The 113,336-nt window shown below is 74.5% G+C and carries 103 protein-coding genes and 2 riboswitches (1 of these 105 running past the window's edge); of the genes, 69 read left to right on the top strand and 34 right to left on the bottom strand.

Features of this window, described 5'->3' with window-relative positions:
• From KMZ30_RS04710 to KMZ30_RS04685, 6 genes are all read right to left on the bottom strand, one after another.
• Positions 1 to 42 carry the 5' portion of a LacI family DNA-binding transcriptional regulator gene (locus tag KMZ30_RS04710; protein ID WP_215511430.1) on the bottom strand. Its footprint begins 1,002 nt before the window's first position, so 42 of the gene's 1,044 nt are visible here — the first part of the coding sequence; its start codon is at positions 40 to 42; the stop codon falls past the left edge of the window.
• A gap of 46 nt (positions 43 to 88) precedes the next feature.
• On the bottom strand, positions 89 to 1,018 hold the full coding sequence (locus KMZ30_RS04705; RefSeq protein WP_215511362.1) for a hypothetical protein: 930 nt from the start codon (positions 1,016 to 1,018) through the stop codon (positions 89 to 91).
• 85 nt (positions 1,019 to 1,103) lie between these two features.
• A complete protein-coding gene (locus tag KMZ30_RS04700) occupies positions 1,104 to 2,450 on the bottom strand; it encodes an HNH endonuclease (RefSeq protein WP_215511363.1) in 1,347 nt (448 codons plus the stop codon).
• 172 nt (positions 2,451 to 2,622) lie between these two features.
• Entirely contained in the window at positions 2,623 to 3,210 is a 588-nt protein-coding gene (locus KMZ30_RS04695) for a hypothetical protein (protein ID WP_215511364.1), read from the bottom strand.
• Positions 3,211 to 3,451: 241 nt separating this feature from the next.
• A complete protein-coding gene (locus tag KMZ30_RS04690; protein WP_215511365.1) occupies positions 3,452 to 4,516 on the bottom strand; it encodes a glycosyl hydrolase in 1,065 nt (354 codons plus the stop codon).
• 259 nt (positions 4,517 to 4,775) lie between these two features.
• Positions 4,776 to 6,470 (bottom strand): SulP family inorganic anion transporter, encoded by a 1,695-nt coding sequence (locus KMZ30_RS04685; protein WP_215511366.1) that lies wholly within the window; start codon positions 6,468 to 6,470, stop codon positions 4,776 to 4,778.
• A gap of 264 nt (positions 6,471 to 6,734) precedes the next feature.
• Here KMZ30_RS04685 and KMZ30_RS04680 point away from each other — a divergent pair, with 264 nt between their 5' ends.
• The 3 genes from KMZ30_RS04680 to KMZ30_RS04670 are packed head-to-tail and all read left to right on the top strand — an operon-like array spanning position 6,735 to position 9,222.
• A complete protein-coding gene (locus tag KMZ30_RS04680; protein ID WP_215511367.1) occupies positions 6,735 to 7,820 on the top strand; it encodes a hypothetical protein in 1,086 nt (361 codons plus the stop codon).
• 34 nt (positions 7,821 to 7,854) lie between these two features.
• The gene (locus KMZ30_RS04675) at positions 7,855 to 8,154 is read left to right on the top strand and encodes a hypothetical protein (RefSeq protein WP_215511368.1); all 300 of its coding nucleotides are present in this window, start codon (positions 7,855 to 7,857) and stop codon (positions 8,152 to 8,154) included.
• Between the two features lie 57 nt (positions 8,155 to 8,211).
• Positions 8,212 to 9,222, top strand: a complete 1,011-nt coding sequence (locus KMZ30_RS04670; RefSeq protein ID WP_215511369.1) for an aldo/keto reductase family protein — start codon at positions 8,212 to 8,214, stop codon at positions 9,220 to 9,222.
• A 33-nt stretch (positions 9,223 to 9,255) separates the two neighbouring features.
• Here KMZ30_RS04670 and KMZ30_RS04665 read toward each other — a convergent pair whose 3' ends face one another.
• On the bottom strand, positions 9,256 to 10,095 hold the full coding sequence (locus tag KMZ30_RS04665) for an SDR family oxidoreductase (RefSeq protein WP_215511370.1): 840 nt from the start codon (positions 10,093 to 10,095) through the stop codon (positions 9,256 to 9,258).
• Positions 10,092 to 10,958 (bottom strand): SDR family oxidoreductase, encoded by an 867-nt coding sequence (locus tag KMZ30_RS04660; protein ID WP_215511371.1) that lies wholly within the window; start codon positions 10,956 to 10,958, stop codon positions 10,092 to 10,094. Before KMZ30_RS04660 ends, KMZ30_RS04665 begins: the two co-directional genes overlap by 4 nt.
• Before the next feature lie 101 nt (positions 10,959 to 11,059).
• On the opposite strand from KMZ30_RS04660, the gene KMZ30_RS04655 reads away from it, so the two are divergent.
• From KMZ30_RS04655 to KMZ30_RS04645, 3 genes are all read left to right on the top strand, one after another.
• Positions 11,060 to 11,437: a winged helix-turn-helix transcriptional regulator gene (locus KMZ30_RS04655; protein WP_215511372.1), complete on the top strand. Its 378-nt coding sequence runs from the start codon at positions 11,060 to 11,062 to the stop codon at positions 11,435 to 11,437.
• A gap of 97 nt (positions 11,438 to 11,534) precedes the next feature.
• A complete protein-coding gene (locus KMZ30_RS04650) occupies positions 11,535 to 12,128 on the top strand; it encodes a DUF6318 family protein (RefSeq protein ID WP_215511373.1) in 594 nt (197 codons plus the stop codon).
• Positions 12,129 to 12,253: 125 nt separating this feature from the next.
• Positions 12,254 to 13,015 (top strand): hypothetical protein, encoded by a 762-nt coding sequence (locus KMZ30_RS04645; protein WP_215511374.1) that lies wholly within the window; start codon positions 12,254 to 12,256, stop codon positions 13,013 to 13,015.
• 126 nt (positions 13,016 to 13,141) lie between these two features.
• Here KMZ30_RS04645 and KMZ30_RS04640 read toward each other — a convergent pair whose 3' ends face one another.
• Positions 13,142 to 14,713, bottom strand: a complete 1,572-nt coding sequence (locus KMZ30_RS04640) for an OFA family MFS transporter (RefSeq protein WP_215511375.1) — start codon at positions 14,711 to 14,713, stop codon at positions 13,142 to 13,144.
• A gap of 249 nt (positions 14,714 to 14,962) precedes the next feature.
• Between KMZ30_RS04640 and KMZ30_RS04635 the strand changes: the two genes are divergently transcribed.
• The 4 genes from KMZ30_RS04635 to rocD all read left to right on the top strand — a co-directional run bounded on the left by KMZ30_RS04635 (position 14,963) and on the right by rocD (position 18,495).
• Positions 14,963 to 15,658, top strand: coding sequence for a SprT-like domain-containing protein (locus KMZ30_RS04635; protein WP_215511376.1), 696 nt, complete (start codon positions 14,963 to 14,965; stop codon positions 15,656 to 15,658).
• 78 nt (positions 15,659 to 15,736) lie between these two features.
• Positions 15,737 to 16,714 (top strand): patatin-like phospholipase family protein, encoded by a 978-nt coding sequence (locus KMZ30_RS04630; protein WP_215511377.1) that lies wholly within the window; start codon positions 15,737 to 15,739, stop codon positions 16,712 to 16,714.
• 103 nt (positions 16,715 to 16,817) lie between these two features.
• Positions 16,818 to 17,201, top strand: a complete 384-nt coding sequence (locus KMZ30_RS04625) for a hypothetical protein (RefSeq protein WP_030528126.1) — start codon at positions 16,818 to 16,820, stop codon at positions 17,199 to 17,201.
• A 76-nt stretch (positions 17,202 to 17,277) separates the two neighbouring features.
• A complete protein-coding gene (rocD, locus tag KMZ30_RS04620; RefSeq protein WP_215519865.1) occupies positions 17,278 to 18,495 on the top strand; it encodes an ornithine--oxo-acid transaminase in 1,218 nt (405 codons plus the stop codon).
• Positions 18,496 to 18,520: 25 nt separating this feature from the next.
• Here the strand turns inward: rocD and KMZ30_RS04615 are convergent, their stop codons facing one another.
• Positions 18,521 to 19,426, bottom strand: coding sequence for an alpha/beta fold hydrolase (locus tag KMZ30_RS04615; protein ID WP_207021491.1), 906 nt, complete (start codon positions 19,424 to 19,426; stop codon positions 18,521 to 18,523).
• 81 nt (positions 19,427 to 19,507) lie between these two features.
• Here KMZ30_RS04615 and KMZ30_RS04610 point away from each other — a divergent pair, with 81 nt between their 5' ends.
• Together KMZ30_RS04610 and KMZ30_RS04605 are read left to right on the top strand one after the other, a co-directional pair.
• Positions 19,508 to 19,870, top strand: a complete 363-nt coding sequence (locus KMZ30_RS04610) for a hypothetical protein (protein WP_215511379.1) — start codon at positions 19,508 to 19,510, stop codon at positions 19,868 to 19,870.
• Positions 19,863 to 20,321, top strand: coding sequence for a hypothetical protein (locus KMZ30_RS04605; RefSeq protein WP_215511380.1), 459 nt, complete (start codon positions 19,863 to 19,865; stop codon positions 20,319 to 20,321). The genes KMZ30_RS04610 and KMZ30_RS04605 overlap by 8 nt, the downstream gene beginning before the upstream one ends.
• Positions 20,322 to 20,348: 27 nt before the next feature.
• On the opposite strand, the gene KMZ30_RS04600 is transcribed toward KMZ30_RS04605, so the two are convergent.
• The gene (locus KMZ30_RS04600) at positions 20,349 to 20,783 is read right to left on the bottom strand and encodes a nitroreductase family deazaflavin-dependent oxidoreductase (RefSeq protein ID WP_215511381.1); all 435 of its coding nucleotides are present in this window, start codon (positions 20,781 to 20,783) and stop codon (positions 20,349 to 20,351) included.
• Positions 20,784 to 20,796: 13 nt separating this feature from the next.
• A complete protein-coding gene (mgrA, locus tag KMZ30_RS04595; RefSeq protein ID WP_215511382.1) occupies positions 20,797 to 21,846 on the bottom strand; it encodes an L-glyceraldehyde 3-phosphate reductase in 1,050 nt (349 codons plus the stop codon).
• Positions 21,847 to 21,930: 84 nt separating this feature from the next.
• Positions 21,931 to 22,043, top strand: a riboswitch (SAM riboswitch).
• Between the two features lie 80 nt (positions 22,044 to 22,123).
• Between mgrA and KMZ30_RS04590 the strand changes: the two genes are divergently transcribed.
• From KMZ30_RS04590 to KMZ30_RS04570, 5 genes are all read left to right on the top strand, one after another.
• A complete protein-coding gene (locus tag KMZ30_RS04590; RefSeq protein WP_215519864.1) occupies positions 22,124 to 23,491 on the top strand; it encodes a bifunctional o-acetylhomoserine/o-acetylserine sulfhydrylase in 1,368 nt (455 codons plus the stop codon).
• Between the two features lie 72 nt (positions 23,492 to 23,563).
• Complete coding sequence (locus KMZ30_RS04585; RefSeq protein ID WP_215511384.1) at positions 23,564 to 23,854, top strand: hypothetical protein; 291 nt, start codon at positions 23,564 to 23,566, stop codon at positions 23,852 to 23,854.
• Entirely contained in the window at positions 23,851 to 25,026 is a 1,176-nt protein-coding gene (locus KMZ30_RS04580; protein ID WP_215519863.1) for a hypothetical protein, read from the top strand. The genes KMZ30_RS04585 and KMZ30_RS04580 overlap by 4 nt, the downstream gene beginning before the upstream one ends.
• Positions 25,027 to 25,047: 21 nt before the next feature.
• Positions 25,048 to 28,893: an ATP-dependent RNA helicase HrpA gene (gene hrpA, locus KMZ30_RS04575; protein ID WP_215511386.1), complete on the top strand. Its 3,846-nt coding sequence runs from the start codon at positions 25,048 to 25,050 to the stop codon at positions 28,891 to 28,893.
• Positions 28,894 to 28,978: 85 nt separating this feature from the next.
• Positions 28,979 to 29,905 carry a proteasome assembly chaperone family protein gene (locus KMZ30_RS04570; RefSeq protein WP_207021948.1) on the top strand — a complete coding sequence of 309 codons (927 nt, stop codon included), beginning with the start codon at positions 28,979 to 28,981 and terminating at the stop codon, positions 29,903 to 29,905.
• A gap of 18 nt (positions 29,906 to 29,923) precedes the next feature.
• Here KMZ30_RS04570 and KMZ30_RS04565 read toward each other — a convergent pair whose 3' ends face one another.
• Positions 29,924 to 31,615 carry a DNA polymerase gene (locus KMZ30_RS04565; protein WP_215511387.1) on the bottom strand — a complete coding sequence of 564 codons (1,692 nt, stop codon included), beginning with the start codon at positions 31,613 to 31,615 and terminating at the stop codon, positions 29,924 to 29,926.
• Positions 31,616 to 31,754: 139 nt separating this feature from the next.
• Here KMZ30_RS04565 and KMZ30_RS04560 point away from each other — a divergent pair, with 139 nt between their 5' ends.
• The 6 genes from KMZ30_RS04560 to KMZ30_RS04535 all read left to right on the top strand — a co-directional run bounded on the left by KMZ30_RS04560 (position 31,755) and on the right by KMZ30_RS04535 (position 37,690).
• Positions 31,755 to 32,492: an EcsC family protein gene (locus tag KMZ30_RS04560; RefSeq protein ID WP_308279538.1), complete on the top strand. Its 738-nt coding sequence runs from the start codon at positions 31,755 to 31,757 to the stop codon at positions 32,490 to 32,492.
• A 31-nt stretch (positions 32,493 to 32,523) separates the two neighbouring features.
• The gene (locus tag KMZ30_RS04555) at positions 32,524 to 32,895 is read left to right on the top strand and encodes a YkvA family protein (RefSeq protein WP_030528140.1); all 372 of its coding nucleotides are present in this window, start codon (positions 32,524 to 32,526) and stop codon (positions 32,893 to 32,895) included.
• Positions 32,896 to 33,006: 111 nt separating this feature from the next.
• Positions 33,007 to 34,131, top strand: coding sequence for a DUF4192 domain-containing protein (locus KMZ30_RS04550; RefSeq protein ID WP_215511389.1), 1,125 nt, complete (start codon positions 33,007 to 33,009; stop codon positions 34,129 to 34,131).
• A gap of 85 nt (positions 34,132 to 34,216) precedes the next feature.
• Positions 34,217 to 34,328: riboswitch (SAM riboswitch) on the top strand.
• Positions 34,329 to 34,344: 16 nt separating this feature from the next.
• Positions 34,345 to 35,502, top strand: a complete 1,158-nt coding sequence (metX, locus tag KMZ30_RS04545; RefSeq protein WP_215511390.1) for a homoserine O-acetyltransferase MetX — start codon at positions 34,345 to 34,347, stop codon at positions 35,500 to 35,502.
• Between the two features lie 29 nt (positions 35,503 to 35,531).
• Positions 35,532 to 35,921: a universal stress protein gene (locus KMZ30_RS04540; RefSeq protein ID WP_215511391.1), complete on the top strand. Its 390-nt coding sequence runs from the start codon at positions 35,532 to 35,534 to the stop codon at positions 35,919 to 35,921.
• A 245-nt stretch (positions 35,922 to 36,166) separates the two neighbouring features.
• Entirely contained in the window at positions 36,167 to 37,690 is a 1,524-nt protein-coding gene (locus KMZ30_RS04535; RefSeq protein WP_308279539.1) for an RNA polymerase sigma factor, read from the top strand.
• 76 nt (positions 37,691 to 37,766) lie between these two features.
• On the opposite strand, the gene KMZ30_RS04530 is transcribed toward KMZ30_RS04535, so the two are convergent.
• The 3 genes from KMZ30_RS04530 to KMZ30_RS04520 are packed head-to-tail and all read right to left on the bottom strand — an operon-like array spanning position 37,767 to position 42,352.
• On the bottom strand, positions 37,767 to 40,088 hold the full coding sequence (locus tag KMZ30_RS04530; RefSeq protein ID WP_215511392.1) for a transglutaminase TgpA family protein: 2,322 nt from the start codon (positions 40,086 to 40,088) through the stop codon (positions 37,767 to 37,769).
• Positions 40,085 to 41,344 (bottom strand): DUF58 domain-containing protein, encoded by a 1,260-nt coding sequence (locus tag KMZ30_RS04525; protein WP_215511393.1) that lies wholly within the window; start codon positions 41,342 to 41,344, stop codon positions 40,085 to 40,087. Before KMZ30_RS04525 ends, KMZ30_RS04530 begins: the two co-directional genes overlap by 4 nt.
• Before the next feature lie 3 nt (positions 41,345 to 41,347).
• On the bottom strand, positions 41,348 to 42,352 hold the full coding sequence (locus KMZ30_RS04520) for an AAA family ATPase (RefSeq protein WP_372447497.1): 1,005 nt from the start codon (positions 42,350 to 42,352) through the stop codon (positions 41,348 to 41,350).
• Positions 42,353 to 42,749: 397 nt separating this feature from the next.
• On the opposite strand from KMZ30_RS04520, the gene mraZ reads away from it, so the two are divergent.
• The 24 genes from mraZ (at position 42,750) to KMZ30_RS04400 (ending at position 72,815) form a co-directional block, all read left to right on the top strand.
• The gene (gene mraZ / locus KMZ30_RS04515) at positions 42,750 to 43,193 is read left to right on the top strand and encodes a division/cell wall cluster transcriptional repressor MraZ (protein WP_215511395.1); all 444 of its coding nucleotides are present in this window, start codon (positions 42,750 to 42,752) and stop codon (positions 43,191 to 43,193) included.
• Positions 43,194 to 43,382: 189 nt separating this feature from the next.
• Entirely contained in the window at positions 43,383 to 44,363 is a 981-nt protein-coding gene (rsmH, locus tag KMZ30_RS04510; RefSeq protein ID WP_215511396.1) for a 16S rRNA (cytosine(1402)-N(4))-methyltransferase RsmH, read from the top strand.
• Positions 44,360 to 44,836, top strand: a complete 477-nt coding sequence (gene ftsL, locus KMZ30_RS04505; protein ID WP_215511397.1) for a cell division protein FtsL — start codon at positions 44,360 to 44,362, stop codon at positions 44,834 to 44,836. The genes rsmH and ftsL overlap by 4 nt, the downstream gene beginning before the upstream one ends.
• Before the next feature lie 230 nt (positions 44,837 to 45,066).
• The gene (locus tag KMZ30_RS04500) at positions 45,067 to 46,872 is read left to right on the top strand and encodes a peptidoglycan D,D-transpeptidase FtsI family protein (protein ID WP_215511398.1); all 1,806 of its coding nucleotides are present in this window, start codon (positions 45,067 to 45,069) and stop codon (positions 46,870 to 46,872) included.
• A gap of 10 nt (positions 46,873 to 46,882) precedes the next feature.
• Positions 46,883 to 48,421 (top strand): UDP-N-acetylmuramoyl-L-alanyl-D-glutamate--2,6-diaminopimelate ligase, encoded by a 1,539-nt coding sequence (locus KMZ30_RS04495; RefSeq protein ID WP_215511399.1) that lies wholly within the window; start codon positions 46,883 to 46,885, stop codon positions 48,419 to 48,421.
• Positions 48,418 to 49,821 carry a UDP-N-acetylmuramoyl-tripeptide--D-alanyl-D-alanine ligase gene (locus KMZ30_RS04490; RefSeq protein ID WP_215511400.1) on the top strand — a complete coding sequence of 468 codons (1,404 nt, stop codon included), beginning with the start codon at positions 48,418 to 48,420 and terminating at the stop codon, positions 49,819 to 49,821. Before KMZ30_RS04495 ends, KMZ30_RS04490 begins: the two co-directional genes overlap by 4 nt.
• On the top strand, positions 49,818 to 50,900 hold the full coding sequence (gene mraY, locus KMZ30_RS04485) for a phospho-N-acetylmuramoyl-pentapeptide-transferase (protein WP_215511401.1): 1,083 nt from the start codon (positions 49,818 to 49,820) through the stop codon (positions 50,898 to 50,900). Before KMZ30_RS04490 ends, mraY begins: the two co-directional genes overlap by 4 nt.
• Positions 50,897 to 52,387, top strand: coding sequence for a UDP-N-acetylmuramoyl-L-alanine--D-glutamate ligase (gene murD, locus KMZ30_RS04480; protein ID WP_215511402.1), 1,491 nt, complete (start codon positions 50,897 to 50,899; stop codon positions 52,385 to 52,387). The genes mraY and murD overlap by 4 nt, the downstream gene beginning before the upstream one ends.
• 3 nt (positions 52,388 to 52,390) lie before the next feature.
• Positions 52,391 to 53,653, top strand: coding sequence for a putative lipid II flippase FtsW (ftsW, locus tag KMZ30_RS04475; protein ID WP_215511403.1), 1,263 nt, complete (start codon positions 52,391 to 52,393; stop codon positions 53,651 to 53,653).
• Positions 53,650 to 54,741, top strand: coding sequence for an undecaprenyldiphospho-muramoylpentapeptide beta-N-acetylglucosaminyltransferase (gene murG / locus KMZ30_RS04470; RefSeq protein WP_215511404.1), 1,092 nt, complete (start codon positions 53,650 to 53,652; stop codon positions 54,739 to 54,741). Before ftsW ends, murG begins: the two co-directional genes overlap by 4 nt.
• A 2-nt stretch (positions 54,742 to 54,743) precedes the next feature.
• Entirely contained in the window at positions 54,744 to 56,201 is a 1,458-nt protein-coding gene (gene murC, locus KMZ30_RS04465) for a UDP-N-acetylmuramate--L-alanine ligase (RefSeq protein WP_215511405.1), read from the top strand.
• Positions 56,198 to 56,953, top strand: a complete 756-nt coding sequence (locus KMZ30_RS04460) for a cell division protein FtsQ/DivIB (protein WP_215511406.1) — start codon at positions 56,198 to 56,200, stop codon at positions 56,951 to 56,953. Before murC ends, KMZ30_RS04460 begins: the two co-directional genes overlap by 4 nt.
• 232 nt (positions 56,954 to 57,185) lie before the next feature.
• Positions 57,186 to 58,454, top strand: coding sequence for a cell division protein FtsZ (ftsZ, locus tag KMZ30_RS04455; protein ID WP_215511407.1), 1,269 nt, complete (start codon positions 57,186 to 57,188; stop codon positions 58,452 to 58,454).
• Between the two features lie 29 nt (positions 58,455 to 58,483).
• Positions 58,484 to 59,188, top strand: a complete 705-nt coding sequence (locus tag KMZ30_RS04450) for a purine nucleoside phosphorylase YfiH/LACC1 family protein (RefSeq protein WP_372447498.1) — start codon at positions 58,484 to 58,486, stop codon at positions 59,186 to 59,188.
• Positions 59,185 to 59,886, top strand: a complete 702-nt coding sequence (locus tag KMZ30_RS04445; protein WP_308279540.1) for a YggS family pyridoxal phosphate-dependent enzyme — start codon at positions 59,185 to 59,187, stop codon at positions 59,884 to 59,886. Before KMZ30_RS04450 ends, KMZ30_RS04445 begins: the two co-directional genes overlap by 4 nt.
• Positions 59,887 to 59,942: 56 nt before the next feature.
• Positions 59,943 to 60,428 carry a cell division protein SepF gene (locus KMZ30_RS04440; protein ID WP_215511408.1) on the top strand — a complete coding sequence of 162 codons (486 nt, stop codon included), beginning with the start codon at positions 59,943 to 59,945 and terminating at the stop codon, positions 60,426 to 60,428.
• A gap of 48 nt (positions 60,429 to 60,476) precedes the next feature.
• Complete coding sequence (locus KMZ30_RS04435; RefSeq protein ID WP_215511409.1) at positions 60,477 to 60,767, top strand: YggT family protein; 291 nt, start codon at positions 60,477 to 60,479, stop codon at positions 60,765 to 60,767.
• A gap of 141 nt (positions 60,768 to 60,908) precedes the next feature.
• A complete protein-coding gene (locus KMZ30_RS04430) occupies positions 60,909 to 62,435 on the top strand; it encodes a DivIVA domain-containing protein (protein ID WP_215511410.1) in 1,527 nt (508 codons plus the stop codon).
• A gap of 172 nt (positions 62,436 to 62,607) precedes the next feature.
• Positions 62,608 to 63,459: a TraR/DksA family transcriptional regulator gene (locus tag KMZ30_RS04425; protein WP_215511411.1), complete on the top strand. Its 852-nt coding sequence runs from the start codon at positions 62,608 to 62,610 to the stop codon at positions 63,457 to 63,459.
• The gene (lspA, locus tag KMZ30_RS04420; RefSeq protein WP_215511412.1) at positions 63,432 to 64,013 is read left to right on the top strand and encodes a signal peptidase II; all 582 of its coding nucleotides are present in this window, start codon (positions 63,432 to 63,434) and stop codon (positions 64,011 to 64,013) included. The genes KMZ30_RS04425 and lspA overlap by 28 nt, the downstream gene beginning before the upstream one ends.
• Positions 64,006 to 64,929, top strand: a complete 924-nt coding sequence (locus KMZ30_RS04415; protein WP_215511413.1) for an RluA family pseudouridine synthase — start codon at positions 64,006 to 64,008, stop codon at positions 64,927 to 64,929. The genes lspA and KMZ30_RS04415 overlap by 8 nt, the downstream gene beginning before the upstream one ends.
• A gap of 79 nt (positions 64,930 to 65,008) precedes the next feature.
• On the top strand, positions 65,009 to 68,629 hold the full coding sequence (dnaE, locus tag KMZ30_RS04410; protein ID WP_215511414.1) for a DNA polymerase III subunit alpha: 3,621 nt from the start codon (positions 65,009 to 65,011) through the stop codon (positions 68,627 to 68,629).
• Between the two features lie 155 nt (positions 68,630 to 68,784).
• Positions 68,785 to 70,599 carry a bifunctional metallophosphatase/5'-nucleotidase gene (locus KMZ30_RS04405; RefSeq protein ID WP_215511415.1) on the top strand — a complete coding sequence of 605 codons (1,815 nt, stop codon included), beginning with the start codon at positions 68,785 to 68,787 and terminating at the stop codon, positions 70,597 to 70,599.
• Between the two features lie 74 nt (positions 70,600 to 70,673).
• A complete protein-coding gene (locus tag KMZ30_RS04400) occupies positions 70,674 to 72,815 on the top strand; it encodes a S9 family peptidase (RefSeq protein ID WP_215511416.1) in 2,142 nt (713 codons plus the stop codon).
• On the opposite strand, the gene KMZ30_RS04395 is transcribed toward KMZ30_RS04400, so the two are convergent.
• Together KMZ30_RS04395 and KMZ30_RS04390 are read right to left on the bottom strand one after the other, a co-directional pair.
• On the bottom strand, positions 72,805 to 73,668 hold the full coding sequence (locus KMZ30_RS04395) for a universal stress protein (RefSeq protein WP_215511417.1): 864 nt from the start codon (positions 73,666 to 73,668) through the stop codon (positions 72,805 to 72,807). The two genes, KMZ30_RS04400 and KMZ30_RS04395, sit on opposite strands and share 11 nt — an antisense overlap.
• Positions 73,669 to 73,840: 172 nt before the next feature.
• Positions 73,841 to 75,682, bottom strand: coding sequence for a Type 1 glutamine amidotransferase-like domain-containing protein (locus KMZ30_RS04390; protein WP_215511418.1), 1,842 nt, complete (start codon positions 75,680 to 75,682; stop codon positions 73,841 to 73,843).
• 71 nt (positions 75,683 to 75,753) lie between these two features.
• Here KMZ30_RS04390 and mtnA point away from each other — a divergent pair, with 71 nt between their 5' ends.
• From mtnA to KMZ30_RS04375, 3 genes are read left to right on the top strand one after another with little or no spacing between them, the layout of a single operon-like run.
• Positions 75,754 to 76,800, top strand: a complete 1,047-nt coding sequence (mtnA, locus tag KMZ30_RS04385) for an S-methyl-5-thioribose-1-phosphate isomerase (protein WP_215511419.1) — start codon at positions 75,754 to 75,756, stop codon at positions 76,798 to 76,800.
• Positions 76,801 to 76,846: 46 nt separating this feature from the next.
• A complete protein-coding gene (locus KMZ30_RS04380) occupies positions 76,847 to 77,536 on the top strand; it encodes a SatD family protein (RefSeq protein ID WP_215511420.1) in 690 nt (229 codons plus the stop codon).
• Positions 77,533 to 78,306, top strand: coding sequence for a hypothetical protein (locus KMZ30_RS04375; RefSeq protein WP_215511421.1), 774 nt, complete (start codon positions 77,533 to 77,535; stop codon positions 78,304 to 78,306). Before KMZ30_RS04380 ends, KMZ30_RS04375 begins: the two co-directional genes overlap by 4 nt.
• Before the next feature lie 7 nt (positions 78,307 to 78,313).
• Here KMZ30_RS04375 and KMZ30_RS04370 read toward each other — a convergent pair whose 3' ends face one another.
• From KMZ30_RS04370 to KMZ30_RS04360, 3 genes are all read right to left on the bottom strand, one after another.
• Positions 78,314 to 78,943 carry a class II aldolase/adducin family protein gene (locus KMZ30_RS04370; RefSeq protein WP_215511422.1) on the bottom strand — a complete coding sequence of 210 codons (630 nt, stop codon included), beginning with the start codon at positions 78,941 to 78,943 and terminating at the stop codon, positions 78,314 to 78,316.
• Positions 78,944 to 78,979: 36 nt separating this feature from the next.
• On the bottom strand, positions 78,980 to 79,552 hold the full coding sequence (locus tag KMZ30_RS04365) for a dihydrofolate reductase family protein (protein ID WP_215511423.1): 573 nt from the start codon (positions 79,550 to 79,552) through the stop codon (positions 78,980 to 78,982).
• Between the two features lie 151 nt (positions 79,553 to 79,703).
• Positions 79,704 to 80,144: an Hsp20/alpha crystallin family protein gene (locus KMZ30_RS04360; RefSeq protein ID WP_215511434.1), complete on the bottom strand. Its 441-nt coding sequence runs from the start codon at positions 80,142 to 80,144 to the stop codon at positions 79,704 to 79,706.
• A 164-nt stretch (positions 80,145 to 80,308) separates the two neighbouring features.
• On the opposite strand from KMZ30_RS04360, the gene KMZ30_RS04355 reads away from it, so the two are divergent.
• The 4 genes from KMZ30_RS04355 (at position 80,309) to mobA (ending at position 82,919) form a co-directional block, all read left to right on the top strand.
• Positions 80,309 to 81,079, top strand: coding sequence for a thioesterase family protein (locus tag KMZ30_RS04355; RefSeq protein WP_215511435.1), 771 nt, complete (start codon positions 80,309 to 80,311; stop codon positions 81,077 to 81,079).
• A gap of 63 nt (positions 81,080 to 81,142) precedes the next feature.
• Positions 81,143 to 81,451: an ArsR/SmtB family transcription factor gene (locus tag KMZ30_RS04350; protein WP_308279541.1), complete on the top strand. Its 309-nt coding sequence runs from the start codon at positions 81,143 to 81,145 to the stop codon at positions 81,449 to 81,451.
• Complete coding sequence (locus KMZ30_RS04345; RefSeq protein ID WP_215511436.1) at positions 81,448 to 82,344, top strand: cation diffusion facilitator family transporter; 897 nt, start codon at positions 81,448 to 81,450, stop codon at positions 82,342 to 82,344. The genes KMZ30_RS04350 and KMZ30_RS04345 overlap by 4 nt, the downstream gene beginning before the upstream one ends.
• Positions 82,341 to 82,919, top strand: a complete 579-nt coding sequence (gene mobA, locus KMZ30_RS04340) for a molybdenum cofactor guanylyltransferase (RefSeq protein ID WP_215511437.1) — start codon at positions 82,341 to 82,343, stop codon at positions 82,917 to 82,919. Before KMZ30_RS04345 ends, mobA begins: the two co-directional genes overlap by 4 nt.
• Here mobA and KMZ30_RS04335 read toward each other — a convergent pair whose 3' ends face one another.
• Entirely contained in the window at positions 82,920 to 84,032 is a 1,113-nt protein-coding gene (locus tag KMZ30_RS04335; protein WP_215519862.1) for a hypothetical protein, read from the bottom strand.
• 294 nt (positions 84,033 to 84,326) lie between these two features.
• On the bottom strand, positions 84,327 to 85,751 hold the full coding sequence (gene glnA / locus KMZ30_RS04330; protein WP_215511439.1) for a type I glutamate--ammonia ligase: 1,425 nt from the start codon (positions 85,749 to 85,751) through the stop codon (positions 84,327 to 84,329).
• A gap of 188 nt (positions 85,752 to 85,939) precedes the next feature.
• Here glnA and KMZ30_RS04325 point away from each other — a divergent pair, with 188 nt between their 5' ends.
• Positions 85,940 to 86,386, top strand: a complete 447-nt coding sequence (locus KMZ30_RS04325; RefSeq protein ID WP_215511440.1) for an RDD family protein — start codon at positions 85,940 to 85,942, stop codon at positions 86,384 to 86,386.
• A 23-nt stretch (positions 86,387 to 86,409) separates the two neighbouring features.
• Here the strand turns inward: KMZ30_RS04325 and KMZ30_RS04320 are convergent, their stop codons facing one another.
• The 3 genes from KMZ30_RS04320 to lipB form a co-directional block, all read right to left on the bottom strand.
• Positions 86,410 to 87,135, bottom strand: a complete 726-nt coding sequence (locus tag KMZ30_RS04320) for a DUF4191 domain-containing protein (RefSeq protein WP_215511441.1) — start codon at positions 87,133 to 87,135, stop codon at positions 86,410 to 86,412.
• Between the two features lie 61 nt (positions 87,136 to 87,196).
• Entirely contained in the window at positions 87,197 to 88,222 is a 1,026-nt protein-coding gene (gene lipA / locus KMZ30_RS04315; RefSeq protein WP_215511442.1) for a lipoyl synthase, read from the bottom strand.
• Positions 88,223 to 88,279: 57 nt separating this feature from the next.
• Positions 88,280 to 88,918: a lipoyl(octanoyl) transferase LipB gene (gene lipB, locus KMZ30_RS04310; protein WP_215511443.1), complete on the bottom strand. Its 639-nt coding sequence runs from the start codon at positions 88,916 to 88,918 to the stop codon at positions 88,280 to 88,282.
• Positions 88,919 to 88,989: 71 nt separating this feature from the next.
• Here lipB and KMZ30_RS04305 point away from each other — a divergent pair, with 71 nt between their 5' ends.
• Positions 88,990 to 91,239 carry an MMPL family transporter gene (locus KMZ30_RS04305; RefSeq protein ID WP_215511444.1) on the top strand — a complete coding sequence of 750 codons (2,250 nt, stop codon included), beginning with the start codon at positions 88,990 to 88,992 and terminating at the stop codon, positions 91,237 to 91,239.
• On the top strand, positions 91,236 to 92,267 hold the full coding sequence (locus KMZ30_RS04300) for a Gfo/Idh/MocA family protein (RefSeq protein WP_215511445.1): 1,032 nt from the start codon (positions 91,236 to 91,238) through the stop codon (positions 92,265 to 92,267). The genes KMZ30_RS04305 and KMZ30_RS04300 overlap by 4 nt, the downstream gene beginning before the upstream one ends.
• A 12-nt stretch (positions 92,268 to 92,279) precedes the next feature.
• Here KMZ30_RS04300 and KMZ30_RS04295 read toward each other — a convergent pair whose 3' ends face one another.
• Positions 92,280 to 93,014 (bottom strand): Type 1 glutamine amidotransferase-like domain-containing protein, encoded by a 735-nt coding sequence (locus KMZ30_RS04295; RefSeq protein WP_215511446.1) that lies wholly within the window; start codon positions 93,012 to 93,014, stop codon positions 92,280 to 92,282.
• A 68-nt stretch (positions 93,015 to 93,082) separates the two neighbouring features.
• Between KMZ30_RS04295 and KMZ30_RS04290 the strand changes: the two genes are divergently transcribed.
• Positions 93,083 to 94,543: a protein kinase domain-containing protein gene (locus tag KMZ30_RS04290; RefSeq protein ID WP_215511447.1), complete on the top strand. Its 1,461-nt coding sequence runs from the start codon at positions 93,083 to 93,085 to the stop codon at positions 94,541 to 94,543.
• Positions 94,544 to 94,551: 8 nt separating this feature from the next.
• Here KMZ30_RS04290 and KMZ30_RS04285 read toward each other — a convergent pair whose 3' ends face one another.
• From KMZ30_RS04285 to lpdA, 3 genes are read right to left on the bottom strand one after another with little or no spacing between them, the layout of a single operon-like run.
• Complete coding sequence (locus KMZ30_RS04285) at positions 94,552 to 95,442, bottom strand: TIGR01777 family oxidoreductase (protein ID WP_308279542.1); 891 nt, start codon at positions 95,440 to 95,442, stop codon at positions 94,552 to 94,554.
• 10 nt (positions 95,443 to 95,452) lie between these two features.
• A complete protein-coding gene (sucB, locus tag KMZ30_RS04280) occupies positions 95,453 to 97,375 on the bottom strand; it encodes a 2-oxoglutarate dehydrogenase, E2 component, dihydrolipoamide succinyltransferase (RefSeq protein WP_215511448.1) in 1,923 nt (640 codons plus the stop codon).
• Between the two features lie 39 nt (positions 97,376 to 97,414).
• The gene (gene lpdA / locus KMZ30_RS04275) at positions 97,415 to 98,797 is read right to left on the bottom strand and encodes a dihydrolipoyl dehydrogenase (RefSeq protein WP_215511449.1); all 1,383 of its coding nucleotides are present in this window, start codon (positions 98,795 to 98,797) and stop codon (positions 97,415 to 97,417) included.
• A 161-nt stretch (positions 98,798 to 98,958) separates the two neighbouring features.
• Between lpdA and KMZ30_RS04270 the strand changes: the two genes are divergently transcribed.
• On the top strand, positions 98,959 to 99,285 hold the full coding sequence (locus KMZ30_RS04270) for a hypothetical protein (protein WP_215511450.1): 327 nt from the start codon (positions 98,959 to 98,961) through the stop codon (positions 99,283 to 99,285).
• A 77-nt stretch (positions 99,286 to 99,362) separates the two neighbouring features.
• On the top strand, positions 99,363 to 99,557 hold the full coding sequence (locus KMZ30_RS04265; protein ID WP_030528209.1) for a DUF5302 domain-containing protein: 195 nt from the start codon (positions 99,363 to 99,365) through the stop codon (positions 99,555 to 99,557).
• 72 nt (positions 99,558 to 99,629) lie between these two features.
• Here KMZ30_RS04265 and KMZ30_RS04260 read toward each other — a convergent pair whose 3' ends face one another.
• Positions 99,630 to 101,156 (bottom strand): leucyl aminopeptidase, encoded by a 1,527-nt coding sequence (locus KMZ30_RS04260; RefSeq protein ID WP_215511451.1) that lies wholly within the window; start codon positions 101,154 to 101,156, stop codon positions 99,630 to 99,632.
• Positions 101,157 to 101,212: 56 nt separating this feature from the next.
• Between KMZ30_RS04260 and gcvT the strand changes: the two genes are divergently transcribed.
• The 3 genes from gcvT (at position 101,213) to KMZ30_RS04245 (ending at position 105,798) form a co-directional block, all read left to right on the top strand.
• Positions 101,213 to 102,316, top strand: coding sequence for a glycine cleavage system aminomethyltransferase GcvT (gene gcvT / locus KMZ30_RS04255; RefSeq protein WP_215511452.1), 1,104 nt, complete (start codon positions 101,213 to 101,215; stop codon positions 102,314 to 102,316).
• Complete coding sequence (locus KMZ30_RS04250) at positions 102,313 to 102,528, top strand: hypothetical protein (protein ID WP_215511453.1); 216 nt, start codon at positions 102,313 to 102,315, stop codon at positions 102,526 to 102,528. Before gcvT ends, KMZ30_RS04250 begins: the two co-directional genes overlap by 4 nt.
• A gap of 90 nt (positions 102,529 to 102,618) precedes the next feature.
• The gene (locus KMZ30_RS04245) at positions 102,619 to 105,798 is read left to right on the top strand and encodes a hypothetical protein (RefSeq protein WP_215511454.1); all 3,180 of its coding nucleotides are present in this window, start codon (positions 102,619 to 102,621) and stop codon (positions 105,796 to 105,798) included.
• Between the two features lie 10 nt (positions 105,799 to 105,808).
• Here KMZ30_RS04245 and KMZ30_RS04240 read toward each other — a convergent pair whose 3' ends face one another.
• Positions 105,809 to 106,387: a DUF3043 domain-containing protein gene (locus KMZ30_RS04240; protein WP_207021570.1), complete on the bottom strand. Its 579-nt coding sequence runs from the start codon at positions 106,385 to 106,387 to the stop codon at positions 105,809 to 105,811.
• 151 nt (positions 106,388 to 106,538) lie between these two features.
• Between KMZ30_RS04240 and KMZ30_RS04235 the strand changes: the two genes are divergently transcribed.
• From KMZ30_RS04235 to KMZ30_RS04220, 4 genes are read left to right on the top strand one after another with little or no spacing between them, the layout of a single operon-like run.
• On the top strand, positions 106,539 to 107,840 hold the full coding sequence (locus KMZ30_RS04235) for a dipeptidase (protein ID WP_215511798.1): 1,302 nt from the start codon (positions 106,539 to 106,541) through the stop codon (positions 107,838 to 107,840).
• 17 nt (positions 107,841 to 107,857) lie between these two features.
• A complete protein-coding gene (locus KMZ30_RS04230; RefSeq protein WP_215511455.1) occupies positions 107,858 to 108,901 on the top strand; it encodes a glutathione S-transferase family protein in 1,044 nt (347 codons plus the stop codon).
• A gap of 55 nt (positions 108,902 to 108,956) precedes the next feature.
• Positions 108,957 to 109,184, top strand: a complete 228-nt coding sequence (locus KMZ30_RS04225) for a hypothetical protein (RefSeq protein ID WP_215511456.1) — start codon at positions 108,957 to 108,959, stop codon at positions 109,182 to 109,184.
• Positions 109,174 to 109,722, top strand: coding sequence for a hypothetical protein (locus KMZ30_RS04220; RefSeq protein ID WP_308279544.1), 549 nt, complete (start codon positions 109,174 to 109,176; stop codon positions 109,720 to 109,722). Before KMZ30_RS04225 ends, KMZ30_RS04220 begins: the two co-directional genes overlap by 11 nt.
• A 6-nt stretch (positions 109,723 to 109,728) precedes the next feature.
• On the opposite strand, the gene nadA is transcribed toward KMZ30_RS04220, so the two are convergent.
• Together nadA and KMZ30_RS04210 are read right to left on the bottom strand one after the other, a co-directional pair.
• Positions 109,729 to 110,925 carry a quinolinate synthase NadA gene (gene nadA, locus KMZ30_RS04215; protein WP_215511457.1) on the bottom strand — a complete coding sequence of 399 codons (1,197 nt, stop codon included), beginning with the start codon at positions 110,923 to 110,925 and terminating at the stop codon, positions 109,729 to 109,731.
• Positions 110,926 to 110,944: 19 nt separating this feature from the next.
• Entirely contained in the window at positions 110,945 to 111,460 is a 516-nt protein-coding gene (locus KMZ30_RS04210; RefSeq protein WP_215511458.1) for a DinB family protein, read from the bottom strand.
• An 86-nt stretch (positions 111,461 to 111,546) separates the two neighbouring features.
• On the opposite strand from KMZ30_RS04210, the gene KMZ30_RS04205 reads away from it, so the two are divergent.
• Together KMZ30_RS04205 and KMZ30_RS04200 are read left to right on the top strand one after the other, a co-directional pair.
• A complete protein-coding gene (locus KMZ30_RS04205) occupies positions 111,547 to 112,710 on the top strand; it encodes a glycerate kinase family protein (RefSeq protein WP_215511459.1) in 1,164 nt (387 codons plus the stop codon).
• Positions 112,711 to 112,853: 143 nt separating this feature from the next.
• Positions 112,854 to 113,225, top strand: coding sequence for a HesB/IscA family protein (locus KMZ30_RS04200; protein WP_030528221.1), 372 nt, complete (start codon positions 112,854 to 112,856; stop codon positions 113,223 to 113,225).
• Positions 113,226 to 113,336 lie beyond the last annotated feature (111 nt).

Genomic DNA, 113,336 nt, shown 5'->3' with positions numbered 1-113,336 from the left:
GGCGACCTGCTCGAGGGTGGGCCGCTGGCGGGCGGGCATCATCCGGTGCACGCCCACACGGTAGCCACCCCGGCTCGGAGGCGGGCGCTCACCGCAGGCAGGGACCGCTGCCGAGCTTCGCGAAGGCGTAGCGGTCGCCGTCCTGGAGGGTGCCCGGCCCGTTGCTCGCGCTCATCAGCTGGTCGTCGGCGACGGGGTGCGTGGCGCCGAGCACGTGCCCGAGCTCGTGCACGAGGACGCTGTTGACGTAGTCGGCCCCGCCGACCCGGTGCAGCCACGGCGCGAGGGCCGGGGTGTCCAGCTGGATGCCACCCGTCACCCAGGTGCGTCGCGTGCCCGGGCGGTCCGACGCCCGCGGGCCTCCCAGCCCGATGGCGTCCTTCCCCAGCCGCGGGGTCTCCGTCGAGTCGCTCCACGCGATGAGCACCGGCGCCCACTGCCGCTCGTACTGGGGCATCCGCAGGCTCCGGGTGGGTGAGGGCTTCTCGTCGGTGTAGCCGTCGAAGACGAAGGCCAGCCCGGTCGCCTCGGACACCTCGGCCACGGCGCGGGTGATGGCGTCGCGGCCGGCCTCTCCGACGTCGTGCGGGTCGTGCACGACGTAGTGGATCGCCGAGCACGGGTCGAACGTCACCGGGACGCCGGTGTCGACCTCCTCCATGAACGCGTAGGAGTCGTGGTCCGGTGGGTCCGGCAGCGGCACGGCGGCGCGCTTGCGGCCGTCCGCCGGCGTGGGCACGGGCGAGACGCCGACACCGACCCGGAAGGTGGGGTCGCCGTTGACGAGGTAGTCGGCGAAGGTGACGAGCTGGGGCCAGCCGAGCTTGAGCGCGAGCAGGGCGACGAGCAGCAGGCCGACGAGGAGCGGGGTGCGCGGGCCGCGCTGCCGGTCGGCGCTGCTGGGGATCTCGATGACGGGCACGGTGGTGCCGGCCGCGGCGTGCTCGTCGAGGAGCTCGGCCACGGCCGGGACCTCGCGCGCCAGGCGCGCCAGCTCGTCGTCACCCCCGGTCGGCACCCGGACAGGCTAGGAGCAAGCCGTCGCGGGCGCCGGGCATCCGGGGAGAGGGGTGACCGAACGGCCGAGCGGCGGGGCGTGGAGGTCAGGCGGCGTCGAGGAGGGCGGCGAGGTGGCGCTCGAGGACGGACTCGTCGTCGGGTGGCGGGTTCGAGCCCCACCCGAGGAGGGGCGGTGACAGGGAGCGGTGGAGGTGCCCGGTCGGCGTGCGCACCTCGAGCTCGTGGGGCGACCCGCGGACGACGACCACCTGCCACCCGGGCGCCTCCTTGACGAGGTTGCACCGGGCGCAGAGGCCTGCGGCGTTGGCGAGGCTCGTCGGCCCACCGTTGCGCGCGGGGTGGACGTGGTCGGCGTGGACGACGGGGGAGTCGCACCACGGGGTGGCGCAGACGTCATCGCGCAGGACGACCATCCGGCGCAAGAGGCCGGTGAACAGCCGGCGGCGCGCATCCATCGCGACGAGGTCCCGGCCGTCGGGGCTCGTGTACAGGCGTCGCAGCCACACGGAGGCGTCACCGGCATCGCGGACCCACCGGCGCGCGACGGGTGCGGGGACCGAGCCGTGCCCCGGGATGCGGGCCGGCGTGTCGACGGAGGCGGCGGGGTCGCCCGTCCCGAGGAGGGCGCGGTCGGTCATGACGAGATGGACCTCGACCGGCTGCACCTGCCCGACCGCGAGACCGGCGAGCAGCCGCGTGGCGGTGTCGGCCATCACCGCGCCGAGGCCGCGTCCGTCCGGTGCCTCGTCGTCGCACCCGCCACCGACCACGAGTTGCGCGCGGGCGCGCACCGCGGCGTAGGCGCCGACGGCGTCGCGCAGCGGGGCGAGCACGGTCAGCCACGCCATCCCGTCCGGCGCGGGGCGCACCGAGACGCGTCGGGATGCGGCCGCTGCCTCCATCCGGCGGACGACGGAGGCGGCGTCGAGCTCGGCCGCGACCCGTCGCGCGGCCCGGCCGGCGGCCCGTGGCCCGAGCCGGGGGAGGACGCCGGCGAGGCGGCGGTCGACCTCGGTGCGGTCCTCGCGGGTGAGCGTGGCCGTCTCGCGGACGACCTCGACGGCGTGACGCTCGCCGATGTCGCCATCGGTCAGGGCGGCCATCGTCGCCGGCATCTCGTGGACGAGCGCGCGGGCCATCCCGACAAATCGGTCACCGAGAGTGGGGGACTCGCGGCGAGCGAGGGCGACCTGCGACCCGACCGAGCGCGCGGCGTCCTGGGGAGCGGCCTTCTCGTGCGAGCGACGGAAGGCATCGGTGGCCCGGGCCTGGGCCGCCGCGACGGCGCCCTTGAGCCGCTCGAGCTCGGTCAGCAGGTCGATGCGCTCGCGGTCGTCGAGGTCTTCGACCGGCACGTCGGCGAGGGACGTCCGGAAGGCCGTGACCGAGGCCGCGGCGGATCGACTTGCGACCCCTGCAGCGACCCCCATGGCGCTCTCCTTCCTGCTGCCTCCCATCGTAGAGACGACCACCGACAAGGGGGTGTGGCGAACCCAGCCCCCCTGCGGTGGAAGCGAACCCGACCCCACACAGGGTGAGGCCCCGGTCGGGTGGTCCGACCGGGGCCTCGTTGTCGAGATCGCGTGGCAGGGGTTTGCAATCTCAGGCGTGGGAGTGGATCTTCTCGATGGCGGGGGCCTCGACGAGGTTCACCTTGTGTGCGTGCCGGAGGCCGAGGCCGCCGAGGACGAACATCACCAGGGAGCCGGCGAAGGCGGCGATGGCCGCCCACATCGCGATCGCACCGATGGTGGCGAAGGCGTAGGCGTTGAGGAGCATCCCGCGGAGGGTCGTCCCCATGAAGAGGGTCTGGCGCAGCTGGCCGAGGTCCTGCGTGGCCTGCGCGGTCGGGGCGGTCTTGAGGGCGGCCATGTACTCACCGGAGACCTGCGAGTACGTCTTGCCCTCCGAGGCCTCGTCCATGTGGGCCTGGATGTAGTAGTCGGCGTACGCCTTGGCCTGCGCGCCGGTGGTCAGCTCCTGGCCGGCGTACTGCGTGAGCTCGGCCTTCATCTGCGGCGTCGTGAGGGCGGCGGCCACGGGCATCGTGATCTGCTGGGCGGCCAGCTGGTCGTGGACGGTGCTGGTGGCGAAGGTCGAGGCCCACGTGAGCAGGCCCGCGGCGACGAGGAGGACCGTGGCGACGATGATGCCGGTCCAGGAGATGAGCTTGTCGAATGCCTTGCGCATGGTCTTCGCGTCCCTTCGGGTGGGCCCGGGGTCGGGGCCCGTGGTCTGTGGTGCCGGGTGGTCTTGCAGAACTGAAACTACTACTACGCGTAGTAGTTAAAAAAGACATTCGGATGTCGCCTCGGTCACACCAAGTGAATCGAGGTCCGTCCGTGCGAGAACGACTGTCCCCGAACGCGGCCCAGCCCACGGAGACACCAGAGGGGTCTCCGTGGGCTGGGCCGGACGGACCGGGTTGGACCTAGCTGACGGTCCAGGAGTCCTGGATGATCGCCTTGTACGTGGCGTACTCGGACGGGGTGTTCAGCCACCAGACGCAGTCCATGTTGTCCGGGTTCGTCGGCGGGCGGTTGAAGTAGTACGCAGCCACGAAGTAGGCGTTGTTGGCCTTGAGCCACTTGTACCCGTCGCTGAGCCACTGCGCGCGGTCGGGCGCCGAGGTGGCGGCGAACTCGGGCAGCGACGCCTTCTTGTTGTGCGCCTTGGCGAACGTGAGGATCCCGCCGGCGATCGTGCTCAGCGGCACGCTCTTGTTCTGGCCGGGCAGGCCGCAGGTGTTCCAGTTGTACGCGTCGCCGCCGACGACGTCGACGTAGGCGTCACCCGGGTACCAGGTGGTCGCCGACCCGAGCGCGGTCTGGTTGACCCGGTAGGCCCACGCGGTCGTCTGGTACACCCAGCTGACGTTGGTGACGCCCTGCTGGCGGAAGATCGTCCAGACGCGCTGGTAGGCGGCGCGGTACTCCTCGGGGGTGCCGAGGCCGGCCTTCTTGACGACCTCGGGCTCGTGGCCGAAGGAGAACAGGATCTTGCCGGGGCGCGCCTTGATGGTCTGCGCCCACCGCACGATGTTGTTGTACATCGGGGTTCCGGGGACGGCGCTCGAGACGCTGGTCCACGGGACGCCGGAAGCGTTGGCCGTGATCATCCGACCCTGGGGGACCGCGCCCTGGAAGTTGCCGTAGGCGTGCCGGCCGACGGTCTCGCCCGCGATGGACGTCAGGGTGTCGACGTCGCCCGCCGCACCGAAGAAGAAGGTCGGGGTGGTCGGCGCCGGGGTGGTGGGCGTGGGGGCGGGCTTGGTCGCGGTGGGGGTAGGGGTTGGGGTCGGCCTGGTCGGGACCTGGGGCGCGACCGCGCCGAGCGGGCGGACAGCCCTGGCGTTGGTGTTGCCCGGGGAGAGCTGATCGGTCACCGGGCGGGCGGTTGCGACTCCCGCCGTGGCGAGGCCGAGCGAGGCAACGGCCAGCAGTGCGCCGAAGGACTGGGCCGCGCGGCGGCGGCTCGGGGACATGGAAGTACCCATGGCGAATCGTCTTCTTTTCTGGTGCCACCCGGCCTACGGCTCCCCAGCACGTCGAGGGCGGGCATCGCGCGAGGCACCTTGAGTGCAGGGAGCGCGATCTGAAAGTCAAATTAGTCGTCCGCCCAAGCGACCACGGTCGAACTCGGATCCAATGGCCGTTCGGATGATCGGTGCATAGGCCACCCGTCCGTGGCTGCCCCCACGAACGGCGGGAGCCGTCGTCGCACAACGGTTTTCGGCTAGGGCAATGTGATGGGGCTCACCCGCCGGAAGTGCCGTGGGCGGCCCTGACGCCGGCGGCGATGGAGTGCCACAGGTGGTGCGGCCCGAGCTCGCCGACCAGGCCGGAGCGCTCGAGCACCCCGCGCACGTCGGACAGCACTCGCACCAGGTGCACGTCGACGTCCTTGCGGCGCAGCGACCGGACGAGGTGCCCGAGCCGGTCGCACGTCGTGGCGTCCATCTGGTTGGTCGCCTCGAGGTCGAGGACGAGCGTGGCGCCGCCGTCCCGGGCGCGCCGGTCGAGGGCCATCCGCTCGACCTGGGCCAGGACCGTCGAGGCGTTGGCCCAGAACAGCGGCCCGTCCGGCCGGACGACGACGACGCCGCGGTAGGTCCGCCGGGTGGGGTCCGAGCGCAGCGACCCCCACGCCGCCTTCTCGTCCTCGACGCGGCCCATCTCGTCGACCCGCACCTGCACCGAGCGGTAGACCAGCCCGAGGATGGACTGGGCGACCGCGACGAGCAGCCCGTTGAGCGGCCCGAGGACGAGGACCCCCACGAGGGCCACGACGGCGGCGACGAAGTCGTTGCGCCGCAACCGCCGGTAGCGGGCGAACGCGCTCGGGTGGACCAGCCCCCACACGGCGTGGATGACGACCGCCGACAGGACCGTGCGCGGGAGGTCGGCCAGCAGCCCGGTCGCGGCGACGAGGAAGACGAGGGTCGCGACGGCCGCGGTGATCCCGCTCAGCTGCGTCCACGCACCGGCGCTCGCGTTGGCCGCGGTCTTCGAGAGCGAGCCGCCGACGCCCATCCCGCCGAAGGCGCCGGAGGCGAGGTTGGCCGCGCCGTGGGCGACGAGCTCGCGGTCGTCGGTGCGCGCGTCGACGTCGTCGGCCGAGAAGAGTCGCACCGCGGCGAGACCCTCGGCGACGGCCACGGCGGCGATCGCCACGCCCCCCGTGACGAGGCCGGAGAGGAGGTGCGGGTCCACGTCCGGCAGCCGGGGGACGGGGAGGCCGCTGGGGACCGCCCCGACGGTGCCGACGCCGTGACCCGCCAGGCCCGCCCCGCGCGACAGGAGGACGCCGCCGACGAGGACGACCAGCGACCACGGAACCCGTGGCGCGAGGCGCTGGCCCGCGAAGAGCACGAGCAGGGCGACCGCCCCGGTCGCCAGCGTCGGACCGTCGAAGCCACCGATTCCGCGCAGGAGCGCCACGAGACGGTCACCGAGCGCGCCGACGGGAGCCGGTAGACCGGCGAGGGCCGGCACCTCCCCGACGACGATGAGGACGACCAGCCCCGCGACGAAGCCCGTGACGATGGGCTCGCTGAGGAACTGCGCGACCCACCCCAGCCGCAGGAGGCCGGCGACGACGAGCACGAGCCCCGCGACCACCGCGAGCCCCGACGTCAGCCCGACCGCGGCCGCGGGGTCGCCGCCCGAGAGCACCCGGACGATGGAGCCGGACAGCACCGACACGGTCGACACCGGCCCGACGAACAGCACCTTGGACGAGCCGAACACGGCGTACGCGAGGAGTGCCGGCGGCAGCGTCCAGAGGCCGACCACGAGGGGGACACCGGCGACGGCCGCGTACCCCAGCGACTGCGGGACGGCCAGCGCGGCGACGAGGAGGCCGGCGAGGACGTCGCCGGCGAGGTGACCCCGCGGGTAGTGCCGCAGCGACCGGAGGTTCTCCGGGACCATCGACGGCAGCGCGGGCACCCCTCCATCCTGCTCCTGCCCCGGAGTGGGCAGAGCACGTTCCACGGGTGCGGAATCCGGAGGACCCAGCCCAGCACGGACCGTCGGTCGGGGTCCATCGGACGGTCGGACGGAGGGCCTCGACCGTTCGGTGGAGGGTGACAACGGTGTCGGTCACGGGAGCGCCACGGGTTGTTAAAGGGTTGGTCAAGTGGCGGTCGAGATCCGCTCTGGGTCAGTAATTTTCCACCAGCAGAGGGACGGAACCCCGCGAAGGAGATTCAGGTGAGCACGTCAGTCGTCACGGTGGACGGAGCCCGCGTCCGGGTGTCGAGCCCGGCGTTCCGCGAGACGTTCGCGCAGCGCTCGTCGGCAGGTGCGACCGTCCCGGCGGGCGAGCCCGCGGCGGCCGTCCCGACGCCTTCGACGACGGGATCCGTGGCCCGCCACCAGCTGCCCCAGGACCCCGGGGCCGGTCGGCTCACCCTCACCCACGCATCCGCCGCGACCTCGGCCCTCGCCGAGTCCATCCTCGACGCCGAGGACGCCCTCACGTCCGTCCACCGCTCGTGGTTCGCGCCTGCCCAGCGCCCCTGCGCGCCGCGCCCCGACCGGGTCGACGAGTCGACGATCGTCGCCCGCCACGCGGAGGCCGCGGTCCGAGGTGTGCCGTGGTTCGACCTGTCCAAGCGCCGGCAGGCCGCCCAGGTCGCCCGCCGCCGGGCCCACTCCGACATCGACGTCGCGCGCCGCGCGGCCGAGGAGCGGGTGCGGGCCGAGGAGCGCCGCCTGGACGCGTGGTGGAAGGCCCTGTGCGCCAACGACCCCGCGACCGTCACCGAGCACGTCAACGGTGTCTTCGACCGCGAGCCGGGCACCCGGGCGAAGGCCCTCGGTGCCGACGGGTCCGTCCTCGAGGTCGCCGTCCTCGCACCCGGTGAGCACGTGCTCCCGGCGGAGGAGGTGCGGATGGCCGCCGACCGCGCGCTGACCATCCGGCGGGCCTCGGCCGCCCACCGCGCCGAGATCTACCGCCAGCACGTCGCCGGACTGCTCGTCGCGACCGCGCGTCGCGCGCTCGCCGCCTCGCCCGGCGCCGGGTCCGTCCGTGTGCACGTGCTGCGCTCGACCGCGTCCGGCCCCTACGACGACGTGTGCCTGCTCGCCGTCGCCGAGATCGCCCGCGAGGACCTGCACCGGGCCGACTTCGGGCTCGACGCCGTCTCGCTGCTCGGGCGCATCGGTCGTGGCACGGTGCTCGGCGCCGCCGGGGCCGACAAGGCGATGGAGCCCGTCGCGCTCGACGTCGTGCCCGGGCTGGCCGAGCGCCTCGCAGCGATGTGCTGCACCGAGCGCCGCGCCTCCGCCTGACATGCGCTTCGTCACGCCTCCCACCTGGCCGCCCATGCCCGAGGGCTGGCTGCCCGACCCCGGATGGCGCCCCGAGCCCGAGTGGCCCGCGGCGCCGAAGGGCTGGCAGTTCTGGGAGAACGACTACGGCGTCGCCGTCCCGGGGCCGGCCGGTCTCTACGGGACCCGGCCTCGTCTGCTGACCGGCGTCGGTGTCGTCCTCGCCGTCGCGACCGGGCTCGTCGGCTTCTACCTCGGGGCCGGCGGCGCCGACGCGGACGCCCAGGCGCCGGCCCCGGCCCGGACCGTCGTGTCCTCGCCCGTCGCGACTCCGACGCCGCCGCCGTCGAAGTAGGGGGTCCGCCCGCACCTGTCGAGCCTCGCGCGGGCGGACCCCTCCTACTGTGGGTGGATGGACTTCAGATACCTCGGCAACAGCGGTCTCAAGATCTCCGAGATCACCTACGGCAACTGGCTGACCCACGGCTCGCAGGTCGAGAACGAGGCGGCCACCGCGTGCGTGCGCGCCGCTCTCGACCACGGCATCAGCACCTTCGACACCGCCGACGTCTACGCCAACACGAAGGCGGAGAGCGTGCTCGGTGAGGCCCTCAAGGGCGAGCGGCGCGAGAGCCTCGAGATCTTCACCAAGGTCTACTGGCCCACCGGCCCCGGCGGCAAGAACGACACCGGCCTCTCGCGCAAGCACATCATGGAGTCGATCCACGGCTCGCTCCAGCGGCTGCAGACCGACTACGTCGACCTCTACCAGGCGCACCGCTACGACACCGAGACGCCGCTCGAGGAGACGATGCAGGCGTTCGCCGACGTCGTCCGGCAGGGCAAGGCGCTCTACATCGGCGTCTCGGAGTGGACCGCCGACCAGATCCGCGCGGGTCACGCCCTCGCCAAGGACCTCGGCATCCAGCTCATCTCGAGCCAGCCGCAGTACTCGATGCTGTGGCGCGTCATCGAGCCCGAGGTCGTCCCTGCCTGCGAGGAGCTCGGCATCGGTCAGATCGTCTGGAGCCCGATCGCGCAGGGCGTGCTCACCGGCAAGTACAAGCCGGGCGAGGCCCCGCCCGCCGGGTCGCGCGCGACCGACGACAAGGGCGGCGCCGACATGATCAAGCGCTTCATGGACGACGAGCTGCTGACCCGCGTGCAAAAGCTCCAGCCGATCGCCGACGAGGCCGGCCTGACGATGGCGCAGCTGGCCATCGCGTGGGTGCTGCAGAACGACAACGTCTCCGCCGCGCTCGTCGGTGCGTCACGGCCCGAGCAGGTCGAGAGCAACGTCAAGGCCGCGGGCGTCACCCTCGAGCCGTCGGCGATGCAGGCCATCGACGACGCGCTCGGCGACTCCGTCGTGCGCGACCCGGCGATGACCGAGAAGAACGCGCCTCAGGCCCGGGTCGCCTGAGACGCAGGCGGATCCATCGGATGGGGCGCCGGTTCACCTGCGGGAGAGGAGCTCTCGCAGCGAGACCGGCGCCCTTCCGGTGACGAGGCGGACGTCGTCGGTGACCAAGTCGAGCTCGCCGGCGCGGACGGCGGTGTACGTCGACACCCAGGCGTCGAGCTGCCAGTCGGGCGCCTCGTAGGGGGCGCGGCTCGCGTAGGCCTCCTCGACCGCCTCGTCGTGGAAGGTGACCTCCCGCTCTGTCACCTCGCTGATGGTCGCCGCGATCTCGTTGAAGGACAACGACTCCGGGCCGGTCAGGTCGTAGGTGCGGCCCGCGTGCGCCTCGGGGTCGAGCAGCGCGGCGGTCGCGACCCGGGCGACGTCCTCGCGCGCGACTGCACCGAGCCGGCCGTCACCCGCGGGTCCGCGGATGACGCCGTCCTCGCCGGCCATGAGCGGCAGGAAGTCGAGGTAGAGGCTGTCGCGCAGGAACGTGAAGGCCATCCCGCTGTCGCGGACCAGCCCCTCGGTCGCCCAGTGGTCGCGGCCGAGGGTGAAGGTGCAGTCGGCCGCTGCCCCGAGGAACGAGGTGTAGACGACGTGACGGACGCCGGCCTCGGCGGCGGCCCGGACGGCGGTCGCGTGCTCGGTCATCCGGTCCGCGGACTCGGACGCCGAGACGAGCAGCAGGACGTCGACGCCGTCGAGCGCGGCGCGCATCGAGCCGCCGTCCCGGTAGGAGGCCGTGGCCACCTCAGCGCGGTCGAGCTGCGGTGCGCGAGAGGCATCCCGGACGACCAGTCGCTGGGCGATCCCGCGGGCGGCGAGGTCACGCGCGACGAGCCCACCGACCGCGCCGGTCGAGCCCGTGACGCCGACGAGGCGGGTCACGACTGCGCCGCCACAGCGTCGGCGACGGCCTGCCGCATCGAGGTGGGTGCGCGGCCGATGAGCCGCTCCAGGTCGCCGCTCGTCACCTCGAGCTCGCCGCGGGCGATGCCGCGGTCGGAGTCGGCGAAGACGCGTGCGACGGGGTCGGGGAGGCCGGCGCCGACGAGGATGCCGGCGAGCTCGTCCTCGGTGACGTCGCGGTAGACGACCTCGCGCCCGGACGCCTCGGAGACGGCCGCGGCGAGCTCGGCCAGGGTGAAGCCCTCACCGCCGAGCTCGTAGGCGGTGCCGGGGGTGGCATCGGGGTCGAGGAGCACGGCCGCGGCGGCGTCCGCGTAGTCCGCGCGGGTGGCGGCGCTGACCCTGCCGTCGCCGGCGGCCCCGACGACCGCGCCGTGCTCGAGGTAGGTCGGCACCTGCGGTGTGTAGTTCTCGAGGTACCAGCTGTTGCGCAGGAGGACGAGGGGGAGGGCGGCGTCACGGAGCATCTGCTCGGTCGCCTGGTGCTCGGCGGCCAGCTGCATCGTCGAGGAGTCGGCGCCGGCGATGCTCGTGTAGGCGACGAGCCCGACATCCGCGGAGCGCAGCGCCTCGACGACGTTGGTGTGCTGGGGAATGCGCTGGCCGACCTCGCTGCCGGAGACGAAGAGGACGCGGTCGGCGCCGTCGAAGGCGTCGCGGAGGGACGCCGGGTCCGCGTAGTCGACGACGGCCGTGCGGACACCGAGGTCGGCGAGGGCGCGGAGGCGGTCGGCGTCGCGACCGGTGGCGAGGACGTCGGCGGGGGAGGCGCCGCGGCTCAGCAGCGACTCGACGACGAGGCGGCCGAGCTGCCCGGTGGCGCCGGTGACGACGATGGTCATGGGGTGGTCCTCTCTGGGTGCTGCGGGGTCGGTGGGTGCAACCGGGGCGTGCTGCGGTCGCTTCCCGAGGGACAGTACGCACTTTCGAGTAAGGTACTGGCGTGACGGTGAGCAACGAGGTCAGCGACCTGCGGGCGATCTACCCGGACGGCGTCATCGCCGCCGGATGCCCCAGTCGGACGGTCCTCGACCACGTGACGAGCAAGTGGGGGCTGCTCGTCCTCGTCTCGCTCACCGAGGGTCCGCTGCGCTGGAGCGAGCTGCGCCGCCGGGCCGACGGCGTGAGCGAGAAGATGCTCGCGCAGACGCTGCGGACGCTCGAGACCGACGGGTTCGTGCACCGCGAGGCGTTCCCGGTCATCCCGCCGCGGGTCGAGTACAGCCTGACGCCGATGGGTGAGGAGCTCGCCGGGCACCTCGTGCCGTTGCTCGGCTGGGTCGCGGCGCGCGCGGAGGGGATCGTGGCGCGCTCGCGCTGAGCGCGGGTGAAGGGGGCCTGTGGATGACGGGGTGCCCTCTGCGTCGATGCTCGGTACCTTGTGGTCAGGTCGCCGCGGGGGCGCCGGAGAGGCAGGCATGACGAGGGGAACGCGCTGGGTCGTCGCGGGCGTCGCGCTGGGGTCGGTGCTGCTCGCGGGGTGCGAGACGTCAGGCGACGACGACCCGTCCCCGACCCCCACGCCGAGCGTGTCGTCGGTCAGCCCGAGCTCGTCCCCGTCGGCGAGCCCGAGCCCGTCACCCAGCGCGAGCGGCCCCGAGATCCCGGCCGCCGCGCGGGAGCAGACCCCCGCCGGCGCCGAGGCGTACGTCGAGTACTTCTTCGACCAGTTCAACGTCGCCTGGACCAAACCCCAGCCGGGCCTCATCAAGTCCCTCAGCGACCCCCAGTGCCAGTTCTGCAAAAAGACGGAGACAACCGCCACCCGTCTCGCTGCTGACAAGCAGCGCTACAAGTCTGACCCCGCGCGCCTGCAAAGCGTCGACGTCTTCGGAGGAGCGCCCGCGGGCCAGCAGTTCACGCAGGTTCGCCTCGTCCAGAACCGCGTCGCGATCGTGGACGAGGGTGGGGACGTGGTCAGGATTGATGAGCGCAAGGAACTGGATTACTACGTCACGCTTCGCTGGAAGTCAGATCGTTGGTGGCTCCTCGAACTGGAGAAGACCTCGTGACCATCGCCGTCGGAATGGTCGTCGCTGCAGCCACGCTGCTACTTCCCTTGGCGGCTCCCACGGACGACTCGATCAGCGGAAGCGCAAGTGACGTCGGCAGTCGAGTCACGCTCAGCAGTGCGAATATGGACGACCTCGAGGACTCGTACTTCAAGAGCGCGGCCGCCAAGGGCCCCTTCCACGACTACCGGGCGGTGTCCGTGTGCGGTGGTGGGGGACCGGACAGCGGCAACGAAGGTGACCTCTGCCCGCAATCCTGGGGCATGTGCCGCATCGCCTCCGGCGGCGGGGAGGGCCCGGCGGTGGTCGTCTACCGGCGGGTCGTGGAGCAGGACGGGACCCCGGTGACGGGTCCTCCGGGGCAGTGGCAGCAGGTCGCGCTGACGTGCTGGCCGGAGCGGGTGCCGGGGAACGCCAACGCGTTGACGATGGCGATGATCCGGCAGGCGTTCCGCGACACCGATTTCACGAAGCCGACGGTGAACATCCAGCCGGAGGGCGACGTGACCCTCGTCAACCTCCCGACGTTCTTCGAGGTGCAGTTCCCCGAGGCGGGGTTCGGGCCCGACGAGGTCGACCGCCCCGACCCGGCGACGCTGCTCGGCCACCGGGTGGAGATCAGGCCGCGTCTGCAGTCCGTCACCTACCACCTGGGGGAGCGGACGGTCGGCCCGACGCAGGACCTCGGTGGCCCGTACCCCGACGGCACCGTCGTTCAGACCTACACCCGGCCGGGTGAGCAGCAGGTGCGTGCCGACATCGTCTACTCGGGGCAGTTCCGGGTCGGGGGCAGCGGGTGGATCGACATCCCGGGCACGGTCGACCTCCAGGGCACCCCGGTGACCCTCACCGTGCGCGAGGCCAGGGCCCGCCTCTACTCCGACTGACTGACGACGGGCGCGTGGCCCGCCGGGACCGGCTCCCGTGCGTCCTCTTCTCGTGGCGATCTGCGGGGGTCCGGGTGCGGTGGCACGCGGACCCCCGCAGATCGCGGGGAGGAGCGGGCGAGGAGGTCAGGCGAAGAGCTTGGCCGCCGTGATGAGGGTCTGGACCACGCCGTAGGCGAGCAGCACGAGCACGACGCCCCAGGACAGGTACACCCGCAGCGAGCCGCCACGCGCGGTCGAGCCCTCGGCCTCGTCGCCGGCGAAGTCGTCGGCCGCGGCGGCCGTCCGGCCCTCCGGCTCGTGGAACTTCGACGCCACCGGGCGCACCATCAGGTTGGCGACGAACCCGACCGCCAGCACCCCGACCATCGTGAACAGCGCGGGCCGGTAGTCGGCCGCCGTCAGCTTGCCGGGCGTGCCCGCCGCGTCGAGGAACCCGTTGATGATGAGCGGACCGGCGACACCGGCCGCCGACCACGCCGTGAGCAGCCGCCCGTGGATGGCGCCCACCTGGAAGGTGCCGAAGAGGTCACGCAGGTAGGCCGGCACCGTCGCGAAGCCGCCGCCGTAGAAGCTGATGATGATCGCCGCCACGAGCACGAAGATCGCCGTCGCCGTCGAACCGACCAGCGCGAGAACGAGGTAGAGAACGATGCCCACCCCGAGGTAGACCATGTAGATCGGCTTGCGGCCGATCTTGTCCGACGTCGACGACCACACGAAGCGCCCGGCCATGTTGAACAGCGACAGCAGCCCGACGAACCCGCCGGCCGCCGCGACCGCCACCGACGAGGTGCCGTCGGAGCCGCGGAAGAAGTCCTGGATCATCGGCGCGGCCTGCTCGAGGATGCCGATGCCGGCGGTCACGTTGCAGAAGAGGACGACCCACAGCAGCCAGAACTGCGGCGTCTTGATGGCGTTGGCCGCCGACACGCTGCGGTCGGTGATGAGGTCGCTCTTGCTGGACAGCGTCGACGGGTCGAAGCCCTCCGGGGTCCACCCCGGCGCCGGCACACGGACGTTCGTGACACCGATCATCATCACGAGGAAGTAGATGACCGCCAGGCTGACGAACAGCCCGGTGAGGGCCGTGCCGTTCGCGAGCGAGCCCGAGACGGACGGGTCGTAGTCGGCGTCGAAGAAGGACATGAGCTGCCGGGAGAGGGGCGACGCGACCATGGCCCCGCCACCGAAGCCCATGATCGCCATGCCCGTCGCGAGTCCCGGACGGTCCGGGAACCACTTGATGAGCGTCGACACCGGCGAGATGTACCCGATGCCGAGCCCGATCCCGCCGATGACGCCGTAGCCGAGGTAGACCAGCCAGAGCTGCGAGGTGGCCATCCCGATCGCCCCGACGAGGAAGCCCAGCGCCCAGGCGCAGGCGGCGGCGAACATCGCCTTGCGCGGCCCGACCCGGTCGACCCACGTGCCGAGCACCGCGGCCGAGAGCCCGAGCATGACGATGGCGATCGAGAAGACGAGCCCGACCGCGGTGAGCGAGCTGTCGAAGTGGGCGACCATCGACGCCTTGTAGACGCTCGTCGCGTAGACCTGCCCGATGCACAGGTGGATGGCCAGCGCCGCCGGCGGGATGAGCCAGCGGTTGTAGTCACGTGGCGCGACCGTGTGGTGCCGGTCGAGCAGCGACAGCAGGCCGGACCCGGAGGGCCTGCTCTCGGTGGTGGTGGCGGACATGGGTTCCCCTTCCACTACTCCCGGCGCGACGTTGCGCCTCGGACGCTGACCCCTCGGCGCGCCGGTGACGAGACTAGGCAGGCGCGCGAGCGGCCGGGGCCGCAGCGACGCACCGATCCGGTCACCGTCCACAGGCCGCGCGGGGAGGACGCGTCGTCCACAGGAGCGACGTCCGCGCGGGGTGGCGCGGCCACGCTGTCGGTGGCGCTGCCTAGGCTCGTCCCGACGAGATCGACCGAGGAGGTGGCGATGGACCTGCAGCAGGCACTGGCGATGGGGCGGCGGCTCGTCCGCGAGCACGGCCTGGACGGCTGGACCGTCGTCGCCGACCGCGCGAAGACGCGGGCCGGGGTGTGCCGCTTCGCCCGTCGGCAGATCGGCATCAGTGCGCCCCTCACCCGGCTGCACTCCGAGGAGGAAGTGCGAGACACGCTGCTCCACGAGATCGCGCACGCGCTCGTCGGGCCGCAGCACGGGCACGACGAGGTGTGGCGCGCGACCGCCGTGCGCATCGGCTGCTCGGGGGAGCGGTGCGTCCCCGCCGACGCGCCGCGTGTCCCGGGCGACTGGGTCGGGAAGTGCCCGGCGGGCCACGAGCGGAGCCGCCACCGCGCCCCGACCCGGGTGATGTCCTGCGGTCGCTGCTCGCGCACCTTCGACGCGGCCCACCTCTTCACGTGGACCTACCGCGGCCGGCCGGCCTCGATGCCCCCGCGGTACGCGGCCGAGCTCGCCGAGCTGCGCCGGGCCTCGCTCGCGCCCCGGGTGGTCGCCGAGCCGCCACGCGTCGGCGACGAGGTCGAGGTCTCGACCGGCCCCTGGGCCGGGCTCGTCGGTGAGGTCGAGCTCGTCGGGGCGGTGCGCTGCCAGGTCCGGGTCGGCGACGACCTCGTCGGGCTGCCCCTCGACGCGGTGCGCAGGCTGCGCTCCGGGCAGGTCGCCTGAGCCCGGGATTCGCCCGGTGACGACCTTCACGGCGGGCGGAGGTGGTCCGGCCGGGGACGACCACCGACAATGGACCGCGTGAGCACCCACGAGGACGCGAGCGAGCCGGCGCCGGACCCGGCCCCCGTCGCGGACGACCCGACCCGGCCCGCCCTCGAGGGCACGCACCGGGTCGCCGATCCGACGACCGCCGGCTTCGAGGAGTGGACGCCGCCGGACGACGGCGTCGAGCGCGCGCTCGTCCTCGCCGGCGGCGGCGCCACCGGCATCGCGTGGGAGGCCGGCATCGTCCTCGGCCTGCGCGACGGCGGCGTCGACGTCCGGACCGCCGACACGATGGTCGGCACCTCGGCCGGGTCGATCGTCGCGGCGCACCTGCGCCTCGGCACCGACGAGGACAGCGCCTTCGACCGCATCCGGGAGGGCGCACCGCTGACGAGCTACGGGCGTCTCGGGCCGGCGGACGCCGGCCGCTACGTCCGCTCCTCCTTGAGCACCGACCGCCGCGGCGGTCGCGCCGTCGTCGCGCGGGCAGCGCTCGACGCGGCCACCCCGACCGAGGAGGAGTGGCTCGGGACCGTCGGGCTGGGCCTCGTCGGCAAGGACTGGCCCGAGGGCCGGCTGCTCGTCACCGCGGTCGACGCCGAGACCGGCACCTCGGTCGTCTTCGACGGGCGTGGGGGAGTGCCGCTGGAGCGAGCCGTGGCCGCGAGCTGCGCCGTGCCCGGCGTGTTCCCCGCCGTCGAGGTCGGCGGGCGGCGCTACGTCGACGGTGGCCTGCGCACCATCGCCAACGTCGACCTCGCCCGCGGGCACCGGCGCATCCTCGTCCTCTCGCCGTACCCGGTCGGCCCGCACCTGCGCGACCTCCCGCGGATGCAGCTGCGCGCGCTCAAGGCCGAGAGCCGCACCGCGCTCGTCGTGCCCGACGCGCGCGACCTCTGGGCGATGGGCGCCAACCCGCTCGACATGACCCGGGGCGCCGAGACGTTCGAGGCGGCCCGCGCCCACGGAGCCCGCATCGCCCCGCGGATCGCCGAGGTCTGGGACGCCTGAGCGCGGCACGGCCGACGAGCGAGGTATCAGCGCGCCCGCCGCGCGCCTCCTGACCGGCGAGGGGCGACCGACCCCGGGTCGCCCACCACGCCCGGAGACCGCCATGCCCACGATCCGCTCCGTCCCGTTGCTCCCCGTCCCCGACTCGTGGCCGCTGCCGGTCGTCGCGCTCGCCGCGATGGCCGTGCTCGCCGGCCTCGACCTGCTCGGGGCGGTCGCCGCCAAGCACTGGGCCGAGGACGGCAGCGCCGTCGCCCTCGTCGGCGGCGTCCTCGCGTTCGTCGTCCTCTTCTGGGTCTACGCCTCGTCGCTGCGCTACGCCGAGCTGGCGGTCGTCACGATGGGCTGGATCGTCCTGCTCCAGGTCGGCATCCTCCTCGTCGACCGGTTGCACTTCGGCACCTCGCTGCCCGCGGACAAGCTCGCCGCCGTCGTCGTCGCGCTCGCCGCCTCGGTCTACCTCGTCGTGGCTCCCGGGACGGTGTGACCCGGCCGACGTCCGCGCGGGCCTCCCGGACCCCACCCGGCGGCGTCGCTAGGGTCGGGGTGAAGGAGGTTCGACGATGACGTCAGACCGCACCCCACTCGACTCGGGCGCGCACATCGCTATGACCGAGCGCTACGCCGCGCACAACTACCACCCGCTGCCCGTCGTGCTGGCCCACGGGGAGGGGGCCTGGGTGACCGACGTGGAGGGGCGGCGCTACCTCGACTGCCTGGCCGGCTACTCGGCGCTCAACTTCGGCCACGGCCATCCCCGGCTGCGGGCCCGCGCCCACGCCCAGCTCGACCGCCTCACGCTGACCAGCCGGGCCTTCCTCAACGACCGGCTCGGGCCGTTCGCGCAGGAGCTCGCGGCGCTGACCGGTCACGAGGTCGTCCTGCCGATGAACACCGGCGCCGAGGCCGTCGAGACCTCCATCAAGGTCGCGCGCAAGTGGGGCTACCGGGTCAAGGGCGTCCCCGAGGACACCGCGAGCATCGTCGTCATGGAGGGCAACTTCCACGGCCGCACGACGACCATCGTCAGCTTCTCGGACGACAAGGTCGCACGCGACGAGTACGGCCCCTACACACCGGGGTTCCGCACGGTGCGGTACGGCGACGTCGACGCCCTGCGCGCGGCCGTCGACGACACGACGGTCGCGGTCCTCCTCGAGCCGATCCAGGGCGAGGGCGGCGTCGTCATCCCGCCGGAGGGGTACCTCCGCGCCGTCCGCGAGGTCTGCGACACCGCCGGCGCCCTCATGGTGGCCGGCGAGGTCCAGTCCGGGCTCGCGCGCACCGGTCGCACCTTCGCCTGCGAGCACGAGGACGTGCGCCCCGACGTCTACGTCCTCGGCAAGGCGCTCGGCGGTGGCCTCTACCCGGTGTCCGCGATCACCGCCGACCACGCCGTCCTCGACGTCGTCACCCCGGGCTCGCACGGCTCGACCTTCGGGGGCAACCCGATGGCCGCCGCGATCGGGCACGAGGTGTGCCTCATGCTCGCCGAGGGCGAGTTCCAGTCGCGCGCAGCCCGGCTGGGTGCGGTGCTGGAGGACGGCCTGCGCCCGTTCGTCGGGCAGGGCCTCGACGCGCTGCGCGTGCGCGGCCTGTGGGCCGGTCTCGACGTCTCCCCGGGCGGCCCCTCCGGGCGCGAGCTGTGCGAGCGGCTGCTGGCCCGTGGCGTCCTCGCCAAGGACACGCACGGCTCGACCATCCGGCTGGCTCCGCCGCTCGTCGTCACGGAGGACGAGGTGCAGCTGCTCGTCGACGCCGTCGGCGCCTCCCTCGGCTGACCGGGCCGACGGCTCCGAACCGGGCTCAGGAGCCGGCGCGCACCTCGGCCGCCCGGGCCGCGTTCTGCGCGATCGCGTCGACGATCTCGACCCGGCGCGAGCGCGGCAGGTCGTGCCCCATGTCGGGGAACATGAGCAGCCGCGAGCCGGGCACGGCCTGCGCGGTCGCGATGCCACCGCTGGGCTGCACGAGACGGTCGGCGAGGCCGTGGACGACGAGCGTCGGCACGTCGACCTCGCGCAGGCGCTCGGTGCGGTCGGGGCTGTCGAGGATGGCCAGCAGCTGGCGCACCGTGCCGATGGGGCTGACGCTGCGCCGCACCGCGGCTCGCACCTGCGCCGTCATCTCCTCCTCGTCGAAGAGCGGCCCGGCGATGACCCGCCAGCCCTCGACGCCGAGGCGCACCGCCTCCTCCTCGTCCGTCGGCCGCGGCTGCGTGAACGACATCGCCATGGTCGGCAGGAGCCGCGGGTGGACGCGCCCGTGCCGGCGGCTGCCGGTGTTGGACATGATCGAGGTGAGGCTGAGAACCCGCTCGGGGTGGTCGATGGTCAGCTGCTGCGCGATCATCCCGCCCATCGAGGCGCCGACGACGTGGGCGGCCGCGATGCCGAGGTGGTCGAGGAGGGCGGCCGCGTCGTCGGCCATGTCGGCGAGCAGGTAGTCGGCGCCGCCCGAGCCCGGCCGCAGGAAGCTGCGGACGACCGCCGCGCGCGGCGGGGGAGGGCCCGGCGTGAAGCTCGACAGGCCGATGTCGCGGTTGTCGTGCCGCACGACCCGGAAGCCGCGCGCCACGAGGCCGTCGACGAGGTCCTGCGGCCAGCCCACGAGCTGCGTCCCGAGACCCATGACGAGGAGCATCGGCACCCCGTCGTCGGGCCCGTCGACCTCGTAGGCGATCTCCACGTCACCGAGCTGCGCCGTTGCCATGTCCGCAGTGTCGCACCCCGACCCGGGCGCCGGCACGGGCACCCGCGCGGTCGTGGACGGCGGCCCGTCTAGCATGAGCCGGTGATCGCAGCGCTGACGTACGTCGTCGTGGGCCTCTCGGTGGTCCTCTGCGGCGCCGCGGTCGTCTACGCCGTCCGGGACCGCCTCATCGACGACCTGCTCCTCGGGATCGCGGGGCTGCTCGAGCTGGCGCTGCTCGTCGTGCTCGTCGGCGGGCTGATCGGGAGCGGGCACGTCACCGACTCGGCCGAGCGGGCGACGTTCATCGCCTACCTCGTGAGCCTGCCGGTGATCCCCCCGGGCACGGCGTTCCTCGCCATCAAGGAGAAGTCCCGCTGGGCGATGGGCTCGATCGCGGTCGGCGCGTTCGCCGTCGGTGTCATGTCCGCCCGGCTCGCCCAGATCTGGATGTCCTATGACTGACCCCACCCCGCGCGACCGCCGGGCCCTCGGCGGCCCCGGCGTGCTGCTCGTCGTCGTCTACGGCGTGCTGGCGCTCGCCGCCACCGGCCGGTCGGTGCTCCAGATCTCGGAGTACTTCGACCGTGCCCCGCTGGCGTACGTCCTGTCGGCGCTCGCGGCGGTCGTGTACCTGCTCGCGACGTGGTGCCTCGCCCGCGGCGGGCGCTGGGTGCGCGTCGGCATCGTCGCGTGCGCGGTCGAGCTCGCCGGCGTGCTGCTCGTCGGGCTCGCGTCCTACCTCGACCCGTCGGCGTTCCCGGACAAGACCGTCTGGTCGCACTTCGGCCAGGGCTACGGGTTCGTCCCGCTCGTCCTGCCGGTGCTCGGCCTGCTGTGGTTCCGCCGCGTCGAGCGCGGCGCCCGGGCCGACAACGTCGCCCACGACGACAACGTCGCCCCGACCGCCGACTGAACCGGCGGCCGGGACGACGAGGGTGCCTCAGGCGTCCGTGCGCTCCAGGAGCAGGACGGGGATGAGGCGGTCGGTCTTGGTCTGGTACTCGGCGTAGGGCGGGTAGGCCGCGACGCAGCGCTCCCACCACTCCTCGCGCTCGGCACCGTCGATCTCGCGGGCCACGGCCGGCCAGGACTCGGTGCCGTCCTGGAGCGTGAGGTGCGGGTCGGCGAGGAGGTTGCCGTACCAGACGGGGTGCTCCGCCGCCCCGCCCTTGCTCGCGACGGCGGCGTACGTGCCGTCGTGCTCGACGCGCATCAGCGGCACCTTACGCACCGCGCCGGTCTTGCGGCCGCGCATCGTCAGCATGACGACCGGGCGGTCCATGACGCTGACCGAGCGGGTGTCGCCGGTCTCGTCGATCTTCTCGACCTGCTCGCGGACCCAGTCAGAGGGGGAGGGGATGTAGTCGTCGCTCATGTCGTCTCTCAACTCACTTGTCGCTCGAGGTCTTCCACAGGTTGATGCCCGTGTCCTGGGCGTGCTTGTCGATCTTCGCGAGCTCGTCCTTCGTGAAGCGCAGCTTCTTGACGGCGTCCAGGCTGTCGTCGAGCTGCTCGACCGAGCTCGCACCGACGAGCACGGAGGTGACGCGCGGGTCGCGCAGCGCCCACGCGAGGGCCATCTGCGCGAGCGTCTGGCCGCGCGTCTTCGCCAGCCGGTCCAGCGCGCGGATGTGCTTGAGCGCGGTGTCGGTGAGCAGCGCCGGGTCGAGCGACTTGCCCTGGGCGGCCCGCGACCCCTCCGGGATGCCCTTGAGGTACTTGTTCGTCAGCATCCCCTGCGCCAGCGGGGAGAACGCGATGCAGCCGACGCCGGTCTCGCCGAGGGCGTCCAGCAGCCCCTCCTCCTCGATCCAGCGGTTGAGCATCGAGTACGACGGCTGGTGGATGAGCAGCGGCGTGCCCATCGCGCGGAGGATCTCGACGGCCTCGCGGGTGCGCTGCGCCGAGTAGGACGAGATGCCCACGTAGAGCGCCTTGCCGGCACGCACGAGGGAGTCCAGCGCCCCGCAGGTCTCCTCGAGCGGGGTCGTCTCGTCGAAGCGGTGGCTGTAGAAGATGTCGAAGTAGTCGAGGCCGGTGCGCTGCAGCGACTGGTCCGCCGACGCGGTGACGTACTTCCGCGAGCCGCCACCCTGGCCGTAGGGGCCGGGCCACATGTCGTAGCCCGCCTTGGAGCTGATGACGAGCTCGTCGCGGTAGGGGCGGAAGTCGCGGGCGAACAGCGTCCCGAAGTTGCGCTCGGCGCTGCCGTAGGGCGGGCCGTAGTTGTTCGCGAGGTCGAAGTGGGTGACGCCCCGGTCGAACGCCCGGCGCAGGATCGCCTGCTGGCGCTCCAGCGGCACGTCGTCGCCGAAGTTGTGCCAGAGGCCCAGCGAGATCGCGGGGAGGTCGAGGCCGGAGCGGCCGGTGCGTCGGTAGGGCATCCCGGCGCGGTAGCGGCCCGCGGCGGCCTTGTACTCGTCGGCGTGGAAGGTCATGGGGTCATCCTGCCCCGTTCGCGGGGTGAGACGGGGCGGGGGAGGGGGCTGACCGCGGGCCGGCCCGTGCGTATCCTGACGGCAGGTCATGAGCGCCAGCGCCAAGCCCCGGCTCGCTGGCCGGCAACCCTCCTCCGCGGTGGGGTGCCCCGGGTGAGGACCAGGCGTGCGGCACCCGTCGCACGCAAGCGCGGGAGCCCCTGGGCACCCCGCCGAGCACACGTCCGCGTGCGCCCGGCCCGCCGGTCGGTCGCACCCACGAGTCAGGAGCGAACCGATGACCGACCCGTCCCAGTGGGGTTTCGAGACCCGCCAGGTGCACGCCGGCCAGCAGCCCGACAGCGCCACCGGCGCCCGGGCCCTGCCGATCTACCAGACGACGTCGTACGTCTTCAACGACACCGCGCACGCCGAGAACCTCTTCGCGCTGCGCGAGTTCGGCAACATCTACACGCGCATCATGAACCCGACACAGGACGCCGTCGAGCAGCGCATCGCCGCGCTCGAGGGCGGGGTCGGGGCCCTGCTCGTGGCGTCCGGGCAGGCCGCCACGACGCTCGGCCTCCTCAACATCGCCGAGGCCGGTGACCACATCGTCTCCAGCGCGGCCCTCTACGGAGGCACGGTCAACCTGCTGAAGTTCACCTTCCGCAAGCTCGGGGTCGACGTCACCTTCGTCGAGGACCACACCGACCCCCAGGCCTGGCGGGACGCGGTGCGCCCGAACACCAAGGCGTTCTTCGGCGAGACCATCGCCAACCCCAAGGCCGAGGTCCTCGACATCGAGGCCGTCGCCGCGGTCGCCCACGAGGTCGGGGTGCCGCTGGTCGTCGACAACACCATCGCGACGCCGTACGTCATCCGACCCCTGGAGTGGGGCGCCGACGTCGTCATCCACTCGGCGACGAAGTACCTCGGCGGGCACGGCACGTCCATCGCCGGCGTCATCGTCGACGGCGGCACCTTCGACTACACGACGGACCCGGAGCGCTTCCCCAACTACAACACCCCGGACGAGAGCTACCACGGGCTGCGCTTCGGCCCCGACCTCGGCGTCGGCAGCCCCTTCGGCGCGAACCTCTCCTACATCCTCAAGGCGCGCGTGCAGCTGCTGCGCGACCTCGGCGCCGCGGTCTCGCCGTTCAACGCCTTCCTCATCGGGCAGGGCATCGAGACCCTCAGCCTGCGCCTCGAGCGGCACCTCGAGAACGCCCGCCGGGTCGCCGAGCACCTGGAGCAGCACCCCCAGGTCGAGTCGGTGCGGTGGGCCTCGCTCGACAGCAGCCCCGGCAAGGCGCTCGCGGACAAGTACGCGCCGCTGGGCGCCGGGGCGGTGCTCGCCTTCGAGATCCGTGGCGGCATCGAGGCCGGGCGCCGCTTCGTCGAGGGCCTGTCGCTGCACAGCCACGTCGCGAACATCGGCGACGTGCGCTCGCTCGCCATCCACCCGGCGTCGACGACGCACAGCCAGGGCGGCGACGAGGACCGGCTGGCCGCCGGGGTCACGCCCGGCCTCGTGCGCCTCGCGGTCGGCATCGAGTCGGTCGCCGACATCCTCGCCGACCTCGACGCGGGCTTCGCCGCGGCGGCCGGTGACGGCTCCGGGGACGCGGCGCCGGAGCTCGTCGCGGCCACGCAGGGCTGAGCGACCCTCCCGCCCGTCGGGGCCTGTGGATAACCCGGCGGGCGGGACGCCGCCCCGGCCTAGCGTCGGGGCATGACGACGTACCGGGTGGACGCGAGGACCGTCCTGCAGGTGGGGGAGCAGCTCGTGGGGCTGGCCGAGGCCCTCACGCTCATGGGCGACCCGGCGGCCGACCGCTGGGCCTTCGGGCCGGGCCGGTCGGGCGCCGCGGCCGAGGAGCTGCTCGGCGCGTGGCGGCACGCGCGGCTGCGGGTGGCCGACGCCCTGACCGTCCTCGGCGAGGCGGCGGGGTCCGCGGGCGGCGCGTACCTCGACACCGAGGCGGGGGTGTCGCGCCGGCTCGGGGGAGGCCCGACGTGGTGACGTCCCTCGGTCCCGTCGAGGGCTCGGCCGCCGGGGTCCGGGCGGTCGCGCGGGCGTGCGAGGTGACCGGCCACCGGCTGGCCGACACGGCGGCGGACCTCGCCCGGCTGCGCGACGGCGCGGTCTGGGACGGCCCGGCCGGGGAGGCGTTCGGCGCGCGCATCACGACGGCGCCGACCGTCCTGGACCGGGCCGCGCACCGCTTCCTCGGCGCGGTGGCGCCGCTGCGCACCTACGCGGCGGTGCTCGAGGACGAGCAGGCGGTCGCCCAGCACGCGGTCACGGCGCACGGTGACGCGTGGGACGCCTACCGGCTGCTCGAGCAGCGCGCCGTCGCCCTCGTCGAGGCGGGTGCCACGGAGGCCGACCCGGTGCTGCTCGGGGTCCGGCGGGCGCAGCAGGACGAGATGGCCACCGTCCTGCGCGCCGAGGCCGCGCACGCAGCGGCCCTCGACCGGCTGCGCGCCGCCGACGCCCGCTGCGCCGCCGTGCTCGGTGCGCTCGCCGACGACGACATCGGCGACTCGGTCCTCTACCGCGGCCTGCGGCAGGCGAGCTCGGTCGGCCACGGGGTCGGGATGCTCGCCGCGCTGCCGACGCGGGTCGCCCCGCCGCTCGCGGCCGCCGGGTTCGTCGGCGAGGGCGTCGGGACCGTCGCCGACGGCGTCCTGCTCGTCGGCTACCGGGAGGGGAGCGTCCGGGAGGTGGGGGTCGCGGCCGGCGCGTGGGCCCTCGGCTTCGCGGGGCAGTCGTTCACCAGGGCGGCGACGGCGCGGACCGTCGTGGGGTCGGACGGCGTGGCCGTGGCCCGGACGCTCGGCACCCGGGAGCGGCTCCTGCTCGGGGCCACCGACGCGGCCCGGACGCGGTTGCGGGACGCCCGGGTCCGGCTCCTGCTGGCGCCTCCCGCCGTCGCCCGCACGGCGCCATCCGCGCCGGTGCCCGCGGGCGGAGCCGCGGCGCGGCTGCGGGCCGCCGGTGTCCGGGCGGTCCGGGCGAGGGTGGCCGCCACGGGACGCGAGCTGCGGCTCGTGCGGGCCGGTGGCGGGCAGACGGTCGGCCTCTACACCGCCGGGGTGAGCCTGCACGCCTCCGGGAAGGCGCTGCCGCACGTCGTCCCGGGGGAGCGGGCACCGCAGCGACAGGGGACGTCCGGTCGGAGCCCGCGGTGAGGGCGACCTATCCTGTCGGGCATGCCCGCCCGCACCGAGACCGCGCTCGAGGCGGTCGCCGCGGCGGAGCTGCACTACCCCGAGCACCTGCCCGTCGTCGCCGCCCGCGAGGAGATCCTCACGGCCCTGCGTGACCACCAGGTCGTCGTCATCGCGGGCGAGACCGGGTCGGGCAAGACGACCCAGCTCCCGAAGATGTGCCTCGAGCTCGGCCGCGGGGCCGGGGGCCGTCAGGTCGGGCACACGCAGCCCCGGCGGATCGCGGCCCGGTCGGTCGCCGAGCGCATCGCCGAGGAGATGGAGGTCGAGCTCGGCGGCACCGTCGGCTACCAGGTCCGCTTCGGCGACCACAGCAGCGACGCGACCCGGGTCAAGGTGATGACCGACGGCATCCTGCTCAGCGAGATGCAGCGCGACCGCGACCTGCGCCGGTACGACACGATCATCATCGACGAGGCGCACGAGCGCAGCCTCAACATCGACTTCATCCTCGGCTACCTCAAGCAGCTGCTGCCGCGGCGCCCCGACCTCAAGGTCGTCGTCACCTCGGCGACGATCGACCCCGAGCGCTTCGCCCGGCACTTCGGCACCGACGAGCGCGGCGAGGTCGTCCGCGAGGTGCCGGTGCTCGAGGTGTCCGGGCGCACCTACCCCGTCGAGGTCCGCTACCGCCCGCTCGTCGAGACGACCCCGGACGGCACGCACGTCGTCGAGGAGCGCGACCAGGTGACCGGGGTCGTGCAGGCCGTCGAGGAGCTGTGGACCGAGGCGCCGCCCGCCCCGGACGCGACCGACATCCTCGTGTTCTTCTCGGGGGAGCGCGAGATCCGCGACGCCGCCGATGCGTTGAACGCCCTGAAGCTGCCGGGCACCGAGGTGCTGCCCCTGTTCGCCCGGCTGTCGTCGGCCGAGCAGCACCGGGTCTTCCGCCGCGGCGGAGGGCGCCGGATCGTCCTCGCCACCAACGTCGCCGAGACCTCGCTCACGGTGCCCGGCATCGGCTACGTCGTCGACACCGGCACCGCCCGCATCTCCCGCTACAGCCAGCGCACCAAGGTGCAGCGGCTGCCGATCGAGCCGGTCAGCCGGGCCAGCGCCGCCCAGCGGGCGGGCCGCTGCGGCCGTGTCGCGCCCGGCGTCTGCATCCGTCTGTACTCCGAGGAGGACTTCGAGGCGCGCGACGAGTTCACCGAGCCCGAGATCCAGCGCACGTCGCTCGCGGCCGTCATCCTCCAGATGACCTCGCTCGGCCTCGGCGACGTCGCGCGCTTCCCCTTCGTCGACCCGCCGGACGCGCGCCAGGTCGCCGACGGCGTGCGCCTGCTCGAGGAGCTCGGGGCGTTCTCCACCGATGAGCGCGGCCCCGGCCGGCACCGCGGGCGGGCCCGCCGGCTCACGGCCACCGGCCGCACTCTCGCCCGGATGCCCCTCGACCCGCGCCTGGCCCGGATGGTCGTCGAGGCCGGCCGGCTCGGCTGCACCCGCGAGGTGCTCGTGCTCGTCGCCGCCCTGTCGATCCAGGACCCGCGCGAGCGGCCGGTGGACAAGGAGGCGCAGGCCGACCAGCAGCACGCGCGCTTCAAGGACGAGCGGTCCGACTTCGCCGCGCTGCTCAACCTCTGGACCTACCTCAAGAAGCAGCAGAAGGACCTCTCGCACAGCGCGTTCCGGCGGATGTGCAAGAACGAGTACCTGCACTACCTGCGCATCCGCGAGTGGCAGGACCTGCACGCCCAGCTGCGGCGCGCGACCCGGCAGGCCCGCATCGACCCCGAGCTCGCGACGGCCGCGAAGGGTGAGGACCCCGACTGGGACACCGTGCACAAGGCGCTCCTCGCCGGCCTGCTGTCGCACGTGGGCGTGCGCGACGAGGTCAAGCGCGAGTACCTCGGCGCCCGCGGAGCCCGGTTCGGCATCAGCCCCGGCTCGACCCTCTTCCGCCGCAAGCCCGAGTACGTCATGGCCGCGGAGCTCGTCGAGACCTCGCGGCTGTGGGCGCGGACCGTCGCCACCATCGACCCCGAGTGGGCCGAGGAGGCCGGCAAGCACGTCGTGACGCGCACGGTCAGCGAGCCGCGCTGGAGCCGCAAGGCCGGCGCCGCCGTCGCGACCGAGCGCGTGACGCTGTTCGGGGTACCGCTCGTCACCGACCGCACCGTCCAGTACGCCCGGATCGACCCCGAGGCCGCGCGCGAGATCTTCGTCCGGTCGGCGTTCGTCGAGGGCGACTGGGAGCCGGTGCACGACTTCTGGAAACGCAACCAGCGCACCCTCGCTCGCGTCGCCGAGCTCGAGGAGCGGGCGCGTCGTCGCGACATCGTCGTCGACGACGAGATCGTCTTCGCCTTCTACGACAGCCGGATCCCGCCGGACGTCGTCACCGAGCGGCACTTCGACCGCTGGTGGCGCGGCGAGCGGCGCCGCCGCCCCGACCTGCTCGACCTCACCGAGGACGTGCTCACCTCCGACGCGGGGGAGTCGGTCTCGGCGAGCGACTACCCGCGCACGTGGCGCCAGGGCGACCTCGCGCTCGACGTCACCTACCAGTTCGCGCCCGGGCAGGCCGCCGACGGCGTGACGGTGCACGTCCCGGTCGCCGTGCTCAACCGGGTCACGGCCGACGGGTTCGACTGGCAGGTGCCCGGGCTGCGCGACGAGCTCGCGGTCGCGCTCGTCCGCTCGCTGCCGAAGGCCACCCGCGTGCACTTCGTCCCGGCGCCCGACCACGCCGCCGCGGCCCTGCGCGAGATGGACCCCGCGCGCGGTTCGATGGTCGAGGAGCTGGCGCGGGTCCTGTTCGAGCGCACCCGCATCCGCGTCGACCCGGCCGAGTTCGACCTCGCCCGCGTGCCCGACCACCTGCGCGTCACCTTCTCGGTCGAGCGCCCCGGCGGTCGCGTCGTCGCCGCCGGCAAGGACCTCGACGCGCTGCGCGAGCAGGCCGGGGGAGCGGTGCGCGAGGGGATGGCCCGCGCCGGCGCGTCGATCGAGCGCTCCGGCCTCACGACGTGGGCCGTCGGCACCATCCCCGAGACCTTCGAGGGGCGCGCCGGGCGGCTCACCGTCGTCGGCTTCCCCGCGCTCGTCGACGAGGGGGCCTCGGTCGGGCTGCGCGTCCTGCCCGATGCCGGGTCCGCGGCGGCGGCGCACCGCGCGGGCGTCCGGCGCCTGCTCCTCCTCAACACGACGGCGCCGTGGAAGCGGGTGCTCGGCCGGCTCGGCAACGCCCAGAAGCTCGCGCTCGCCGACAACCCGCACGGGTCGGTGCCGGCGCTGCTCCAGGACTGCCTCGACGCCGCCGTCGACGACCTCGTCACCGAGCACGTCCGCGGCCCGGTCCGCACCCCCGAGGCGTTCGAGGCGGCGCTCGCGGCCGTCCGGACCCACGCGGCGACCCGGGTGCTGGCCGTCGTCGAGGCGGTCGAGCCGGTGCTCGTCCTCGCCGCGCAGGTGCGGCGCACCCTCGACGCGCTCGCCGCGGGCAGTGCCGCGGCGTCGACCCGTGCGGCCCGCGCCGACGTCCGGGCCCAGCTCGACGGGCTGGTCCGCCCGGGGTTCGTCGCCGCGACCGGGGTCGCCCGCCTCGCCGACCTCCAGCGCTACCTGCGGGCCGCGCAGCACCGTCTCGAGCGTGCGGCCGGCAACGCACGGGAGCCCGTGCTCCAGGAGCAGGTCGACGCGGTCGAGTCCGCCTACGCCGACCTCCTCGAGTCGCTGCCCGCCGCCCGCCGCGCCGCCCCCGAGGTCGCCGACATCGGGTGGATGGTCGAGGAGCTGCGGGTCAGCCTCTTCGCGCAGAGCCTCGGCACGAAGGGCTCGGTCTCCGAGAAGCGCGTGCGCCGGGCCATCGCCGCCGTCGCCGAGTGACCCGGCCGGCGCGGGCGGGGGAATCCGCCGCCCCGGCCGGACGTTCCACCCTGACGACGCACCACCGTGAAAGGCTTCTCCCGTGATGGACCCGTCCGCCCTGTACCGCCTCGAGACCGCTGTCGACGCCCCCCGCCCGGGCGTCCTCCTCGTGCTGCTCGGCGGCTTCGTCGACGCCGGGCAGGTCCAGGAGACCCTCGGCTCGCACCTCCTCGAGACCGGTGACCCCGAGGTCGTCGCCTCGTTCGACGTCGACCAGCTGCTCGACTACCGCGGCCGCCGCCCGATGATGGTCTTCGACACCAGCCGCTGGACGGAGTACGACGACCCGGCGATGCTCCTGCACCGGCTCACCGACCGCGACGGGCAGACGTACTACGTGCTCACCGGGCCGGAGCCCGACTACCAGTGGGAGCGCACCGTCGAGGCCATCCGCGAGCTCATCGCGATGCTCGGCGTCTCCCTCGTCGTCACGACGCACGGCATCCCCATGGGTGTGCCGCACACCCGTCCGGTCGGGATGACGGCGCACGCCACCGACGACGCGCTGATCGGCGAGGCCCGCTCGCCCTTCGGGCGGGTCCAGGTGCCGGCGTCCATCGGTGCCCTCCTCGAGCTGCGCCTCGGCGAGGCCGGCCAGGACGCCCTCGGGTTCGCCGTGCACGTGCCGCACTACCTCGCGACCGCTGAGTGGGCCGAGGGGGCGCTCGCCGCGCTCAACGCGATCACCGACGCGACCGGCCTCAACCTGCCGAACGACGAGCTCGTCGAGCGGGCCCGGGTCAACCAGCAGGCCATCGCGGCCGAGGTCGCGAACAGCGACGAGGCGCGCCAGGTCATCACCGCGCTCGAGCAGCAGTACGACGCGTTTGTCGAGGGCCAGGAGCGCCCGAGCCTGCTCGCGACCGAGACCTCACAGATCCCGTCCGCCGACGAGCTCGGCGCCGAGTTCGAGGACTTCCTGCGCTCGGTGTCGGACGACGAGGACGACCCGCAGGGCCCGACCGCCTGACCCGGTCGGCCGGCGGCCTCAGTCCTTGGCCTCCGACCAGCGCCGCACCACGGAGGTGTCGGCGACGAACCGCACCGGCGCCCCGCCCGACCACCGGCGCGCGGCGTCGGTGAGGGCGTCGTCGACCCGCCGCGACGCCTCGGCCGCCGCCGGCTCGGGCACGTGGAGCAGCAGCTCGTCGTGCAGGCAGAGGACCACGCTCGCCCCGAGGTCGCGCACCGATGCGCGGACCGTGGCCGCCCAGGCCTTGAAGAGCTCGGCGGCCGAGCCCTGGATGACGGCGTTGCGCGCGAAACGGCCCCTCGCCGCGTCCACCTGCGGGTCCGCGCCCGGTGGCCGGCCGGCCACGAACCGCGCGGTGGGGACCAGCCGCCCACCGTACGTGCGCAGCGGGGCAGCCCGGCGCCCGGCGTCGTAGGCGCGGTCGAGCATCCCCATGGCCACCGGGTAGGCCGCCTCGAGGCCCTTGAGCGCCTCGCCGGCCGCGCCGCTGCGCTGCCCGTACATCGCCGCGAGCACCGCGATCTTCGCGACGGCCCGCTCGGAGCCCAGGCGCTGGGCGACGGGGGCGTAGAGGTCGTCGGCCCGGGTGGCCGCCGCGAAGGCGGCGTCGCCGCTGACGACCGCGAGGACCCGGGGCTCGACCTGCCCGAGGTCGGCGCGGACGAGGACGTGCCCCGGGTGGGCCGCGACGCCGGGGCGCAGCGCGGCCGGGAGGTTGTGCAGGCCGTTCTCGGCGGTCATCCGGCCGGCGGCGCCGTCGCAGGCGGTCCACCGGCCGCGCAGCCGGTCGTCGGGCCCGACGTGCGTGTCGAGCCAGCGGTAGCCGTACGTCGTGGCGATGCGCTCGTCGCGCCGCCACGCGAGCAGCGCCTCGACGACCGGATGGACCTCGCTGTAGGCCTCGAGGACCCACTTGCGCGTGCTCGGCACGTCGACCCCGACGGCCGCGAGCATCTCCTTGACGGCCACCGGGTTGCGCAGGTCGGTGCCCTCGCGGCCCGGCACGTGGCGCAGGACGGTGGCGTCGCGGGCCCGGCGCGCCGCGACGCCGTCCGCGTCACCGACCGTGCGGGGACCGGCCGCGTCGGCGACGAGGCCCTCGGTCGTCGCGCGGTCGAGGGGGAGGCCGTCGCGCTCGAGCTCGAGGCAGAGCAGGGCCGCGGCGGACTCCGAGGCCGTCGTCGCGGCCAGCCGGGCCGAGACCGAGGCCATCTGCTCCTGCTGGAGGCGTGCGGTGTCGAGCGCGGCCCGCGCCCACGCGGCGAGGTGGTCGGGCTCCTCGAGCCAGCGCTCGTGGTCGGCGCGCAGGTGGCCGGCCGCGTCGACGAGCACGTCGTCGGGCGGGAGGTCGGCGGCGCCGACGAGGTCGAAGAGGTCACCCCCGGGCGGTGCGGGGACGGAGGCGGCGGACAGCCCGTGGGCGGCGGCCCAGACCAGCGCGGGGGAGGCGTCCCACCCGCCGTGGAGGAGCCGGTGCGCCTCGGCGAGGTCCCAGGCGCGGGCCAGGTGCACGCGGGCCGTGACGACGCCGGTCGCGGCCTCGCGCGCCGACCACCACACCCACCGGGGGTGGTGCTCCGCCTCGAGCCGACCGACGACCTCGGGGACCCGCGCGGCGGGGACCGTGACGACGCGGTCGCGGTGGAGCACGGCGGCGGCGCGGCCCCCGGTGCCCGCCACGAGCACCGCCAACTCGCCCGTCAGCATGGCGCCGAGCGTACGGCCCGACACCGTCACCGATGACGGGGACCGGGACCCCGCTGGTCAGCGGCCTGCGTGGCAGGATGACGGGAGCCGGACACGCGCGGACCCGACGGTCCGCCCCGGGGCACCAGGAGGACCACGCGTGGGACTGCTCGACCGAGGCCGCACCACCAAGGACGCCGTGAGCGACACCCGTTCCGCGCTCGAGCGCGCCAACGACCCGAAGGCCGACGACGGCGTCCTCGGGCGCCAGGCGGTCCGCGTCGTCGACCAGATCCTCGACGTCGGCATCGACGGTCGGGGGCCCTTCGACTCCGCGGCGAAGACCGCCGACGCCGCGCTGCGCTCGGCCGGTGGCGACGTCGAGAAGGCGGTCGACGGCATCGTCCGCTCGCACCTGCGGCTGGCCGGCGCCGAGGGCTTCGTCACCGGCCTCGGGGGCTTCGTCACGCTGCCGATCGCCCTGCCCGCCAACGTCGTCGCGTACTACGCCCTCGCCACGCGGATGACCGCGGCCATCGCCCGGGTGCGTGGCCACGACATCGCGCAGCCGCAGGTGCGGGCCGCGGTGCTGCTCACCCTCGCCGGCGCCGACGCCGACGACCTCCTCGCCAAGGCCGGGGTCGCCGCCCCGGTCGGCGGCTTCGCCAACCTCGCCGCCCAGCGCCTGCCCGGCCCGGCCGCGATGGTCGTCAAGAAGGGCGTGTTCTTCAAGCTCGTCGCGAGCTCGGGCAAGGGCGTGCTCTCGCGCTTCGGCCGCGGCGTCCCGGTCGTCGGCGGCGTCGTCGGCGCGGGGGTCGACGTCGTCCTGCTCCGCCGCCTCGCCAGCGACGCCAAGCGCGAGTTCCCGGCGGTCGCCGGGCGCATCGGCCCGGCCTGACCCGCGACCCCAGCGACCCCAGGAGGAACCCATGGCCAAGGCCCGCACCCTCGCCTACGTCGGCGCCCTCGGGCGCGCCATCCGCCTCGCGACCAAGGACGGCGGCCCCTCGCTCGGCGAGCGCGCCTCCGCCGTCCCGCGGATGGTGACCGCGATCCGCTCCGGCGAGTACACCGGCACCTCGATGGGCAAGCTCGGCCTCGTCGCGGCCGGAGCCGCGTACGTCGTCTCGCCCGTCGACCTGCTGCCCGAGGCGGTCCTCGGCGTGCTCGGCCTCGCCGACGACGCGATGGTCCTGGGCTGGGTCGCGACGACCCTCGTCGAGGAGACCGAGAAGTTCCTCGAGTGGGAGCGCGAGACCGGTCGCGGCCCGCAGACGGTGCCGGGGGACGTCGTCCGCTGACACGGGGTCCGGCGCGTCCCGGTCGTCCACAGGCGCGGCCCGGACGGCGCGTCGTCCACAGATCGCCGCCGCCCCCTGTCGCGGCCGGTCCCGGGGCGGCAGCGTGGCCGCATGAGCGAGACCACGACCGTCCACGGGCCCGACGAGCTGCTCGCCGTCCTGCCCTACCAGCTCGGCTACCACCCGACGCGCAGCGTCGTGGTCGTCGCCCTCGACCGCCGGCGCCGGGTGCACTTCACCGCCCGGGTCGACCTCCCACCCGAGGACCACGTGGTCGAGACGGTCGAGGCCCTCCTGGGTCCGGTGCGGCGTGAGCTCGACGGACCCGTCCTCCTCCTCGGATACGAGGACGAGCCCCACGCGAGCGACCCGCTGCTGCTCGCCCTCCTCGAGGCGCTCGAGTCGCACGGCGCCGAGGTGGCCGACGTCGCGGTGGTCCGTGGGGGACGGCGGTACTCGCCGGTCTGCGAGCGCGTCTGCTGTCCTCCGGAGGGGGTGCCGCTGCCGGACCCGCACGCGGTGCCGGCGGTCGCCGAGCTCGTCGCCCGCGGCCTCGCGCCCCTGGCCGACCGGTCGGCGGTCGACGGCCTCGTCGCCCCGGACGCGGAGCAGGCGTCGGCGGTAGGAGCCTGGCTCCCGCTCCCGGCGCTCGACCGCCGGTCCCGCCGGGGCAGCGCCCGCGTGCGGCGCGAGGCGGTGCGCGCCTGGGCGCTCGTCCTCGCCCGGCCGGAGGCGGTCGGCCGGCGTCGCCACGAGCCCACGCCGGAGGTCCTCGCGCGGGCGGTGGAGGGGCTGCGCGACATCGGCCTGCGCGACGCCCTGATCGCCTGGGTCGCACCGGGGGTGGTCCCCCGCGGGCTGCTCGACGCGGTGGTGGTCGCCCTCCTCGAGCGGCACCTGCCGCGCTGGGCGGGGATGGGCACGTGGGCCCACGTGGACCGCGAGGTCGAGGGCCGCCGCGAGCTGCTCGAGCGCCTGCTGGCCCTGGCCCGCGCGGTCCCCGACGAGCGGCCGGACGACGCCGCGGCGGTGTGCACGACGGCGGCACAGCTGGCCTGGCAGCTCGGCGACGGCGCACTGGCGCGAGCCGCCCTCGAGCGCGCCCTGCGCGTGGAGCCGGGCTACCGGCTCGCGCGGCTGCTCTCCGGGGTCGTCGAGCACGGACTGCGTCCCGAGACCCTGACGCGGGCCGGTGAGGCGGCACCGGGGGCCGGGCGGCTGCGGCGGGCCGGGTGACCGCGCATGGGCGAGGTGGGGGAGCGGTGTTCGGCTGTCGGACGACCACCGGTGTCCGCGGGTGCCTCCCGGTACCATCGGGGCAGGTCATGAGTCCCAGTGCCAAACCCCGGTTTGCTGGGCGGCAACCCTCCTCGCGGTGGGGTGCCCCGGGTGATGACCCGGCCGCGGCGCAGCCCCCGCGGCAAGCGCGAGTGCCGAGGAGTCCCATCGATGACCGCCACCCCGACCCGGTCGACGGGCGCCGTCTGGCGTCCCGGCGACCCCGTCGGCGACCGTCGCTTCGCGTCGGTCGGCGACCTGCCGCTCGAGCGAGGGGGCGTCCTGCCCGGGGTGACCCTCGCCTACGAGACGTGGGGGACCCTCTCCCCGAGCGGTGACAACGCCGTCCTCGTCGAGCACGCGCTGACCGGCGACAGCCACGTGGTCGGTGCGGCGGGGCCGGGGCACCCCACCGAGGGCTGGTGGCCGGGGCTCGTGGGCCCCGGGGCGCCGCTCGACACCGACCGATGGTTCGTCGTGGCCGCCAACGTCGTCGGGGGCTGCCAGGGGAGCACGGGCCCCTCGTCGACGGCACCCGACGGACGGCCGTGGGGCGGACGCTTCCCCTTCGTCACCATCCGCGACCAGGTCGCGGCGGAGGCCGTCCTCGCCGACCACCTGGGGATCGACGCGTGGGCCCTCGTGCTCGGCGGCTCGATGGGCGGGATGAGGGCGCTCGAGTGGGCGACGTCCTTCCCGGCGCGGGTGCGGCGCGCCCTGGTCCTCGCGTCGACCGCGGCCGCGACGGCCGACCAGGTGGCCTGGTGCCAGCCGCAGCTGCTCGCCATCCGGCACGACCCGGACTACCAGGACGGCGACTACTACGACACCGGCCGCGCCCCGCTCACCGGGCTCGGCATCGCCCGGCGGATCGCGCACACGACCTACCGGCACGAGAGCGAGCTCGACGCGCGCTTCGGCCGCCGGCCACGGGCCGGGGAGGACCCGCTCGGCGGCGGTGGGCGCTACGACGTCGAGAGCTACCTCGACCACCACGCGACGAAGCTGGCGCGCCGGTTCGACGCCAACAGCTACCTCGTGCTGTCGGAGGCGATGAACAGCCACGACGTCGGCCGCGGGCGCGGCGGGGTCGCGGCCGCCCTGCGCGCCTTCCCGGGCCTGCTCCACGTCGCCGGGGTCAGCACCGACCGCCTCTACCCGGTGCGCCTCTCGGACGACATCGTGCGGGCCCGGCCCGGCACCCGGTCGAGCACGATCGAGTCCGACCAGGGCCACGACGGGTTCCTCACGGAGGTCGCGCAGGTCGGGGCGCTCATCCGCGCCGTGCTTGCGGCGGAACCCGACGCCCCCTGCGGTACGGTCGACTGACTGACCGCAGCAGCGCCGAGGAGGACATCGTGACGATCGTCGTTGGCTTCGTCCCGACGAAGGAGGGGCGGGCCGCACTGGCTCGCGCGGTCGAGGAGGCGAAGGGGCGGGGGAGCCGACTCGTCGTCATCAACTCCCACCGGGGAGGCCTCGACGACGAGACCGCGCGCTCCGCCGAGGAGGAGCTGCGCCGCGCCACCGACGAGATGACGGCCGCCGGCGCCGACATGGAGGTGCGCCAGCTCGTGCGCGGGAACGAGCCGGCGGAGGACCTCATCGCGGTGGCGAACGAGACCGGAGCGGACCTCATCGTCATCGGCCTGCGGCGGCGCACGCCCGTCGGCAAGCTGATCCTCGGGTCCAACGCCCAGCGCATCCTGCTCGACGCGCCGTGCGCGGTGCTCGCCGTCAAGGGCTGATCCGGCCCGGTTCCGCTGTGCCGCAGGGCCCGCAGGGGCGCTGCGGGGGTGCGTCGTCCCGGCGACCGACCGGGTGGATGTGGGCGTTGGGGCCGAGCAAAGTTATAATGGTAGAGCGCACCGGGCCGGATGGGGTCGAACCGATCAGCCGGAGCGCCACTCCCCGGACCCTCACCACCGCAGCACCGGCTCCTCCGTGTCCCGGTCCAGCGGTTCTCCGCGACGAAAGGTAGTCGGTGTCGCCTGTGTCCTCGAAGCCCTCCGAACCGAGCACCCTCCCCCCCGAGTTCGCCCACGAGGCGCTCCAGAACCTCGTGCGTGCGGGGCGGACCAACGGGTCGGTGAGCGGGACGCAGGTCGCCGAGGCGATGCGCGCCGCCGACGTCACGCCGGCCCGCGGTCGGGTCGTCCTGCGCGCCCTGGGTGACCAGGGCATCGAGGTCCGCCACGACGACACCGCCGGTGTCGCCGCGGCCGCGACCCGCACCGCGAAGAAGACCTCGACGGCGACGACGAAGAAGGCCGCCGCGAAGCCGGCCGCCAAGAAGGCCGCCTCCGACGGCGCGGCGAAGAAGGCCGCCGCCGCCTCGACGACGAAGAAGGCCGCGTCCGCCGCCGCTGCCCCCGCGAAGAAGGCCGCGCCGGCGAAGAAGACGACGGCGAAGAAGGCCGCGGCCGGCGACGCCCCCGCCGAGGACGCTCCCGTCGACCTCGAGGACGAGCTGGCCGCCGAGGACGAGACGAGCGACGAGTCGGGCGAGGCCACGGCCGCCAAGCCGGAGGGCGAGACCGAGGACGCCGGCTTCGTCATGACCAACGACGACGACGACGCCCCGGCGCAGCAGGTCGTCACCGCCGGCGCGACCGCCGACCCGGTCAAGGACTACCTCAAGCAGATCGGCAAGGTCGCCCTCCTCAACGCCGAGCAGGAGGTCGAGCTCGCCAAGCGCATCGAGGCCGGCCTGTTCGCCGAGGAGCAGCTGAACTCCGGCGCGAAGATCGACATGAAGCTCAAGCGCGAGCTCTGGTGGATCGCCCAGGACGGCAAGAAGGCCAAGAACCACCTCCTCGAGGCCAATCTCCGCCTCGTCGTCAGCCTCGCCAAGCGCTACACCGGCCGCGGCATGCTCTTCCTCGACCTCATCCAGGAGGGCAACCTCGGCCTCATCCGTGCGGTCGAGAAGTTCGACTACACCAAGGGCTACAAGTTCTCGACCTACGCGACGTGGTGGATCCGCCAGGCGATCACCCGCGCGATGGCCGACCAGGCCCGCACCATCCGCATCCCGGTGCACATGGTCGAGGTCATCAACAAGCTCGCCCGCGTGCAGCGCCAGATGCTCCAGGACCTCGGGCGCGAGCCCACCCCGGAGGAGCTGGCCAAGGAGCTCGACATGACGCCCGAGAAGGTCGTCGAGGTCCAGAAGTACGGCCGCGAGCCCATCTCGCTGCACACCCCGCTCGGCGAGGACGGCGACAGCGAGTTCGGTGACCTCATCGAGGACTCCGAGGCGGTCGTCCCGGCCGACGCCGTGAGCTTCACGCTGCTCCAGGAGCAGCTGCACAGCGTCCTCGACACCCTCTCCGAGCGCGAGGCCGGTGTCGTCTCGATGCGCTTCGGCCTGACCGACGGCCAGCCGAAGACCCTCGACGAGATCGGCAAGGTCTACGGTGTGACGCGCGAGCGCATCCGCCAGATCGAGTCCAAGACGATGAGCAAGCTGCGCCACCCGAGCCGCAGCCAGGCGCTGCGCGACTACCTCGACTGAGGTCCGCCGCACCACGACGACGGGGCCGCCTCCCACCCGGGAGGCGGCCCCGTCGTCGTGTGCACGGGGTCGAGGATCAGCCGACCGGGGTGCGGTCGTCCTCGCGGTCGAGCGCGGCGTCGTCGTCGCGGCGCCGTCCCGGCAGGCGCAGGGCGTCTGCCCACTGGCGGCGCCCCTCGGCCGGGAGCAGCAGCGCCCGCAGCCGGTCGCCCCGCCGGCGCCGGCCCAACGCCGCGCGCCACACCGTGCGGGCGTCGTCGGCGACGTCGGGCACCGGCGCCCCGGGCCGGGCGTAGCGGGCCCGCTCGAGCGCGTCGACGACCCGGTCGAGCGCCGCGTCCTCCTCGGGGGTGAGGTAGGCGGCGCGCCCCAGCTGCTGCGAGGCCTGGCGCGGCGTCGCGCCGTCGGTCGGCACGAGGCCGACGTCGCCGAGCCGCAGGAGGAGCGAGCGCCACTCCGCCTCGACCCGCTCGGCGTCGTCACGCGCCCGGGCGCGTGCCCGCCGGCGGGACCACCACGCGCCGACCGGCAGCAGCGCGCCGGCCAGGAGGAGGCCGAGGACGACGAGCACGCTGGTCAGGTGCCGGCGCACGAGGTCGAACGGGCCGGTGGACGGCGTGGTCGAGCCCGTGTCCTGCGGGTCCTCGGCCGTGACGTCGCGCGACGGGCCGGCCGACGCGGACGGGGTCGACGACGCGCCGGCCGAGGCCGAGGGGGCCGCCGTGCTCGTCGCGTCCGTCCGGTCGCGGGTCCACGTGGGGGGCAGGCCGCTGCGCACGCCGGGCGTCGGCTCGAACCGCACCCAGCCGAGCTCGGGGAACCACAGCTCGGGCCACGCGTGGGCGTCGTTGACGCGCACGACCCGCTCGCTGCCGTCCGGTGTGCCGGGGAGGAAGCCGACGGCCATCCGGGCCGGGATGCCGCTCTCGCGCGCCATCATGATCATCGCGCTGGAGAACTGCACGCAGTAGCCGCGCTTGGTCTCGAGGAAGCGCACGAGCGGCTCCTCGGCGGCGGCCCCCTGGGCGGTGTCCTCGGCGAGGTCCTCGGAGTAGGTGAAGTCCGGACCCCGCAGGTAGTCCTGGATGCCCGTCGCGACCTCGAGCGGGGTGTCGCCGTCGGCGGTGACGCGGTCGAGCACCTCGCGCACGGCGGACTGCGCCCGCGGGTCGACGACGAGGTCCTCGGGGTTCGGCGCGGCGCCCTCGACCGTCGAGCCGAACTGCTCCGGCTCCGGCGCGAGCTTCGTGTACTCGACGGTGTACTCGCCGACCGGCTGGGTCAGCTCCACGACGCCGCCCGAGGTGACCTGCCAGGTGCCCGGCGCGAACGGCGACCCGACCGGGTTGGCGGGCAGGGCGACCTGCGGGGGAGCGACCGACGAGGAGATGACCTCGATGCGCTCGGTCGTCCGCTTGACGTCCGGCGCTGCCCCGGACCCGGGCAGCTGCCCGTCCGGCGGGACGTACGCCGGGTCGTCGGTGTCGACCCAGCGTCCGCGTCGGTAGGTGTCGAGGAGCCCGACGCGCAGCGGCTCGGGCTCGTCGGCCGAGGTGCGGTAGGTGATGACCGGGTCGGTCGAGCGGTCGGCGAGGTCGCGGGCGATGTCGATGCTCGTCGAGAGCCGGACGGCCCCGCCGTTGCCACGGCCGTCGCCCCGGGCCAGGCCATCGGCGATGAAGGTCGTCGGCAGGTGCGGGACGAGCGCCGGGACGACGACGGCGGCGGCCAGCGCGAGCGCGCCGACGACGCGCCCGGTCGTGGCGAAGGAGGCGCCGGGGTCGGCGTCGCGGTGGCCCTCGGCCGCCAGCCCGCCCCAGGCGCGCAGCGTGCGGACGCCCTGGCGCCCCACGAGCGCCAGCCAGAGGACGGCCGGCGGGAGGAGGTACCAGGCCGCGAGGCCGGAGTAGGTGTTCGTCGCGGCCGCGAGGAAGGCGGCGAGGAGGGGGATGCCCGCGAGCGCCGGGTTGCGGTAGGTGACGGCGATGGCGTCGGTCACCAGGGCGGCGAGGCCGACGAGGAGGCTGACGGCGAGGACGACGCCCCGGTCGGACGGCGCCGGCGCGGAGTACGCGGTGACGGTGCCGTACGCCTGGTCGAGGAGGACGCCGAGGGCGCGGCCGGTCTCGGGGGTGGGGACGAGACCGCCCCACAGGTGCCCCTGGCCGTGCAGCAGCGCCACGGCCTCGGTGAGCACGAGGACCTGCCCGGCGACGACGAGCGGCCGGGCGACGGTGAGCGCCCGCAGGGCCGCGCCGGTCAGCGCGACGAGCAGGACGAGCACGAGGCTCGGCCGCAGCCAGGCGCCCGTGGGGGCGAAGAGGTCGGTGAGCGGCAGGGTGACCGCCAGCGCGGTGAGGGCGACGAGGGCGGTCTCGAGCGGCTTGGCGCGGGTCATCGGGCCCCCGCCAGCGTGCTGGAGACCGTCGCGGACCAGGCCTCGGCCGGACCGGTGCCGGCGTCCGCGGGCGAGGCCAGCCAACCGGAGCCCCGGAGCGTGGCGACCGTCGCCTCGGCCCCCTCGGTGGAGCGCTCGCCACCGGCGGAGCGCCCGAAGCGGGTCGGGTCGACGACGAGGGCCACCCCGGTGGATCCGGGCTGGCGCAGGGCGGCGAGGGTGTGCGCGTCGTCGTCGGTCAGCGGGCCGCCGACGTAGACGACGAGCCCGCCCTGACCGGTCAGGCCGCTCGCCGCGTGCAGCACGGCCCGGGTGTCGTCGTCGGAGCCGAGGCCCACCCGGGCCAGGGCGTCGAGGCCGCCGTCGACCGTGTCGTCGTGGCGCACCCCCGTGTCGTCGCCCGGGTCGGCGGTGAGGAGGTGGACGGCGTGGGCGCCGTCGACGAGGTGGACGAGGACGGACGCGGCGAGCGTGACCGCCCACTCGAGCGACCCCGACCGGCCGGAGCCCCCGTGCCCCGCCGTGCGCGAGTCGACGAGGACGACCGCACGCCGCTTCGCCGGGCGGTCCTCCTGGCGGACCATGAGGTCCCCGGTCCGAGCCGTCGCGGGCCAGTGGATGCGCCGCAGGTCGTCGCCGTCGCGGTACTCGCGGATGGTCTGGTCGTCCTCGCCGTGCAGCGCGACCATGTGGGGGATCGACCCCTCGCTGCCGATGCCCCGGCCGAGCGAGCGCCCGGCCGTCAGCGGCAGCACGCGGGGGAGGACGACGACCTCCGCGTGACCGCTCACCGCGGCGGTGCGCAGGGTCAGCCCGAAGGGGTCCCGCACCCGCACCCGCAGCGGGCCGAGCCGGTGGACGCCCCGGGTGTGCGAGCGGACGCTGTACTGCACCTCCTGGGTCGTGCCGCCGCGCATCGACGCGACGACGAACCGCGGCCGGTCGCCGAGGGCGTAGTCGATGCCCTCCTCGGCCATGAGCACCGGGGTGGGGGAGGGCTCGAGGTTGCGCACGCGCAGCGTGACGACCGAGCGCTGGTCGATGGCCACCCGGCCCGGCTCGACCGAGCGGGTCACCTCCAGGCGCAGCCCGTGGCGGCGGACCAGCACGAGCGAGGCCGCGGTCAGGGCGAGGAGGAGGACGCCGATGCGCGTGACGTCGTGCTGGCCGAGGAGCACGCCCGCCGCGACGAGCACGATCCCGCACCCGAGGAAGGAGGCTCCCCGGGTGGTGAGGGTGCGGCGCAGGAGGTCCACGGGTCAGCGGGTCGGGGCCGGCACGCGCACCCGCTGCAGCAGGTCCGTGAGGACGTCGGCGGTCGTGCGGCGCGCCATCTGCGTCTCGCCCGTGGGGATGAGCCGGTGCGCGAGCACCGGCACCGTGACCTGCTGGACGTCGTCCGGCAGGACGTGGTCGCGGCCCGCGAGGGCGGCGTGGGCGCGCGAGGCGCGCAGCAGGTGGAGCGTGGCCCGCGGGGAGGCCCCGAGGCGCAGCGCGGACGAGGAGCGCGTGGCGCCGACGAGGTCGACGATGTACTGCTTGACGGCGGGGGAGGCGTGCACCCGGCGCACCGCCTCGACCATCTGCTGCACCGTCGCGGCGTCGGTGACCGGCTGGAGGGCGTCGAGCGGTGAGCCGGCGCCGTGCAGGTCGAGCATCTCCAGCTCCGAGCGCGGCGAGGGGTAGCCCATGGAGATCCGGGCCATGAACCGGTCGCGCTGCGCCTCGGGCAGCGGGTAGGTGCCCTCCATCTCGATCGGGTTCTGGGTCGCCATGACGATGAAGGGCCGCGGCAGCGTGTACGTCGTGCCGTCGACGGTGACCTGACCCTCCTCCATCGACTCCAGCAGCGCCGACTGGGTCTTCGGCGAGGCGCGGTTGATCTCGTCGCCGACGACGACGTTCGCGAAGATCGCGCCGGGGCGGAACTCGAAGTCGCGCACGTCCTGGTTGTAGACCGAGACGCCGGTGATGTCGCTCGGCAGCAGGTCGGGGGTGAACTGCACGCGCCGCACGGGGGCGTCGATGCACCGCGCGAGGGTCTTGGCGAGGAGGGTCTTGCCGACCCCGGGGACGTCCTCGACGAGCAGGTGCCCCTCGGCGAGCAGCACGGTGACCGCGGTGCGGACGACGGCCTGCTTGCCCTCGATGACCGAGCTCATCGTGCCGGCCAGGCGGCTGGACACCTGGAGCACCTGGTCGAGGGAGGCGCCCAGGGCGCTCGCGCCCGGGCTCGGCTGGGGGTCGTGCTCGACGTCGCTCACGCCGGTGGTCCTCTCGTCGGCTGCTGCTGAGTGCGTCCAACGACCGAGGGCCGCCGGTGGTGCCCTCATCGTGCAACAGCCCGCGGGCGGGGGCCATGGGTTCGCGCACGCGGGATGCCCCGGCGTCCCGGTCCCCACCACCCTCCACCCCGGTCCCCACCACCCTCCACCGAGAGGTCGCTCTAGGGCGTCGGCGCCCCGCCGACCGACGCCTGACGTCTCCGCGGGACCACGCGTCGAGAAAGTTCCCCACTTCGCTCCACCCGTCATGACCTGCAGTTTCTCGAGAATCAGCCGTTCGGTCGGTCCGAAAACCCCCGCTGGGGGGCTCACAGTGGAGTAAAGTGGAGGAACACGGAGGTAGAGGGAGCCGCCGTCGGGTCGAGGAGGTGCGGACGTGGACGAGTTCCTCGGCACGCACACGCCCAAGCTCGACGAGAAGGGCCGGCTCTTCCTCCCGGCCCGTTTCCGTGGCGCCCTCGCCGACGGCCTCGTCGTGACCCGCGGCCAGGAGGGCTGCCTCTACGTCTTCCCGACGAGCGAGTTCCACCGCATCTCGCAGGAGATGCAGTCGGTCTCCGGGTCGGCCAAGGGCGTGCGCGACTTCATCCGCGTCTTCCGCGCCAGCGCCCACCCCGACACCCCGGACAAGCAGGGGCGCGTCACCGTGCCCGCCGCGCTGCGGGCCTACGCCGGGCTCGACAAGGACTGCACCGTCATCGGCAACGGCTCCCGCCTCGAGGTCTGGGACACCGGCCGCTGGGAGGCCTACCTCGAGGCCGTCATGCCGGCCTACTCCGACTACTCCGCCGGCACCGAGGAGGTCGTCCCGGGCCTGTAGAGACCACGACCCCCGACCGACCCCGACCGACCCCGACCGCAGCACCCACCCGCACGACGACCCGACCGCCGGCCTCCAGCCGACCCGACACCCGACGCGCCTTCCCCCGCGCCGGGCGCGGATCGGATGGGGACCAGCCGCCGGGTCGCCCCGCACCACGACCCGCCACGACACCCGCGAAGGAGTGAGATGACCAGCAGCCGAGGCGACGCCGGCGCCCGCCACGTCCCCGTGCTCCTCGAGCGCTGCGTCGACCTCCTCGAGCCCGCGCTGCAGCGACCGGGCGCGGTCTGCGTCGACGCCACCCTCGGGATGGGCGGGCACACCGAGGCGATCCTCACCCGCTGCCCGCAGGCGCGCGTCGTCGGCCTCGACCGGGACCCCGAGGCCATCGCCCTCGCCACCGAGCGGCTCGCGCCGTTCGGCGAGCGGTTCACCGCCGTGCACGCCGTCTACGACGAGCTCGCCGACGTCCTCGCCGAGCATGCCGACGGCCGCGCCGACGGCATCCTCTTCGACCTCGGGGTCTCCTCCTTCCAGCTCGACGAGGCCGACCGCGGCTTCGCGTACCGGCACGACGCCCCGCTCGACATGCGGATGGACCAGACGCGGGGGATGACGGCCGCCGACGTCCTCAACACCTACGCGCACGGCGACCTCGCGCGCATCCTCAAGACCTACGGCGAGGAGCGCTTCGCCGGCCGCATCGCCTCGGCGATCCTCCGCGAGCGCGAGAAGGAGCCGTTCAACACCTCCGCCCGCCTCGTCGAGGTCCTGCGGACGGCGGTGCCGGCGGCCTCGCAGCGCACCGGCGGGCACCCGGCCAAGCGCACCTTCCAGGCGCTGCGCATCGAGGTCAACGCCGAGCTCGAGGTCTGGGAGCGGGCCGTCCGCGCCGGCATCGACGCCCTGGCACCCGGTGGCCGGATCGTCGTCGAGTCGTACCACTCCCTCGAGGACCGCATCACCAAGCAGGCCTTCGCCGAGGGCGCCCGCAGCCGGACCCCGGCCGGCATGCCCGTCGAGCTGCCCGAGCACGCCGCCTACCTGCGCCTCCTGACCCGCGGTGCCGAGACCCCCTCGGACGCCGAGCTGCAGTCCAACCCCCGATCCGCCTCGGTCCGCCTCCGGGCCGCAGAACGCCTCTCCCCGAACGGAGCCCCCGCATGAGCCAGCTCGCCACGGCCCGCACCCAGGTCCGCCCGGCACCCCGCCGGGCGAGCGCCCCGGCCCCGCGGCGGCTGCGCGTCGTCGCCCCGCCGGTCAGCGCGGGCAGCGGCGCCTTCCTCGCGCTGTGCATCGGGCTCGTCGTCGCGGGGTTCGTCGGCGTGCTCCTGCTCAACACCGCGATGGCCAAGGGCTCGTTCACGATGCGCGACCTGCAGCACCGCTCCGACGCGCTCGCCGACACCCAGGACGACCTGCGCCACGCGCTCGACGCGGTCTCCGGTCCGGGGCCGCTCGCCCGCGAGGCCCGCTCGCTCGGGATGGTGCCCGCCGAGTCGCCGGCCTTCCTGCGCCTCAGCGACGGCAAGGTCGTCGGCGTGGCGCGGAAGGCGACGCAGGACGAGACGTTTAGCGTGGTCACCGAGTCGTCCTCGGGCGCCCGTCCCTCGGCGTCCTCGACCCCCACCAGCCGCTGACGACCCGCGAGGACCCGCCTCTCGTGACTCCGCCGAAGACCCCGCCGCCCGCCGCCCGGCCCCGCCGCGCGCCCGCCCGGCCGGCGAGCCGTCAGGGCTCCCGCCCGGCTCCCCGCCAGGGCGAGCGACCCCGTCCGGCCCGGCGTCCCTCCGGCGTCTCCGGCGGGGGAGGGCGCCGCCCGCCGACCCGCCGCACCACGCCCGACCCGGGGCCGAGCACGCGCCGCCGCATGCGGGCCCTCACCGTGGCGACGGTCTTCGTCCTGTCGGTCTTCGGCGCCCAGCTCGTGCGCATCCAGGGGCTCGACGCCCGGGCCGTGGCGGCCGAGGCCGAGAGCAAGCGCGTCACGGCGCAGATCATCCCGGCGATGCGGGGGCAGATCCTCGCCGCCGACGGCACGGTGCTCGCCTCGAGCGTCGTCCGCGAGGTCGTCACCGTCGACCAGACCGTCGTCTGCACGTACGGCACGAAGAAGAACACCTGCGACCCGGCGACCGCCGGCGAGGCCGTGCAGCGCGCGGCCGAGCAGCTCGCACCGCTCCTCGGCACGCCCGTCAGCGAGCTCGTGACCCAGCTGACGGGGACGAGCCGCTACCGCATCCTCAGCAAGGACGTCACCCCGCTGACGTGGAACAAGATCGCGCAGCTCGGGATCCCCGGCGTGCTGCGGGACCGCCGCGAGACGCGGTCCGAGCGCACCTACCCGCAGGGCACGACGACCGCCGCGCTCGTCGGGTACGTCACCGACGACGGCACTCCCGGCGGCGGTGTCGAGCTCATGGTCGACAAGGAGCTCGAGGGCACGCCCGGCAAGACGACGTACGAGCAGGGCCGCGACGGCACGGCCATCCCGGCCGCCGCGTCGAGCACGACCCCGGCCGTCGACGGCCGCGACGTGCACCTCACCGTCAACTCCTCGCTCCAGTGGTACGCCCAGAACGCGCTCGCCCAGCGGATCAAGGAGACCAAGGCGACGGCCGGGACGGTCGTCATCATGGACGCCCGCAACGGCGACCTGCTCAGCGTGGCCTCCTACCCGACCTTCGACCCCGACACCGACGTGGGCAAGAAGGGCGCGCAGCTGGACAACAAGGCGTTCTCCGACGTCTTCGAGCCGGGCTCGACGGCCAAGATCATGACGATGTCCGCGGCCCTCGAGGAGGGCACCGTCACGCCGTCGACCCCCGTCGTCATCCCGAACCGGCTGCCCCGCTTCGGCATGCCGTTCAAGGACTCCCACGAGCACCCGACGCAGTACCGGACGGTCGCCGGCACCCTCGCGGAGTCGAGCAACATCGGCACCATCCTCGTCTCCGAGACGCTCAAGCCCTCGACCCTCGAGCGCTACTTCCACAAGTTCGGGCTCGGCTCCCGCTCCGGCGTCGGCTACCCCGGCGAGTCCGGCGGCATCCTGCCGAAGTCCTCGACCTGGAGCGGCACCCAGCGCGCCACGGTGGCCTTCGGCCAGGGCATCTCGGTGACCGCCATCCAGGCCGCGTCGGTCTTCCAGACCATCGCCAACGGGGGCGTCCGCGTCGCCCCGCGGCTCGTCGACAGCGTCACCGAGTCCGACGGCACGGTGACGAAGACGCCGACGGCCAAGGGCACCCGCGTGGTCTCGGAGAAGACCGCCGGCGACGTCAGCAAGATGCTCGAGGGTGTCGTCAGCCCGGACGGCACCGCCGAGGAGGCGCAGATCCCCGGCTACCGCATCGCGGGCAAGACCGGCACCGCCGAGTACTACGACGACAAGGTCAAGAAGTACAGCGGCAAGACGGCGAGCTTCATCGGGTACGCCCCGGCGGACGACCCCCAGGTCGTCGTGGCCGTCATCGTCCAGAAGCCGACCTACCCCTTCTTCGGCGGCTACGTCGCGGGACCGGTGTTCAAGGACGTCATGACCTACGCCCTCCAGGAGCTGAAGATCCCGCCGACGGGCAAGAAGGCGCAGCACCTGTCCCTCGAGCTCGACCCGAAGGAGGCGCTGTCGGACCCCGACGTGCTGCGTGACGGCAAGAAGCAGCCGAGGCGGTAAGGTCGTCCGGATGCCTTCGCCTCGGCCGTCCTCGCCGCGCCGGACCCCGCTCCACGAGCTCGCAGCCCTCGTCGGCGCGCCGGCGCCCGCCTCCGACCCCGTCGTCACGGGGGTCACCCTCGACTCGCGCGCCGTGCGCCCGGGGGACCTCTACGCCGCCCTGCCCGGGGCCCGCGCCCACGGCGCCGACTTCGGCGCCCAGGTCGCCGCGGCCGGGGCGGTCGCCGTCCTCACCGACGCCGCGGGCCACGACCGGCTCGTGGCCGCCGGCGTCGACCTTCCGGCCGTCGTCGTCGAGGAGCCACGGGCGGTGCTCGGCGCCGTCGCCGCGCGCGTCTACGGCACCGAGGAGCTGCCGGTCCGCCTCGTCGGCATCACCGGGACCAACGGCAAGACGACGACCGCCTACCTCGTCCACTCGGCGCTCACCGCCCTCGGTCACGAGGTCGGGCTCATCGGCACGGTCGAGACCCGCATCGGCGACGAGCGCGTCGGCAGCGTCCGCACCACCCCCGAGGCCCCCGACCTACACGCCCTCCTCGCGGTGATGGCCGAGCGCGGCCTCGACACCTGCGTCATGGAGGTGAGCAGCCACGCCCTCGCCCTGCACCGGGTCGACGGGGTCGTCTACGACGTCGCCCTGTTCACCAACCTCAGCCAGGACCACCTCGACTTCCACCACGACATGGACGACTACTTCGCCGCCAAGGCCTCGCTCTTCACCCCCGAGCGCGCCCGCCGCGGGCTGGTCTGCACCGACGACGCCTGGGGCACACGACTGCTCGGCGAGGCGTCGGTGCCCGTCGCGTCGCTGGCGACCGGGACGGACGCCGACTGGACGGTGCACCCCGACGCCGCCGACCCGGCCGCGTTCCGGCTGACCGGCCCGGACGGCGTCGACCTCGCCCTGCGCTCCGCGCTGCCCGGGGACTTCAACGTCACGAACACGGCGATGGCCGCCGCGGCGCTCGTGCTCGCGGGGGAGGCCCCCGAGCGCGTCGCCGAGGCCGTCCTCGCCGACCCGCACGTGCCCGGCCGGATGGAGCGGGTCGCCGTCGAGGGTGCCGACCTCCCGCGCGCCGTCGTCGACTACGCGCACACCCCCGACGCCATCAGCGCCGCCCTCCGTGCGCTGCGACCGACGACCCCGGGCACGCTCGTGTGCGTCACCGGCGCCGGCGGCGACCGCGACCGCGACAAGCGCCACGCGATGGGCGCCGCCGCCGCCCAGGCCGCCGACCTCGTCGTCGTCACCGACGACAACCCGCGCTCGGAGGACCCCGCCGCCATCCGCGCCGCCGTCCTCGCGGGCGTCGAGTCCATCCGGTCGCAGGGCCGCGAGGTCCGGGTCGTCGAGGTCGGCGACCGCCGCCGCGCGATCCGCGAGGCCGTGGCCGCCGTCGCCGCCGAGGGCCCCGCCGCGACCGTGGCCGTCGTCGGCAAGGGCCACGAGACCGGGCAGGACGTCGGGGGAGAGGTCCACCCGTTCGACGACCGCGACGAGCTGCGGGAGGCCCTGCGCCTCGCGGCGGCGGTGGTGGCGCCGTGATCCCCGTCCCCCTCGCCGAGGTCGTCGCGCTGACCTCCGGCCGGCTCACCGGTGTCCCGGAGGCCGACGCCGCGTCCGTCCTCGTCGACGGCCCGGTCGTCACCGACTCCCGCGAGGCCGCTCCCGGCGGCCTGTACGTCGCCCGCGTCGGCGAGCACGCCGACGGCCACGACTTCGCCGGCGCCGCGATCGGGGCCGGCTGCGTCGCCGCGCTGACGACGCGTCCGCTCGAGGGCCTGCCCTGCGTCGTCGTCGACGACACCCAGGAGGCCTTCGCCGCCCTCGCCCGGGCGGTCGTCGACCGCTCGCCGCACCTCGCCGTCGTCGGCATCACGGGCAGCTCGGGCAAGACGAGCACCAAGGACCTGCTCGGCACGGTGCTCGCGACCGCCGGCCCGACCGTCGCGCCCGTCGGTTCGTACAACTCCGAGGTCGGCGTGCCGCTCACCGTCTGCCGGGTCGCCCCCGACACCCGGTTCCTCGTCGTCGAGATGGGGGCCCGCGGGGTCGGCCACATCGCCTACCTGGCCCGGATGGCCCCACCGCGCATCGGGGTCGTCCTCAACGTCGGCACCGCGCACGTCGGCGAGTTCGGGTCGCGCGAGGCCATCGCCCGGGCCAAGTCCGAGCTGCCCGCGGCCGTCCCGGCCGACGGCGTGGCCGTGCTCAACGCCGACGACCCCGCCGTCCGCGCCATGGCGGCGGTCACCGACGCCCGCGTCGTCCTCGTCGGCGAGGCCGAGGACGCCGAGGTCCGGGCGAGCGACATCGCCCTCGACGCCGGGGGCCGCGCGTCCTTCACGGTGCACACGCCCGCGGGCTCGGCCGACGTCACGCTCGGCCTCGTCGGGCGCCACCACGTCGGCAACGCCCTGTCCGTCCTCGCCGTCGCGCTCGAGCTCGGCCTGGCCCTGCCCGACGTCGTCGCCGCCCTCGGCGCGGCCACGCCGGTCAGCCGCTGGCGGATGGAGGTCACCGAGCGGGCGGACGGCGTGACCCTCGTCAACGACGCGTACAACGCGAACCCGGACTCGATGCACGCCGCCCTCGAGGCCCTGCGCCGGATGGGGGAGGGCCGGCGCACCTGGGCCGTCCTCGGCACGATGCTCGAGCTCGGCCCCGAGTCCGACGCCCTCCACGCCGAGGTCGGCGCCGACGTCGTCGCCCACGACGTCGACGAGCTGCTCGTCGTCGGGGAGGCCGCGGTCCACCTCGCCGAGGGCGCGTCCGCGGCCGGTGGGCGCACCCGTGTCCGGACCGTCGCCGACGCCGCCGAGGCCGAGGCGCTCCTGCGCGCCGAGCTGCGCGCGGGCGACGTGGCCCTGTTCAAGTCGAGCCGCGACGCCGGGCTACGGTTGCTCGGAGACTCGCTCGCCACCCCCCAGGAGCACCACCCGTGAAGGCCGTCCTCATCGCCGCCGTGGTCTCCCTCGTGCTGGCCCTGTTCGGGACCCCCACCTTCATCCGCTTCCTCGTGAAGAAGGGGTACGGGCAGTTCATCCGCGACGACGGGCCCACCTCGCACCACACCAAGCGCGGCACCCCGACGATGGGCGGCGCCGTCATCGTGCTGTCCTCGCTCGCCGCCTACGCCGTCGCGCACCTCGTGACGGGCCAGACGCCCTCGGTCAGCGGCCTGCTCGTGCTCTTCCTCATGGCGGGGATGGGGCTGGTCGGCTTCCTCGACGACTTCATCAAGATCAGCAAGCAACGCAGCCTCGGCCTGCGCTCGGGGCAGAAGCTCGCGGGGCAGACGCTCGTCGCCGTCGTCTTCGCGGTGCTCGCGCTCCAGTTCCCCAACAGCTCCTTCCGCACGCCCGCCTCGACGGCGATCTCGTTCGTGCGCGACACCCCGGTCAACCTCGCCTTCGCGGGGACGGTCGTCGGCGTCATCCTCTTCGTCATCTGGGCCAACGTCATCGTCGCGGGCACCTCCAACGGGGTGAACCTCACCGACGGCCTCGACGGCCTGGCCACGGGCGCGTCGGTCATGGTCTTCGCGTCGTACGTGCTCATCGGCATCTGGCAGTTCAACCAGAACTGCCAGTGGAACCCCGGCACCAAGTGCTACGAGGTCCGCGACCCGCACGACCTCGCGATCGTCGCCGCGTGCGGCATGGGCGCCTGCTTCGGCTTCCTCTGGTGGAACGCCTCGCCGGCCAAGATCTTCATGGGCGACACCGGCTCGCTCGCGCTGGGCGGCGGGCTCGCCGGCCTGGCCATCCTCACCCGCACCGAGCTGCTCGTCGTCGTCCTCGGCGGCCTCTTCGTCACCATCACGCTCTCGGTCATCATCCAGGTCGCCTCGTTCAAGACGACGGGGAAACGGGTGTTCAAGATGGCACCCCTGCAGCACCACTTCGAGCTCCTCGGCTGGCAGGAGGTCACGATCGTCATCCGGTTCTGGATCGTCGCGGGCCTCTTCGTCGCGCTCGGCCTCGGGCTGTTCTACGCCGAGTGGGTCGTGGGGGCCGGATGAGCGCCGGGTCCGCCCGCACCGACGCGCTGACCCACCGCGAGGCCGACTGGGCCGGGCTGCGGGTGCTCGTCGCCGGGCTCGGGGTCTCCGGGTTCGCCGCGGCCGACGCGCTCCTCGAGCGCGGCGCGGAGGTCCTCGTCGTCGACGGCCGGGAACCCGCCGACGGCTCGGCGATGTCCGAGCGCGCGCACATCCTCGACATCCTCGGCGCCCGGCTGCGCTGGGGGAGCGAGGCCGTGTCGGCCCTGCCCGACGAGGCGCTCGACCTCGTCGTCACCTCCCCGGGCTGGCGCCCCGACCAGCCGCTGCTCACCGCCGCCGCTGCGGCCGGCCTCCCGGTCTGGGGCGAGGTCGAGCTCGCCTGGCGGATGCGCCCGCGCGAGGGCGCGGCGCCGTGGCTGACCGTCACCGGCACGAACGGCAAGACGACGACGGTGCAGATGCTCACCGCGATGCTGCGCGCCGCCGGGCTGCGGGCCTGCAGCGCGGGCAACGTCGGCACGCCCATCCTCGAGGCCGTCATGGACCCCCAGCCCTACGACGCCATCGCCGTCGAGCTCTCGAGCTTCCAGCTGCACTGGTCGCACTCGCTCGCGCCGGAGGCGTCGGTCTGCCTCAACATCGCGCCCGACCACGTCGACTGGCACGGCTCGCTCGAGGAGTACGCCGCCGCCAAGGGCAAGGTGTACGCCAACACCGAGGTCGCGTGCGTCTACAACGTCGACGACGAGGCCACGCGGCGCCTCGTCGAGGACGCCGACGTCCAGGAGGGCTGCCGGGCCGTCGGCTTCCGGCTCGGGACGCCGGGCCTGTCCGAGCTCGGGCTCGTCGAGGACGTCCTCGCCGACCGCGCCTTCGTCGCCGAACGCCGCACCTCGGCCGCCGAGCTCGGCACCCTCGACGACCTGCGCGCGGGCCCCGACGCGCCGGTGCCCGCGCCGCACCTCGTGGCCAACGCCCTCGCCGCCGCCGCGCTGGCCCGGGCCCACGGTGTGCCGCCGTCGGCCGTCCGCCAGGGGATGCGCGACTTCGTGCCCGAGCCGCACCGCATCGCCGACCTCGGGGTCCTCCGCGGCGTGCGCTGGGTCGACGACTCCAAGGCCACCAACCCGCACGCGGCGCAGGCCAGCCTGGCCGCGTTCGAGCACGTCGTCTGGGTCGCGGGCGGGCTGCTCAAGGGCGCCGACGTCGACGGCCTCGTCGCCGCCGTCGCCGACCGCCTGCGCGGCGTCGTCCTGCTCGGGCGTGACCGTTCGGCCATTTCCGAGGCGCTCGCCCGACACGCGCCGGATGTCCCGGTCGTCGACGTGGCGCAAACCGACACTGGAGCCATGGACACCGTGGTGGAGCACGCCCTCGACCTCGCCCACCCGGGCGACGTCGTCCTGCTCGCACCGGCCGCGGCGTCGATGGACATGTTCGCGAACTACGGTGCGCGCGGCGACGCCTTCACTGCGGCGGTGCGGCGGCTCACCGGCGAGGGGTAGCCCGTGTCGTCCACCACCGCCCCGGCCCGGCAGACCGCGCGCGGCACCTCGCGGCTGCACGCGTGGGTCGAGCGCTTCGACTCGCCCGTCACGACGTACTACCTGCTGCTCTTCCTCACCGGCGCCCTCGTCGTCTTCGGGCTGATCATGGTCCTGTCGGCCAGCGCGATCACCGCCCTCGACACCGACGGCTCGGCCTACGCGATCTTCGCGACCCAGGCCGTCTACGCGGCGATCGGCGTCGTCGCCCTCGCGGTCGCCTCGCGCATCCCGGCGGGGACCTGGCGCCGGCTCGCGGTCTGGGTGCTGCTCGCCGGCATCGCGCTGCAGCTGCTCGTCTTCACCCCGCTCGGCCGTGGCGGCTTCCAGGGCAACCGCAACTGGGTCTTCATCGGACCCATCAGCATCCAGCCGTCGGAGGCCATCAAGGTCGGCCTGGCCCTGGCCGGCGGTGCCGTGCTCGCCACGAAGCGTCGGCACCTGCGCGAGCTCGGCCACGTCCTCGTCCCGTACCTCGTCCCGCTCGCCGCGCTCGGGGTCGGCACGGTCGCCCTCGGCCACGACCTCGGGACCGTGCTCATCCTCGGGGCGGTCGTGGCCGGTGTGCTCTTCGCCGCGGGGATCCCGGTGCGCTGGTTCGTCATCGCGGGCATCCCGTTCCTCGGGGCCGTCGTCGCGTTCGTCCTCACGAGCCCCAACCGCCTCGGTCGCTTCGACGTCTGGCTCGGCCGGGACACCGACGAGTGGGGGGTCGCGCGCCAGTCCATCCACGGGCGCTACGCCCTCGCCGACGGCGGCTGGCTCGGGCTCGGGCTGGGGCAGAGCCGCGAGAAGTGGGGCCTGCTGTCGGAGGCCCACAACGACTTCATCTTCGCGATCATCGGCGAGGAGCTGGGGCTGCCCGGCACCCTCGCGGTCCTCCTGCTGTTCGCCGGGTTCGCCTTCGCCTGCTACCGCCTCGTCAGCCGGTCCGAGGACTTCTTCGTCCGGGTCGTCACGGCCGGGGTCATGACGTGGATCATCGTCCAGGCGCTCGTCAACATCGGTGCGGTCATCGGCCTGCTGCCGGTCATCGGCGTCCCGCTGCCGCTCGTCTCCTCCGGCGGCTCCTCGCTCATCACGACGATGGGTGCGCTCGGCATCCTCCTGTCCTTCGCCCGCCACGAGCCGGGGTGCCGCGAGGCGCTCTCGGCCCGGCCGTCGTCGGTGCGCCGCTCGCTCGCGGTGGTCTCCGGCGCGGTGCGCGGACGCCGGGGCCGGTCGTGAGCGGCGTCCCGGGCTCGGTCCTCCTCGCGGGCGGAGGCACGGCCGGGCACGTCTCGCCGCTCCTCGCGCTCGCCGACTGCCTGCGCCGCCGCGACCCCGACGTCCGGGTCACCGCGCTCGGCACCGCTCAGGGCCTCGAGGCCCGGCTCGTGCCCGAGCGCGGCTACCCGATGCTCGAGGTGCCGCGGGTCCCGTTCCCCCGCAGGCCGGGTGCCGCTGTCCTGCGGCTGCCGGGCAACCTGCGGCGCGCCGTCGCCGCGGCCGAGGCCGCGATCGAGTCGACCGGCGCCGAGGTGGTCGTCGGGTTCGGCGGGTTCGTCGCATCGCCGGCCTACCTCGCCGCGCGCCGGCGCAGGGTGCCGGTCGTCGTCCACGAGCAGAACGCGCGCCCGGGGCTGGCCAACCGGCTCGGGGCGCGCGTCGCCGCGGAGGTCGCGGTGACGTTCCCCGGCACGGCGCTCCCGGGGGCGACCGTGACGGGGATGCCGCTGCGCCACGAGATCGCGACCCTCGACCGCGCCGCCCACCGCGTGGAGGCGCGGGAACGGTTCGGGCTCACCGACGCCCCCACGCTGCTGGTCACCGGCGGCTCCCTCGGGGCCGCCCGGCTCAACGCGGCCTTCGCCGGCGCCGTGCACGAGCTGTCGGCGGCCGGGGTTCAGGTGCTGCACGTCACCGGGACCGGCAAGGAGTTCGACCCCGGGCCCCTCCCCGGTGCCCCCTACGTCGTCCTGCCCTACTGCGACCGGATGGACCTCGCCTACGCCGCCGCCGACCTCGTCGTCGCCCGGGCCGGCGCCAACACCGTCTGCGAGCTGACCGCCGTCGGCCTGCCCGCCGTCTACGTCCCGCTGCCGGTCGGCAACGGCGAGCAGCGGCTCAACGCCGCGCACGTCGTCGAGGCCGGCGGCGGCCTCCTCGTCGACGACGCCGCGGTCGACCCGGCGTGGGTCGGCTCCGCCGTCGTCCCGCTCGTCACCGACCCCGCCCGGGTGGCCGCGATGGCGACCGCCGCGGCGTCGGTGGGGGAGCGCGACGGCGACGAGCTGCTCGCCGACCTCGTCGTCCGCGCCGCCGGGAGGCGCTGAGCGTGCCCGTCACCAACGAGCGCTTCGACCTCGCCGCCGACGTCCCTGCCTGGGACGCCCTGGGCGCCGTCCACCTCGTCGCGATCGGTGGGGCCGGGATGTCGGCCGTCGCGCGGCTCCTGCTGCAGCGCGGGGTGGCGGTCAGCGGCTCCGATGCCGCCGACTCGCCGGTGCTCGACGCGCTGCGAGCGGCGGGCGCGACGGTCTGGGTCGGCCACGACCCCGCGCACCTCGAGGGCGTCGACACCGTCGTCGTCTCGTCCGCGATCCGCGAGGACAACCCGGAGCTCGCGGCCGCGCGGGAGCGCGGCCTGCGCGTGCTCCACCGCTCGCAGGCCCTCGCCGCCGTCTCCGCCGGCACCCGGGTCGTCGCCGTCGCCGGCGCCAACGGCAAGACGACGACCACCTCGATGCTCACCGCCGCGCTCGTCCACGCCGGCGCGGACCCCTCGTTCGCCAGCGGTGGCGAGATCGCGCAGCTCGGGACGAACGCGGCCCTCGGGCGCGGGGAGGCGTTCGTCGTCGAGGCCGACGAGAGCGACGGCAGCTTCGTCGTCTACCGGCCCGAGGTCGCGGTCGTCACGAGCGTGCAGCCGGACCACCTCGACTTCTACGGGACGGCCGAGGCCGTCACGGAGGCCTACGACGTGTTCGCCCGCACCCTTCGCCCGGGCGGGCTGCTCGTCGCGTGCCACGACGACCCGGGGGCCCTCGCGCTCGCGCTCCGGCACCGCACCGACGGGCACCGGGTCCTCACCTACGGCGAGCACGCCGACGCCGACGTGCGCGTCCTCGCGGTGCGGGCCGACGGGCTGGGCACCAGTGCTCGCGTGCGCCACGGCGGACGCGAGGTGGACCTCGAGCTGCGCGTGCCGGGACTGCACAACGTCCTCGACGCCGTGGGCGCGCTGTGCGCCGCGGTCGACGGCCTCGGCGCCGACCTCGACGCCGTGGTCGACGGGCTCGGGGGCTTCACCGGTGCCCGCCGCCGGTTCGAGGTGCGGGGAGAGGTCGGCGGCGTGACCGTCGTCGACGACTACGCCCACAACCCGGCCAAGGTGGCCGCGGTGGTCTCGACCGCGGCGGGGGTGGTGGCCAGGGCGGGCCGCGGACGCGTGCTCGTCGTCTTCCAGCCGCACCTCTACAGCCGCACCCGTGACTTCGCCGAGGCCTTCGCGCGGGCGCTGGCCCCGGCCGACCACGTCGTGCTCCTCGACGTCTACGGGGCCCGCGAGGCGCCGCTGCCCGGGGTGACGTCGGCGCTGGTCGGCGACCCCCTCGTCGAGCTGCCCGGCCGCCGGCGCGTCGACGTCGGGGTCGACGCCGACCGCGCGGTCGACCTCCTCGCGGACGCCGCGGCGCCCGGCGACCTCGTGCTCACCGTCGGTGCGGGTGACGTGACCCACCTCGGCCCGCCGCTCCTCGCGGCGCTGCGCGAGCGGGCGGGGGAGCGCGCGTGAGCCACACGGCGACCCGGCGCCCCGGTGCCCGCGGACTCGAGTCGTCGGCGTCCCGCTTCCGGGAGCGCGCGCTCGCGCGCCGCCGCCGCCCCTGGGTGCGCGGTCTCGCCGCCCTCGTCGTGCTGGCCCTCGTCGCCGGCGCCGGGTGGCTCGTCGGCTGGACCGGTGTGCTCGGGGTCCACGACGTCGAGGTCGTCGGGGTCTCCGGCTCCGAGGCCGCCGCCGTCCGGGAGCTCGTCGAGGTGGCTCCCGGCACGCCGCTCGTGCGCGTCGACACGGCGGCCGTCGAGACCGAGGTCCGCACGCGCGTCACCGTCGCCGAGGTGTCGGTCCGGCGGTCGTGGCCGCGCACGCTCGTCGTCGACGTCGTCCCGCGGGTCCCGTCCATCGTCGTCAAGAACCCTCAAGGTCGACTGGAGGTCGTGGACGCGACCGGGGTCTCGTTCGGCACCGTCGCGAAGGCACCGAAGGGGGTCCCGGTCGTCACCGCGACGGGCTCCCGCTCGATGACGCCGGAGGCGTTGCAGGCGGCGCTCGCCCTGTTGCGGGACCTGCCGTCCGACCTCTCCGACGACGTCCGGTCGGTCACGGTCAGCAGCGCCGACCTCGTCACCTTCACGCTGCGCGGCAAGACGGTCGTCTGGGGCGGCGAGGACGAGGCCGAGCTGAAGATCCGCGTCCTGCGCGCCCTCCTGACGACCAAGGCGAAGACGGTCGACGTCAGCGCGCCGGACACCCCCGTCACCCGCTGAGACCCCCGGGGCAGGAGTGACCGGTGGGGCGGGTGAGGCTCTGCCTGAGAGGCGTGACAGGATTTGCCCGACGCGATGTCGCGACACGCCCAGCCGGAGGGTGCAGGAGGCCCGCGCCGCGACGTAGCGTCACCCCATCGACAACCGTGACCGAACCGTAACCCTGTACCTGAGGTCGAGGGTTACTCGAGTCGCACACACGCCTGTGACCTGATTTGGAAGGCCGATTCCCGTGGCAGCACCCCAGAACTACCTCGCCGTCATCAAGGTCGTCGGCATCGGCGGAGGCGGTGTCAACGCCATCAACCGGATGATCGAGGTCGGCCTCAAGGGTGTCGAGTTCATCGCCGTCAACACCGATGCGCAGGCGCTCCTCATGTCCGACGCCGACGTCAAGCTCGACGTCGGCCGCGAGCTGACCCGCGGCCTCGGCGCCGGCGCCGACCCCGAGGTCGGCAAGAAGGCCGCCGAGGACCACGCCGAGGAGATCGAGGAGGTCCTCAAGGGGGCCGACATGGTCTTCGTCACCGCCGGCGAGGGTGGTGGCACCGGCACTGGTGGCGCCCCCGTCGTCGCCCGGATCGCCAAGGGCCTCGGCGCGCTGACCATCGGTGTCGTGACGCGCCCCTTCACCTTCGAGGGCCGCCGGCGCGCCAACCAGGCCGAGAACGGCATCGCCGCGCTGCGCGAGGAGGTCGACACCCTCATCGTCATCCCGAACGACCGGCTGCTCTCGATCAGCGACCGCGGCGTCTCGATGCTCGACGCGTTCCGCAGCGCCGACCAGGTGCTCCTCTCGGGTGTCCAGGGCATCACCGACCTCATCACGACGCCGGGCCTGATCAACCTCGACTTCGCGGACGTCAAGTCCGTCATGCAGGGTGCCGGCTCCGCGCTCATGGGCATCGGCTCCGCCCGCGGCGAGGACCGCGCGGTCCAGGCCGCCGAGCTCGCGATCTCCAGCCCGCTCCTCGAGGCGAGCATCGACGGCGCGCACGGCGTGCTCCTGTCGATCCAGGGTGGCAGCGACCTCGGGCTCTTCGAGATCAACGAGGCCGCGCGCCTGGTCCAGGAGGCCGCGCACCCGGAGGCGAACATCATCTTCGGTGCCGTCATCGACGACGCGCTCGGCGACGAGGTGCGCGTCACCGTCATCGCGGCGGGCTTCGACGGCGGCGCCCCGGTCCGCCGGGCCGACGACCGCGCCCTCGGCACCATCCAGGGTCGCCCGGCGGCTGCCGCGCCGGCCGCCGCCGCGCCGGTGGCGCCGCCCGTCCAGCCCCCGGTGCACCAGCCTCCGGTCCACCAGCCGGCCCCGGTGCAGCAGGCGCCCGCGCCGCAGGCCCCCGCCCCGGTCGCGGCCCCGCGCCCCGAGCATGAGGACGCCCCGGTCCGCACCGAGCGCGAGTCGACCCCGGCCGAGCCGGTCCGGCAGCAGCCGCCGCGCACCGTGACGTTCGACGAGAACGACGACCTCGACGTCCCGGACTTCCTCAAGTAGTGACGACGTCGACGCCCATCGGGGGCGGGGTGCTCCTCTGGGAGGACTCCGCCCCCGCGGCGTGGCGTGCCCTGACCGGCCGCCCGGGCGGGGTGAGCCGCGGGCCGTGGTCGGGGCTCAACCTCGGGCTGCACGTCGAGGACGACGAGGCCGACGTCCGCGAGAACCGGCGCCGCCTCGGGGAGGCCGTCGGCCGGCCGCTGGTCTGGATGGACCAGTGCCACGGCGCCGAGGTCGCGGTCGTCGACGCCGTGCCCGAGGTCGCCCCGCGGTGCGACGCCCTCGTGACGACCTCGCCCGACCTCGCCCTCGTCGTCCTCGTCGCCGACTGCGTCCCGGTGCTCCTCGCGAGTCCCGAGGGGGTCGTGGCCGCCGTGCACGCCGGCCGGCCCGGGATGGTCGCCGGCGTGGTCGGCCGGGCGGTCGCCGCGATGCGGGACCTCGGCGCGCGCTCGCTCGACGCCGTCGTCGGACCCTCGGTCTGCGGCCGGTGCTACGAGGTGCCGGCCGCGATGCGCGACGACGCCGCGCGGGTCGCGCCGGTCAGCGCCACGGTCTCGTGGACCGGGACCCCGGCCCTCGACGTGGGGTCCGGGGTCGTCGCCCAGCTGGCCGCGCTCGACGTGCCCGTCACGTGGGTGGCCGGGTGCACGCGTGAGCGCGAGGACCTCTACTCCTACCGCGGGGCGGGCACGACCGGTCGCTTCGCGGGTGTCGTCGCGAGGTCGCGGTGAGCACGCCGGAGCGGCGTGCCGAGCTCACGCAGCGCCTGGCCGCCGTGCGCGCGCGCATCGACGCGGCGATGGAGGCGGCCGGTCGCACCGACCCGGTGACGCTCGTCGCGGTCACGAAGTTCTTCCCCGCCTCGGACGTCGACCTCCTCGCGGAGCTGGGCGTCACCGACATCGGCGAGAACCGCGACCAGGAGGCCTCGGCGAAGGTCGCCGAGCTCGCCCACCGCGACCGGGTCACCGTCCACTTCATCGGCCAGCTGCAGTCCAACAAGGCCGGGTCGGTCGCCCGGTACGCCGACGTCGTCCACTCCCTCGACCGGGCGAAGATCGCCCGCGCGCTGGACCGGGCGGCGCAGCGCGAGGGCCGTGTCCTCGACGTCCTCGTCCAGGTGGGGCTCGACGCCGCCGGCGGACGCGGGGGAGTCGCGCCCGAGGCGGTGCGGGACCTCGCCGACGTCGTCGGCGGTCTCGAGCACGTGCGCCTGCGGGGGCTCATGGCCGTCGCGCCGCTCGGCGAGCCGGCTCGCCCCGCCTTCGCCCGGCTGCGCGGTCTCGCGGAGACGGTGCGCGCCGACCACCCCGCCGCCACGTGGCTCTCGGCCGGGATGAGCGGCGACCTCGAGGACGCCGTCGCCGAGGGGGCGACACACCTGCGTGTCGGGTCGGCAATCCTCGGTTCTCGCGAGTCCCACCGGTAACTTCGATCACGACGCAACGGCCCTGACCCGCAGGACCGACGACCGAGGAGCACTGGATGGCTGGCGCGCTGCGCAAGACGATGGTCTACCTGGGCCTCGCCGAGGACCAGGGCCGCTACGACGACGAGTACTACGACGGCTACGACGAGCCGGAGGCCGACGACCACGGCCACGACCGTGTCGAGCACCGAGGAGCCGAGGTGACCCCTCTCCCGACCCGCCGTCCCGTCGCCGAGGTCGTGCGCACGCACGAGGCCGCGAGCGTCTCGCGGATCACGACGATCCACCCGCGCACGTACAACGAGGCCAAGACCATCGGCGAGAGCTTCCGTGACGGCGTCCCCGTCATCATGAACCTCACCGACATGGGCGACGCCGACGCCAAGCGACTCGTCGACTTCGCCGCCGGTCTCGTCTTCGGCCTGCACGGCTCGATCGAGCGCGTCACCTCGAAGGTCTTCCTCCTCTCGCCCGAGACGGTCGAGGTCCTCGCGGAGGACGGTCAGGCCGTCGCCGGCCGCTCGGTCTTCAACCAGAGCTGACGACGCCCCGCGCACGGGCCCGTCAGGTCCATCCGTCACACTCGACCCATGGGTGCCGTCTTCGCCGTCCTCGCCTTCGTGGTCTTCCTCTACCTCGTCGTGCTCATCGGGCGGGTCGTCTTCGACTGGATCCGCATCCTCGCGCGTGAGTGGCGGCCGCGCGGACCGGTCCTCCTCGTCGTGGAGCCGATCTACACCCTGACCGAGCCGCCGCTGCGGGCCCTGCGCAAGGTCATCCCCCCGCTGCGCCTCGGCGCGGTCTCGGTGGACCTGTCCTTCATGGTCCTGTTCATCGGCGTGATCATCCTCCAGCGGATCCTCGAGGGCCTGGCCGCCTGACCGCCCGGGCGGACCCCGCAGGCCACACCCGTCACACGTGGTCGGCGATCGTCTAGGCTGGCCTGCGGACGTCCGGAGCCCGCCCCGTCGTGGTCCCCGGACGCCGGACCGTGTTTCCCCACCGGCCACCAGGAGTTGTGCATGGCTCTCACGCCCGAGGACGTCCTCAACAAGACGTTCACCCAGACCCAGTTCCGTCGGGGCTACGACGAGCGCGAGGTCGACGACTTCCTCGACGACATCGTCGCCGAGATGCGCCGGATGTCCAAGGAGTCCGAGGACCTGCGCGGCGAGCTGTCGGCGAACCGCGAGGGCCGCGGCATGGCACCGACCGCCGCGATGGCGCGCCCGGACGCGGAGTCCTCCCGCGAGGCCGAGGAGCTGCGCTCCAAGAACGCGACGCTCGCCGCCCGCGTCTCCGAGCTCGAGGGCGCCCGCAGCGACCTCGCGGCGCAGCTCGAGGAGCTGCAGCAGAGCAGCGGCGAGGGTGACTCCCGGGTCGCCGAGGCCCAGGGCCAGCTCGAGGAGCTCCGCGGCCAGCTCAAGCAGATGGGCGAGCGCACCGCCGAGCTCGAGCAGCTCCTCGCCCAGCGCGACGCCGAGATCGAGGCGCTGCGCGGCGAGAGCGGCGACATCGACGCCCGCGTCGCCGACGCCGAGCGCCGCGCCGGCGAGTTCCAGAACCAGAGCGCCCAGGCCGAGCGCCACGCCGCCTCGCTCGAGGAGCGGGTCCAAGAGCTCGAGGGCCAGCTCGCCGGCGTGACCGGCGAGCGCGACGACCACGCCGCCGCCCTCGCCGCCGCCCGCCAGGAGCAGGGCGACGCCGTCGACGAGCAGGTGTCGGTCCTCACGACCCGTCTCGAGGAGTCCCGCCGCGAGGCCGACGAGCGCGTCGCCGCCGTCGAGGAGCGTCTCGCCGAGGCCGAGCGTCGTGCCGCCGAGGCCGAGCAGCAGGCCCAGGAGGCGACGCAGCGCGCCGAGGCCGCCGAGCAGCGGGCCGCCGAGAAGCCGGAGCAGGCGCAGGGCGACTCCGCCGGTGGCGCCGCCGCCCTCGCGGGCGCCGGTGGTGGCGCCAGCGCCGCGGGCGTCATCGCCCTCGCGCAGCGCCTCCATGACGAGCACGTCGCCGCCGGTGAGTCCAAGCGCGACGAGCTCGTGTCCGAGGGCCAGCGCAAGCACGACGAGCTCGTCGGCTCCGCGCAGCGCAAGCACGACGAGCTCATCTCGACGGGCCAGGCCCGCAACGAGGAGCTCGTCACCACGGGTCAGGCCCGGCACGACGAGCTGGTCTCGACCGGTCAGGCGCAGCACGACGAGCTGGTCTCGACCGGTCAGGCGCAGCACGACGAGCTCGTCTCGACGGCCACGGCGCAGCGGGACGAGATGATCGGCACCGCGACGACCCAGCGCGACGAGATGCTCACCGAGGCGCGCGAGCGCTCGACGGGCATGGTCGCCGAGGCGCAGCAGAAGAAGGCCTCGATCCTCGAGGAGCTCGGCCGCGAGCGGAACCTCCTCGAGCGCAAGATCGAGTCGCTGCGCAGCTTCGAGCGCGACTACCGCGCCCGCCTGCACGACTACATCCAGGGCCAGCTGGCGGACCTCAAGAACGTCGCCGCCGACGACGACGAGGCGCCGGCCGAGCAGCCGCAGGAGCAGCAGGCCTGACGCACGCGTCAGCACACGAGGGGCCCGGGAGCGATCCCGGGCCCCTCGTGCGTCCGGCGAACGCACAGGCGGGACCCGGCGTTTCGGCGCCCCGCCGCCCCGGCCGTGCCCGTATCCTCGGCGCACCGGGCGGGCCGCGAGGGCCCACCCCGTCCCCGAAAGGGCGCAGGCCATGGTGGTGAAGCGGGCCCTGTCCGCCGCGAAGCAGACGACCTCGCGGGCGGCCGGCGCCGCCCGGAAGGCGGTGACGCGCGGCTCGGGAGGCGGCGCAGCGAAGGCCGAGGCGACGACGAAGGCCGCGCCCGCGAAGAAGGCGGCGACGACGAAGACCGCGACGAAGAAGACCGCCACCAAGGCGGCGCCCGCGAAGAAGGCTCCGGCGAAGAAGGCGGCGCCCGCGAAGAAGGCCCCGGCGAAGAAGGCCGCGCCCGCGACGAAGGCTCCCGCCACGAAGGCGGCGCCCGCGACCAAGGCCGCGCCCGCGAAGAAGGCTCCCGCCACGAAGGCGGCGCCCGCGAAGAAGGCCGCGTCGGCCGAGAAGGCCCCCGCGACCAAGGCCGCGCCCGCGAAGAAGGTCTCCGCGAAGAAAGCACCGGCGAAGAAGGCACCGGCCAAGAAGGCCGTGACCGCCGCCTCGCTGCCCGTCCGCGGGGACGAGAGCCCGTGGACCGCCGCCGAGCTGCGGGAGGTCCGTCGCGAGCTCGAGCACGACGCCGAGCAGCTGCGCACCGAGATCGCCGACGCGGCGTCCGACCTCGTCCACCTCATGCGCGACTCGGGCGACGGTGCGGGCGACGACCAGGCCGACGCGGGCGCCAAGACCTACGAGCGCGAGCAGGAGATCTCGCTGGCCAACAACGCCCGCGAGATGCTCGAGCAGACCGAGCACGCGCTCGAGCGGCTCGCGGACGGCAGCTACGGCACGTGCGAGTCGTGCGGCAACCCGATCGGCAAGATGCGGCTCCAGGCCGCTCCTCGTGCGACCCTGTGCATGCCATGCAAGACGAAGCAGGAGCGCCGCTGACGGCGGCCGACGCCACCCCCGCCCATCCCTCCGAGCCCCGGAGCGAGCGCCGCAGCCGCCTGCGCGCCCTCCTGCTGACCATCGCGGTGGTCGTCCTCGTGCTCGACCAGGCCACGAAGGTGTGGGCCCTCGCGGCCCTCACCCCCGGGCAGCCGGTCGGGCTCGTCGGCGACGCGATCCGGCTCAACCTCATCCGCAACCCGGGGGCGGCGTTCTCGCTCGGCGACACGAGGACGTGGATGCTCACCGTCCTCTCGCTCGTCATCCTCGTGTTCGTCCTCGTCGCGGTGCGCCGGGTCGGCAACCGGCCGTGGGCGGTGGCCCTCGGGCTGCTCCTCGGCGGCGCCGTCGGCAACCTCGTCGACCGCCTCGTCCGCGAGCCGGGCCCGGGTCGCGGTCACGTCGTCGACTTCATCGACTACTTCGGCTGGTTCGTCGGCAACGTCGCCGACATCGCGATCGTCGTCGCGGCCGGGCTCGTCATGGTCCTCGCCTACCGGGGGACCCCGCTCGGCCCGGTCGGCCAGCACGCGGCGGAGCCGGCCGATGGCTGACCAGCGCACCGTCCTCGTCCCCGACGGGCTGGAGGGCGAGCGCGTCGACGCCGCCATCGCCCGTCTCTTCGGTCTCTCCCGCACCCGGGCCGCCGACCTCGCGGCCGCCGGCGAGGTCGCCGTCAACGCGAGCCCGGTCGGCAAGAGCCACCGGGTGAGCGCCGGCGACATGCTCGAGGTCTCGATCCCCAGCGGCCCGGCGAGCCCGACCCTCGAGGTCGTCGCCGAGCCGGTGCCGGGGATGCGGGTCGTCCACGACGACGACGACATCGTCGTCGTCGACAAGCCGGTCGGCGTCGCGGCGCACCCGAGCGTCGGGTGGACCGGCCCGAACGTCCTCGCGGGCCTCAAGGCCGCCGGGTACCGCATCTCGACGAGCGGCGCGAGCGAGCGGCAGGGCATCGTCTCGCGCCTGGACGTCGGCACCTCCGGGCTGATGGTCGTCTGCAAGAGCGAGCGCGGCTACAGCGTCCTCAAGCGCGCGTTCAAGGAGCGGCGGGTCGAGAAGACCTACCACACGCTCGTCCAGGGCCTCCCGGACCCGCTCGTCGGGACGATCGACGCCCCCATCGGGCGCCACCCCGGCCACGACTACAAGTTCGCGGTGATGGACTCCGGCAAGCCCGCGGTCACGCACTACGAGCTGCTCGAGGCCTTCCGCCACGCCAGCCTGCTCGAGGTGCACCTCGAGACCGGGCGCACCCACCAGATCCGCGTCCACATGGCGGCCGTGCGCCACCCCTGCGTCGGCGACCCGACCTACGGCGCCGACCCCACGCTCGCGCGCCGCCTCGGCCTCGAGCGGCAGTGGCTGCACGCCGTCGGGCTCGGCTTCGAGCACCCCGGCTCGGGGGAGTGGGTCACCTTCGAGAGCGGCTACCCGGCCGACCTCCAGGAGGCGCTGGACCGGCTCTGAGCCGGTCCGACGGGGGCTCGCGGCGACACGGACCCCGACACGCCGAGGGTGTCCCCGGGGCGACCTAGGATGGTCCGCGATGTCCACCCCCGCCGCCCCGACCCCGAGCCCCACGTCGTCCTCGAAGGGCGACTCGTTCGTGCACCTGCACGTGCACACCGAGTACTCGATGCTCGACGGCGCGGCCCGCATCGGCGACCTGTTCACCCGCGCCGCCGAGATGGGGATGCCGGCCCTCGCGACGACCGACCACGGCTACGTCTTCGGGGCGTACGAGTTCTGGAAGAAGGCCCAGGGCACGGGCGTCAAGCCGATCATCGGCGTCGAGGCGTACGTCACGCCGGGCACCCACCGCACCGACAAGACGCGCGTCAAGTGGGGTGACGAGCGCACCCGTCCCGGCGACGACGTGTCCGGCTCCGGCGCCTACACGCACATGACGCTGCTGGCCCGCGACAACGTCGGCCTGCACAACCTCTTCCGGATGGACAGCCAGGCCTCGCTCGACCAGGTCTACGCGAAGTGGCCGCGGGTCGACCGCGAGCTGCTCGACCGGTACGGCCAGGGGCTCATCGCGACCACCGGCTGTCCCTCCGGCGAGATCCAGACCCGCATCCGCCTCGGCCAGTACGACCTCGCGAAGCAGGCCGCCGCGGACTTCCGCGACATCTTCGGCCGCGAGAACTACTTCTGCGAGCTGATGGACCACGGCCTCGACATCGAGCGCCGGGTGCAGCAGGACCTCCTGCGCCTGGCCCGCGAGCTCGACCTGCCGCTCGTCGCGACGAACGACCTGCACTACACGAGCCCCGAGGACGCCAAGGCCCACGGCGCGCTCCTGTGCGTCCAGTCCGGCTCGACGATGATGGACCCGGGCCGGTTCAAGTTCGACGCCGACGACTTCTACCTCAAGAGCCCGGCCGAGATGCGCCACACCTGGCGCGAGCTGCCCGAGGCCTGCGACAACACCCTCCTCATCGCCGAGATGTGCGACATCTCGTTCACCGAGGGCGAGGGCCGGTACATGCCGCGCTTCCCCTGCCCGCCCGGCGAGGACGAGACGAGCTGGTTCGTCAAGGAGGTCCAGAAGGGCCTGCACGAGCGCTTCCCCGGCGGGATCCCCGAGTACGCCCAGAAGCAGGCGGACTACGAGGCCGAGGTCATCGTCTCCAAGGGCTACCCGGGGTACTTCCTCGTCGTCGCCGACTTCATCACCTGGGCCAAGGAGAACGGCATCCGCGTCGGCCCGGGCCGTGGCTCGGGTGCGGGCTCGATGTGCGCCTACGCGATGAAGATCACCGACCTCGACCCCGTCCCGCACGGCCTGATCTTCGAGCGGTTCCTCAACCCCGAGCGCGCCTCGATGCCCGACTTCGACGTCGACTTCGACGAGCGCCGGCGCGGCGAGGTCATCCGCTACGTCACCGAGAAGTACGGCGCCGAGCGGGTCGCGCAGATCGTCACGTACGGCACGATCAAGGCCAAGCAGGCGGTCAAGGACTCCGCCCGCGTCATGGGGCACCCGTTCGCCGTCGGCGAGCAGCTGACCAAGGCGATGCCGCCGGACGTCATGGGCAAGGGCGTGCCGCTGTCGGGCATCTACGACCCGAACCACCCCCGCTACGGCGAGGGCAAGGAGTTCCGCGACCTCGTCGCCCAGGAGCAGCACCTCCAGGAGGTCGTCGAGACCGCGAAGGGCCTCGAGGGCCTCAAGCGGCAGTGGGGCGTGCACGCGGCCGGCGTCATCATGTCGAGCGAGCCGCTCATCGACGTCATCCCGATCATGCGGCGCCTGCAGGACGGGCAGGTCATCACGCAGTTCGACTACCCGAGCTGCGAGTCGCTCGGCCTGGTCAAGATGGACTTCCTCGGGCTGCGCAACCTGACGATCCTCGACGACGCGATCATCAACGTGCGCTCCAACCGCGGCGAGGAGATCGACCTCGACGCGCTGTCCAAGGACATGACCGACAAGGCCACCTACGACCTCCTCGCGCGCGGCGACACCCTCGGGGTCTTCCAGCTCGACGGCGGCGGGATGCGCACGCTGCTCAAGCTGATGCAGCCGGACAACTTCGAGGACATCTCCGCGGCCCTCGCGCTCTACCGCCCCGGCCCGATGGGCGTCAACGCGCACACGAACTTCGCCCTGCGCAAAAACGGCAAGCAGGAGCTCGTCCCGCTCGACCCGCAGCTCAAGGGCAAGCTCCAGCCCGAGATGGTCGAGGCGCTCGAGCCGATCCTGCAGACGACCTACGGCCTGGTGATCTACCAGGAGCAGGTCATGGAGATCGCCCAGAAGCTCGCCGGGTACACCCTCGGCAACGCCGACCTCCTGCGCCGCGCGATGGGCAAGAAGAAGAAGGAGGTGCTCGACAAGGAGTACGTCCCCTTCTCCGACGGCATGAAGGCCAACGGCTACAACGAGGCCTCGGTCGCGGCCCTCTGGGGCGTCCTCGTCCCGTTCTCCGACTACGCGTTCAACAAGGCGCACACCGCCGCCTACGGCCTCGTCTCCTACTGGACCGGCTACCTCAAGGCCAACTACCCGGCCGAGTACATGGCCGCGCTGCTCACGAGCGTCGGTGACGACAAGGACAAGTCGGCCCTCTACCTCGGCGAGTGCCGCCGGATGGGCATCAAGGTCCTCCCGCCGGACGTCAACGACTCCGTCGGGCCGTTCGCCGCGGTCGGCACCGACATCCGCTTCGGCCTGCACGCGATCCGCAACGTCGGCCAGAACGTCGTCGAGGCGATCATCGCCGCCCGCGAGGAGAAGGGACGCTTCACCTCCTTCCGCGACTTCATGTCCAAGGTGCCGGCGGTCGTGTGCAACAAGCGGACCATCGAGTCGCTCATCAAGGGCGGCGCGTTCGACGGCCTCGCCGAGACCCGGATGGGCCTGCTGCGCATCCACGAGGAGTACGTCGACGCGTTCGTCGCGGTCAAGCGGCAGGAGGCGATCGGGCAGGACAGCCTCTTCGGGGCCTTCGCCGACGACGCCGGCTCCGGCGGGGGCGGCGGCGACATGATGGGCCTGGCCCCCGTGCCCGGGGTCGAGTGGGACAAGCAGACCCTGCTGTCCTTCGAACGCGAGATGCTCGGCCTCTACGTCTCCGACCACCCGCTCTTCGGGGTCGAGCACGTCCTCTCCGCGCACGCCGACACCCAGATCGCCGCCCTCACCGGCGACGACGCGGGCCGCCCCGAGGGGGCGATGGTCACCATCGCCGGTCTCATCACCGGGCTGCAGATCAAGCGCACGAAGAAGGGCGACCTCTGGGCCATCGCGACCCTCGAGGACCTCGCCGGCTCCATCGAGTGCCTCTTCTTCCCGAGCGCGTACATGACCGTGGCGGGGATGCTCCAGCAGGACCAGATCGCCGTCGTGCGCGGCAAGCTCAACAAGCGCGACGACTCGGTGTCGATCTACGCGCAGGAGCTCACCCTGCCGGACGTCAGCGAGGGGCCGCGCGGCCCGGTCGTCGTGACGATGGAGACCGTCCGGGCGACCCCGCAGCGGATCGAGGAGCTCAAGGGCGTCCTCACCAACCACCCGGGCACGACCGAGGTCCACCTCAAGCTCGTCAAGCCCGGGCGGACCGTCGAGATCCGTCTCGACCCGGCCTACCGGGTCTCCGCCGACGGTGCCCTCTTCGGTGACCTCAAAGTGCTGCTCGGCCCGCGCTGCCTCTCCTGAGCGCCCGCGGGCCGACCGGGCGGTGAACGTCCGGCGACACCCAGAACCCGATGCCCGCCAGGGGGTGCCGTCGCGTGGACTTTCTCCTAGGGTCTACCCCGTGCGGCCGCCCGGACAGGGGGTGGCCCGCCCGGAGAAAGCCAGGAGAACCCCTGATGAGATCGACCCGACGACGCGTCCTCGGTGCGGGTGTCGCCGCGGCGGCCCTCGCGACCCTCGCCGCCGGCACCCCCGCCGCGCTGGCCGGGGGTCACGACGACCACCACGGCCGTGGCCACCACCACCCGAAGCCCCCGGCGACGACGACGGTGCAGCTGCTCTCGTTCAACGACTACCACGGCCACCTCGAGGCGACCGACGGTCCGTTGAGCAAGACCCTCGACCCGAGCCAGACCCCGGTCGGCGGCGCCGAGTACCTCTCGACCGCGCTGTCCACCCTGCGGGCCAAGGCCCCCAAGGGCAGCTCGCTGACCGTCGCGGCCGGCGACCTCATCGGCGGCTCGACGTTCCTCTCGGGCCTCTTCCACGACGAGCCGTCGGTCGAGTCGCTCAACGCGATGAAGCTCGACGTCAGCAGCGTCGGCAACCACGAGTTCGACGAGGGCACGACCGAGCTGCTGCGCATGCAGAAGGGTGGCTGCCACCCGACGGACGGCTGCTACTTCCCGTCGCAGCCGTACGCCGGCGCCGACTTCCAGTGGCTCGCCGCCAACGTCGTCCTCAAGCAGCAGGCGAGCAAGGACAAGGACCGCAAGGGCCACCACCACCACGACAAGGAGCGCACGCTCCTGCCGGCGACCTCGGTCAAGAAGGTCAACGGCGTCAAGGTCGGCTTCATCGGCATGACCCTCGAGGGCACCCCGAGCCTCGTCGACCCGGCCGGCGTCGCGAACGTCGACTTCAAGGACGAGGTCGAGACCGCGAACAAGCAGGCGCGCGAGCTGCGCAAGAAGGGCGTCAACTCGATCGTCGTCCTGCTCCACGAGGGCGGCGTCCAGAGCGGCACCTACCAGCAGTGCGTCGGCATCTCCGACCCGATCGCGACGATCGCCAGGACGATGACCGCCGACGTCGACGCCATCATCACGGGGCACACCCACCAGCCCTACACCTGCTCGATCCCGGACCCGAAGGGCAACCCGCGCCTCGTGACCAGCGCCGCGTCCTACGGCCAGGTCGTCTCCGAGACCAACCTCGTTATCGACCGCCGCACCGGCGAGGTCGACCGGAAGAAGTCGACCTCGGTCAACCACCTCGTGAGCCGCACCGCCTTCGCGAAGGACGCGACGCAGACGGCGATCATCGACAAGTGGAAGGCGCTCTCGGGCCCGCTCGCCGCGCAGGTCGTCGGCAGCAACGCCGAGGACATCACGGGTGACTCCAGCGGCAACCGCGGCATCGAGACCCCGATGGCCGACCTCGTCGCCGACGCGATCCTCTTCGGGACCCAGGCCCCGGCCAACGGCGGCGCCCAGCTCGCGCTGATGAACGTCGGCGGCGTGCGCGCCAGCCTGCTCCTCGCGCCGAAGTACGCGGAGGGCACCGGCCAGATCACCTACGCCGAGGCCTACGACGTCGCACCGTTCGGCAACATCCTCACGACGCTCGACCTCACCGGGGCCGAGCTGAAGGCCGTGCTCGAGCAGCAGTACGTCCCCGGCCGCGCCGGTGGCCGTGACGCGCTCGGGCTCGGTGTCTCGGACGGCTTCTCCTACACGTGGGACGCCACCCAGCCGGCCGGCAGCCGGGTCGTGCCGGGGTCGATGACCCTGAACGGCACGCCGATGGACATGAACGCCACCTACCGCGTCGCGACCATCAACTTCCTCGCCAACGGCGGTGACTCCTTCACCGCGTTCTCCGCGGGGAAGAACGTCCTCGGCGGCAAGGAGGACCTGGCCAACCTCGTCGACTACTTCGGGGCCACGCCGAACCTCACCGCTCCGGCGGACCGCGTCGCCGGGCTCTGACCCGCGAGGCACCGACGAGGGCCGTACCCCCACCGGGGTGCGGCCCTCGCCGCGTCCGTGGCTAGGGTGACGCCATGCCGAGCCCGACCCCGCCCACCGCCCCGCGCCGCGACCACGTCCGCGAGCACCACGGGGACCGGGTGGTCGACCCGTACTGGTGGATGCGCGACCTCGAGGACCCCGCCCTGCGCGCGTACCTCGAGGCCGAGAACGCCTACGCCGAGGCGATGACCGAGCACCTCGCCCCGCTGCGGACGACGCTCTTCGACGAGATCCGCGCGCGGGTCAAGGAGGACGACCTGTCGGTGCCCGTCGCGAGCGGTCCCTGGTGGTACTTCTCGCGCACCGCGGAGGGCAAGCAGTACGCCATCCACGTGCGGGTGCCGCGGGCCGACGGCGACCCGCGCCCCGACCCCGAGGGCGCGGCGCTGCCGGGGGAGCAGGTGGTGCTCGACGGCAACGTCGAGGCGGGCGACTCGGAGTTCTTCTCGCTCGGGGCCCTCACGGTGAGCTCGGACCACCGGCTGCTCGCGTTCGCCGTCGACACCGCCGGTGACGAGCGCTTCGACCTCGTCGTCCGCGAGGTGGCCACGGGCCGCGTCCTCGACGACGCCCTGACCGGCATCGGGTACGGCGTCGAGCTGAGCCGCGACGGCTCCTTCGTCTTCTACACCCGCGTCGACGACGCCTGGCGGCCGCACCAGCTGTGGCGCCACCGCGTCGGCGGCGACCCCGCCGACGACGTCCTCGTGCACGAGGAGACCGACGAGCGCTTCTGGATGGGCGTGAGCGGCAGCCGCGACGAGCGCTGGCTCCTGCTCGGCCTCGGCTCCAAGACCACCTCCGAGGTGTGGATGCTCCCCTCGGACGACCCCGAGGGCGAGTGGCGCGTCGTCGCGCCGCGGCGCGAGGGCGTCGAGTACGACGTCGAGCCGGCCGACGACCGGCTGCTCGTCGTCCACAACGCCGACGACCCGGACTCCGACCTCGCGTGGGCGCCGCTCGACGCGACGAGCCACGAGCAGTGGGTGCCGCTCCTCTCGTCCGGGGACGGCGAGCGCTTCGTCGGCGTCGACGCCTTCGACGACGCGACCGTCCTCTCGTTGCGCACCGGTGGCCTCACCGCGCTGCGCGTGCTGCCCCGAGACGTCACGTCGGTCTCCGGCCACGGGACCCCGTGGGACGTCGAGGTCGGGACGGCGGTGCACTCGATCGGCCTCGGCGACAACCCGGAGCCCGACCAGCGGTCGGTGCAGGTCGTCGTCGAGTCGTGGACCACGCCCCGGACCGTGCTCGACGTCGACCTCGCGACGGGGGCGCGCACCGAGCTCAAGCGCCAGCCGGTGCTCGGCGGGTTCGACGCCGCCGACTACGAGGAGTCGCGCGAGTGGGCCACGGCACCGGACGGCACGCAGGTGCCGGTGTCCGTCGTGCGCCGTCGCGGCGTCGTCGCCGACGGCACGAACCCGGGGCTGCTGGGGGCCTACGGCGCCTACGAGATCTCGTCCGACCCGTACTTCTCCGTCGCACGGCTCGGGCTGCTCGACCGCGGCGTCGTGTTCGCCGTCGCGCACGTCCGGGGCGGCGGCGAGATGGGCCGGCGCTGGTACGACGAGGGCAAGCTGCTCGCCAAGCCGAACACCTTCTCCGACACCGTCGCCGCCGCCGAGCACCTCGTCACGTCGGGGTGGGTCGCGTCGGACCGGCTCGGCCTCGAGGGCGGCTCCGCGGGTGGGCTGCTCGTCGGCGCGGTCGTCAACGCGGCGCCCGGGCTGTTCCGCGTCGCGCACGCGGCGGTGCCGTTCGTCGACGCGCTCACCACCATCCTCCAGCCGGAGCTGCCGCTGACCGTGGGGGAGTGGGAGGAGTGGGGCAACCCGCTCGAGGACCCGGAGGTGTACGCGGCCATGCGCGCGTACACGCCCTACGAGAACGTGCGCCCCGAGGCCTACCCGGCGATCCTCGCGACGACCAGCCTGCACGACACGCGCGTCTACGTCACCGAGCCGGCCAAGTGGGTGGCGCGCCTGCGCGAGACCGTGACCAACGACCCCGCGACCCACCCGGTGCTCCTGCGCACCGAGCTGTCCGCCGGCCACGGCGGCCGCTCGGGGCGGTACGCCGCCTGGGAGCAGATCGCCTGGGAGTGGGCCTTCGTCCTCGACCGGCTCGGGGCCACCGAGCGCGTCGACGGCCCCGAGACGCTCAGCGACTGACGAGCACCGGGCACGCGCTGCGCGAGACGACGCGCAGCGCGCTCGACCCGACGTGCAGGCCCTCGAAGCCGCCGCGTCCGCGGGCGCCGACGGCGAGCAGGCTCGCCCCCTCGCTGCTCGTGGCGAGGGCGTGCACCGGGTCGTCGCGCACGACGTGGACCTCGACCTTGGCGTCGGGGTGCTCCGGGCGCAGGGCCGCGGTCTCGCGCTCGACCATGCGCTCGACCCCGGCGACGTAGTCCTCCCAGCTCGAGGCGTCGGCGAGCGTCGGGTCGGTGGCCCCGCGCGCCTGCCAGGCGTGGACGGCGTCGACGGTGCCGCCGAGGACCTCCGCCTCCCGGACGGCCGTCCGCAGGGCGCCGATCGAGGCGTCGGAGCCGTCGAACCCGACGACGACCCGGCCGCCGGAGGCCGGGGTGCTCGCGGCGCTCGTGTGCCCGACGACGAGGACGGGACAGCGGGCGTGGGTGAGCACCTGCATCGCGACGGCGCCCAGACCGGCGCGGCTGAGCACCCCGTGGCCGGCCACGCCGACGACGACGAGCGCGGCGGTCTGCGAGGAGCCGACGAGCGAGGTGCTCGCGTAGCCGTCGTGGAGGGCGGAGGTGACGCTGAGGTCGGGGTGGGCGGCGTGCGCGCGGGCCACCGCCGCGTCGAGCAGCCGTCGGCCGTGGTCGGTGACCACCGAGCGGTCGGCCAGCGCCCCGAAGCCGAGCATCGGCAGGTCGGGGGCGAAGGCGTGGAGCACGTGCAGGGTCATCCCGCGGGTGCTCGCGAAGTGGGCGGCCTGGACCACGGCGGCCTCCGACAGCGGAGACCCGTCGACCCCGACGACGACCCGGGACTGGTTCATCGACTCGTCCTTCCCGTGCAGCACACCCGGCGGCGGGCTGCGACTGCTCGGGAGGTCCGTCGTCGAGGGAGGTGGGGTGCCTCCACCTCCGACGGTCCCACCGGCGCGGCCCGGGCACAAGGACGGATGTCACGTCGTCGCGCACCGGGCCGCGCCGGGTCGGGGAGCGGCGTCAGCGGCGCAGCCGCTGCCCGTCGGCGAACACGTCGAGCACGATGTTGGCGGCGCCGATCGACCCGTTGGCCGAGGTCCACGTCCGGGCCTCGTCGCCGTCGGCGACGACGACGGACTCGCCCGTCACGGAGGCCGACCCGCGCTCGAGGACGACGGCCGAGCCGTCGAGGACGCCGAGGACGAGGTCGTGGCGGTCGACGGCCACCGAGCCGTAGAGGCGACCCCAGCGGTTGTCGGCCGCGAGGTGGGGCACGACGGTGGCGTGCACGAGGCCGAGCCCGGTGCGCCAGCGCGCGTCGCCGGTGCGGAAGGCGGCGATGCCCGCGTCCTCGAGCTCGTCGTCGGTCGGGCGGGCGGTCGGGGACCAGCGCTCGCCGACGGCGGCGGAGACGGCGCCGTCGGTGAGGACGACGGGGGTGCGGCGCACGGCCTCGGTCACGGCGGCCCGCACGCGCGGCCCCGCCAGGTCGGCGCCGACCGTGGCCGGGTCGTCGCCGACGACGAGGGCCGCCGTGGCGCCGCGGAGGGAGCCGTCGCGCAGGGTCTCGAGGGTGAGGACCTGCACCGTGCCCCTCCAGCCCGCGTCGCGGGCGGCCTCGGCGTAGCGCGCCCCGAGGGCCGGGGCGTCCGTGCCGAGGGCGAGCACGACGAGGCGCGCGCGGGCGTCGGCGCGCACGGCCCGGGCCCGGTCGACGACGTCGGCGACGACGGGGGAGCCGAGGACGCCGCCGCCCACGACGAGCGTGCCGCGCCCGGGGGCTGCCGGGGCCCGCCAGGGCGTCGCCCGCGGGGGTCGGACGACGTCGCCGAGGCGGGTCAGGGTGCGGGTGCGCAGGTCGTAGGTCTGGCCCTCGGTGAGGAGGTGGGTGAGGACCCGGCGGGCCGACAGGGTGCGCTCGGGCCCCCCCCAGGTGTGCGTGGCCCGGAGGGTCTCGAGGTCGACGACCGAGACGGAGCCCTGGCCGAAGACCCCGGTCAGGAGGCGGTCGTCGATGGCGCGCACGCCGGTGCCGTAGTCGACGCCCACCCCGACCGGGCTCGCACCGCGGAAGCGCTCGTCCGCGGTCGCCAGCGTCGAGAGCGTCCGGCCGAGGCGACCCCGCTGGTGGAAGTGCTGGTCGTAGATCGCGCGCCGCGAACCGGTGTCGAGACCCCGCTCGAGGTCGGCGTCGTCGCCCCACCACACGAGCGTCGACCCGCGGCGCAGGCCCTCGGCGGGCCCGAGGTCGCCGACGTAGCCGTTGATCATCGAGCGGGACTCGACGGCGGCGCCGGCGCTCGTCCCGCCGAGGACGACACCCCGCCGGGTCGCGGCGCTGACCGCGCGCTCGGCCGGGCTGGCGGCGAGGACCTGCATCGCGAGGCCCTGGTCGCCTCCGAGCACGAAGATCCCGTCGGTCGCGGGGTCGGCGAGCGCGGTGGCGTTGGCGGGGTCGAGCGCGTCGGCCCGGTCGAGGAGGACGGCGAGGCGTGCGGTGCACCCGCTGAAGCGCGCCGGCACGGCGCTCTCGCAGGCCGCGCGCAGCTGCTCGGTGCGCTCACCGGCGAGCTCGAGGTTCTCGGCGCGGTCCTCGGGGGCGTCGCCGTAGGCCGACGGCACGACGACGAGGTCGACCGTCGGGCCGGAGGCGCGGGCGGCGGCCGTGCGCGCGAACGCCTCCAGGGTGTCGGTCTCGTAGCCACCGCCGACCGGCACGAGGACGTCGGCGACCCTCGGGTCCGCTCCCGCCGGTGGGTGCGACCCCGTGCGGGCGCTCGCGGCGGTGGCGCCGAGCGGGGCGAGGAGGGCGGTGGTCACGAGGGCGGCGCCGAGGACGTGCCGGGCGCGGAGGCTGGCCATGGGCGCACGCTAGCGGCGGGTGGCGACGCCCGCAGGTCCAGCGGGGGGTGGAGCGGGCCTAGGGTCGGGGCATGAGCCTCCTCGCCCTCGAGTGGGATGCCGCCGCCGGCCGCGACGGACGCGGCGCCCTGCGCATCCTCGACCAGACCCTCCTGCCGACCGTGACCGAGCACCTCGTCGTCGAGGACGTCGACACCCTCGTGGACGCCATCGGGCGGCTCGCGGTGCGCGGGGCCCCGGCGCTCGGGGTGACGGGCGCGCTCGGGGTCGTCGTCGCGATGGACGAGGCCGCGGACGAGGGGTGGGACGAGGAGCGCCTCCAGCGCGAGATCGACCGGGTGCGCGACGCCCGGCCGACCGCGGTCAACCTCGCGTGGGGCGTCGACGCCGTCCGTCCCCTCGTCCCGCAGGGGCGGGCCGCGGTCCTCGAGGCGGCGCTGCGGGTGGCGCGCGAGGACGAGGCGGCCAACCGCGAGCTCTCGCGCCTCGCGGCCGACTGGCTCCTCGAGCGCACCGGCAAGGAGCGGCTGCGCGTGCTGACCCACTGCAACGCGGGGGTGCTCGCGACCTCGGCGTGGGGCACCGCGCTCGGGGTGGTCCGCGAGCTCGACGCGCGCGGCCTCGTCGACTTCGTCTACGCCGACGAGACGCGCCCGCTCCTCCAGGGAGCGCGGCTCACCGCGTGGGAGCTCGCGGCCGAGGGCATCCCGCACGCGGTCCAGGCCGACGGCGCCGCGGCGTCGACGATCCTGCGGGGCCTCGTCGACTGCGCGGTCGTCGGCGCGGACCGGATCACGGCCAACGGCGACGTCGCGAACAAGGTCGGCACGCTCGGGGTGGCCCTGGCCTGCCGCGAGGCCGGCATCCCCCTGCTCGTCGCGGCGCCCTGGTCGACGGTCGACCTTGCGATGGCCGACGGGTCCGAGATCGAGATCGAGGAGCGGCCCGGGGAGGAGGTGACGATGCTCACCGGCGTGCGCGTCGCGCCCGAGGGAACGCCCGGGTTCAACCCGGCCTTCGACGTGACCCCGGCCCGCCTCGTCTCGGCGGTGGCCACCGAGCGTGGGGTCGTCGAGCCCGCCGCCGGCGACCGGCTGGACGGCGCGCGAGATCGATGATGAAGCCTGGGGCTTCAGATCCGCCGAATGAAGGTATGATCTTCAGATGGCTGACCTGAAGTCCATCGCTTCACCGTGCGTGCTCATCGGTGACCTCGTCGCGTCCCGGGGGGCCGCGGACCGGCGCCGGCTCCAGGCGAGGCTCGGGGAGGCGCTCGCGGCCACCGACGCGCGCTGCCCGTCGGTCTCGGGGCTGCGGACCACCGTCGGCGACGAGTTCCAGGGCACGTACGCGACGCTCGGTGCGGCCCTCGACGCCGCCCTCCGGGTCCGCCTCGAGCTGCTGCCCGAGGCCGACGTCCGGGTCGGCATCGGGCGGGGGCCCGTCACCGACACCGACCCGGAGCGCGGGCTCGAGGACGGACCCGGCTGGTGGGCGGCGCGGGCCGCGGTCGAGGCCGTCGAGGAGACGGCGGCCCGCCCGGCGACGCGCTGGCTGCGCACCGGCGTCCGCACCGTCGACGCCGAGACCGACGCGATGGTGCGCGGGGGCGGGCTCGACGCCACCGGGCCGGAGGCTGCCGTCACGGCGGCCCTGCTGTGTCGGGACCATCTGGTTGGCTCCCTCTCGGACCGATCCCTGCGACTCCTGCGAGGACTGATGGACCCCGAGACGACCCAGGCCGAGCTCGCGACCCGCGAGGGCGTCAGCGCGTCCGCCGTCTCGCAGCGTGTCCGGGGCGACGGGATCGGCGCCGTGCTCGCGGCGCACGAGCTCCTCCGGGTGCTGCCGTGACGTGGCTCGGGGTCTGGTTCGTCGGGGTCGGGCTCGCCGACCTCGTCCGCGGCGGCGGGGCCCACCCGTCGGCGGAGGGGCGGGCGCGCCTCGCCGGCGTGCTCGGGGTCGTCGGCGCCGCCCTGCTCGGCGGGCTCTGGTCGCCGCTCGACGTCGTCGTCCTCGCCGCCTCGCTCGTCGCGCTGCTGCTCTGGCTGCGCTGGTCGCAGCAGTCCCTGACCACCGGCAGCGGGCACGCCGCCGCCCTCGCCTCGCTCGCCGGGGGTGCGGTGTGGCTCGTCGGGCTCTCGGGGTGGGCCGGTGACGTCGGCGGCCCGCTCGCCGCCTGGCTCGGCTGGGCCCACGTCCCTGGTGTCCTCGTCGGCGTCGAGCCCGGGCACGTCCTGCTCGTCGCCGGCCTGCTGCTGGCCAACCTCGCGACCGGCAACGTCGTCGTGCGCCTCGTCCTCGTCGCGATCGGCGCCGCGCGGCCGAGCGGCCACGTCGCGTCGGCCTCGGGGCCCGATGCGTCGGAGCAGCTGCGCGGTGGGCGGCTGCTGGGCCCGATGGAGCGCGTCCTCATCATCGGGCTCGGGCTCGCCGGCCAGCTCGGCGCCGCCGGGCTCGTCATCGCCGCGAAGGGCCTCATCCGCTTCCCCGAGCTGCAGAGCAAGCGCTCCGAGCGCGAGTCGGTCGACGGCGTCGGCATCGACGAGGTGACGGAGTACTTCCTCGTCGGGTCCTTCGTGTCCTGGCTGCTCGCGCTCGGCACCCTCGTCCTCGCCCGCTGAGGCCCGCTCAGACGTCGATGATGCGGCCCCGGTACTCCGCCGGGAAGTCGGCCGTCGTGTCGCCCGCGACGAGCAGCCGGTAGGTCATCGCGGCCGCCTCCTCGAGGTTGAGGGCGCGGCGCAGGGCCATGGGCACGGTGTCGCCCAGGGTCGAGCAGCCGTGGTGCGCGAGGACGACGGCGTCGTGGTCGCGCGCCGCGTCGGCCGCCGCCTGCGCGAGCTCCTCGGTGCCGGAGGGCAGGAACGGCACCCGACCGGCCGAGCCGAGGTAGTACTGGTGGTCGAGGGTCGTGAAGCGGATGGGCGCCCCGAGGAGGTCGACGAGCAGGACGTGCTGCGGGTGCAGGTGGACGATGGCGCCCACGTCCGGGCGGGCCGCGTAGGTGCGGGCGTGCAGCTTCCACTCGACGGAGGGCCGCTCGGCGCCGCCGCGGTGCTCACCGTCGAGCGACAGCTCGGCGAACTCCTCGGGTCGCAGGCGGTCCAGCCACGTCCCGGTGCCGGTGACGACGAAGGTGTCGGTGCCGGGCAGGCGGGCCGACAGGTTGCCGCCCGAGGCCTGCACGAGGCCGCGCTCGACGACGTGCCGACCGGTGTCGACGAGCTGCTCGAGGAGGTCGGCGCGGGTGGGTGTCACGAGGCGATCATCGCGCACACCGGGGCGCGGGCCGGGTCAGGCGCGCACGTACCGCGTGAGGAGCACGCCGTGGGGGAGCGGGGTGCTGCTCGCCAGACGCCACGCAGCGGGGTCGGCGGCGCCCCGCACGAGCGGCACGCCCTCGCCGAGGAGCACCGGGTTGACCTTGAGGTGCAGCTCGTCCACCTCGTCGAGCACCTGGCCGGCGAGGTCACCGCCGCCGCAGAGCCAGACGTCGAGGCCGTCCTCCTCGGCCTTGAGCGCCCGGACGAGACCCACCGGGTCGTCGTGGACGACCGTGACGGTCGGGTCCTCGGGCAGGTCCTCGCGCCGGGTCACGACGTACTGGCGCAGGTGCGGGTAGGCGCTCGTGAGGCCGGCGTCGAGTGCGGGCTGGTGCGTGGTGCGACCCATGACGACGGTGTCGAAGTGCCGCGGCGGGGCGTCGACCCCGAGGGCGGCCCGCACGTGCGCCGGGCAGGTCTCCGGGTACTCCGCGAAGAGCGCTGCGAGGGTGTCGGGCGCGACCGGGAAGGCCGACGCGTCCCCGGCGGGGTCGGCGATGAAGCCGTCGAGGGAGGTCGCGACGTAGTAGACGAGGCGGCGCACGGTGCTCCTGGGGTCGGTGGTCGTGGTGCGGGGCCGGAGGGCCGCCGTCGACCGTACGCGGAGGGCCGGTCGCCTCGCACCCCGGTTGTCGGCCCGCGAGGGCCGGCGCCGCCCACGGGCGTGGGCGGCGCCGACCGGTGGACGGGTGCGTTCAGACCGTGACCGGCTGCTTCGCCTCGGCCTCGATGCTGCGACGCGAGCCCCCGTGGTTGACGCTGATCTTCCGCGGACGGGCCTCCTCAGCGACGGGGATGGTGAGCGTGAGGACCCCGTCGGCGTAGTCGGCCGAGATGCGGTCCAGCGCCACACCGTGGCCGAGGGTCAGCTGTCGCGCGAAGGTGCCGGTCGGGCGCTCGTGCGAGAGCCACTGGACCTCGCCGCCCGGCGCCTCGCGGCGTTCGGCCCGGATCGTCAGCGTCCGGTCCTCGACGTCGACGTCGATCGACGCAGGGTCGACACCGGGCAGGTCGATCCTCGCGACGAAGGCGTCGGCCGACCGGACGAGGTCCATCGGCATGGCGGTCGCCGCGGGGCGGAAGCTGCCCGTGAGCATGCGGTCGAGGTCGCGGAACGGGTCGAAGGTGGTGGCCATGGGAACCTCCTCGGGATCGGTGGCGACCGAAGTCGCCATGAGTGGTATGCGCTCAATTTTACGCAGCGGCACCCGCTCAGGCAAGAGCCGCGAGGACGGCCGGGACGCGTCCGCGCGCACCGGCGTGCGTAGGGTCGGCAGGGACCCGACGAGAGGACGACGGCGTGACGTACTTCCACCGGCTGGACGAGCACACCTTCCGCGCGAGCGAGCACACCGGCGGGGCGTGGCGCGAGGACGAGCAGCACATCGCGCCGGCCCTCGGCCTCCTCGCCCACGTCGTCGAGCGCGACCGGGACGCGCGCCGCGACGACGGGCTCGTGCTCTCGCGCCTCTGCTACGACATCCTCGGGACGGTCCCGGTCGCCGAGGTGACCACGGAGGTGCGCGTCGTCCGGCCCGGCCGGACGATCGAGCTCGTCGAGGCGAGCCTGTCGCACGCGGGCCGGCCGGTCGCGCTGCTGCGGGCCTGGCTGATGGCGGAGCGTGACACGACCGCCGTCGCCGGGACCGCGTTGCCCGCCATCCCCGGTCCCGACGAGCTCGAGGCGTGGGCGCCGGGCGAGACCTGGCCCGGCGGGTTCATCGGCGGCGTCGAGGTGCGTCGCCACCTCGAGGAGCCGGGCCGCGGGTGGTTCTGGGTGCGGACGCCGGTCCCGCTCGTCGAGGGCGAGCCGGTCGGTGCCACCGCGCGGGTCGCGGGCCTGCTCGACATCGCCAACGGGATGACGGTCCGTGCCGACCCGCGCGAGGTGCACTACCCGAACATCGACCTCACCGCGCACCTGCTGCGCGAGCCCGTGGGGGAGTGGCTCGGCGTCGACGCGTCGATCACGTTCGGCGACAACGGCATCGGGCTGACCAGCAGCCGGCTGCACGATGCGAACGGCCCGCTGGGGTCGCTCGCGCAGTGCGTCACGGTGCGTCCCCGCTGACGGCCGGCGGGGCCGAACGTGGCATCATGACATCTGAGCAGACGATCAGATGTCAGGAGAGACGTGGACGAGACGGACGAGATGGCCCGGGTCTTCCGGCTGCTCGGTGACCCGACGCGGGTCCGGCTGCTGCTGGCGCTGCACGACGCGGGGGAGCTGTGCGTGCACGATCTCGCGGAGGCGACCCGGACGGCCGAGTCGACCGCGAGCCAGGCCCTGCGCCTCCTGCGCGCGTCGGGGGTGGTCGTCGGGCGGCGGGACGGGCGCCACGTCCACTACTCCCTCTCCGACGACCACGTGCGCACCCTGCTCGGCGTCGCGCGCGCCCACGCCCGCCACGGCGCCACGGCGGCCACGGCGGCCACGGCATGAGCGGCTCGCACGGCCACGGCGGGCACGCCGGCGGGCGGCACCGCTGGCGGCTGGCCGTCGCGTTCGGCCTCGTCGCGGCCTTCTTCGTCGTCGAGCTGCTCGCCGGCCTCGCGTCCGGCTCGCTGGCCCTCCTCTCGGACGCCGGCCACATGGCGGCCGACGTGGTCACCCTCGGCGCGGCCCTCGTCGCCACCCGGGTCGCGACCCGCCCGGACACGACCGGGCGGCGCACGTACGGCTCCTACCGGGCCGAGGTCTTCGCGTCCGGCTTCGCGGTCCTCGTCATGGGCGGGGTGTCGGTCTACGTCGTCGTCGAGGCCCTGCGCCGGCTCGGCGCCGAGCCGGAGGTGGCCTCCGGGACGATGGTGCTCGTCGGGGCCCTCGGGCTCGTCGTCAACCTCGTCTCGCTCGCCCTCCTGCGCGGAGGGGCGGCCGAGAGCCTGAACGTGCGGGGCGCCTACCTCGAGGTCCTCGCCGACGCCGCCGGATCCGTCGGCGTCATCGTCGCGGCGCTCCTCGTGGGCGCGACCGGAAACCCGTTGTGGGACACCCTGGTCGCGCTGGCGATCGGTGTGTTCGTCCTCGTTCGTGCCGTTCACCTCGGGCGGGAGGTGCTCGCGGTGCTCGGCCAGCACGCCCCGGCCGGCGTCGACCCCGAGGCCGTCCGCGCAGCCCTCGAGGAGGTCGACGGCGTCGTCGAGGTGCACGACCTCCACCTGTGGACACTCACCTCCGGGATGGACGTCGCGACCGCGCACCTCGTGAGCGACGAGGCGGGGGAGGCGGTCCTCGATCGGGCGGCCGGCGTGCTGCGCGACCGGTTCGGCATCGCCCACGCCACGGTGCAGGTCGAGTCGCCGGGGGCCGCCGCCTGTCACGGGACCGACTGGTGACCGCGCCCGGAGAGGGCGTCCCGGTCGTCGTCCTCGCCGGAGGCTCGTCGCGGCGCTTCGGCTCCGACAAGCTCGCGGCGCCGCTCGGCGGGTCGAGCGTCCTCGAGCGGGCCGTGGCGGGCGTCCCGACCGGGTGGCCGGTCGTCCTCGTCGGTCCCGAGCGTCCCCTCCGACGTCCGGGAGCCCGCTGGGTGCGCGAGGACCCGCCCGGCGGGGGCCCGCTGGCCGCGGTGCTGGCGGGGATCGCCGCCTGCGGCGGCGAGGTCGTCGCCGTGCTCGCCGGCGACATGCCGGCCGGTGGCGCGGCCCTGCCGTCGCTCGTCGACGCGCTCCGGCCCGACGACGCGGTCGGCGCCGCCGTCGCCGAGGACGACGACGGCCGCGTCACCCCGTTGCTCGCCGCCTACCGGCGGTCGGCGGTCGAGGGCCTCGCGCTGGGCTCCGGCCACGGGGGCCGGGCGATGGCGCTGCTCGACGCGGGCCACGTGGCGGTGCGGGTCGGGCGCGCCGGTGCCCGCGACGTCGACACGCCGCGGGCACTGGCGCAGGCCGAGGCCGACCTCACCGAGGGCTGATCAGCCCACGTTCGCCGACAGCGCGGCGTCCATCGCCCGGGCCTGGGCGACGGTGAGGTAGCCCCAGCTGTGGTGCTCGAACCAGCTGGCACCCATCCGGGCGGCCTCCCGGGACGCGGCGAGGGCGACGGCCGCCGTGGGTCGGACGGTCCCGGCGGCCTTGCCGGGGGCGAGCGTGGCCTGGAAGGCGATCGGCCGGCCGAGGTCGGCGCGCTTGTGCATCCAGGAGTACAGGTCGGGCGCGGTGCTCAGGCTGCTCGCGGCGGCGGTCCAGTCACCCTGGCCCCACCCGTAGTCGGTGAAGATGACCCGGCTGCCGTACTCGGCGTCCCACGCGTTGGCGAGCGCCCGCCCCTCGGTCCAGCTGCCCTTCTGGCCGCCCGCCACGGGCCAGCTGAGGCGGCTGTGCAGGGGCATCTCGACGACGGTGTGCGGGAAGGCGGCGACGGTGGCGGCGAGGCCGGCGTCCTGCGCGGCGACGGCCTTGTCCTTGGTGAGGCCGGCGCGGTGGAGGGCGGCGCCTGCGGCCGGGCCGCCGGTGATCCACGGCTCGTCGTAGACGAGGGAGGCGCCGAACATGTTGACCGACGCGACGCGCGGGTGGTCGTCCAGGCGCGCGCCGAGCGCGGTGACGAAGCGCTCGTAGGCGGCGCGGTAGCGGGGGGTCCAGTAGCGACCCACGGTGGCCCCCACCTTGTCCTTGGCGTTGGTGACGCGGGCGGTGCCGGCAGCGGACTTGAGCCACTGCGGCGCGAACTGCCCGCCCTGGACGTGCAGGCGGACGACGAGGTCCGGGTCCGAGGCGAGGAGGCGGGTGATCGGCGTGAGGTCGAAGACGCCCTCACGGGGCTCGAGGTCGGACCAGCGGACCTTGAGCCACTGCTGGTCGACCCCCCGGCGGGTGCGGTCCGCCGCGGTCGAGCCGTAGAGGCCGCCGTAGTTCGTCTTGGTCGTGGCCGTCGCGGCCGACGCGGCGGCGGCGGCGCCCCCCGAGGTGCCGACCGACGGGGTCTGGGCGGCGGTGGCGGGGGCGGCGGTGGCGGTCCCGACGGCGAGCGCAGCAGCGGCCGTGAGGGTGCCGAGGGCAGTCGTGATCGAGGTGGTCGTGGGCACGGTGGAACTCCAGGGGTGGGGGTCGTCGCTGCGTGCGACGACCGACGGTCGTGCGGTCTCCCCCCCCCCGCAGTCGTGCCGATCCCTGCACCGGACACAACGGGGCGAGACGCTAGCCCGGCCGTGCCGGACCGACCAAAACCGACCTGAGAACGACAGCCGTGTGGTCCCGCGACGTCGCTGGTCAGCACCCCCGCCCCGCTCTCAGGAACGGAGAGCACGCGGCCGGCCACCGCCGGACGCGACGACGCCCCCGCCGGATGATCCGGCGGGGGCGTCGCGACGTACGACGGCTCAGATGTCGAAATACATCTCGAACTCGTGCGGGTGCGGTCGGAAGCGGATCGGGTCCACCTCGTTCTTGCGCTTCCACTCGATCCACGTGGCGATGAGGTCCTCGGTAAAGACGTCACCCTCGAGGAGGAACTCGTGGTCGGCCTCGAGCGCGTCGAGGACGGCCGGCAGCGAGCCGGGGACCTGCGCGATGGCGTCGTGCTCCTCCGGGGGCAGCTCGTAGAGGTCCTTGTCCACGGGCTCCGGCGGCTCGATCCGGTTGCGGATGCCGTCGAGGCCGGCCATCAGCTGCGCCGCGAAGCACAGGTAGGGGTTGGACGACGGGTCCGGGATGCGGAACTCGATGCGCTTGGCCTTGGGGCTGTCGCCGGCGATCGGGATGCGGACGCAGGCGGAGCGGTTGCGGGCCGAGTACACGAGGTTGACCGGGGCCTCGTAGCCGGGCACCAGGCGGTGGTAGCTGTTGACCGTCGGGTTCGTGAAGGCGAGCAGCGCCGGGGCGTGCTTGAGCAGGCCGCCGATGTACCAGCGCGCGAGGTCGGAGAGGCCGCCGTAGCCGCGCTCGTCGTAGAAGAGCGGCTCACCGTCCTTCCAGAGCGACTGGTGGGTGTGCATGCCCGAGCCGTTGTCGCCGAAGATCGGCTTCGGCATGAAGGTGGCGGTCTTGCCGCCCTCCCACACGGTGTTCTTGACGACGTACTTGAACTTCATCATGTCGTCACCGGACTGGAGCAGGGTGTTGAACCGGTAGTTGATCTCCTGCTGGCCCGCGGTGCCCACCTCGTGGTGGCTGCGCTCGACCTCGATGCCCACCTTGGCCAGGTTGAGGCAGATCTTGTCGCGGGTGTCGGCGAAGTGGTCGACCGGCGGGACGGGGAAGTAGCCGCCCTTGTAGCGGGTCTTGTACCCGCGGTTGCCGCCGTCCTCGACGCGGCCGGTGTTCCAGGCGGCCTCGACGGAGTCGATGTAGTAGTAGCTGGCGTTCGCCTTGGTCTCGAAGCGCACGTCGTCGAAGACGTAGAACTCGGCCTCGGCACCGAAGTAGGCGGTGTCGGCGATGCCGGTCGACTTGAGGTACGCCTCGGCCTTCGCCGCGATGTTGCGCGGGTCGCGGCTGTAGGGCTCACCGGTGAAGGGGTCGACGATCGAGAAGTTCATGATGAGCGTCTTCTCGGCGCGGAACGGGTCGACGTAGGCCGTCGTCGGGTCCGGGACCAGCTTCATGTCGGACTCGTGGATGGCCTGGAAGCCGCGGATCGAGGATCCGTCGAACATCTGGCCGTTGGTGAAGAAGTCCTCGTCGACCGAGGCGGCAGGCACGTTGAAGTGCTGCATGACGCCGGGAAGGTCGCAGAACCGGATGTCGACGAACTTGACGTCCTCGTCCTTGATGAAGGAGAGGACCTCGTCAGCGGAGCTGAACACTGTGTTGAACCTCCTGGTTCGGTGCAGGGGCTATGGGAGCCAGCCCTGATGGCGTTGCCGACGACGCTAGGGCGGGGCGGTTTCCCGACCGTGACCCGGATGTTTCGCCGACGTAACGCCAGCCACCGTATCAAGGCGTGGGACGACGCGCCCGAAGCGTGGAACGCGTCGGCGCGTACGCTGGTGGCGTGCCGCCGACCTCCACTCCGCCGGGCCCCACCGCGACCCCGGCGGACGCCACGCTGCTGCGCCGCTTCGTCGGCTTCGTCGTCGACTGGACGCTCAGCGCGCTCGTGACCTTCCTCGTCCTGCCCTTCGACCTCGCGCAGCCGGGAGAGCGGCCGCCCATGGTCCTCGGCGTGCCGACGAGCACGTGGGCCGTCGCCGGCGTCTACGTCGTGCTCAGCACGGTGCTCGTCTCGGTGACCGGCTCGAGCGTCGGCCACCGGCTCATGGGACTGCAGGTCTGGCAGGTGCGCCGCCGCGTCTTCCCGCTCCAGGTGCTCCTGCGCTCGGTGCTCGCCGCGCTCGTCCTGCCCGCGCTCTTCACCGCCAACGGTCGGGGTCTGCACGACCTCGCCGCGGGCACCCGCATCGTGCGGCCGGGCGTGCCGGCCACCCCGCCCGCCGCCTGAACGGCGCGGGCGCGCAGGGCGCGTCAGCGGCCGCGCATCGCCTTGCGGTCCATGCGCGCCTTCGTCGGGTCGATGCCCTTGGGCACCGGGGGCTTGAGGCCACCGAGGGACTTCAGGCGCTTGTTGACGACCGACACCTCGGCCTTGGTGAGCACGGGGCGCATCCGGGTCAGCTTGCCCGAGATCTTCTTGACCGGGACCTGGTCCTCGCCGTCGCCGACGGTCCACAGGTGGACGGGCACACCGGGGGCGACCCGCGCCACCTTCTTCTCCTCCTGCTTGAGCAGCTTGGCGACGCGGCCGGTGGGTCCCTCGCCGATGAGGACGATGCCGGGTCGGCCGAGGGCGCGGAAGACCATCGCGGCGCCGGCCATGTCCTGGGCCCGCGTCCCGCGCGCCCCCTCCATCGCCACCGGCTCCTGCGAGGCGAACCAGCCGCGCCGGCCCATGCCGGTCAGCGCGGCGCCGGCCGCGCCGACCTGCCCGTCGAGCGCCTTGTACATCGCCGTGTTGCCGCGGCGGTTCATGACGATGACGGCGGCGAGGAACGCCGAGGGGATGGCAATGATGGCCGCGTAGATCAGCCAGCCGCCGCCGAAGATCGCGCCGATGCCGACGATGACCGCCGCCGTGAGGAGCGCGGCCCCGAGCATCCACCACCCGAGCTTCGGGTCGAGCGACTTGATCGCCTGGTAGGCCTGCCGGATCTCGGCGATGCGGCCCTGCTTCTTCTCGGGTGCGTCGGACACGGGGGAGGTGCTCCTGGTCGAGGACGGGGTGCGCCGGCCCGCGAGTGCGGGGGTGCGGGCCTCAGGATACGGGGCGGGCGGCCTTGGCGACCAACGACGCCGCCTCCTGGCGGGCGGGGTCGTTCGCGGCCTCGGCGAGGTGCGCGAGGTGCTCGGGGATCGGACGTCCCCAGCGGCGCATCGCGGTGGCCCAGAGCCGGCCGGCGCGGTAGGACGAGCGGACGAGCGGGCCCGCCATGACGCCCTTGAAGCCGACCTCGTCGGCGAGCTCGGACCAGTGGACGAACTCCTCGGGCTTGACCCACCGGTCGATCGGGTGGTGCAGCGGCGAGGGGCGCAGGTACTGCGTGATCGTGAGGATGTCGCAGCCCGCGTCGTGGAGGTCGCGGATGGCCTCCTCGATCTCGTGGTCCTCCTCGCCCATGCCGAGGATGAGGTTGGACTTCGTGACCAGCCCCGCCTCGCGCGCCATCGAGAGGACCTTGAGGGACTTCTCGTAGGTGAAGGCGGGCCGGATGCGGCGGAAGATGCGCGGCACGGTCTCGAGGTTGTGCGCGAACACCTCCGGCCGCGCGTCGAAGACCTGGCCGACGAGCTCCGGCTTCGCGCCGAAGTCGGGCGGGAGGATCTCGACGCCGGTGTTGGGGTTGAGCGCGTGGATCTGCCGGATGGTGTCGGCGTACAGGCCGGCGGCGCCGTCGGCGAGGTCGTCGCGCGCGACGCCGGTGACGGTGGCGTAGCGCAGCCCCATCGTCGCGACCGACTCCGCGACCCGGCGCGGCTCGTCGAGGTCGAGCGGCTGCGGGCGCCCGGTGGCGATGTCGCAGAAGTCGCAGCGGCGGGTGCAGGTGTCACCGCCGATGAGGAAGGTCGCCTCGCGGTCCTCCCAGCACTCGAAGATGTTGGGACAGCCGGCCTCCTGGCACACGGTGTGCAGGCCCTGGCCCTTCACCATCGAGTGGATCTGCGTGTACTCCGGCCCCATCCGGGCCGTGGTGCGGATCCACTCGGGCTTGCGCTCGATCGGGGTCTCGGCGTTGCGCGCCTCGACCCGCAGCAGGCGGCGTCCCTCGGGTGCGACAGTCACGCGTTCCAGCCTACGCTCCGGTCCCGACACCCCGGGACGGCGGTGCGGGGAGGGTGCTCAGGCGCGGCCGAGGACGTCGGCGAGGTGCTTCTCGGCGTACGGCAGGACGTCCTGCACGGTGACCGTGCGCCCGGCCTCGCGGGAGATCGACGAGACGCCCGCGTCGGCGATGCCGCACGGGATGATCGCGTCGGCCCAGCCGAGGTCGGCGTCGCAGTTGAGCGCGAAGCCGTGCATCGTCACCCGGCGGCTGACCCGGACGCCGATGGCCCCGAGCTTGCGGTCCGGGCCGCGCTCGTCGGCGAGCACCCAGACGCCGCTGCGGCCCTCGACCCGGACGACCTCGACGCCGAGGTCGGCGCAGGTCCGGATCATCACCTCCTCGAGGCGACGGACGTGGGCGACGACGTCGATCGGCACCTCCGGGAGCCGGACGATCGGGTAGCCGACGAGCTGCCCGGGGCCGTGCCAGGTGATCTTGCCGCCGCGGTCGACGTCTATGACGGGCGTGCCGTCCACGGGGCGCTCGTGCGGCTCGGTGCGCTTGCCGGCCGTGTAGACCGCGGCGTGCTCGAGGAGGAGCGTCGTGTCCTCGAGGGTGCCCTCGACGACCTGCGCGTGCACCTCGCGCTGGGTGGCCCACCCGGCCTCGTAGTCGACGAGGTCGGGGGCGAAGCCGAGGTGCACGAAGCGCATGGCGCCCACGGTACGCCGGGGCCGGGACGGACCTCGCGGACGGCCCGCCCGGACCTCAATACGCTGGGCCCATGACCGCGGACCCGCAGACCCGAGAAGCCTCCGCCGACGAGCGCCGGTCCCGGGCCCGACGTCCCCGCTGGGCCCTGCTCGGGGCGGTCGTCGTCGTCCTGCTCTGGCTGGGCGTCGGGGCCGTCGGCGGGCAGGCGCAGGGGCAGCTGTCGGGCGTCCAGTCCAACGACAACTCGACGTTCCTGCCGGCACAGGCCGAGTCGACCCTCGTCGCCGACGCCGTCGCCCGGTTCAGCGACAGCACCGAGCTGCCCTACCTCCTCGTCGTCGAGCGGGCCGACGGCGCCGCCCTGGACCCGCGGGACCTGGGTGTCGTCCAGCAGCTCGCGCAGCGCGTGCCGTCCATCCCCCTCCCGGAGCTCGGCGCCGGTCGGACCCTCGGGGACTACCTCGTGCCCGGTGGGCGGGTCGTCCCGATCCCCGCGGAGGACGGCCGGGCCGTCCTGCTGTCCGTGCCGCTGGACGGGACGACGGGGACCGCCGCCAGCGGGGAGACGACGGCCCTCGCCGAGGGGGCCGACGCACTGCGCGTCACGCTGCGCAGCGAGCTGGCCCCCAACGGCCTGCGCGGATGGGTCGGCGGCCCCGGCGGGCTCATCGCCGACTTCTCGGAGGCGTTCGCCGGGATCGACGGCATCCTCCTGCTCGTCGCGCTCGTCGTCGTCCTCGTCATCCTCCTCGTCGTCTACCGCAGCCCGATCCTGCCGGTCGCGGTGCTCGTCAGCGCGGTGCTCGGTCTGTCGGCCGCGGCCGCTGTCGTCTACCAGCTCGCGAAGAACGACGTCATCACGCTCTCCGGGCAGTCGCAGGGCATCCTCTTCATCCTCGTCGTCGGCGCCGCGACCGACTACGCGCTCCTGCTCGTCAGCCGCTTCAAGGAGGCGCTCCACGACGAGGAGAGCTCGTGGGAGGCGTTGAAGAAGGCCTGGCGCGGCGCCGTCGAGCCGGTCGGCGCCTCGGCGGCGACGGTCATCATCGGCCTGCTCTGCCTCCTGCTCGCCGAGCTGCGCAGCACCTCGGGCCTCGGCCCGGTCGGCGCCCTCGGCATCGCCGGCGCGCTCCTCGCGTCCCTCACCTTCCTGCCCGCCGTGCTCCTGCTCTTCGGCCGCCGCATCTTCTGGCCCTTCGCCCCGACGGTCGACCACGCCCACGCCGAGGACGTCGTCGGCTCCGCCCGCGGCGTCTGGGGCCGGGTCGCGCGCCTCGTCGGGACGCACCCGCGCCGCACGTGGGTCGTGACGCTCGTCGCGCTCCTCGCTGCCGCGGCGTTCGTGCCGACGTTCAAGGCGAGCGGGGCGTCTATCGACGAGACCTTCCTCACCGAGGTCGACTCCATCACGGCGCAGCAGGTCATCGAGCAGCACTTCGCGGCCGGGGCCGCCCAGCCCCTCCAGGTCGTCGTGCCGCAGGCGGACGCCGACGCGGCGCTGGACCTCGTGTCGAAGGACCCCGGCATCGACTCGGCCTACCTCGGGCTGGTGCCCCCGCAGCCCGGGCAGGACGCCCCGCCGCCGAAGGTCGTCGACGGTGGCGTCCTCCTCCAGGCGACGACGAAGGACGCCGCCGACAGCGAGGGCGCCGAGGACACCGTCCGGCGGCTGCGGTCCGACCTCGACGCCGTCAGCCCCGACGCGCTCGTCGGCGGGAACGCCGCGACCAACCTCGACGTCCTCGACGCCAGCGCGCGCGACCTGCGGGTGATCGTCCCGACGATCCTGGCGGTCATCTTCGTCATCCTCGCGCTGCTCCTGCGCTCGCTGGTCGCGCCGCTCGTGCTCGTCGTCGGCAACGTCGTGTCGTTCGCCGCGACCATCGGCGTCTCGGCGCTGGTCTTCGACCACGTCCTCGGGTTCACCGGCGGGGACCCCGCGATCCCGTTGTACGGCTTCGTGTTCCTCGTCGCGCTCGGCATCGACTACTCGATCTTCCTCATGACGCGGGTGCGCGAGGAGTCGCTCGTCCGCGGCACCCGTCCGGGCGTGCTCGTCGGGCTCGCCGTGACCGGCGGGGTCATCACGAGCGCGGGCATCGTCCTCGCCGCGACGTTCTCGGCGCTGTCGGTGCTGCCGATCCAGTTCCTCGTGCAGATCGCCTTCATCGTCGGCTTCGGGGTCCTCCTCGACACGTTCGTCGTCCGGTCGCTCCTGGTCCCCGCGATGGCCCACGACATCGGTCCGCGGGTCTGGTGGCCGGCCCGTCTCGCGGCCGACGCCCCGCGGGACGAGGCCGTCGCGCAGGAGGGGCGATGACCCGGGTCGGGTTGGCGGGCTTCGGTTTCGCCGGGCGTGACATCCACGCGCCGCGGCTGCGGGAGGCCGGCCTCGACGTCGTCGCCGTCTCGACGCGGGACGCCGAGCGGGCGGCGGCCGCGCGCTCGGACCTGCCCGGCGTCGAGGTCGTCGCCGACCTCGACGCGCTGCTCGCGGTCCCGGGCCTCAACCTCGTCGTGCTCGCCACGCCGAGCGGTGGCCACGCGGAGCAGGTGCGGGCGGTCGTCGACGCGGGCGTCGCCTGCGTCGTCGACAAGCCGCTCGCCGTCGACGCAGCCTCGGCCGCGGACACGGTCCGCTACGCCGCACGGGCGGGCGTGCCGCTCACCGTGTTCCAGAACCGGCGGTACGACCCGGAGCACGTGACGCTGGCGCGGGTCGTCGCCGACGGCCTCGTGGGGGAGCCGTTCCGCTACGAGATGCGGTGGGAGCGTTGGCGGCCCGTGCCGAAGGACCGGTGGCGCGAGAACGCCCCGCCCGAGGAGGGCGGTGGGCTGCTGCTCGACCTGCACACGCACCTCGTCGATGCCGCCGTCCGGCTGTTCGGGCCGGTGCGATCGGTCGTGGCCACCACGCACGCCCGCACCACCCGCGCGGAGGACGACGCCTTCCTCCTCTGCCGGCACACCGGGGGAGCGGAGTCGCACCTCTCGGCCACGTCGCTCGCTGGTGCACCGGGCCCACGGATCCGGTTGCTGGGCAGCGCCGCCGCCTTCATGCTGGCCGACTTCGAGGCCGAGGCGCACCCGTGGTCGGCGCAGTCCGACCTCGACGCGGACCACGCCGGGTGGCTGTACCGCGGTGACGAGCGCCAGCCCGTGACCCGCGCGGCGAGCAGCCAGGCGGACCTCTACCGCGCCGTCGCCGCCGCGCTGTCGGCCGACGACCCGCAGGCCGCGATGCCCGTCGACCCCTGGGACGCCGTCCACGTCCTCGCGGTCGTCGACGCGGCCCGCACGTCGGCGCGCGAGGAACGCGTCGTCACGGTCGTCGACCCGCCCCGCTGAGACGGGTGTGGTTCAGGGAGAGGGCAGCCGGCGCGGCTCGAGCCGCTCCTCGCGGGCCTCGTCCCCGTCGCGCGTGACGACGTACGCGGCCCTGCCATCCCGCTCGGAGACCGCCTCGACGAGCTCCGTGCCGCGGTAGACGAGGCCGACGCCGTCGTCGGTGCAGTGCGTCTCGGGCAGGGTGCCGTCGGCGACCAGCGAGTGCACGAGCGGGCGGCGTCGCTCCTCCGAGTCGTAGTGGACACCGTTGCCGTACGGGAGGAGCCCGAGGCCGTTGGTCACCGCGCGCAGCTCGGGCCCGAAGGAGTCGGTCGTCCCCCCGAGGTACCAGCAGATCGAGCCGGCCGACACCCCGGCGAGCACGACCCCGGCCTCCCACGCGGCGCGCATCGCGGGGCGCAGGTCGTGCACGTCCCAGACCGCCAGCAGGTTCGCGACGGAGCCGCCGTTGACCCAGACGACGTCCTGCTCGAGGAGGAGGGCCGCGGGGTCCTCGTGGTTGGGCATGGGGAAGAGCGACAGGACGCTGACCTCGAAACCGGCCACCCGGCCGGCCTCGAGCGCGCGGAACGAGAAGGCCTCCGGGTCCCCGGAGGCGGTGCCGACGAACGCGACCCGGGGCCGTCGGCCGTGGGCGCCGGAGAGCTCGACGGCGTGGTGGACGAGGGCGTCGAGCTCGAACCACGTGCGGTGGCCGGGGCGGTAGCCGCCCGAGGTGGCGAGGATCGTGGGCTGGTCGGTCGTCACCCGGCCACCCTACGAGGGCCTGTGGAAAACCTCGCGGCCGTCCTCGCGGGTCGCGGCAGGGTGGTGGCATGGAGACGATGCAGGCGCCCGCGGTCCCGGGGTTCGCGATCGGGCGGCTGCTGGGCAGCGGAGGCACGGCCCACGTCTGGGAGGCGGTGCGGCTCACTGACGGCCGGTCCGTGGCGCTCAAGGTGTCGCACGGCGACCCGGAGGCCGCCGAGGCCGCGGTGCGCGAGGCGGCGGTGTCGAGCCGGGCCGCGGCCGAGCACATCGTGCGGGTCGAGGCGTGCCTGACGCTGCCGGACGACCGGGTCGCGCTCGTCATGCCCCTGATGCGCGGGGGCTCGCTGGCCGGTCTCGTCGGCGCCCGCGGGCACCTCGGTCCCGGTGAGGTCGTCACCGTGCTCGCCCCGCTCGCCGGGGCCCTCGGTCGGCTGCACGCGGCCGGGGTGGTCCACGGCGACGTGTCGCCCGGCAACGTCCTGCTCGACCTCGACGGTCGACCGGCCCTCGCCGACCTCGGCCTCGGACGCGTGCTGGGGGAGGCGCCGGCCGCCGTCTGGGGCACGCCGGGCCACCTCGCCCCGGAGGTGCTGCTCGGGGCCGACCCGACCCCGGCCGCCGACGTCTACGCGCTCGGCGCGCTCGGGTGGCTCTGCCTCGCCGGCGAGGTGCCGGGTGCACCCGGGCTGCGGCCGTCGCTCACGCAGGTGAGCCGGGCGGGGGCGGGCTCGGAGGCGGTGGTCGCCGCGCTCGAGGCGGCCGTCCACCCGCGCCCGGAGGAGCGCCCGGGCGCCGACGAGCTCGCGTGCCTGCTCTTCGCGGCCGCCCGCCCGGAGCCGCTGCGGCTGCGGGTCGCCGGTGACGACGGGAGCGCCGTGACCTACCGGCTGCGCGCGGCGGCCGGGCGTCCGCCGGTCCCGCCGGCACCGGAGCGGGGGAGGCACCGGGCGCCGACGCCGGGGACGACCGACCGCCGCGGGGTCGCCCGGCCGGTCGCGCTCGGCGTCTGCGCCCTGGGTCTCGTGGCGGCCCTCGTCGTGGTCGGCGCCCTCGTCGGGCGGGAGGACCCTGCACGTGCGTCGGTCCCGAGCGCGGCGCCGAGCGCCGGGCCGTCGGCCACGGACGACCCACGCCTCGACCCCCTCGCCCCCGTGCGGCGGCCGCAGGACCTGCTCACCGTGCTCGCCGACGAGCGGGCCGCCGCCTACCGCGCCGCCGACCCGACCCGGCTCGACGCCGCGGAGACCCGCGGCGGCGCCCTCCACCGTCGCGACGCCGCCGCCGTCGCGACGCTCCGGGCGGCAGGGGCGCGGTACGACGGTCTCGCCTACCGCGTCACCGACGTCGTGGTGCGGTCGGCGGACGTGGACCGGGCGACCCTGCGGGCCACGGTGGCCGTGGGCGCGCACCGCGTCGTCCGCCCGGGGGACGACACCGACGTCACGGCCGTCCCGGGGGAGCCGGTGCTCGTCGACGTCGTCCGGACCGCGGAGGGCTGGCGGGTCGAGGCGCTGCGGTCGCCGTGAGGGGCGGGTCAGGCCACGAGCCAGCGGGCCGCGGTGTCGAGGTCGCCGTGCTCGTGGACGAAACCGCTGCCGACGAGGGCCTCGCCGACGATGCGCTGGCTGCCCATGATCTCGCCGGCGAACTCGCCGACGACCAGCCGCAGCGCCGGCGTCGGGGCGGGCAGCACGGCCGGCCGGTGCAGGGCGCGGCCCAGGGCCGCCGCGACGTCCTTCTGCCGGGCCGGGGTCGGACCGGCGAGGTTGACCGGGCCGGTGACCTCCGGGTGGTCGAGCAGGTGCAGCAGTGCCCGGACCTCGTCGACGAGGGTGATCCAGGGCCAGAACTGGCGGCCGAGGCCGAGCGGGCCGCCGAGCCCGAGCCGGGCCAGGCGCAGCAGCGGGGCCATCGCGCCACCCTCCCGGGCCATGACGATCCCGGTGCGCGCGAACGCGACCGACGCCCCGGCGTCCACCGCGGGAGCGGCGGCGGCCTCCCACGCGAGGACGACGTCGGCGAGGAAGCCGGTGCCGGCCGGGTTGGCCTCGGTCAGCTCCTCGTCGCCGCGGTCGCCGTAGAAGCCGACCGCCGAGCCGGACACCAGGCGGACCGGGTGGTCGGCCGCCGCGACGGCCCCCGCGACCGCGGTCGTCGAGTCGGTCCGCGAGGCGAGGATCTCGCGCTTGTAGGCCGGGGTCCACCGCTTGTCCCCGACTCCCGCGCCGGCCAGGTGGACGACGCCGTCGACGCCGTCGAGGACGGTCGGGTCGAGGTGACGGCTCGCGGGGTCCCAGCGGACCTCGTCGGCGGCCGAGGGGGCGCGCCGGACCAGCCGGACCGGCTCGTCGCCGCGCTCACGGAGCGCGGCGACGAGCGCGGTGCCGATCAGCCCGGACGAGCCGGTGACGACGATGCGGCTCACGGCGGGCGCGTCAGAGGCCGAGGTCGGCCTCGAACGCCCCTTCCTCGAGACGCTGCTTCATCGTCGTGAGGAAGCGCGCGGCGTCGGCGCCGTCGACGATGCGGTGGTCGTAGGACAGCGCCAGGTAGACCATCGAGCGGATCGCGATCGTCTCCCCGCCGTCCTCGGCCGTCACGACGACGGGCCGCTTGACGACGGCGCCGGTGCCGAGGATGCCGACCTGCGGCTGGTTGATGATCGGGGTGTCGAACAGCGCCCCGCGCGAGCCGGTGTTGGTGATCGTGAAGGTCCCGCCCGCGAGGTCGTCGGGCATGATCTTGTTGCTCCGCGTCCGGTTCGCGAGGTCGGCGATGCCACGGGCCAGGCCCGCGATGTTGAGGTCGCCGGCGTTCTTGAGGACCGGGACGATGAGCCCCTTCTCGGTGTCGACCGCCATGCCGAGGTTCTCGGTGCCGTGGTAGGTCACCTGCTCGTCCTCGATGCTCGCGTTGACGGTCGGGTGCGCCTTGAGCGCCTCGACCGCGGCGAGGGCGAAGAACGGCAGGAAGCTGAGCTTCGTGCCCTCGCGCTGCGCGAAGTCGGCCTTGGCCCGGTCGCGCAGCCGCGCGATGCGGGTGACGTCGACCTCGACGACCGTCGTCAGCTGCGCCGAGACCTGGAGGGACTCGACCATGCGGCGGGCGATCGTCTTGCGCAGGCGCGACATCGGCTGCGTCGTGCCGCGCAGGCCGTTGTCGGCGGCCGGCTTCGCCGCGGCGGCCGGGGCCGAGGACGACGACGCCTGGGCGTCGGGCTTCGCGGCGGGGGCCTCGGGCTCGGGCTCCGGGGCCTTCTTGGCCTCGGCGGCGGCGAGGACGTCCTGCTTGCGGATACGCCCGCCGATGCCGGTGCCGGTGACCGACGCGAGGTCGATGCCGTGGTCGGCGGCCAGCTTGCGCACGAGCGGGGTGACGTAGCTGCTCGCGTCGGACTCGTTCTCGCGCGGGGTCGGCGCGGTCGAGGTCGAGGAGGACGGCGCGGTGGTCGCGGCCGGGGCCTCGTCGGCGGCCGCGGCGGCCTCGTCGGGCTTCTCCTGCGGGGGAGCCTCGTCGGCCGGGGCCGGCGCGGGCTCCTCCTGCTGGGCAGGCTGCTCCGGCTCGGGCTCCGGGGCCTCGTCCTTCGCCGGGGCCTCATCGTCCTTCGTCGGGGCCTCCTCGGCCTGCGCGGGGGCCTGCTCCGGCTCGGCGGCCGGGGCGGACCCGCCACCGGACCCGCCGACGACGGCCAGGTCGGCACCCACGGGGACGGTCTCGTCCTCCTGGACGAGGATCTTGGTCAGCGTGCCGGCCACCGGCGACGGGATCTCGGTGTCGACCTTGTCGGTCGAGACCTCGAGGAGCGGCTCGTCGACGGCGACCTCGTCGCCCTCGGCCTTGAGCCAGCGGGTGACGGTGCCCTCGGTGACGGACTCGCCGAGCGCGGGCATCTGGACGGTCGTGCCGTCGCCGGACCCGCCGGAGGAGCCCTCCGAGGACGGTGCGGGCTGCTCCTGCTCGTCACCGTCGGACTGCGGCTCGGCCGGCTCCTGGCCGCCCTCGTCGCCGGCGTCCGCGACCGCGTCGGTGTCGGCCGGGTCGGCCACCTCGTCGGCGGGACCGTCGGAGGAGGACTGCTCCTGCGACTGCTCGGGGGCGGAGTCGCCACCGCCGGAGGCGGGGCCGTCACCGATGACGGCGAGGTCGGCGCCGACCGGGACGGTGTCGTCCTCCTGGACGAGGATCTCCTGGAGCGTGCCGGCGACCGGCGAGGGGATCTCGGTGTCGACCTTGTCGGTCGAGACCTCGAGCAGCGGCTCGTCGACCGCGACCTCGTCGCCGACACCCTTGAGCCACCGCGTCACGGTCCCCTCGGTCACGGACTCGCCGAGTGCGGGCATCTGTACACGTTCCGACATCAGTGGTGCTCTCCTTCGTGGGCGGTGGCGGTCATCACTCTAGTTGTGTGCGTGCAGGGGCTTGCCGGCGAGCGCCAGGTGCGCCTCACCGAGGGCCTCGTTCTGGGTCGGGTGGGCGTGCACGAAGGGCGTGACGTCCTCCGGGTGGGCCTCCCAGCCCACGACCAGCTGGGCCTCGCCGACCTGCTCGCCCATCCGGGAGCCGACCATGTGGACCCCGACGACGGGGCCGTCGGTGACCCGGACGAGCTTGACGAAGCCCTGGGTGCCGAGGATCTGGCTCTTGCCGTTGCCGCCGAGGTTGTACTCGTAGGCCTCGACGGCGTCGCCGTGGACCTCACGGGCCTGCTCCTCGGTGAGGCCGACGGAGGCGACCTCGGGGTCGCAGTAGGTGACCCGGGGGATGGTGGACTCGACGACGGGGGCCGGCTCGAGCCCGGCGATCGACTCCGCGACGAAGATCCCCTGCGCGAACCCGCGGTGCGCGAGCTGCAGCCCGGGGACGATGTCGCCGACCGCCCACAGGCCCTCGACGCCGGTGCGGCAGCGCTCGTCGGTGACGACGAAGCCGCGCTCGACCGTGGCGCCGGCCTCCTCGTAGCCGAGGCCGTCGGTCACCGGGCCGCGCCCGACGGCGACGAGCAGCAGGTCGGCCTCCAGCTCCGTGCCGTCCTCCAGGCGGACCGTGACGGCGTCGGGGCCGTCGGTGGCGGAGGCGAAGCGGGCGCCGGTGCGGACCGTGATGCCGCGCTTGCGGAAGGCCCGCTCGAGCGCCTTGCTCGATGCGGGGTCCTCGGCGGCGACGAGCCGGGGGAGGGCCTCGACGACGGTGACCTCGGAGCCGAACGAGCGCATGACGGAGGCGAACTCGACGCCGATGACCCCGCCCCCGAGGACGACGACGCGGCCGGGGACCTCGTCGAGGCCGAGCGCCTGGTCGCTCGTCACGACGCGGCCGCCGAGCTCGAGCCCGGGCAGCGTGCGCGCGTACGAGCCGGTGGCGAGCACGACGTGGCGCCCGACGAGCCGGCGGTCGCCGACGACGACGGTGTGCGGGCCGTCGAGCCGACCGGTGCCCTCGACGTACTCGACCTTCCGCCCGGAGACGAGCCCCTGGAGGCCCTTGTGCAGCCGGGCGACGACGCCCTCGCGGTAGGCGGTGACGGCCGGGAGGTCGACGCCCTCGAAGGTCGCCCGCACGCCGAAGCGGCCGGCCTCGCGCGCCGCGTCGGCGACCTCGGCGGCGTGCAGCAGGGCCTTGGTCGGGATGCAGCCACGGTGCAGGCACGTCCCGCCGAGGAGGTCCTTCTCGACGAGGGCGACCGACAGGCCGAGCTCGGCGGCGCGCAGCGCGCAGGCGTACCCGCCGCTCCCTCCTCCGAGGACGACGACGTCGTGGGTGGCTTCGGCGGTGGCCGGCATGCTGCTCCGTTCTCGCGGTGGCGGTCGGTGGGCACGGCGACGCTGCGGGTGGGCGCGCCGGCCACGTCCCGCATCCTGTCACCCCCGCGGGCTCCGGGACGAGGTGGCGACGCGTGGCGGACGCACAGGGAGAGGGCAGGTGGCTCGCCTATCGTGGGCGCATGGCGTGGTGGAGACGAGGCCGGCGCGGTGGCGCCGCACCGCACGACGGCAGCGACCTCGCGAGCGCGCGGGCCCATCTGGAGGAGTTCGTGGGCACGCGGCGCGGGGTCGAGGCGTACGTGGAGCCGGCGACCAACGTGACCGCGACGACCGTCGTGCTCATCGCGCACGACGGCGAGTGGACCCGTCGCGCCCTGCCCTCCCGCCCGCAGGCCTTCGAGGTCGCGCGGAGCCTCCAGGTGCCCGTGTACGACGTCAACCTCACCGGCTACCCGGCGCGGATGCGGGCCTGGACCGCACGACAGCGGCGCGACGAGCGCGCCTGAGCGAGAACCCGGTGGCCCCGCGGGCCCCGGCGTGGCACGGTGGGGGACCCGATCCCGAGCACCCCGAAGGAGCCGTCATGGCCGCCAAGGACCGACCCCGCGCCGCCGTGCCCGACGACGTCAAGGCCCGCTTCCGGGCGGCCCTGGACAAGAAGCAGGCCCACGGCGGCACCGACGTCTCCGACTCCTCCGAGCACGGCAAGGTCGACCACGCGCACGGCCCGGAGACCAGCGCCCGCCAGCAGATGTTCCGGCGCAAGAGCGGCGGCTGAGCGCCACCCTCCACCACGCGCGCACGGCGGGCACCCCGTCCGGGTGCCCGCCGTGCGTCGTGCGGTCGGTGCTCAGGCGCGCGTGGCGTGCCCCTCGACGAGGCCGAGCAGCGTCGAGACGCCGAACCCGGTGCCGCCCTTGGGGTTGCGACCCTTCGGGCCCTTCTCGTTGAAGGCCGGCCCGGCGATGTCGACGTGCGCCCACGTCATCCCCTCGGGCACGAACTCCTCGAGGAACTTCGCGGCGGTGAGCATCCCGCCGGCGCGGTCGCCCTTGTGCGCGATGTCGGCGGTGGGGGTGTCGAGCTTGGCGCGCAGCGCCGCCGGCAGCGGCATCGGCCAGGCGCCCTCGCCCGCGGCGTCGGCCGCCGCGACGACCTTCGCGCGGAAGGCGTCGTCGTTGCCCATGACGCCCGCGATGTCGTCGCCGAGGGCGATCATCTGCGCGCCGGTCAGCGTCGCGATGTCGACGATCCAGTCGGGGGTCTTCTCGGCGGCGAGGCAGATGCCGTCGCCGAGGACCATCCGGCCCTCCGCGTCGGTGTCGAGGATCTCGACGCTCGTGCCGTCGCGCATGACGACGACGTCGCTCGGCCGCTGCGCGGTGCCGCTCGGCATGTTCTCGGCGAGGCAGAGATAGCCCGTGACGGCCACCGGCACACCGGTCTCGGCGGCGGCGAGGACGGTGGCGGCGACGGCGGCCGCCCCCGCCATGTCGCACTTCATCGTCACCATGCCGGTCGACGGCTTGAGGTTGAGCCCACCGGTGTCGAAGGTGATGCCCTTGCCGACGAGCGCGACCGAGCCCTTGGCGTTCGACGGGGACCAGCTCATCGTCACGATGCGCGGCGGGTTGGACGAGCCCTGGCCGACGCCGGTGATGCCGCCGAAGCCGCCCTTGACGAGCGCCTTCTCGTCGAGCACCGAGACGGTGATCTTCGCGGAGGACTCCGCGGCGCGCTTCTTGACGGCGTCCGCGAACGACTGCGGGTAGAGCAGGTTCGGCGGCATGTTGACGAGGTCGCGGGCCCAGTCGCGGGCGGCACCGAGGACCCCGGCACGGGCGACCGCGTCCTTGGCGGCCTTGCCCTGGCCCAGGCCCGAGACGACGACGATCTTCGGGCCCGTGACCGGCGCGGCGGCCGGGCGGCCCTTGCGCGCGGGCAGGGGGGCGGCCTTGTCGTAGACGTAGCAGCCGGCGAAGGCGCCGTCGGCGACCGCCGAGAGCGACTCGGCGTCGGGCGTCGGGAGGGCCACGCCCACCGCCTTCTTGCCGCGGACCGAGCGCAGCGCAGACGCGGCCGCCTCGCGCAGGACGGTGTGCTCGAAGGAGGTCCGGCGGGTCGTGCCCTCGCCGAGGCCGGTGACGACGACGGAGGTCGCCTTGACACCGGGCACCGCGACGACGCGGTGCACCTCCTCGGCCTTCCCGGTGGCCTCGAGGTCGGCGAGCACCGCCTGGAGGTGGACGACGGCCTTGCGCGGCAGCCCGTGCCCCGCGGCGAGGTCGGCGCCGTCGGGGGTGCGGACGGAGCCGACGACGAGGGCGTCGACCGGCAGGTCGGCGGAGGTCTTGGTCGTCACGGTCAGTGAAGTCATGGCGGCAGACTAACCGGGCCCGGCAGGGCGTCCGGGGCTCGCGGTACGGTGCGACCATGACCGACCTCAAGCACTCGCCGCTGCACGACCGGCACGTCGCCCTGGGCGCGAAGATGGCCGACTTCGGGGGGTGGTCGATGCCGATCGAGTACCCCGGCGGGGGTGTCGTCGCCGAGCACACCGCGGTCCGCGAGCGGGTCGGCCTCTTCGACGTGTCGCACCTGGGCAAGGCGCGGGTCAGCGGACCGGGTGCCGCCGAGTTCGTCAACGCCTGCCTGACCAACGACCTGCGGCGCATCGGACCGGGCCGGGCCCAGTACACGATGTGCTGCACCGAGGACGGCGGCGTCGTCGACGACCTCATCCAGTACCTGCGCTCCGACGAGGACGTCTTCCTCATCCCCAACGCGGCCAACACCGCGCGGGTCGTCGAGCTGCTGGCCGCCGCGGCGCCCGAGGGCGTCGTCGTCGAGGACCTCCACGACCGCTACGGCGTCATCGCGGTCCAGGGCCCGCGGTCGGACGAGGTCCTCGCCCGGCTCGGCCTGCCCGTCGACCACGACTACATGAGCTTCGTCGAGACCGAGTGGGACGGGCTGCCGGTCATCGTCTGCCGCACCGGTTACACGGGGGAGCGCGGCTACGAGATCGTCCCCGCCTGGGACGTCACCGGCTCGGTCTGGGACGCGCTGGCCGCAGCGGTCGCCGAGGAGGGCGGCCTGCCCGCCGGCCTCGGGGCCCGCGACACCCTGCGCACCGAGATGGGCTACCCGCTGCACGGCAACGACCTCTCGCTCGACATCACGCCGGTCATGGCCGGCGCGGCGTGGGCCGTCGGCTGGGACAAGCACGCCTTCTGGGGCAAGGAGGCGCTGACCGCCGAGCGCGCGGCGAAGGAGAGCCGGCTGATGCGCGGCCTCGTCGTCACCGGCCGGGGCATCCCGCGCTCGCACTGCGCGGTGACCGACGCCTCGGGCGCCGTCGTCGGGGAGGTCACCTCCGGCACCTTCTCGCCGACCCGCAAGCAGGGCGTCGCGCTCGCGCTCCTCGACCGGTCGGTCACCCTCGGCGACGAGGTCTCGATCGACGTCCGCGGCCGGGCGGTGGCGGCCACCGTCAGCAAGCCGCCGTTCGTCGAGGCGGGGGTGCGCGGCGCATGAGCGAGCAGTGGTCCTGGACCTTCGCGGACGCCGACGGCGCCCCCGTCACCGGGGAGCCGACGACGACCACGACGTTCCCGACGCAGTCCGACGCCGAGAGCTGGTTCGGCGAGGTCTGGCACGAGCTCGCCGACGCCGGGGTCGCCTCGGTGACCCTCCACCGGGAGGGCGCGGTGGTCTACGGGCCGATGGGGCTCGAGCCGGCACCCTGACGCGCCGGGACGTATCACCGTCCGGCCACACCGCCTCCTGCCGGAGGACGATGGGTCGACGGGCCGGCGAGGCCGGGTGAGGAGGTCCGCATGGCGACGGAGCCGACGCCGGTCCGCGACGCGTTCGCGGCCGGGCTGCCCTCCCAGGGTGCGGCGCTGGCCGGGGGCTGGGCGAGCGCCCTCGTCGCCGCCGTCATCGCGCTCGCGCAGCTCGACGGGCTCGTCGCACAGGTCGTGACGGCCGGCCGGACCGTGTCGCTCGGCGGGCTCACCTCGCTCGGCGCGGTGCTCTCGCCCGGGGCGACCCGGGAGAGCTGGGCGCTCGTGGCGCCGACCGTGGCCGCCGTCCCCGGGATGGCCCGCTGGGTCGTGGCCTACGCCCTCGTCGACGTCGGGCTCGTCGCGCTGTACGCCCTCGGTGCGGCGGCCCTGCTGCGCCCCGCCGTCGCGGGGCCCTCGCGCGGGCGGCCCTGGTCGGTCGCCGCCCTCGTGCTGCTCGGCGTCGGGGCGGTCGCCGACCTCGTCGAGTCCGCGCTGCTGGTCGACCTCGCCGACGGCGCCGGCCACCCCGTCGCACTCGTCACGGCGAGCGCCGTCAAGTGGCTCGGGCTGCTCCTGGCCGTCCTCGCGGTCGTCCTCGCCGCCCGGCAGCGCAGCGACACCCCGCGCGGGCCGACGCACCCGACGCCCTTCGGGCCGCAGGACACCCGCACGCCCTCGGGCCCGGTTCGCCGGGTCGCCGGCGCGCTCTACACCCACCGGTTCAGCCTGCTCGTCGTCGTCCCGTTCGCGGCCCTCGGGCTGGCCTCGGGGACCGACGTCCTCGACCAGCTCCCCGACGTGCAGCGGCAGTGGGTCGACTCCGGCCCGGCGTGGCGCGCGCTCGTCAGCGGGGTGCTCACCGCGCTCGTCGCGGTCCTCGTCGTCGTCGTCGGTCGGCTGCGCAGCCACCACGTCGCGATGCGCGTCCTCGGCGACGGCCCGAGGCCCAGCGCGGCGCCCTACCGCCGGCCCTCGCTCCTGCCGTGGTTCGTCACGCTCGCGGTGCTCCTCGTCGGGCTGCCGCTCTCGCGGCTGCTCCTCGGCCGCTGGGACGTCATCGGGGTGCGGTTCGGCCTGGCCGTCGGGATCCCGCTCGTCGTGTGGGCCGGCTCGCTGTGGTGGCGACGGCGCGGGGGCCCGGTGCCGTGGAGCCCCTACCGCCGGCCGGTCACCGCGGAGCAGGCGGCGACCAGCCGGGTCGTCGGCGACGTCCTCGGCGTCCTCGTGCTCGTCATCCCCGGCCTGGGACTGGTCCGCGCGTTCACGGCGCCGGTGGCCCTCGGCAGCGAGGGGTGGAACCTCGCCCTCCTGCTGCTCGGTGCCGTCGGAGCGGTCCTCACCTGGCCGCTCGCCCGGTGGGTCGCCGGCGTCGTGGGCCGCCGCGGACCGGAGGACCTCCTCGTCGCCCTCGTGCCGGGGCGGGTGCTGGGGGAGACCTCGCAGAAGCGCTCGCGGCTCGGGGGCTGGCTCCTGCTCGCGCTCGGGGTCGCCCTCTTCGTCGTGCTCGGCCTCTTCCCCGAGGGCAGCGCCGAGCGGCTCGGCGTCATCGGCGTCATGCTCCTCGCCGTGACCGCCGTCGCGCTGCCGCTCGGGGCCACCGTCATCCTGCTCCAGGGTGGCGGCGCACCGGACCTCCTCTCGCGGCCGATGACCCCGGTGCTGCGCACGGCCCCCGTCATGACGCTCGTGCTCCTCTCCGGCCTCGTCGTCGGGCTGACGGGCAGCGACGCCCGGGTGCACGGCCTGCGCACCCTGGCCGAGAACGCCCCGGACCCCGCGGCCCGACCCGACCTCGCGAGCCGGCTGGGGACGATGCTGGACCAGCCCGGCTGCGGCACACCGCTGCCCGGGACGTCGTATCGCGTCCGCCCGCTGTTCCTCCTCGCCGCCGAGGGTGGCGGCATCCGCGCGGCGGCGTGGACCGCCCTCGGGACCGACGCGCTGCACGCCGCCGGGGGTGACTGCGCCGAGGCGCTCGTGTCGTCGGGGGCCAGCGGCGGGGCCGTCGGCCTCACGGTGTCCGCCTTCGCCGGCACGAGCGGGGAGGCCTTCCCCGCGGTCGAGCGGATGGCCGGCCCGGACGCGCTCGGCTCGGCGGTGAGCGGCCTGCTCCTGCGCGACCCGCTGCGGTCGGTCACCGGCCTGGCGTTCCCGACGTCGGGGGAGCGCGGCTGGGTCGACCGCGCCGGGCTGATGGAACGGGCGTGGGAGCGCGCCGTCCCGGGGCTGCGGACGCCCTACCTCGCGCCGCCGGACGGACGGGTGACCGGCGCCCTGGTCCTCAACTCCACCTCGGTCGCGACCCGGTGCCGCACCCTGCTCAGCCAGGTCGGGCTCGACACCGCCCCCGACCCGCGCGACTGCCGGACCCCCACCGCGGTGCCCGACTCGGTCGACCTCCTCGCCACGCTGCGCACGGGATGCACGGGCCGGTCACCGGCGCTGCGGGCGAGCACCGTCGCGCTCCTCGCCTCGCGCTTCCCCTACGTCACGCCGTCGGGCGTCGTCGCGACCGGGTGCCCGGACGGCGGGGGATCGCCCGACACGCAGCAGGTCGTCGACGGCGGCTACGCCGACAACGACGGGCTCGGGACGCTCGTCGACCTCGCACCCCGGTGGCTGCCGGTCCTGCGGGCGCACAACGCGGCGGTGACGGCAGGCCGCCGCGACGCCCCGCTCGTGCTCCCCGTCCTCGTCTACCTCGACAACGGCGAGGGCAGCGACCTGTCGGCCGACCGGGCCGGGGCGACGAACGAGGTCCTCGTGCCGCTGCTCACCAAGGGGGCGGCGACGGCGGGGCTGTCGTCGACGGACACCCAGCTGCACCGGGCGCTCGACGTGCTCGCGACGCGCGACGTCGTCCCCGGGTGCGAGGACGTCACGGGCGCGGCCTGCGAGGCGCTGGAGCGCTGGCGCGGCCCGGCGGTCAAGGTCTTCTACCAGCCGACGCGGCCCTCCATCGCGGCGCCGCTCGGCTGGGTGCTGTCACGGGAGTCGCTGCGGACCCTGCGGTGCGCGCGCGACGACCAGGTCGCGGGCACCGGCCTGGCCTCGGTCGCGGACGGTGCCTGCGACACCGCGCCGGCGGTCGCGAGCGAGGGGCTCGCGCCCACCGTCGTCGCCGACGCGTGCACGGCCGCGGACCGCGACGAGTCGCCGCTGTCGGCCCGGGGCTACGGCACGATGCGCTCGGCGCTCTGCCTCGCCCGCGGGGCGAGCGGCGGCTGAGGCGCGCGGGTCAGGACGGGTACTCGCCCCGCGCGACCATCGGGACGGGACGACGGCTGCGGCGCAGCTGGAAGACGCGCATGACCGCGTACGAGACGCTGCCCTTCGGCACGCCGTCGGCGCCGAACTTCTCGACGAGGCGGCCCTTGAGGCGGCGCCACATGAGGACGGTGTCGATGACGACGAGGAGGACTGCGCCCCACGTGAGGTAGACGCTCGCGGCGAAGATCGCCGGCTGGTTGACCAGGCTGAGGGCGAGGACGATGAGCATCACCGGCAGGAGGAACTCGCCGAGGTTGCGTCGGGCGTCGACGAAGTCGCGGATGTAGCGACGAACCGGGCCGCGGTCACGCGGCGGGAAGTGGGTCTCGTCGCCGGTCTCGAGCGCGCGGCGGACCTTGGCCAGCTGCTCGCGGCGCTCCTGCCGGTCGCGGCCGCGGGCGGCCTTGCGGTCGGTGACGACGAGGGGACGCTTGCGGGCGGCCTCCTGGTCGCGCCGCTTCGGCGTGGGGCGGCCCTTGGCGCCCTCGCGGGCGGCCTGCGCCTGCTCCGCGGGAGCCTCTTCACTCGACTTGCTGCGTCCGAACACGGAGCCAACTCTAGGTGCACCCGCGGGGTGCCCCTGTCCGCCCGGGGCGCGGGCGCCGCCGGCGGCCCGCGGGTCGGTAGGGTCTCGAGACGTGACCGACGTGCTCCCCGACGCCCAGAAGACCGCCCTCCGCGAGCGCATCCGCGAGCTGATGCCGCAGGTCCGCGCGGACCTCGAGGCCCTGACCCGCATCCCGTCCGTCTCGCTCGACGCCTTCGACCAGGCCCACGTGGAGGCGAGCGCCGAGGCGACCGCCGAGCTGCTGCGCGCCGAGGGGCTCGAGGTCGAGATCGTCCGCGAGGGCGGCCGGCCCGCGGTCATCGGCCACCGCCCCGGCCCACCCGGGTCGCGCACCGTCATGCTCTACGCCCACCACGACGTCCAGCCCCCCGGCGACGAGGCGCTCTGGGACACCCCGCCGTTCGAGCCGACCGAGCGCGACGGCCGGCTGTACGGCCGCGGCGCCGCCGACGACAAGGCCGGGGTGATGGCCCACGTCGCCGCGCTGCGCGCCCACGGGGACGACCTCCCCGTCGGCGTCACGGTCTTCGTCGAGGGCGAGGAGGAGATCGGGTCGGACTCGCTGCCGACCATCCTCGAGCGACACGGCGAGCGGCTGCGCGCCGACGCCATCGTCCTCGCCGACAGCCAGAACTGGGACGTCGGCGAGCCGGCCCTCACGACGACGCTGCGCGGGATGATCCGCGTCGTCGTCACGGTGACGACCCTCGACCACGGCGTGCACTCCGGGATGTTCGGTGGCGCCGTCCCCGACGCGATCACCGCGCTCGTCCGGCTCCTCGCGACGATGCACGACGACGCCGGCGACGTCGCGGTCACCGGTCTCGATGCGGGTGAGGCCTCCGACCTGGACTACCCCGAGTCGCGGCTGCGGGCCGAGTCCGGGCTGCTCGACGGCGTCGAGGTCATCGGGACCGGGTCGCTGCTCTCGCGCCTGTGGACCCGCCCGGCGATCACGACGATCGGCCTCGACGTGCCGACGATCGAGCGCTCCTCCAACACCCTCGTCCCCTCCGCCCGGGCCAAGGTCTCGATGCGCCTCGCGCCGACCCAGGACGACCTCGCCGCCTTCGAGGCGCTCAAGGCCCACCTGCTGGCGAACGCGCCGTGGGGCGCGCAGGTCGAGGTCGAGCTCGAGGAGCGCGGGCTCGGCTTCGCCGCCGACGCGCAGGGCCCGGTCTACGACCAGGCGCGGGCCGCGTTCACCGACGCGTGGGGGACCGAGCCGGTCGACATCGGTGTGGGCGGGTCCATCCCGTTCGTCGCCGCCTTCGCCGAGCGCTTCCCCGACGCCGCGATCCTCGTGACGGGCGTCGAGGACCCCGACACGCGCGCGCACGGCGCGAACGAGTCGCTGCACCTCGCCGAGTTCGAGGCGGTGTGCCTCGCCGAGGCGCTCCTCCTCGGCCGTCTCGGCGCACTCCCCGCCTGATCGAGAGAGGACCGGCCGTGGCCCAGGGCACGTACGTCGAGGACGACTTCCAGCGCGACACCACCTACATCGAGGACCGGGTGACGGTCGACGGCGCCGGCGAGCACGAGTGGCCGGTCGAGGCCGGGCGCTACCGGCTCGTCGTCGCCCGCGCCTGCCCCTGGGCGAACCGGGCGATCATCGTCCGGCGCCTGCTCGGCCTCGAGGACGCGATCTCGATGGGCATCTGCGGCCCGACGCACGACGCCGACTCGTGGACCTTCGACCTCGACCCCGACGGCCTCGACCCCGTCCTGCGCATCCCGCGGATCAAGGACGCCTACGAGAAGCGCTTCCCGGGGTACCCGCGCGGCATCACGGTGCCCGCCCTCGTCGACGTCCCGAGCGGGAAGGTCGTGACCAACGGCTTCGCGCAGCTGACCCTCGACCTGTCGACGCAGTGGCGGGAGCACCACCGCGACGGCGCGCCGGACCTCTACCCCGAGGCGCTGCGCGAGGAGATGGACGTGGTGATGAAGCGCGTCTACACCGAGGTCAACAACGGGGTCTACCGCTGCGGGTTCGCCGGCACCCAGGCCGCGTACGACGCCGCGTACGAGCGGCTCTTCACGGCGCTCGACTGGCTCGAGGAGCGCCTCGCGACCCGCCGCTTCCTCATGGGCGAGACCATCACCGAGGCTGACGTCCGGCTCTTCACGACCCTCGCGCGCTTCGACGCGGTCTACCACGGGCACTTCAAGTGCAACCGCAGCAAGCTGAGCGAGATGCCGGTGCTCTGGGCGTACGCGCGCGACCTGTTCCAGACCCCCGGCTTCGGCGACACGACCGACTTCGTGCACGTCAAGAGCCACTACTACGAGGTCCACCGCGACATCAACCCGACGGGCGTCGTGCCGGCGGGCCCGGACCTCTCCGGCTGGGCGACGCCGCACGGCCGCCAGGAGCTCGGCGGACGGCCGTTCGGCGACGGTTCCCCGCCCGGCCCACCGCCGGTGGGGGAGCGCGTCCCGACCGCGCACAACCCGCACGTCGGCGACGACGGCCTCGTCCACGCCGGCTGACGTCTGATGTCAACCATCCCTTGACATGTGGTCAACGTCAAGGGATGGTTGACGCATGACCGCGCAACGCACCGCCCTCGGCGGCGGCACGACCCTCGTGCTCGCCGGCCTCGTCACCTTCTGGCTGAGCCGGGTCGTCGACTCCGGCTTCGTCCACGGGCTGTTCCAGGGGATGACCGTCGCCCTCATGGTGCTCGGCGCCGCGACCATCGGCAGTGGCCTCTGGGGCCGGGCATCCGGCGGCGACCGACTCTGGCTGCCGAGCCGTGACCGTGACGCCTGAGCCGCTCGCGCCCGCGGCCGAGCCCGACGAGGCGCTGGCCGACCGGCTCGCCCGGGTCGTGCTCGGGCCGGTCGGGGCGCAGGAGGCGCCGGACACCCTCGCGCTCGTCGCGCGGGCCGCGAGCGCGCACACCGCGACCCGCGACCTCCTGCAGCAGGCGGTGGCCGCGGCCCGGGCCGACGGCCGCAGCTGGGCCGCCGTCGGCGAGGTCCTCGGCCTGAGCCGGCAGGCCGCCCAGCAGCGGTTCGGCGGGGTCGTCGACGACGGACCGACCGAGGCCGAGGAGCGCTGGCTCGGCCCGGTCACCGCCTTCGACGAGATGCCCGAGCTCGAGCTCGCCGGGCGACAGGGCTGGCGCACGGTCGGGGCCGGGATGCTGCGCCACCGGATGGTGCGGACGCCGACGCAGTGGGAGCACCGCCGGGTGCTCTGGTCGCGTCCGGCCGGCGCGTACGAGGGCGACGGGTGGGTCGTCGCGGTGCGCGCCTTCCCCTGGCTCTACCTCGTCCGGGACACCGGGCGGCCCGCGCAGGCGTGAGGTGGGTCAGTCCTTCGAGGTCTCGCCGGGGAGGGCGAGCATCCGGTCGAGCGCGACCTTCGCCCAGTGCGCGACCTCGGGGTCGACGCGGATCGGGTTGACGACGCGGCCGTCGACGAGCGACTCGAGCGCCCACACGAGGTGCGGCAGGTCGATGCGGTTCATCGTCGAGCAGTAGCAGACGTTCTTCTCGAGGAAGAGGATGCGCTGCTCGGGGAACTGCGCGGCCAGGCGCCGCACGAGGTTGAGCTCGGTGCCGACGGCCCAGGCCGTGCCGGCCGGGGCGGCGGCGATGGTCCTGATGATCTTCTCGGTCGAGCCGACCTCGTCGGCGAGCTCGACGACCTCGTGGCGGCACTCCGGGTGGACGATGACCCGGACGCCCGGCACCTCGCGGCGGGCGGCCTCCACCGCCTCGACGGAGAAGCGGCCGTGGACCGAGCAGTGCCCGCGCCAGAGGATCATCGTCGCGTCGCGCAGCTGCTCCGGGGTCAGCCCGCCCATCGGACGGTGCGGGTCCCAGACGACGCAGCCGTCGAGGTCGCCCCCGAGGTCGCGGACGTAGGTGTTGCGGCCGAGGTGCTGGTCGGGGAGGAAGAGCACCTTGCCGCCGTCACCGGCCTGCTCGAGCGCCCACGAGAGGGCGGTGCGCGCGTTGGAGGAGGTGCAGACGGTGCCCCCGTGGCGCCCGGTGAAGGCCTTGATGGCCGCGGACGAGTTCATGTAGGTGACCGGCACGGTCGCCTCGGCGACCCCGGCGGCGACGAGGTCGTCCCAGCACTCCTGCACCTGGTCGAGCGCGGCCATGTCGGCCATCGAGCAGCCGGCCGCGAGGTCGGGCAGGACGACGGTCTGGGCGTCGGAGGTGAGGATGTCGGCCGACTCGGCCATGAAGTGCACGCCGCAGAAGACGACGTACTCGGCGTCCGGGCGCGCCGCGGCCTCCTTGGCGAGCTTGAAGGAGTCGCCGGTGACGTCGGCGAACTCGATGACCTCGTCGCGCTGGTAGTGGTGCCCGAGGACGAAGAGACGGTCGCCGAGGGCCTCGCGAGCGGCCCGGGCGCGCTCGACGAGCCCGGGGTCGGATGGTGCCGGCAGGTCGCCGGGGCACTCGACCCCCCGCTCGGTCGCGAGCTCGCGCCCCTGCCCGAGGACGAGGAGGGGGAGCGGGGCGTGCTGCGGCGTGCCGGTCGTGGTGGTCACGGCGACCGATCCTAGGCGGTCAGCCCATCGACCTCTGACCGTCGACCGTCTCGCGGATGACGTCGGCGTGGCCGGTGTGGTGTGCGAGCTCGGAGAGCAGGTGGAGGAAGGTGCGCCGCGCGCTGCGGTGCTCGCCCGGGGTGAACCACGGCGCGGGCGGCAGCGGGTGGCTCGCGTCGAGGTCGACGGTGCGGACCAGCTCGTCGGTGTGGGCGGCGACCTCGCGGTAGAGGGCGACGACGCCGTCGAGCGTCTCGTCCTCGAGCAGGCGGAACTCCCGCTCCCGGGCCTCGAGGTCGGCGTCGTCGCCGCCGGCCATCGTCCCGTGCTCGACGAAGTCGGTCCATCCGCGCTCGGTCAGGGCGACGTGCTTGACGAGCCCGCCGAGGCAGAGGCTGCTGGCGGTCGGCGTGAGCCGGGCCTGCTCGTCGGTCAGGCCCTCGACGGTGTGGAGGAAGAAGTACCGCTGCTGGGCGAGCGCCTCGAGCAGGGCGACCCGCTCGGGGTCGAGGTCGGCGGGCTGGGTCTCGGTCACGAGGGCCTCCTGGCGGCTGGGCTGGTGGCGCGACCCTAGGCCCGTCCACCGACACCCGCCAGGGCCTGCGGCGATACGCTCGCCCCGTGCGCGTGCTCATCGCCCCCGACGCCTTCGGCTCGACCCTCGGGCCGGTCCAGGTGGCCACCGCGATGGCCGAGGGCTGGGCCCTCGGCGCCCCCCACGACGAGGTGCGCCTGCTGCCCCTCTCCGGCGGCGGGCCGGGCTTCCTCGACGTCGTCGCCCGCGCCTGCGGCGGTGACATGGTCGCGACGACCGTGAGCGACCCGCTCGGGCGCGAGGTGCCCGCGACCCTCCTGCTCGTCGACGAGCCGGGGCGGCGCACCGCCTACGTCGAGGCGGCGCAGGCCATCGGCCTGCACCTGCTCGCCGCCGACGAGCGCGACGCGGGCATCACGAGCACCTGGGGGGTCGGGCAGCTGCTCGAGGCCGCGGTCGCCGAGGGCGTCGACCGCGTCGTCGTCGGGGTCGGCGGCGGTGCGACGAACGACGGGGGAGCGGGGATGCTCGCCGCGCTCGGCGCCGGTCCCGCCGACGTGCTCGCCCGCGGGGGCCTCGCCCTGCGCGGCGCCGACGAGTCCGCCCTCATCGGCCTCCCGGGGGTGCTCGACCGGCTCTCGGGCACCGAGATCGTCCTGGCGACCGACGACGAGACCCCGCTGCTCGGCCTCTCGGGCACGAGCGCCGTCGGCTCGCCGGGCAAGGGCGCCACACCCGAGACCTCGCAGGCGCTGGAGTCCGCGCTCGGCCACTTCACCGACGTCGTCGGCCGGGCGGTCCCGCGCCCGCTCGACCTCCTGAGCGGGCAGCCGCGTCGCCTCGACCGCGAGCTCGGCGCCGGCGCCGCCGGGGGCCTCGGCTACGCGCTGCTCGTCCTCGGCGCCCGGCCGGTGCCCGCGGTCACCGAGGTGCTGCGCCTCACCGGCTTCGACGTCGCCGCGGCGGGCAGCGACCTCGTCGTCACGGCGACCGACCGGCTCGACTGGACCTCCGTGCGCGGCTCGGTCGTCTCCGGCGTCGCCGAGGCCACCGCCGCGACCGGCCGCCCGGCCGTCGTCGTCGCCGGCGAGCTGCTCGTCGGGCGCCGCGAGACGATGACGATGGGGCTCGCCGGCTGCTACGCCCTCGCCGACCACCCGCACGAGGTCGACGCGATGCTCGCCGACCCGGTCGGCACCCTGCGGGCCCGCGCCCGGCGCGTCGCGCGCACCTGGTCCCCGTCCCGCTGACGGCACAGGAGTGGGCGGGGGCGCCGTCCGTCGGGGGCGCGACGTACAGTGGAGGAGTCCGGGAACACCGAGGCCCCGCCCGGGGTTCCCCCTCGTGGCGGCCACCCGGCCGGCCCACCGACAGCGACGAGGAGTCCTCACCCATGAGCGACCAGCTCCAGACCACCGAGGCCACCACCGAGACCGCCGCCCACGGCGTGCTGCTCACGGACGTGGCCGCCTCCAAGGTCGCCTCCCTGCTCGCGCAGGAGGGGCGCGACGACCTCCGGCTGCGCGTCGGGGTCCAGCCCGGCGGCTGCTCGGGCCTGATCTACCAGCTCTACTTCGACGAGCGCACCCTCGACGGTGACCTCGTCCGCGACTTCGACGGTGTCGAGGTCGTCGTCGACCGGATGAGCGCCCCCTACCTCGAGGGCGCGACGATCGACTTCTCGGACACCATCGAGAAGCAGGGCTTCACGATCGACAACCCCAACGCGGGCAGCTCCTGCGCCTGCGGCGACAGCTTCAGCTGACGCACCCCGGACGGGCCCGGACCTCCTCGAGGGGTCCGGGCCCGTCCGCGTCCCCGGCCGCCGGGTAGGGTGGCCGGGTGCCTATGCCCCGCCCCGGGGCCCAAGCGACCG

It is taken from the genome of Phycicoccus mangrovi (genome assembly GCF_018729305.1).
Lineage (GTDB): Bacteria > Actinomycetota > Actinomycetes > Actinomycetales > Dermatophilaceae > Phycicoccus > Phycicoccus jejuensis.
The sequence above is the reverse complement of the archived record's forward strand: the minus strand, read 5'-3'. Positions and strand labels throughout refer to the sequence as shown.

Excerpts from the sequence above, each read along its gene's own strand:
- KMZ30_RS04700 (WP_215511363.1), bottom strand. The coding sequence starts at position 2,450 with ATGGGGGTCGCTGCAGGGGTCGCAAGTCGATCCGCCGCGGCCTCGGTC.
- KMZ30_RS04695 (WP_215511364.1), bottom strand. The coding sequence starts at position 3,210 with ATGCGCAAGGCATTCGACAAGCTCATCTCCTGGACCGGCATCATCGTC.
- KMZ30_RS04690 (WP_215511365.1), bottom strand. The coding sequence starts at position 4,516 with ATGGGTACTTCCATGTCCCCGAGCCGCCGCCGCGCGGCCCAGTCCTTC.
- KMZ30_RS04675 (WP_215511368.1), top strand. The coding sequence starts at position 7,855 with ATGCCCGAGGGCTGGCTGCCCGACCCCGGATGGCGCCCCGAGCCCGAG.
- KMZ30_RS04670 (WP_215511369.1), top strand. The coding sequence starts at position 8,212 with ATGGACTTCAGATACCTCGGCAACAGCGGTCTCAAGATCTCCGAGATC.
- KMZ30_RS04660 (WP_215511371.1), bottom strand. The coding sequence starts at position 10,958 with ATGACCATCGTCGTCACCGGCGCCACCGGGCAGCTCGGCCGCCTCGTC.
- KMZ30_RS04650 (WP_215511373.1), top strand. The coding sequence starts at position 11,535 with ATGACGAGGGGAACGCGCTGGGTCGTCGCGGGCGTCGCGCTGGGGTCG.
- KMZ30_RS04645 (WP_215511374.1), top strand. The coding sequence starts at position 12,254 with ATGGACGACCTCGAGGACTCGTACTTCAAGAGCGCGGCCGCCAAGGGC.
- KMZ30_RS04640 (WP_215511375.1), bottom strand. The coding sequence starts at position 14,713 with ATGTCCGCCACCACCACCGAGAGCAGGCCCTCCGGGTCCGGCCTGCTG.
- KMZ30_RS04635 (WP_215511376.1), top strand. The coding sequence starts at position 14,963 with ATGGACCTGCAGCAGGCACTGGCGATGGGGCGGCGGCTCGTCCGCGAG.
- KMZ30_RS04625 (WP_030528126.1), top strand. The coding sequence starts at position 16,818 with ATGCCCACGATCCGCTCCGTCCCGTTGCTCCCCGTCCCCGACTCGTGG.
- rocD (WP_215519865.1), top strand. The coding sequence starts at position 17,278 with ATGACGTCAGACCGCACCCCACTCGACTCGGGCGCGCACATCGCTATG.
- KMZ30_RS04615 (WP_207021491.1), bottom strand. The coding sequence starts at position 19,426 with ATGGCAACGGCGCAGCTCGGTGACGTGGAGATCGCCTACGAGGTCGAC.
- KMZ30_RS04605 (WP_215511380.1), top strand. The coding sequence starts at position 19,863 with ATGACTGACCCCACCCCGCGCGACCGCCGGGCCCTCGGCGGCCCCGGC.
- KMZ30_RS04600 (WP_215511381.1), bottom strand. The coding sequence starts at position 20,783 with ATGAGCGACGACTACATCCCCTCCCCCTCTGACTGGGTCCGCGAGCAG.
- mgrA (WP_215511382.1), bottom strand. The coding sequence starts at position 21,846 with ATGACCTTCCACGCCGACGAGTACAAGGCCGCCGCGGGCCGCTACCGC.
- KMZ30_RS04590 (WP_215519864.1), top strand. The coding sequence starts at position 22,124 with ATGACCGACCCGTCCCAGTGGGGTTTCGAGACCCGCCAGGTGCACGCC.
- KMZ30_RS04585 (WP_215511384.1), top strand. The coding sequence starts at position 23,564 with ATGACGACGTACCGGGTGGACGCGAGGACCGTCCTGCAGGTGGGGGAG.
- hrpA (WP_215511386.1), top strand. The coding sequence starts at position 25,048 with ATGCCCGCCCGCACCGAGACCGCGCTCGAGGCGGTCGCCGCGGCGGAG.
- KMZ30_RS04570 (WP_207021948.1), top strand. The coding sequence starts at position 28,979 with ATGGACCCGTCCGCCCTGTACCGCCTCGAGACCGCTGTCGACGCCCCC.
- KMZ30_RS04565 (WP_215511387.1), bottom strand. The coding sequence starts at position 31,615 with ATGCTGACGGGCGAGTTGGCGGTGCTCGTGGCGGGCACCGGGGGCCGC.
- KMZ30_RS04555 (WP_030528140.1), top strand. The coding sequence starts at position 32,524 with ATGGCCAAGGCCCGCACCCTCGCCTACGTCGGCGCCCTCGGGCGCGCC.
- KMZ30_RS04550 (WP_215511389.1), top strand. The coding sequence starts at position 33,007 with ATGAGCGAGACCACGACCGTCCACGGGCCCGACGAGCTGCTCGCCGTC.
- metX (WP_215511390.1), top strand. The coding sequence starts at position 34,345 with ATGACCGCCACCCCGACCCGGTCGACGGGCGCCGTCTGGCGTCCCGGC.
- KMZ30_RS04530 (WP_215511392.1), bottom strand. The coding sequence starts at position 40,088 with ATGACCCGCGCCAAGCCGCTCGAGACCGCCCTCGTCGCCCTCACCGCG.
- rsmH (WP_215511396.1), top strand. The coding sequence starts at position 43,383 with ATGACCAGCAGCCGAGGCGACGCCGGCGCCCGCCACGTCCCCGTGCTC.
- ftsL (WP_215511397.1), top strand. The coding sequence starts at position 44,360 with ATGAGCCAGCTCGCCACGGCCCGCACCCAGGTCCGCCCGGCACCCCGC.
- KMZ30_RS04500 (WP_215511398.1), top strand. The coding sequence starts at position 45,067 with ATGCGGGCCCTCACCGTGGCGACGGTCTTCGTCCTGTCGGTCTTCGGC.
- KMZ30_RS04495 (WP_215511399.1), top strand. The coding sequence starts at position 46,883 with ATGCCTTCGCCTCGGCCGTCCTCGCCGCGCCGGACCCCGCTCCACGAG.
- murD (WP_215511402.1), top strand. The coding sequence starts at position 50,897 with ATGAGCGCCGGGTCCGCCCGCACCGACGCGCTGACCCACCGCGAGGCC.
- KMZ30_RS04440 (WP_215511408.1), top strand. The coding sequence starts at position 59,943 with ATGGCTGGCGCGCTGCGCAAGACGATGGTCTACCTGGGCCTCGCCGAG.
- KMZ30_RS04435 (WP_215511409.1), top strand. The coding sequence starts at position 60,477 with ATGGGTGCCGTCTTCGCCGTCCTCGCCTTCGTGGTCTTCCTCTACCTC.
- KMZ30_RS04430 (WP_215511410.1), top strand. The coding sequence starts at position 60,909 with ATGGCTCTCACGCCCGAGGACGTCCTCAACAAGACGTTCACCCAGACC.
- KMZ30_RS04425 (WP_215511411.1), top strand. The coding sequence starts at position 62,608 with ATGGTGGTGAAGCGGGCCCTGTCCGCCGCGAAGCAGACGACCTCGCGG.
- lspA (WP_215511412.1), top strand. The coding sequence starts at position 63,432 with ATGCAAGACGAAGCAGGAGCGCCGCTGACGGCGGCCGACGCCACCCCC.
- KMZ30_RS04415 (WP_215511413.1), top strand. The coding sequence starts at position 64,006 with ATGGCTGACCAGCGCACCGTCCTCGTCCCCGACGGGCTGGAGGGCGAG.
- dnaE (WP_215511414.1), top strand. The coding sequence starts at position 65,009 with ATGTCCACCCCCGCCGCCCCGACCCCGAGCCCCACGTCGTCCTCGAAG.
- KMZ30_RS04405 (WP_215511415.1), top strand. The coding sequence starts at position 68,785 with ATGAGATCGACCCGACGACGCGTCCTCGGTGCGGGTGTCGCCGCGGCG.
- KMZ30_RS04400 (WP_215511416.1), top strand. The coding sequence starts at position 70,674 with ATGCCGAGCCCGACCCCGCCCACCGCCCCGCGCCGCGACCACGTCCGC.
- KMZ30_RS04395 (WP_215511417.1), bottom strand. The coding sequence starts at position 73,668 with ATGAACCAGTCCCGGGTCGTCGTCGGGGTCGACGGGTCTCCGCTGTCG.
- KMZ30_RS04390 (WP_215511418.1), bottom strand. The coding sequence starts at position 75,682 with ATGGCCAGCCTCCGCGCCCGGCACGTCCTCGGCGCCGCCCTCGTGACC.
- mtnA (WP_215511419.1), top strand. The coding sequence starts at position 75,754 with ATGAGCCTCCTCGCCCTCGAGTGGGATGCCGCCGCCGGCCGCGACGGA.
- KMZ30_RS04380 (WP_215511420.1), top strand. The coding sequence starts at position 76,847 with ATGGCTGACCTGAAGTCCATCGCTTCACCGTGCGTGCTCATCGGTGAC.
- KMZ30_RS04360 (WP_215511434.1), bottom strand. The coding sequence starts at position 80,144 with ATGGCCACCACCTTCGACCCGTTCCGCGACCTCGACCGCATGCTCACG.
- KMZ30_RS04345 (WP_215511436.1), top strand. The coding sequence starts at position 81,448 with ATGAGCGGCTCGCACGGCCACGGCGGGCACGCCGGCGGGCGGCACCGC.
- lipB (WP_215511443.1), bottom strand. The coding sequence starts at position 88,918 with ATGCGCTTCGTGCACCTCGGCTTCGCCCCCGACCTCGTCGACTACGAG.
- KMZ30_RS04305 (WP_215511444.1), top strand. The coding sequence starts at position 88,990 with ATGACCGCGGACCCGCAGACCCGAGAAGCCTCCGCCGACGAGCGCCGG.
- KMZ30_RS04300 (WP_215511445.1), top strand. The coding sequence starts at position 91,236 with ATGACCCGGGTCGGGTTGGCGGGCTTCGGTTTCGCCGGGCGTGACATC.
- KMZ30_RS04290 (WP_215511447.1), top strand. The coding sequence starts at position 93,083 with ATGGAGACGATGCAGGCGCCCGCGGTCCCGGGGTTCGCGATCGGGCGG.
- sucB (WP_215511448.1), bottom strand. The coding sequence starts at position 97,375 with ATGTCGGAACGTGTACAGATGCCCGCACTCGGCGAGTCCGTGACCGAG.
- lpdA (WP_215511449.1), bottom strand. The coding sequence starts at position 98,797 with ATGCCGGCCACCGCCGAAGCCACCCACGACGTCGTCGTCCTCGGAGGA.
- KMZ30_RS04270 (WP_215511450.1), top strand. The coding sequence starts at position 98,959 with ATGGCGTGGTGGAGACGAGGCCGGCGCGGTGGCGCCGCACCGCACGAC.
- KMZ30_RS04265 (WP_030528209.1), top strand. The coding sequence starts at position 99,363 with ATGGCCGCCAAGGACCGACCCCGCGCCGCCGTGCCCGACGACGTCAAG.
- KMZ30_RS04260 (WP_215511451.1), bottom strand. The coding sequence starts at position 101,156 with ATGACTTCACTGACCGTGACGACCAAGACCTCCGCCGACCTGCCGGTC.
- gcvT (WP_215511452.1), top strand. The coding sequence starts at position 101,213 with ATGACCGACCTCAAGCACTCGCCGCTGCACGACCGGCACGTCGCCCTG.
- KMZ30_RS04250 (WP_215511453.1), top strand. The coding sequence starts at position 102,313 with ATGAGCGAGCAGTGGTCCTGGACCTTCGCGGACGCCGACGGCGCCCCC.
- KMZ30_RS04245 (WP_215511454.1), top strand. The coding sequence starts at position 102,619 with ATGGCGACGGAGCCGACGCCGGTCCGCGACGCGTTCGCGGCCGGGCTG.
- KMZ30_RS04235 (WP_215511798.1), top strand. The coding sequence starts at position 106,539 with ATGCCGCAGGTCCGCGCGGACCTCGAGGCCCTGACCCGCATCCCGTCC.
- KMZ30_RS04225 (WP_215511456.1), top strand. The coding sequence starts at position 108,957 with ATGACCGCGCAACGCACCGCCCTCGGCGGCGGCACGACCCTCGTGCTC.
- KMZ30_RS04200 (WP_030528221.1), top strand. The coding sequence starts at position 112,854 with ATGAGCGACCAGCTCCAGACCACCGAGGCCACCACCGAGACCGCCGCC.